Source organism: Rossellomorea orangium (genome assembly GCF_019334305.1).
Taxonomy (GTDB): Bacteria; Bacillota; Bacilli; order Bacillales; family Bacillaceae_B; genus Rossellomorea.
This window is the reverse complement of the sequence record NZ_JAHWGH010000017.1, coordinates 285210-400552: the sequence shown is the minus strand read 5'-3', so window position 1 is coordinate 400552 and position 115343 is coordinate 285210. Positions and strand designations below refer to the sequence as shown.

Here is a 115343-nt window from a genome sequence, read left to right as displayed (position 1 = left end):
GATTAATTATGCTCGACCGATATACGTTCAAGGACACGGAAAAGAAGACGCTCAAGCCTGGCGATTTTGTTGTGCTGACGGTCAAGACGGATCCGAAGTTTCCGGCGAGAGGCTATGGCGAATTAGTGTCGCTCGACTGGGCCAACCGCACGGCAACGGTCAAGCTTGACGAATCATTCGTCGGCGTGCTAGAAGACGCGGATGAAATAGCAACAGGCGTCGTGACTCGCCCGATCGATGTTGTCGACAAACCTCTCGAAATCTACTACGAACAAATCGCGAAAAGGAATGCTAAAGGTCTGGCTGCGGTTGAGACGGACGAAGAGGCCCGCAAGCAAGCGTTCGATGATTTCTACGAGGTGCTAGTTTCGCTTGACTTCGTGCCAGGCGGGCGCGTGATTTACGGAGCAGGTTCGGACACTGACGTTACCTATTTCAACTGCTACGTCATGCCATATCCGCAAGACAGCCGCGAGGGGATTGCCGACCATCGTGCGAAAGTAATGGAGATCATGTCAAGAGGAGGGGGCGTAGGAACGAATGGATCATCGCTGCGCCCTAAGAACGCTCTAGCGAAAGGCGTCAACGGCAAATCCTCCGGAGCAGTTTCGTGGCTTGATGACATCGCCAAACTGACGCACTTGGTCGAGCAAGGCGGTAGCAGACGCGGAGCTCAGATGATTATGCTCGCTGACTGGCATCCGGACGTTATCGAGTTTATCATTTCGAAAATGCAGAATCCGAGAATCCTGCGAAAGATTATCGAAACGACGAAGGATGATGAGATTCGTAGATTGGCGAAGGATAAGCTGAAGTTCGAGCCGTTGAGCGAGGTTGAACGTAAAATATACGAATTTATTCAAGATGAACATCACGAAGAGACTCCGGTGCGGAAAGAGGCTTTGCGATTACTCGCAGACGGCGGGCGCTATTCCGTCAACAATCCGGAATTCCTAACCGGTGCCAACATCTCAGTCGCAATCACTCGCGAATTCATGGAGGCGGTCGAGGCTGACGCTGACTACGAACTGCGATTCCCTGACACCGACAATTACAGCGAATATGACAAAGCGCTCTATGACGATAGCTGGCACGAATATGGTGATGTGCGTGAGTGGGAAGCGCTAGGATTTGCCGTCAAGACTTATCGCACGATCAAGGCGAAGGAGCTATGGAACCTCATCAACCTTTGCGCTACTTATTCCGCCGAGCCCGGCATTTTCTTTATCGACAATGCGAACGATGCGACTAACGCCGTGAGTTACGGACAGAAAGTAGTGGCAACAAATCCGTGTGGAGAACAGCCATTAGCGCCATATTCCGTATGTAACTTGGCTGCAGTCAACCTCGCCAACATGAAAAAGCGCAACGCAGCCGGCAAATGGGAAGTCGATTATGATCGCCTCAAACGTACGGTCGAAGTGGGCGTGCGCCTGATGGATAACGTAATCACCGCAACGCCGTACTTTATGGAAGAAAACACGAAGCAAGCGCTTGGCGAACGACGCCTTGGCATGGGCGTTATGGGGCTCGCCGACCTGCTGATTTATTGCGAAGAGGAATACGGAAGCGAAAGCGGCAATCAGCTCGTCGACCATGTATTCGAGGTCATGGCGACAAGTGCCTACCGTAAGTCAGTCGAATTGGCGAAAGAGAAAGGGCCGTTCCCGTTCCTTGAATCGCTAGAAGACGGACACGAGCGCTACATCAATTCGGGTTACATGCGCAAGATGCCGGAAGATATTCGCCAAGGCGTGCTAAAACACGGCATTCGCAACTCGCATCTGCTCACGGTAGCGCCGACGGGGTCCACTGGCTCAATGGTCGGAGTAGCGACCGGCCTCGAACCGTACTTCTCGTTTAAATACTACCGCAGCGGACGCCTCGGCAAATTCATGGAAGTAAACGCCGACATCGTGCAGGAATATCTCGCCGAACATCCGGACGCTGATCCGAATAACCTGCCGGACTATTTCGTAAGCACGATGGCCTTATCGCCGGAAGCGCACGTCGACGTCCAGTGCATTATTCAGCGTTGGATTGACTCTTCGCTCAGCAAAACCGTCAATGCTCCGCGCGGCTATTCGGTCGAGCAGGTCGAGGCAGTGTACGAAAGGCTTTATCGCGGAGGAGCTAAAGGAGGCACCGTGTATGTTGACGGAAGCCGTGACGCTCAAGTGCTATCGCTGACAGCCGAAGACAATACGTTTGATTCGAGCGATGAGGAAACACCGGCGAAAGTCGTGCTGGTCGATACGATTAATGACGTGAGAGCGACGGATGTTAAAGTCGGCAATGAAGTCGGCGATACGTGTCCGGTTTGTCGCAAAGGCGAAGTGATCGATGCGGGCGGATGTACGACGTGTAATAACTGCGGCGCTCAGTTAAAATGCGGGCTTTAAAATAAATCGCAACGAATTTGTGCGGAAACACTCGCAACTGCATATTATCGAGTAGGAACAGCGGAGGCCCTCCTGGCGGAAACGTCGGCGCGGGGCTTCCGCAAACTTATAGCTAAATTAACGGAGGTGCAAGTCGATGGCATTTTTCGGAATCACCGCAAAGAACGCCGAACAAAAAGCGGCAATGCAGGCGCTACTCAACGACAAGCCATTCACGTTCTTAACCGGACCGGCAGGCAGCGGGAAAACTCTCGTAGCACAAGCGGTCGGCCTCGAGCGAACAATCGAACGCCAACTCTACCGCAAGCTCATCTACACGCGACTACAAACGCAGGTCGGCATGGACGTCGGGGCTCTGCCTGGTAATCTGGACGAAAAGACTTATCCGTTCATCGCACCGTTCATGGATAACCTCGAAGTAATGAGCGACAAGGCAAACGAAATCAAGCGATACCTGACCGAAGGCGACGAGGATAAGCGCAAGGTATTCTTCGATCCGATTCAGATGATTCGCGGACGCTCGCTCAATTATACGTATGCGATATTCGATGAGATTCAAAACGTCGACATCGGCACGTTTGCAGCGCTCGCCACTCGCCCAGGCAAGACGGCTAAATTCGTATTCATGGGCAACTTTTCGCAGATTGATGCGCCGAGGCTGCGGAGCACGAAGACGAACGGGTTATATAACCTACTCGCCGGACTATACGAGAAGGAAGCGTTCGAGCACTTCGATCATATTAACCTGACGGAAACACATCGCCATCCGGTTGTCGAGATTGTCGAGGAGATTCTGCGAAATAACGAAATGCCGGAAGAATTTGCGGAGTTAGAAGCGCGAGGTAATGTTAGCGAATAGTCGACACATGTAGTGACATAAGGAGGCAGAAGAAATTGGCTGATAAAATGAATGAAAAAATGATAGAAGTTGCTAACGAAGCGTTAGAAAAGTGTGATGAATATTTTCACGAATACGCTAAAGAACACAGTAAAAAAGGATATGTGTGGCTAAAGAATGACGAAACAGGTCAATTAATGGTCTACACCAGAGGTGAATACGCAGAGCAAATTATAGAACTTCTGTCTACTTTGAAGTAGTGAACACTTCGATGATACACCGCAACACCAGCCGAAAGGAGGAACAACGCAATGAACAGACGAAAACGCACGGAACGCACCCGAACGCTCAAGCGCACTGCCTTAACGTTCACCCTAGGCGTAGCCATCACCGCCGGCGTCCTAACGTTCTACCAATCGCCTGCATCACCCGAAGCCACCACGAAACTCGCACCGGTCCAGGCGAAAGAGCTCGTCGACAAACGCGCCATCATCAGCGCCCTGTCAGAAACACCAGAAATCGTGGGGCTAACCGGCGACATCTCGAAAACCGTCCGCCTGCAAGACGACAAGTGGTTCGGCGACAAAACGTATGAGCTCACGCTCGATGGCACGTTCAAGCTTGGCGTCAGCACAAAGGACGTCGACATCACCGTCAAAGGAAATACCGTTGTTGTTCGCTTCCCTGATCCGCACATTATCGCCGTCGACCTTCCGTTTGACAAGGCGGCCATCAAGAAGGACGTCGGGCTGATGCGCAAGGACTTGAGCGAATCGGAACTACAATCACTATATGGTCAGGCGAGGAAGCAGGCGGTCGCTGACGTGAAGGTTAACGTTAAGGCGCGAGAGAAGGCGGAGGACAGCGTGGAGCATGCGCTGGAAGATTTAATCGAAAGGATGCCGGCGGTTGAGTCGGTGATATTCGTTGATTAATTATCGGAAGGAGATACGTAAATGGAACCGTTAGACTTAATGATCGAAATTGAGCGTTATATGTCCACGAAAGGGTTATCGCATAGTGATTTAATTACAGATTTAATCGAAGCATTAGCAGAGGAGGAAACGGAATGAAACTAAACGAATACCAGGCGCTCAGCGCACGCACTGCAAACACACACGCAAATGAGGAAGTTAACTATGCGCTAGGACTTACCGGAGAAGCGGGCGAATATGCCGACATGATTAAGAAGCAGTATTTTCACGGACACGCCGATCAGCTTACGGAAAAGAAGAAGGAGCTTGGCGACATCTTGTGGTACGTATCGCAATCGGCTAGGGCTGCCGGCTTATCGCTCGAAGAAATTGCGGTTGCTAATATCGATAAACTCCGCAAGCGGTATCCGGAAGGGTTCAGCGAAGAGGCGAGTATTAATCGCAAGGAGGACGAATAATGGCTGACGCACAATACCTCGAATTAGTTCGACACATACTCGCAAATGGCGTCGAGAAAGGCGACCGTACCGGAACAGGCACGCTAAGCACATTCGGCTATCAGATGCGATTCGACTTGGCGAAAGGGTTTCCGCTATTAACAACTAAGCGCATTCACTGGCCGAGCGTGGCGCATGAGCTTCTGTGGTTCCTTAGTGGCGATACTAACACGAAATACCTGACGGACAATGGCGTGCGAATTTGGAACGAATGGGCTGACAAGGACGGAGACTTAGGACGTATCTACTCTGCGCAGTGGAGAGACTGGCGATACGAGGACGATCACGCAGTACACTCAATAGACCAAATCGCCAACGTAATCGATCATATTCGCAACAATCCGGACAGCAGACGCTTGCTAGTCAACGCCTGGAATGTCGGAGAGCTCGACGAAATGGCTTTACCGCCTTGCCACTTCGCGTTTCAATTTTACGTAGCAAACGGAAAGCTATCGTGCCAACTGTATCAACGCTCGGGCGACGTATTCCTCGGTGTTCCGTTTAATATCGCCAGCTACTCGCTCCTGACGCACATGATCGCACATGTGACCGGCTTAGAGGTCGGCGAATTCGTGCATACGATTGGCGACGCACACATTTATACGAATCACATCGAGCAGGTAAACACGCAGTTACAACGTGAGCCTCGCCCGTTACCAACGCTCAATATCAAACGCCAAGTGACCGACATAGACGATTTTACCTTCGACGACTTCGAAATTATCGGCTACGATCCGCATCCGGCGATTAAAGGAAAGGTGGCGATTTAATATGACAAACGAAAATTCAACGCTAGTCCACGAAGGCGTCACTTCGATAAACGGAACTTTGTTTCGCAAGGTCAACCGGAAAGCAAGCGTAGGTGAGAAGGTGTTGATTACGGAGTTAGGTTCCCACGTTTATTCAGTCGGTGATGTGACGGAAATTGAAAAGGTAGAGTCCGGAAATAAAGGGCAAACGCGGAGAGGTTCGTCAAGATTCGGTTGGTTATTCGAAAGTGAGTACGTAGTCCTCGAGCCAATCGTCGATGAAGAAACGCTCACTCTTACCGAAGCCGACGTCCGCAACAATTCGCGCCAGGTGATAGACCTTATCGCCAATTTAGCCCGCCGACTCACGCTACTCGAAGGCGAACATCAGGCGTTAGGCGAGCGTTTAGACGCCGTTGACGATATTTTAACTGACCGCATCGACCGCCTAGCCTCCGCCAATGAGCAGGCGATAAGCACCGTAGCACGCAACGTTGAGACATGGGCGCAAGAATTCGAGAACTTCAAACATTCGCCGGCACCGTGGGCAACGCAGGAAGAAGTCGTTGATTTGGCGAAAAAGGTTGCCGACATTAACGAACGCACGCAGCCGTATCAGCAGGCGCATGAGTTGTTCGTGAAGATTGCCGGTGGAATGAACGGTCGAGATTTAACGGAAGAAGAACGGAGGGAATTGTAGGATGGCGAAAAGGATACGTGTTATTAAGGCGGAGCTGAGAAGTTATTGGTGCGCAGATCATATCGGTGAGGAATTCGAAGTAACAGGCGAAAGAGAAAATACTGATTACCGAGTTTTGCATAACGGCTCAGATACGGGTTATTTAGTCGATAAACGTGATTGTGAAATAGTCAGCGAATCACCATCAGACACTCAAGCGCAACGTATCGAATCAATCTGCAACGAAGTACGCGACTTACTCATCCGTAAGAATCACGACTACGGCGACAGTTTCTTGAAGCAGTTCGCAAAGTACGGAGTAATGTCCGGCATGATTCGCATGGACGATAAAATGCGGAGGCTGGAAACGTTGATCGGCGGAGAAGATGCGCAGGTGGCTGAATCGCTCGAAGATACAGTCGCAGACTTGGCAGGTTATGCGCTGTTGACGTTGGTGGAATTGCGAAAGTCAGCGAAATAGGCAATCGTCTGACGCACGGAGAAAAGGAGGGATTGCGGAATGGGAGAAAACGTTGAAGTAATCGAGTTTGTCGATAATTTAGAACGCTTGTGGAATGGCGGAGAGATGGTCGAAGTAAGTTACCGTATCGCTAGTCTTTATGCAGGCGGAGACTATTCGTTCATAATCGACGCGATGAGCGAATTTAAAAAGAGAATCGGTAAGTAATCGCAAAGAATGGCGGTAGAGAATCGGCTTAAACGTCGGCTCCCTATCGCCACAACTTATAACTACGTTCAGTCGTATGACCATCCGCCCTATTGAGCCGAAGCAGAGCGGAGGCGAAACGCATGCCAATCAGCGCCAGCCGAGTCGAGCTTGCCAACGTAATCAAACTTATACGGGCCCGACTTCTGCGACAGCCCAAACTTATCGAGCAGCGCCTTGCCCGACGTATAGCCTCGCTTGTCGACCTTCACTTGCGCGGCATTCACAACGCTTGTCACGGCGTCATGTTTCACGATACCGATCACGCGCTGAGCCAAGTCGATGCTGACGAAAATGTGCGCTGGGCGGCCGGCAATGCCGAGCTCGAGGCGGAGGGCTGACGAGAGGCTGAGACGGCCTTGCTTGTCGAGCGTGACCGCTTTGACGCCACGACGGCCGCCGAGGTCTTCGGACGTGAGCGGGGTGAGCGAAATTTTGTTGGGATCGATGTTTTGCGACATAAGACGACACACTCCGTTTCAAGCTAACGTAAAAGTTAGCGGTATTTATTTCTATTATACGCAAGACAAGCGAAAAGTAAACCGAAAAGAGGGCGAGATATGCAATTTATTTTGGATACGAAACCGAAGGATGCTTTCAGAACATACTTTGAGGTTTGTCCTACGCTGCAGGCAAACGATTACAAAGAACCTAAGATGGTAGTCGAAATTAATAACGAAAACAAAACGGAAGGAAGCGATGTAATGACGACGAATATTAACGAGGTAAACGAAATCCCATTTGAAGGCAAGCCGTTCACATACGTATCCCTGTTTTCCGGAATAGGCGGATTCGAACAGGCGCTAAACAAACTCGGAGGCACTTGCGTTATGGCTTCTGAAATTGATAAATTTGCGAATCAATCCTACGAGCTGCTTTACGGACACAAGACGGTTGGTGATATTACGAAGGTCGAGGCGGAAGATGTGCCGAATCATGACGTACTGGTGGGCGGATTCCCTTGCCAGGCGTTCTCAGTCGCAGGCAAGCGGTTAGGCTTCTCGGATACTCGCGGGACGTTGTTCTTCGAGATTGCGAGATTGGCGAAGGTCAAACGTCCGAAGGCGCTCCTGCTCGAAAACGTGAAAGGACTCGTCGGACACGATAAAGGTAAAACGCTCGATACGATCGTCACGACGCTTAACGACATCGGCTATACGGTCGACTTCAACGTACTCAACTCGAAATACTTCGGCGTTCCTCAGAATCGCGAACGGATCTTCATCATTGCGATGCGTGACGATTTGGTTAAGCCGGCTAAACGGGCGATTGAAGGTACGAACGTAGTGGCGAAAGGTAAACGCAGAATTGCGGATTTGCCTGGCGTGAAGACATTCAACTTTAACTGGCCGGAACAGACAGAGGTGACGACGCGCTTGAGAGACGTGTTGGAGCCCGTGGTGGATGAGCGGTACTACTTGAGCGAGGAGAAGACGGCGAAGTTAGTGACTCAATTACGAGTGAATAACGACCCACTCGCCGAGGATCAAATACGAGCTACTTTAACGCCTGATCGCGAAGAAAAACGCCAGCAAGGGCGAAGATTTAAAGAAAACGACGAGCCGGCTTTCACCCTTAACACACAGGATCGCCACGGAATCTTGGATTCACGAGAGTCGTTCGTAAAGTCTGTCGGAAACACTAACCCGTCTGGCAACGGAATGAATGGGAAGGTTTTTGATATTGAAGCCGGCTTATCACCGACTATTACCACGAACAAAGGAGAAGGTCTTCGGATAACTAGCGCTCCTCACTATCATATCCGTAAACTCACCCCGCTGGAATGTTTCCGCCTTCAAGGATTTCCGGACTCAGCTTACGAAACGCTATCGGCAAATGGCGTTAGTAACTCGCAACTCTATAAACAAGCCGGAAACGCGGTCACTGTAAACGTAATAGACGCGATAGGCAGTCGTCTGTTGCCGATGATCGGCGGTGAGGCTTAATGGAGGACGTTAGGGAGATTGACGGAAAGTTCTATATCGCGTTTGATTTACATCGCGAGTTGTATCAGGACTTATACGAGATTATGGCGTCGGATCACGAAGAGCTCACTGAGTTACGGAAAGAGGTCGTTCGTTTAAGGCGATTAGAACGTCGTCAGCAGAGGCGGTACGAAAAGCAGAAGGAGGAATCCGATGGGAACAAGTAAACGAGATCTACACGCAACGGAGCGCCAATTCGACGGCGCTTACGCACTCTCAACCGCATCAGGCGTCAAGCAGCTACTCGTCGACGTGCTATCGCACAGGGACCACGCATTTCGGAAAGGGGAGGCAAAATGACGGACTATAAAACGGAATTCAAGAACGCAGTCATTCGAATCGTTAGGCAGGATATCGAGGACGCATCAGTTAAAAACACGCTAGTCCAGGAGGTGACAGACGCTTACACTGCGGCAACAGGTGAGCGTCCGGATCCTCGGGAGTTAGACGAATTGGCTTCGTGGCTGATATTCGGTCGCAAAGGCTTGAGCCAGCGAAAGAAAATCGAAATTAAATCGTACGAGGAGGCGGAGAAGAATGGGCGCGTCTAAGCGAGATATGGGTAAGAACGAACGTCAATATAGCGAGAAATACCCGTACGAACCTAAAGGAGTACTGGCAGTACTAAAAGATTTCTATCGCCTGGATACTGCGACGTTCTTAAACGGAGATTACGATGCTGCTACTATCCTCGCTGACATAACGCGCGGGCTAAACAGCAACGATGTATTAACGCCTAAGCAACGGCAGTGTATAGCGTTATATTACTTCGCAAACTTAAAATTACGCGAGTGTGAAGCCGTTCTCAATATAGATGAGAGCGGCGTAAAACGACATATACGAGGAGGAATAAAACGACTGGCGGAATTTGTAAATAATCACACGGTATTTTCGAAAGGTGATCCGTATGTGAATTACGAAGAAACTGACGAACTTATGGCGTGGGTAAATCAAATCGGCAACGGAGAGGAAATAAGCGTACCGAACGATGCGGCCATCGTCGCAATCGCCAAGCGCTTTGCAACAGACGAATTAAAAGCGAGGGAGATGTTGCGCCAGTTTAGCGAAGGGTATGTCGAAGTAGTTGATGTAGACGACGGTAAGCCCGAATACACGTGCCTATCGGAGAGTCAGATGAAGTGGTCTGATCGCAGGGTTACGTACGTTGAGGAAGTGTATCCGCCTGGCGACGTATTAGGTTCTCAGAAGGTTGCTACGAGAGATGAAGAAGATAAGTACGGAGTAGAATACCGCCAGGATAGGCGAAAAATGTTCAAGGTAAGGGGGATTTGACGGTGATAAAAATCGAACCTCCTCATAAGACGGAAACAGTGGCCGTAAATAATTTCGAGGGCATTAGGGAGAATTTCGGAGGCGTATACGTATTTAAGGACAGATTTAATAACGTGCTTTACGTCGGTAAAACTAGGCGATTTAAGAAGAGGCTATCGGAGCATCTGCGAGGGTACGGGCGAAGCAAACTATTCTCGCAGCATATTTATACCGCCGACCTTTACACGCTCCGAGAGGAATACGATCGTGAAATCTACGAAACTTATATGATTGATCGCTTAAACCCGAAATATAATGTCGACAAAGTTTATCGGAAAGAAAACGAAATCGTGGCGGATATTAAAGAAAAAATCGACCGATTGGAAGCGCGCCAGTTTGAACTTGTAGAAGAATCGGATGAGATTATCGAAAACTTTAACCGCGATTACGACGAGGAGAGTGAAGATGACTACGAATGTTATGACGAGGACTACTTAGCGCTACTAAGGTTAGGGGAGGACTTGCGCGGAGTTGAGCGATTAGATGCGATAGAATCCGAAATGGGACGTATTCGGGCGAAAATCAACTATTACTACGGGAAATTATAAGGAAATAATGCCCTAAAATGCCGTTTTGTACACGTATAGGGTGAGAGAGGGAATTTTTACTGCCGGTCTAATCGCCGGCTTTTATTATTTACGAAGGTAAACGAACGAGTCGGGTATGCTCCGGCCAACCTTCCGCAATATCAAAACGGGAGGAATGAAATGGGTAGTTTACGAGTAGTCAATATCGAAACTGGCGAAGACCATTCGCCTGACTATACGTTACGGCATCGCAACCAGGACGCAGCTTTCCGCAATCTCAAGGAAGGTCGATCGGCTGACTTTACCGCCACAAACATGCGTAACCTACACGAAGTATACGACGTACTGACAACGGCTCAGTGCGGTTATCTGATGCGTCTACAATGTAGCGTAGGGTACGAAGGCGGTACGCTGGTTAACGTCGACAAGACGCCGATGAGTAAGCGCGACATGATGCACACGTTGCAGCTCGACCGTAAGCGCCAAACATTCTACGATTTCTTTCGTGCATGCGTCGAACACGACATTATTCGGGAACACAGCGACGGTACATTCGCAGTAAATGAGCGCTACCACTTCAAGGGAGCCTTCGACGACACCTACGTAGTCAAAACGTACACGGCGAAGATAAAGCGCGTATATCGCGAAGTGAAGGCCGCTGACATCGGTTTGATTTATCGCATGCTGCCGTTTGTGCATTACGACACGAACGCACTTTGCGCCAATCCATTCGAAGCGAATCCGAGCATGATCCGATGGTTCAGTCGGAAGGAGCTGGCAGATGCAATCGGAGTAGAGCCTGCGACATTGGGACGTAGGTTGCCGAATATGAAATTCGATGGAGAATACGTAGTGGCGAGAATCAAGGTCGGTAGTGAGCCGGAGAGGTATACGTTTAATCCTAGCGTGTTTTATCGCAGGAGTGTTGCGCCTGATAATACGTTGCAGGCGATGTTTAACGTTAAGAAGAAACGATAAGGAAATCCAAAACATTGCGCCTTCGCCTAACGGCTTTGGCGCCTTTATTATATTTATTTATATATTTATCGCAAATGGTTGAGTACGTTAGTACGAAACAGGCTTTGGTCACAAAGACTAAGAAATAATTTCACCCCTAAAAACGCTGAAACCGTTGGGGGAGTAAGGCTGAACCTTGTTTTTGGTTGTACGAATAAGGTCACACTTTTGGCGATTTTGTACGAATAAGGTCACACTTAGTACTTTAAAGTAGTAAAGGATGGTGAAATAAATGACTAAAAGGTTAAGCGAAAAGCAGTACGCAGCAGTCGCGCTATTATCCCAACCGAAACGAGCCGGACTCACATACGAAGAGGTTGCTGAAAAGGTAGGAATCGCTAGATCAACGTTACAGGAATGGCGTAAGGATGAAGCGTTTAATGACGAGATTAAGCGCCAGGTAATGCGTAATACACTCGATACTCTGCCGGAAGTAATGGCATCTATATCAGAACATATTATCAACGATGGTAATGCGGCCATGTTCCGTACGTTGCTACAAGCACACGGTATGCTGACGGATAAAGTAGAGGTCGAAAATAAGAACGCAGGTGGTACGGATGTAGACGCTATGAAGGCGGAAATAGAACGTATGAGGAAAGCGAGAGGTACCGATTAACGCATATTATAGAAGGAACACGGAATGCGTACGGTAATTGTCGGTAGTGTAGGTTGCGTTTTACCAGCCACGACCCTCCGACGCGTGACCCCTCGATCGCTTTGCCGCAGCCCACTGTATACCATCGCATGAATATACGTAGTCAACGTACTATAATAAACATTACGTAAACTAGGGCGTCCTCGAACCGTTGGTATGACTGCGTTGTGTATGGTCGCTTACTATCGCATATACGTAATTTTATACATTGGCGTTAAATCAACGTTTATTGAGGGTCGGAATTCATATACGAAGGGGTATCGACGAATATTCTTAATTGTATACAATTTTCGCACAATTAACTACAATTTACACCCCCCGGGGTACCTTTCGACAAATTCTGCGCACCAGGCGAATTTTAAGTCCGGATATAAAAATTTCACTTTGACTTTAGTTGAATAAAGGAGGCGTTACCTATCGTTACCTTAACGCTCACACAAGCATACGATGAAAATCTTCGCATGGACTTCGAAACTATTCTTGATAAACGTACTGTATCACCGAATGAAGTCGCAAATGTATTAGCCGAATATTCAGCGCATCCGAATAATTATGATCGGGGCGATTTAGTGGTTACGGTAGTTAGCCCGACTGATATTCGCGTAATGCTTTATAACGGATACATCGAATAATTTAAACGCAAGCCTACCGAATGCCTAACGGTGGGCTCTTTGCGTTACATACAAATTTTACGGAAGGAGGGCGCTGCCTTATCGCATGGCTAGACGGACGTTGGCTCGAATCAGCCGAACGCAAGCAACTCATCGACACATACACGGAATATCTCGACCTGCTAGACGCCACGCACGGCTCATTTGACGCCATGCCAGGCGACGTGCAGACGGACTACTACGAAAAAGCAGTAGAGCTCGAGCGCCTATCGCGGATTGATCGCTGCGAGGGCAACCTGCTCGAATTCGCCATCGAATACTTCGGCGTTAGAAATCCCGACAACGACGGCAACTGGGAAGGCTTCGACATTGCCGACGTCAGCCAAGCGCCCGAATTCCACACGGAAATCAGCGACATCATTAACCGGGTCAGCAACGTCGACACGAACGCCAAGGTAGCAGTCGCAGCGCCTCGTTCCCACGCCAAGTCGACCTATCTATCGAAAGCTTTTCCGATGCATGAGGTCGTTTATCGCCGGCGCCGTTATATCATTATTATATCAGAAACGCCGAGCGTATCAACCGCCAACATGGAATGGATTCGGAATCAGCTCAAATACAACGCCAAGCTTCGCGCTGACTTTGGCCCGTTATTATCGCCGAAGGATCAGTCGAACATCACCGACAAATCCGACGCCTTTATCGCGTGGAATCCAGACGGAGACAGACGCAAACAACTGACGCTAGTTGAGGCGGCTTCGACAGGGCAAGCGCTACGAGGCAGAAACTGGAATGGCTCACGTCCGGATTTACTGGTCCTGGACGATTTAGAAGACGCAAGACCAGGCGGTAATGCTTCGACGCCAGAACAACGCTCTAAGCTTCGCGATTGGTTCTCTCAGACGGTAATGCCGTTAGGGGATCCGAAGGGGTTGCGGACGGCTTTCGTATACATGGGGACGACCGTGCATCATTCGGCGCTCCTGATGAAAGTGCTCTACGAACGGTCCGACTTTGAGTCGCGTGTTTATCGGGCGATTATCGATTTCCCTGAGCGCGCTGACCTGTGGGAAGAAATGCGGACCATCTATATAGAACGCGAAAACAAAAACCGGCGCGACGATGCGCTTGCTTTCTACGAAGCGAACAAGGCGGAAATGCTGAAGGGCTCGCGCGTGTTATGGCCGGAAGTTCAGCCGTTGCTCAAGCTGATGATGTGGAAATGGGATAACTCGGCGAAAGCGTTCAACACGGAGTATATGAACAATCCGATCGACGAAGAGTCGATGATTTTCAATCCGGAAACATTCACGTATTACGACGATTCTATCGCCGACTTCCCGCACTCGCAGTTCACGATTACAATGGGCGTCGATTTTGCAATGGGCAAGCAACGCGGAGATTATTCTGCGATTACTGTTATCGCCAAGCACAAGGAAAGCGGAGCGATTTACGTGGTCGACTCGTACGGTGAGCGCATCAAGCCTGACGGATTTATTAAGGTAATCGTCGACAAGGTGCTGAAATACGAACCGGACGTAGTGGCGGCCGAAAGCCAAGCTGCGCAGGAATTCTTCGTAGATACGCTCATTAACGAATTATCGGCGGCAGGCTATCCGTCCTTTACTCGCGTGAAAAAGATTAATCAACGTTCGCGCAAGGAGATGCGGATTGAGGCGATGTTGCCCGAGATAGAAAACGGCACGATTCGGTTCAACCGTCGTCACTCGCTATTGCTCGAGCAATTCGAACGCTACGGGCAGTCTGAGCATGACGATACGATCGATAGTATGGAAATGGCAGTATCTGCTGCGAAAAGTGGCAACGTAGTTATCCGAACACTCACGAAACGCACACGCTAAAAAACGAAAGGAGGCGGTTAAATGGCAGATTTCAATTTAATGTCAGCGCCCGACATGGACGAATTACTTTTTTCGCCGTATCAGCAGGCGCTAGGCTACGAGACTCACGCAAGAATTCAGCGTCAACTTACAAACTACGCTTATTATCACGGCAATCAGCATCGTCACCCTGCGACGGGCCAACTCGTCAAGGCAAGCGAACTACCACGACCGGCCGGACTCGACTACGACCCTACTCGCTACGCCACGAACTACTTCAAGGCGTTCATTAAGCGCAAGGCCCGATGGCAGATGGGCGGTAAGCACGGCATAAGCGTTGCGCCTCATCAAATCGACGACGTACTCGAGGCGGCTAAGCCCGACTACACTCCGTCGCCAGCGCAAGCGAAGGAGAATCAACGCGCCGAATCCTATGAGCGCTTACTTTATCGCCTATGGGACGAAAACAAGATGCGCGAAAAGCTACTGCAGGCGGCACGTGACCGTCAAATCGCCGGAAGGGTTGGCGCCAAGATCGTGTTCAACCCAAACAGCGGAAAGTTGCGATGGGTATTTCGCCCTGACTCGGAAATCATTCCGGTCTATTCCGACGATGACTTCGAGGAGCTTGAGGCGGTTCATTTCGTTCGCTCGTTCGAGGAAGACGGCGAAGAGGTATTGCAGAAGCAGACGTTTTCGCTAGAGCAAGGCGAATGTTACCTCGAGGAAGCCGTTTACAATCACGGGCTCGAGCTACTTCGCACAATCACGCCGCGTCAGCCGATGGGGCTCAACTTCATTCCGGTAGTGTTGTTTCCGATTAATGAGCTTAGCGGCGAGGACGTCACCAACTCGGAAATCGACGACATGAAGGAGCAGACGCGAATCCTTAACGCCATGAATGAGGACGCAATAGACTCGCTGAAGTTCGAAATGTTCTCGATGACTGCGCTGATTAATGCGCCGGATGGGACGGCCGAGAAAATCGACATTGCGCCTGGTGCCGTTATTGAAATGCGAGGTACGCAGGACGGGCAGACCCCTGACGCAAAGAAAATCGAAGGTGGCTTTCGTTGGAAGGAAGCGTTCAAGGATCAATACGCGCGAGTTAAAGGCGCCCTGCACGAAATCACCAGCCTACCGCAAATCGTTCCGCAAGAGCTTAACTTCGGCGGACTGAACGGCGAGGCGTTGCACATACTGTTTCACGACATCATCCAAGAGACGGAAGAACACTGGCTATCGTGGGGGCCTCGCTTATCCGAGCTACATGAAAAGTCAATTCGTTATCTTCAAGCACGCACGAATCGTCCGGTATTCGCATACGACCGAGAAGTCGTTAAAAGCATAGGCGACGATTACCGAAACGAAATTAAATTCGTACTTCCTTTACCGGACAATCGCAAGGAGTTGGTCGAATTGCTAACGCTTGAAATGGGCGCAGGGCTTGAATCGCAAGCTGGCGCAATGAATCGTCTTGGCGTCGAAAACGCTCAGGCGAAGAAGAAGGAAATCGAGAACGAGGCGCGTGAACAACGTGCTGCGCAAGACCCGTATAACGAAGAATCACCGCAAGACCCGCAACAAAATCTCGTCGAGTAGACGTTAAATTGGAGGAAACGCAATGCCTAAATTTTTACCGTTAAACCTACAGTATTTTTCGCAAGAGGAGCCGGAGTCACAGCCGGAACCAGCAGATACGGAAACCCAGCCGTCTGAGGAGACGCAAAAACCCGATAACAAAATTCCGTATGATCGATTCAAGCAGAAAGTCGACGAGGCGAACGAGTTAAAGCGCCAACTAGCGGACTTTCAGAAACAACAGGAAGAGGCCGAGCGCAAGAAGCTCGAGCAGCAGAACGAATTCAAATCGCTATACGAGCAAACCCAAGCGGAACTCGAGCGATTGAAGACGGAAGCACAAACGGCAACAATCGAAAAAGTAAAAACTGACTTGCTCGTTCAAGCCGGCTATACGGGCGAGCAGTTAGATCGCGTACGCAAATATTTACACGGTACCGATGAAGATTCGCTGAAGGCGTCACTTGACGAAGTGAAAGCCGACATTCCGCCAAAGTCGAACGGAGTTGACCCAAGCGCTGGAAACACGCCTAAGCAACAACCGAAACAGAAAGATGCGGCGGATACCGGCCGAAGCCTTTATCAGCGATTAAAAGAAGCAGGTAAAATTCGTCGCTAAGCGGCGCTAATAAAAACTAGGAGGAAATCGAAATGGCATACAATTTACAAACTTCTCAAACGTCTTTCAAAGGCGGTAAAAACATTCTTGCGTCTGAGCACGTACAGTTTGTCGAAGCAGGCGTAACACTTAAAGGCGGAGAAGGCGCTCTACAATGCGGGCAAGCAATCGCTCGTGTGGCGGCTGACGGCAAATGGGTTAAATTCGTAGCGGCTAACGTTGCTAATTACGACGATTTCGGAATCTTAAACGTGGATGCAGACGCTACTACTTACGATGCAATCGTGGGCGAGGTTATTGTTCGCGGATCCGTTTATGACGCCAAACTAATCGGTGCAGCTACCGAGTTCAAGGCGAAAGTACCTAACATTAGATTCGTTAAACACGTGTAGGATTGCTTATCGTGAAGGCATGTAATAAGTGCGGAGAAACGAAGTCACTTGGCGATTTCTACAACTTGAAAACGACTAAAGACGGGAAACAACGCTCTTGTAAAAAATGCCAAAACGATGCAACTTACAAGAGGCGAAAAGACAAGTCGATCGAATACGCAGATTATCAACGCGAGTACAATAAAAAATACCGTGAAGATAATCGAGATTCGCTGAAGTCGTATCAGCAAAAGTATCGCTCAGAGAACGAGCATAAACTAAGGCCTAAACGTGTTGAGTGGTTAAAAAGAAACAAAGACAGTCTTTCTGAGTACCATCGTGAGTATTACCGAGAAAATAAAGAAGAGCTTAGCGAAAAAAGGAAACTTTACTACGCTGAGAACATCAATATTTTTAAACATCACAGGAGAGTTCGGAGAGATCGTTTAAGAGGCAGTGAAGTCACGCTCACTAAAGAACAAGAGTCCGATATTTTCAGAAGGTTCGGTTCGGAATGTGCGCTAACTGGGCGGAAAGGTAATCTACATTTAGATCATTTTATACCTGTCGCTGCAGGAGGTAGCACGAGTGTCGGCAACATGATTCCTTTAGACGGAGAATTAAATATATCAAAACACGCAAACAACCCTTTTGAGTGGGTGAAACGTCGAAACGATGTTCCATCAGACTCATTCGCGAGGGTTGTTTCTTATTTAGCTGAATTAAACGGACTTACGGTTGATGAATATCGAGAGTTCGTTTTTTCGTGTTTCAAAAATAAAAATAAAAACATTTCTTAGGAGGAAAAAATTATGACGGGATTACTTCACCTTGAAGAGTTCAGTAAGCCAGCATTAAGAGGATTAGTAGATGAAACAGTACAGGACACGGTGCCATCCATTGCAGACCGTTTCTTACCTAATATGAACGTTTATTCTAACTCTTTCGCTTACGATATTATTAAAACAAATCGCTACATCGGCGCGATGATCGGTTACGGGTCAGAGCCACCGGTTGTTGACCGTGACGCTGTAGCGAGCAAAATGGGTTCTATCGCTAAGATGGGTCTTAAATATATCGCAACTGAAGAAGAGCTATTGATGCTTCACCAAGCGCGTAACGAAGGCGAAAAGACGCAAATGATCGAAAAGTTAACGCTTAAAGGTGTCGACTTGGTTCAAGCGATTCAACGCCGTATCGACGTAATCAAAATGGAAGCTCTTACGAAAGGCGCTTTCGCTTATGATAAAAACGGTGTCAAAGTTTCAGTTGACTTCGGTATTCCAGCCGAGCATAAAGTAGCGCTATCTGGCGGAGCTGACTGGGACGTTGCTGACCGTGATGTAATCGGCGATTTATTGAACTTCGTTGAAACGTACGAAGCATCTAACGGCCGCGCTCCATCGGTTATCCTTATGAGCCGTGAAGCTAATGCGAAACTTCTTCGCAACTCAGTAATCGTAACTGAAGCAGGACGTCCGGCTGGTTCTACTCGCGTAAGCCAAGCGGAACTAAACGAAGTTCTTAGCGGATTCGGTTTACCGCCAATCCAAATCGTACTTGATCGCAAAGTGACGGTTAAAAACGTATACACTGGTGCGGACGAAGTAATCGAATTCTTCCCGGCTAATCGCGTTGTAATGCTTAGCGAAGGCGTAGGTAACTTCCTACTTGGACCAACGGTTGAAAACAACTTCCAACCAGGAATCCACCTTGACGCTTACGACAAAAACGAGCCTATCGAATCTATTCTTCGCGCAGTAGCGGCAGGATTCCCCGCGCTTGAAAATCCGGCGTTAATCTTCCACGCTGACGTATACACTGCATAATCATTCGGCGTCCTAGTGGCGCCTTTTTATTTTTAACTTAACGGAGGTGTTCAAACTATGGCGAAAGTAAAAATCGAAGTTCTTAACGCTGTCATCGACGGCAAACAAAAGGGTGAACAACTCGAAGTCGACGAGAAATCGGCGAAGCACCTAATCGCTATCAACTACGCGAAAAAGGTTGAGGCGGAAAAGAAGGAACCCGCGAAAAAGAAAAGCGACAAATAAGGAGGGCGTTGTAAATGGCGACATTAGCTGAAATGTCCGAGCGACTGCTCAAGCGGTTCAAAGGCGTGCCTAACATCACGCTCGAAGACACTACGGACTGGACAGAGGACGCGTTGTTATCGCACGGCTACTCAGTCGCCGACAACGTTCCGTCCAACGTATCAAATTACCTACTGTTATATGCGCAATCACAAGGCGCCCATCAAATCGCAATCGCAACCGCACACTACTTCACGTATTCCGACGGCGAGGAACAAGTCGACAAGTCGATGATCTCGGAACAATACCGCAAGCTTGCTGCTGACCTGCGCAACCAATACGAACAGACTAAGGCGTCGAGCGGAAGCAGTTTCAAAGTCATGCGAAGGATTGACCGGCCTTGACGAATCAGGAGCGCCTCGACCGCATCCTCGCAAACCTCGCTACTGATTACCGAAAGCTCAACGCCAAGCAGCAGGAATTCGCAATCAAGGAAATCGGCCGTGTACGCCTCGAACTAAACGACCTACTCGCAGAATACGCAACAGACGAAGGTATCATAAAACGTCAGCGTCTCAATTCGTTACTGCGCGACCTGGAATCGATTGAGCGAAGCGTCAGGCAGACGGGCATGGTGGCGATGGAGCAAGTCGTGCGCGAGAGCTCGGAGTTTGCAACGCAAGGCGCGGCGGCAGGCTTATCGCAGGCAGTCGGCTCAGCGGCTATTGCAGGCGTAGCGTTCGACCGTATCGACGAACGAACACTGCGCTATGTTATCAACCGGTTCGGCGACGACGGGCTCGTGCTGAGTGATCGCGTATGGAACCTTGCGGGCGACCAACGGGATGCGCTCAACAAAGTGCTCCGGTCGGGCATCATCAAAGGCGAAAATGTAACGTCGATGATTGCGGCGGTGCGACGAGTGTACGACAACGAAACGTGGAAGATTCGGCGCTTGGTCGTCACGGAAGGGGCTACGGCTCAACGTGTCGGCGAGGCTTATTTTGCGCAAGAGAGTCCGGTAGTGAAGGCGATTAAGATTCATCGCGGACGTGCGAATCGTCCGGAGCATAGATGTACGCAGTTGGAACTGATGGATAAATACGGACTCGGGCAAGGCGTTTTTAAAGCGGATGATCCCGAAGTATTTAATCCTCACGTAAATTGCACGAGTTGGTTTACGTATGTATTGAAAGACAACATTAACGCGGAAACTAAGGCGAAACCTTCTTCGAATAAAACCGTGAATGCTAAACCGATCGAACAAGGAAAATCGAAAGCAATCAATCAGGTCGCCAAAGACCCGTCTATTCTTAACGTTAAACTTAATCAGAATGATGGCGGAGAGGATAAGGCGCTGAAGACGCTACTGAGAGAACAAGGATTTGACGGAAAAGGGAACGTAGTAAGCAAGGCGGAACTCGACAAGTTTATTCAGAACGGCGAACGTGAGATTTTCCGAGGAGTCACAAACGCCAAGTTTGCCGAACAGTTTAAAGATGGCGACTTATTCGCAGGTCTTGGAACATACGGAAATGGAACTTATACGGCTTACGGACAGTCTGCTGAAAAAGTGGCGCAATCGTATGCTGGAAAGAAAGGCGATATTGTGAGGATGTCCTTAAAATCTGACGCTAAGGTAGTCAAGTATGACATATTACTTGGCGAGATGATGGACTACGAGGATATGTTGGCGGAAAAAATGGCGAAGTCAACATCAAAGAAAGCTAGAGAAGCAATTGAGGCCGAGACGCTGTTAATAAAAGACTTCGGAAGGTTTGCAACTATGAGAGGGTATGACGCGATTGACGTAACAGGTTTTGAATACCTAGTCGTACTAAACCGTACATCGCTTCGTATTCAACGAGAAAGTCACGGAGGAGGATTCTGATGGACGTTCAACTAAGCAGAAAAGTCGCGAAGGTACTAAATAGCGAAAAAATGTTAAGGCAGAGCGTGAAGGAACGTTATGATTTCGTCGAAGAGGTTTCAAAGTACGATAGTTATGACGACCTGCCTGAAAAACTTAAGAAAATTATCTGACGCCGATTTGTCGAATGTTCTTAAGAAGGTAGTTAACAACTTCCTTAACAAGCGCTAAATCTTCTTGTTTAGGAGCAGATAACCAACCATCTTGTTCCCAGTAGTCACAAACGCCTTCGATTTCTAAAGCGGAAAGTTTAGTACCGAATACACCATGCTCACACTTTCCTTCGTCTGGAATCATCGCGGAGAACTTAATTTCTTCGTTGATGTATCCTTCGATTTTAGATTTACCTAGCATTGCGGATGGTCTAACGTCAAATTCGATATTCATTACGATCACTCCGTTTTCTTATTTGTTAATTTGATTATAACAATAGTATTTTCAATTGTCAACGGTTTATTCACGAAATTATACACGAAAGAAGGTGCGCTAATGTTAACGGAACAAGACATCGAATTCATCAAATCCAACCGGTCGGAAATTCTCGCTAACCGCACCGAACCGGTCACGCTGATTCACATCGTACCAGGCGCCGAGGATCCGTGGACTGGCGAATCAACCGGCGACACTCAATCGCCCGAAATCGTTGAGGTAGTGTGGAAGGAATACTCGACGGTAGCGAACGGAGACCGAGACGTAATCGGCGGCGTGGAACTCATGCAGAACGACATCAAGGTGACGATTCCCTCGACGGCTACGCTCGGCGACGTGGAGCGCATCATCCGGCAAGGCGTGGCGTATGAGCTTATCGCAATCGATGAAAAAGGGCTCGGCGACCCGAATCGTTACGAGTGTGTCGCAAGGCAGGTGACGTAAGATGGCGAGAAGAATCGGAGCTAACGTACAAGGGCTCGAGGAAGTGTTGCGTCAGTTAGGGCGTGAGGGCGCACGTCAGCTTGAGCAGGAACTCGATAACATTGTGGAAGCCAATGCGGTCCGGATAGCGAACGAGGCCAAGGAAAACGCTCCGTATAAGGACGGTAACTTGAAGCGTTCGATTCACCTTTACGGACGCCCGGCCAAGCTCGCTCGCACAATCGGTTCAAACATGCCGTATGCACAGCGCCAGGAATACGAACACGCGACGAAAAAAGGCTACTTCCGAAAGGCGCTCTGGAATGGCCGTGAACCTTTTCGCCGTGAAATACAAGACGCAATTCGAGGCCTTGACGATTAGGAGGGCGGACAATGTTACACGAAATCACATACTCGATTATCGCGCATCTAAAGGCGGATGTCGACGAACTGAACGACGTAGTGTGGATGTACGACGGTGTATCGCTGACCGGTCGGGCTAAACCGTTCGCATCGGTCGAGCAAATGCAGGCGAACACGAACGTCATCGCAAAGGAACGATCATACTACGAAACAACTTATCGCTTTCAAGTCGGACTCTATGCGGACTCAGTTTCGCAAAGGTCACGGCTTGAGGATTCGATAAGGCAGGCGCTACTTCAACCGAATATCACGTTATTAAATACGAGTCAGTTTCCACCAACGGAAGCCGGCTTTTTTTATTGCGATGTTTTAGCTGCGACTCCAATGCCGGTTGAGTCGGCGTCGGATGAGACGGGGAAGCATCGGTTGTATTTCGATATTGAGGTATATGTGCAGGTCAAGAACGGCGAGAACACATTCAAACAATAGGGGGATCCGGATGCCTAAAAAGCACAGTATTGAGTTTATACGGGAGCAGTTTCGCAGTCATGGATATACGTTGATTAGTAACGAATATAGAGGGATGCGATACTCCTTAGAATACAAGTGCGACAAACATCCGGAAGCTATTTCGAGAATGTCATACGGGAATCTCAATGCAGGACATCGTTGCAAGTATTGCAAGGCTGAGGAAAGACGTCACAGTATTGAAGACGTTAGGCGTATTCTTGCGGAAAATGGATGCAAATTGGTAAGCGAAGAATATTTCGGGAATGCAAAGCCGTTAGATTATCGCTGCTTAAACCATCCGGAAGAGGTTCAGACCTCTACGCTTAACAATATTCAACAACGCCGAGGGTGTCCGAAGTGTGCGAGAGAATTGCTATCTCAAAAATACAGAGGCGAGAACCATCACTGTTGGAAAGGTGGTTTCCACACCGAATCTCAGCGAGCAAGAAGAACGATAGAGTACGCGAATTGGCGTAAGAAGGTATTTGAAAAAGACAATTTCACTTGTCAATGTTGTGGGGATAACACCGGTGGAAATTTAGAAGCACACCACATCCTCAATTTCTCAAACAATCACCATCAGAGATTCGAGGTTGATAACGGGATAACAATGTGCAGGAATTGCCATAACCCAAAAATATCAGGGAGCTTCCACAACACCTTTGGTACAAAAAGTAATGATTTTACCCAATTAGAAGAATATTTCAAAGGCAAAGGCACCTATTTCAAGGGTGCTTTTTCTATTAACAAAACATTAAAAGGGGTGCTTGACAAATGGCAAGAGGAGTAAATTTTTTACTTTATATTAATACAGGTACAGAAGAAACACCGCTTTACACTAAGGTAGCAGGCCAGCGTGGAGGTACTTTTAATCGTTCAACTGATACAATCGACCTCACTTCAAAAGACAATTATGGTTTCAAGGACGAAGACTACGGAATCGCATCGTGGTCAATCGAAGCCGACGGACTGCTTGTCGAGGATGACGCAGGCTACCAAGCGCTCGAAAACGCATTCGACAACAAGGGCATCGTATTAGTTCGCTGGGAAACTGCGGGCGGATCGAAGTACGAAGGCGAAGCGATTATCACGGACTTCAGCAACGAAGCACCTTACGATGATTCAGCGACGTATTCCGTGACTCTTAACGGTAAAGGTCAGTACACGAAATCACCGGGCGCATAAAAAATTGGCGGGTCCTCACGGGCTCGCTTTCTTTATTAATACGAGGAGGAATGGCGAATGGCTAACACAACAATCGAACTAGGCGGAAAAGCGAGGGAATTGCGCTTCACGTTTAAGTCGCTGAAAGCACTCGAAGGACACTACGGTAAATCGATTCAGAAGGTATTCGAGGAAGAGATCAATCGCGGAGGACTTAACGAAGTATCCGTGCTGATTTGGGCGTGCTTACGCAAGGAAAAGTTCACGCTAAATAAAGTCGACGACATGATCGAAGACGCAATCGAAAACGAGGAACTGACGCTTCAAGACCTCAGCGAAAAAATGAAGTCGGCAATCGAAGAATCGAAGGTACTTAAGGGCGTCAATGTGGACGCAGAAGGCACGGACGAAGAAGCAAAAAACTAAACGGAGGTTGGGGTTCGCTCGATTACGACGAACTCATGACGCAAGCATTCGGCTACCTCGACCTCCATCCGGAACAGTTTTGGGACACAACGCCGAGAGAGTTTCGCAACATGATGGACGGATTCAAACTGCGCCAGGACATCGAATGGCAACGGACGGCTCAGCTCGCTTCGTGGGTCATTTCAGCGCATGTCAAGAAACCGCCATCTGCGGACAAATTACTCGGCAAGGATAAAGACGGAAAACAACGATCGCGGAAGGTCGTTTCTATAGAAGAAAAACGTGCGACTCTAGCGGACTTAGAAAGCACGTTAGGAAGGACGGTGAGCAAGCATGGCTGACGGATTGGGAATTTCGTTTAAGATAAGCGCCATTGACGACTTCTCGAAAACGATGGGCAGTCTGAATTCCACAACGAAGAAGGCGTTCGATTCGATCGGAAAGGTTGGCGCAGCACTCACTGCGGCAGGAGCGGCAGGGGCAATCGGGCTAGGCGCAACGGTAAAAGTCGCGGCGGACTTCGAGTCGGCGATGAGTCGAGTTGGGGCGCTGAGCGGTGCGTCTGCGGACGAACTAAAGCGACTTACAGCCAATGCGCAGGAGATGGGCGCTAAGACGTCATATTCGGCAACGCAAGCGGCAGAAGCGCAACAGTATCTCGCCATGGCAGGGTATAAGACGTCGGAAATTATCGCGGCAATGCCGGGACTACTCAACGCAGCCGCAGCCGGTCAAACCGACCTCGGAACAACGGCGGATATCACGTCGAACATCCTAAGCGGATTCGGATTGCAGGCCGGTGAGACTGCGAGAGTCGCTGACGTATTAACGAAGACATTTACGAGTTCGAACGTAGACCTGCAGATGCTAGGAGATACAATGCGATATGTTGCCCCAACGGCAAACGCAATGGGCATATCGTTAGAGGAAGTCGCAGCGGCAGCCGGTATCCTTGGAAATTCTGGAATTCAAGGAGCGCAAGCGGGTACGAGTCTTTCGATGTCCTTGACGCGATTAGCTTCGCCAACAAAAGAGGCGTCGGAACTAATGCAGCAACTCGGGTTCAACGCGTTTGATTCGCAAGGTAAAATGTTGCCTCTTAGCGGAGTAATGACGAACCTTCAAACGGCGACTGCCGGATTGACGGAGCAACAAAAGCTTCACGCAATCAGCACGATATTTGGCGCAGAATCAATGAAGGCGATGCTGACGTTACTAGACGCCGGTCCAGCAACGCTTCAAACGTTCACAGGCGAACTACAGAACGCAGGCGGCACGGCTCAAACCATCGCGGAGCAACAACTGAATAACCTCAACGGGCAACTTACGATTTTGAAGTCCGGACTCGAGGCGATGGCTATTTCGATCGGCACGGCGCTATTGCCTGTTGTTAAATGGCTTGCTACGGCAGTCCAAGGACTCGTCAATTGGTTCAACGGACTAAGCGAAGGCACGAAGACGACGCTGGCGATTATGGCTGCGCTAACCTCGGCGTTCATGTTAATCGCTGGACCGATAATGATAATGATTTCGCTTTTGCCGGCGCTTATGTCCGGACTAGGCGCAATTGCAGTGGCGCTCGGCACAACCGTTTCAGCAATGCTTACTACTATCGCAATTATTGGCGGAGTCGTTACGGCGCTTGCATTAATCGGCGCCGCACTTGTCGTAGCATACAACAAAGTCGACTGGTTTCGAGCGATGGTTGACTCGGCATGGGCTTGGATTAAAAACGCATGGAATAAAGCGGTGGAGTTTATATCTGATATAACGAAAAAAGTCATGTCGGCAGTCGTGGCATTTGGCGGAGAGCAACTTGCGAAATTTCAAGGGCTCTGGAACAAACACGGCTCGGCGATTATGACCTTCGTGAAAAATGCGTTCGAAGGAATTAAGCTGACAATTTCGGTCGCAATGGCAGCTATCGAGACGATCTTCCGAACAGTATGGCCGATTATCGAGGGAATTGTCAAAATGGCTTGGGGAGTCATGAAGGTGACAATCGGTTCTGGGATTGACCTCGTTGTTGGTTTAATCGACGCAGGAATGTCGCTATTAAAAGGCGATTGGGAAGGCGCATGGGACGCTATAAAAGGGATCGCTGAGGACATTTGGCACAATATCGAAAGTTTCTTCAGTAACATCGATCTAGTTGAAATCGGAAAAGACGTTATCCGCGGTTTTATTGAAGGCATAGGCTCAATGAAAGACGCAGTTACTTCAAAGATCGAGTCTATTGTAAACGCGATACCTAAAGCAGTCCGCGACTTACTTGGAATCCATTCTCCTTCACGTGTACTCATGCAGTTAGGTGAGTATACTTGGCAAGGATTTGCGGTAGGGATTGGTAGAGGTATTGGCGGAATACAACAAATGGCAGGCGCGATGGCAAACGCGGCGGTGCCTAACGTAAGCAGGCAATCGGTTAGTTACGGTATAAACAGCGGAGGGAGTGCGGTCGGAAGTTACGCAAGCAATCAGACTATCGTCGTACAATCCGTACTCGACGGCAAGGTAATCGCAGAAACGGTATATCCGGACATTAATCGGAAACTTTACGCCGACCAGCAAATCGCAAACAGAACTGGCGGTACTTGGCGAAAATAAGGAGGACGAATATTTATGAAAGACGCAACCTACTGGCAAGCGCAATTAGTAGACGGATCAATCATGCGAGGAGGGCAACGACTTTCGAGTCCGAACCAACCTGGCGCAGAATTGATTCCGGTCGAGACGTTGAAGATTTTTTCAATCGCCCACAACACGTATGTTGATACTTATTACCAGCCGTGGGATCAGTGGTACATTAATCGCATCGCAACGGCGCAAGACGGCCTATATCCGTTAACTTATCGGATGTCAGACGGGTCTATTTTAACGGTTAACATGGACGAGGAAACGGGTCTGCTCGATTTATCGCAGGAATATAATTAGGGCGGAAAACTATTTAAGAAAGGAGGGTTTTCGTGAGCATTATCGTTAGAGAAGAGGAAGGTAATGTAAGCAGTCTTGATAACGCTATCTACCCCATTTCACCGGGGTTCTTTTTAGCGGACAACGGAAACGTAAAGTCCGAGTTTTACCAGGAAGGAAACGAAGTTGTATTCGTTAGTAATGATAGACGAATATCATGGACGCCTCGCGATATGCGTTACATCGACTCAACGGGATTTGAAGAAGTAGTGTATACGGTGCAAGAAGTCCCTTTGGAGATCAAGGCTAATTATGCGAGATATAACCGTTCAATGCCGGATGTTGACGATTGGTTCATTCAAGAAAACGACCGACTGAAGCATCAAATATTAATACAAGGTTTTCAGCCGGATCCGTCTCCGTGGATGTTCGGCAGTGTGGACTTTGCGGTTGGCGGAAAAATGAAGTTCGACGATGACTTGAAAATATTCGCGGAGGGAGTTGAGCGAATCAACCCTTTCGAAACTACCGGCGGTATTCAGATATTTGACGGAGATAAACTGGTCTTCGAGCTACCTCAAGTTGTTGCGTTCGATTCTGCGTTTGATAGAGAAGTAGTATACGGAAAGTATCGCGTATGGTTTGACGATGAGGGGGAAATGATGTTCGACATCATCGTTAGCTATGAATGGATGACGGCTGCTGAAAGGGTATATCCGGTGGTCATCGACCCGACGATAGTCAACGGGTATGAATCGTCTATTCAAGGTCCAAGAAAATCCGTCCAACTCGCTAACGGCTGGATAATTAACGCGGTGTATTCCTCAACAAACGCCAATATTAGGTTCTATGTCTCGAAAGACGAGGGTCAGACGTACACGCTTTTAACCTCCTTAACTGGAAGCGGAATCGGAAGCGTTGGTGCTAATCGAATAACCATAGACAACAAGGGTAACGTGATTTACGTATTGGTAGCTGACGCTCCGTTTAATAATGTGCAAATGCCTATCTCCGTTTATTACTTTGACGCCACTACTGTTGGAACTAATGTAGTGAACAAACAACAAGCGGGTGCGATGAAATACACTGATTCAGTAGCTATGAAGATAGACGGTAATAACCTCCATATAGCTACGTCTGGTTCTGACACAGGTCCGTTTGTAGATAATTATATAAAAGGTACAATAAACAGCGACTCTACAGTAACATTTTCTAGTTTAGAAGTCGCTTCATCAGACGCAACGTACTACCATATTCGCCCTGCTATTGAAGTTGTCGCCGGAGTACCCGTTATTTTGTCTCTGTACGGATCGACAGGTCCTGGCGGTCAGTTCCCTTCACTAGTTTCTGTTAGTAAGGTAAACGGTACGTGGCAACCGCGGGTAACGATTGATACGGCATCAGGAACAGGTGGAGATGAGATAACTGCGCCGTCTTTACATCGGGACGTTTACGGCAATCTACACGTAGCTTATCGAAAGTACTATGATATTCGCTACAGTAAGAGCGCAAACAAAGGTCTGACGTGGGATGCGCCTACGGTTATTGTTGACGCTCAAGCGCAAAAGGATCCAGCTATCGCGGTTTATCAATCGATCATTCACGTGTATTATGGATCGTTATACCCGAATTATTACCCTAAAAGAGTCATCTTTAACGGATTTACGTGGGGAAGTCCGGAATCACTGGTTCCAGGCAACTCTATAAACCACATACAGGCTAATTCAAATACGGAAAATAATTCGATTTTCTACATGTACACATACAATAATCAGAATGTGTACGGAGAATATTTAAAGCTGAACTCGCCTCCTAACGCACCAATTTTATCGCAAAAAGATAACTTCGATGCGAGCGGTGATTCCACGTTTGCCTGGCAGTATAGCGACGCAAATCCGAGCGACAGTCAGACGGCTTATCAACTTCAGATAGTTGACGCATCTAATGGCACAGTTGTACTCGATACGTCAAAAATTGCGAACGCTCAAACGAATCACACTATTATCGGCGGAACCTTGGCGAATAATAAGCAATATCAATTCCGAGTGAGAACGTGGGATAACTCCGACACCGCGGGACCTTATTCGGATTATGGTGTATTCCGAACGAGTTCAAAGCCAACCGTAACGATACTAAATCCGCAACAAGACCAAACAGTACCTTTCGCCTCGCTGACGGTGAGTTGGTCAATGAGCGACCCGGAAAGCGAAGGTCAAAGCGCCTACAATGTCGAGCTACTTTCGGAGGTTGGCGATGTAGTATGGTCGAGCGGAAAGGTGCAGGACAGTCGGTCGAGGTCACTTACGCTCGGGCAGGCGCTTGAAAACGGGTTGTCATATCGAGTGAGAATCACGGTATGGGACGGTCAGAATGTTCCGAGTGTTCCGGCGGAAATACCTTTCGCTGTTTCTTACACTCCGCCAAAAAGTCCGATAGTAAGCGTAGTATCTGAAACTGCATACGTCGACATTTCCATTCTAAATCCCGAGCCAACAGGAAGCGAACCGACAATCGTAGGTAACGATCTATACAGACGCAAGCAGGGCGGAGACTGGATTCGAATCGCTAAAAACATTTTCGCAAGCTATCGTGACTTTTCCGTCGCGAGCGGGGAAACTTACGAGTACAAAGTGTTGGCGATTGGCGATAATCTTACGTCCTCAGAAAGCACCGTCCACCAAGCCTCGATAAGTTTACGCGGAATATGGCTTTACGACATAAACGACGCAGAGAACACGCTTCACAATTTCCGTTATGACGGAGATGGACGGTCATCGCAATGGGAAATCGAATCGTCGACGATGAGGTTTAAAGGTCGAACGCGACCGGTAACTGAAACAGGCGAGATGGAAGATTACGTTGTACCGTTTGCGCTTATCCTAAAAGAATCAGCGGAACGGCAGGCGTTAGAAAAGATCATCTACAGTCGCAATATTGTCTGCTATCGCGACGGCAAGGGACGCAAATTATTCGGATTAATTACCCGTTTTCCTCTTGCTGATGAAATATGGGGCGGACAAACGACGGAACTTGAAATTATGCGAATAGACTACGAAGAGAGCGTATAACAGCGCTCTCTTTTTATTTAGGAGGTGCGGAATGTTATCGCTAGAACGTGACGGCTTTACCGCAGAACAAGTTAAGAAGGCACTACACAGTGCTCACCGGAGGTTGGATTTTCGATACGAACTGCTTGATAAAAACGGCAACAAGAAGTCGGACTTGTACAACGTTATCAACGGAGAGGTCACGCAGCAGTCCTTGGCGACTATAAAACGGAAAGCTAAATTTCGTTTGCGTGAGGATGGTAACATCGACTTTCTAACGGATCGCATACGTCCAATAGTTCGATTATTCGTTAGAAATGGATGGGCGGAATTTCCAATGGGCGAATTTTTCCTTTCTTCGCCTACTCGCTACGAGTCGGACGGCCAAGTTTTTCGCGAAGTGGACGCGTACGACGGATTGATCGTACTAAACGACGACAAATTTACGGAAGTATATAATATCCCTTCCGGAACTAACTACACGCAAGCGGTGATAGACATACTAGCCAGCGCTGGTATCTCGAAATACAACATAGAGCGTGCGGACAAAGTGACATCGAAGGACATATCGTTTGAGGTCGGCAAGGAAAAACTTTACGCTGTCAATGAACTTTTACGCGGAATAAATTACGAATCAATCCACGTAGATGTAAACGGATATTTTACTTCGAGCAATTACAGGAGTCCGACGGAACGAGCAAGCGAGTATGACTACGTAACAGACAGCGATTCCGTAATCGCCGGCGGTTACTCCGAGGAGCTAGACATATTCGATCTTCCGAATGTGTGGAGCGTTGTTGTGAAGGACAGCGAAACGGAGACGATTAGCTTGAGCTCGGCATATACGAACGACAATCCGAACAACTCACTTTCAACCGTTAGTCGAGGACGAAACATTGTAGATTATCGCGAAATTGACAACGTGGCTGACCAGGCTACTCTCGACGCTTACGTCCAGCGCCTGGCTTATGAAGCGTCACAAAAATTCGGAAAGGTCGAGTTTGAGACGGCTATCATGCCGATTCACGACTATGCTGACGTTTTCACCGTTCAATTTAGCGACTTAAACGTAAGTGGGAAATACTCGGAAACAAGCTGGACTATGCCGTTAGAAGTTGGCGCAAAAATGAAACACGAAATTCGCCGGACGGAATTTATTGTTTGAAAATTATCAGGAGGTGTTAACGCATGGAAATAGTAAATACGATTCCTATTACGCTCGATTTCCGGAAGCCGTCGAAAATACCCATGCCGCAAGTCAACCAGTACGACACGAACGAGTTTGAGTTCACGGTGCTTGAAAACGGAAGCCCTGCCGACCTGAGTACAGCCGATCGCATCGTTGCCAACTATCGCAGACCTGACAAAAACGTCATCACGCGAGAAATCACGGCAGTCGATAACGTCATCACTTATCCGATGGGCGCCGAAGAAATGGCGGTCGAGGGGCTCGGCGAATTAAACGTGCAGCTTTTCAAGGAAGGGCGCAGGCTTTCGTCAATGACGATAAAAGTGTACGTGTATCGGAATTTAGGCGCGGCGTTCGAGGGCGGCGAAGGGTTGCCTTTGTTGCAGGACCTCTTCGTTGAGGTTTCCGGCTTAGTTGAGGACACTCAAACAAACGCTACGTACGCTCTAAATCAAGGCGACTATGCGAAGGAACAGGCGGATGCTGCCGCGGCTGAATTGGCTAGTTTATCGCAGGTTAAAGCAGACGCAGAAAGCGCCACGGACTCGGCGAATACGGCGGCAGGATTGGCGAACACGAATGCGGTTGATGCTGAGACGCAGGCAGCATACGCGAAGGAGCAGGGCGATTATGCTAATGCGGAATACTTGCGTCTGAAGGATACGGATGTGAGTACGCTTAGTGCGCAGTTGGCAGATATAGCGTATAATGTCAAATCTTATGGAGCCAAAGGCGACGGAATCACAAATGATACAACAGTTTTGCAAAACTTAATTAATACCGTATCCAGCCAAGGCGGGGGTAGCATTTTCTTTCCTAAAGGGATTTATGTTGCATACTTACAATTACCTTCCAATATTCGTTTAGTTGGTGTGGGATATGATTCATGCATAAAGTTACCTGCTGGGTTTAAGTACGCTGTTCCTGTCATTATTAACAAAGACCACACGAATGGTAATAAGAACATTACAATTGAAAACATAAGGGTTGACGGTAACAAAAGCGGCTTAGCTGCTGACGCTGTTAAAGATACCGGACAACCTTGGGAAGGTATAGATATCATTCTTGGTACTGATCTCCGTTTTAAAAACGTTTGGATTGAAAACTGTGAAAATGAAGGTCTTGACCTCGATGGTGGAGAAAATATTCTAATCGATGGTCTTTATGTATCTAATTGTGGTGGATCGCCTCTGCACCCTTCAAATGGTCAAGGTGCATATTCAAGCAAGAATGTAATCATTCGAAATGTGTGGTCAAAGAATAATGGGCACACCTATTCTCGTTCTGTTTTTATTTACGGATCAAACGATGTAGTTTTCGATGGTTTCTTCTCTGACGGAGATTACATGGGTTTACAAATTCTTGCAGAAAAAGTTAAAGCAAATAACATCTCCATTAAAAATTCTGTCAATAGAGGAATATTAGTTTCAGGTGCTTCTAAAGACATACAGTTTTCCAATGTTTCGATTATTAATGCAGGTGGAGAAGGTCTTGTTATAGCAGACCAAACGACCGAAAAGAATATAAGTTTGATAAATGTCAGTGTTAAAGGGTCAGTATTAAACAATTACAGTTTAGCGGGTAAAAAAATTCAAATGGATAACTGTGTTAGTATAAGCAGCGGTTCAATAGGCGTATTTCTTCAAGGAAGTGATTTCGACCTAGCCAATGTGAAATCTATTGGTTCTACTGGACGAGGAGTCCAAATTGAGGCTTCTGGCGTCAGAATAAATGGGTTGGCGGTAAAAGAAGGTTCTACACATGGAGTGAATATTTTCAATTCATCTAATTTAGTGCTTTCCGGCAGCGAAATAAGCGCCAATCAAGGATTCGGAATCACTCTAAACGGTACAGCTAATAACTACGGAATCGTTGGAAACAACCTTACTAGCAATACTAGTGGTGCAATGTATGGGAGCAGATCAGGTCACTTTGTAAGTAATAACTTAGGGTTAGACACGATAGTAAATCGCCAAAAAGGGGTAGCGACAGTGAATGCAGGTACAGATAAAATAACAGTGACACATAACGTAGGCTATCTTCCACCTTTTATCGATATAACAATGACGACTCTTTCAGAAGTGCAAAAATATATTGTTGAAGCAAGAACTGCCACAACATTTGATATTAGAGTTTCTCCTACTCCAACAGTCAACACATCGTTCCTTTGGATGGCTGAGTAAACTGAACAATCGGACATAAATTCGCAACAAACGAAGTCGCCCTAACCGGCGGCTTTTTCTTATACCATAGAAAGGAGGTAGGCGCCTTTGAACGAACCAACAGGACGCGAGCTCAACGATAAAATCGCAGATATTCGCGAATGGCTTGTGCGGATTGATACGAAAGTGGATTTTCTGAACGAAGTCAAACGTACAGCTGAGGAAGCGGATGCGAAAGCTGAACGCGGGTTGAGTTTAGCGGCTCAAAATCGCGAGGACATTGACGAATTAGATACGCGGACACAAAAAAAGTTCGACGATTTACTATCGACGACTCAGTTTCGTTTTAATATCGTAGTGACGGCGATTCTTGCTATTACGGGCTTTCTCGTAACGGTAGGTATCGCCATTTTTAATTAGCCAGTCGGCAGCCGTCGGGTTGAAAGCATTAACGGATGATTTCAAACGGCGCCGACCTTATGCGAATTATAGCACGAAACCAAACGGAAGGGAAGCGAAATATATGGAAAGATTTAAAAACTACGGATTATGGGTTGCGTTGTTTGCACTCGGAGGATTAATCGTAAACGACTTCGGAGTATTGGCGCCTGAGCAATACGATCAATATGTCGCGGCAATCCTAACGATTCTAGTCGCAGCGGGGGTCGTGAGCAATCCGTCAATCGGCAAAGGGTTTACGGATAAGGAAGGCGGCGATGAGTAATGGTCGCGCTTAGTTACAAGAAAGACCACGTTATCGTCAACAAATATTCCCGCCCTGGCGACAAGTTACTTCGCGTGCAGGCAATCGTCATCCACTACACAGCTAATCCAGGCGCCAACGCTCTTATGCACGCAAACTTCTTCGACGGAGCAGACGGAGGTGGGGGGCGTTATGCTGGTGCGCATATTTTCGTTGACAAGAACGAAGCACTCGAAGTAATTCCGTTGGATGAAGTGGGCTACCACGCTAATGAACGGAAGGCAGGTCCGTTACTGTCAGCGCTGAAAGCTACTGCGTCTTACTATCCGCAAGGTAACGCAAACCTACTCACGATCGGAATCGAAATGTGTATCGAAAAGGACGGCACGTTTCACCCGGATACAGTCGAACGTACTCGCCAAGTCGTGAAGATGTTGCAAGCGAAGTTTCCACAGTTGGCAGACACGCAGAACCGCATCGTCAGGCACTACGACATCACCGGTAAGATATGCCCGAAACCTTTCGTTGAGAATCAAGCGGCATGGAAAGCGTTTTTAAAATCGGTCGACCAACCGATTAAACCAGAACCAAAGGAGGCGGTACAAGTGGCGAATAATAAACCGGAAAGCACATCGTTCCCCGAAGCGCAGAAGTGGGTTATGGATAACGGAATCTCAGACGGATCCAATCCGAAAGCACCCGTTACTCGCGAGCAACTGTGGGAAATGTTGCGAAGAATGAACGCAGGTAAATAACGCTTGACTGCGAGGTGCTTGCGAAAAATCTTACGAAAGTAGGAAACTTTTCGCCTGCCCTTGCGTACATATTAACAAACGAGTAAAATTAAGGTAATTATTACGATACGAGGGAGCGGGTTAAAATGACGGAAGCAACGAAAAGTATTGGCGAAAATAGATTAATGATTGACGTTGAGAAAAAGCGCAGTGGGTTCGGACGTGGAATCGGAAAAGTGTTCGCATTCACGCTCGGAGGGATCGGGATATTCACGTCGGCGTTGCTGTTTCTGACGATCATCGGAATCCTACCGGCCATCGGATTATTCTTCATGTCGCTCGGCATTATTTACCTGGCACTAGGCAAGCAGCAAGTTAAGTGTCCGCATTGTGCGAAAAAGCAACCGGTGCTTCAGACGGCGGAGAACTTCACTTGCGCCAAGTGTCAGCAACTAACCGTTATCAACTGGAAATAAATAAGCAACAAACTCGCCTCGTCCGTTCATTCGGTCGGGGCTTTTTCTTCGTTGTGCTTCGCCCAATCTTCCACCGCATACAACTCGCCTACCTCGACGCCTAGCATTTCCGCCAGCCTCCACACTTCCGGCACGCTCGGAAAACTCTTACCTGTACACCAATTCGAAATCGTGTTCCGCCCTCTCTTAAACTCGCGCATCATATCCTCGCGACTATACTTCGAATCATCTATTAATACGCCGATCCTGCTTCGCAATCTCACCGCAAATCTTCCTTTCCCATCCGTAATGAAAAATTTCACAATTTATTTTACATGGACGTGCAAGATATTCGCCCATCCGCGTATAGATATATTAACTAGATAACGACTACTTAATAACTTTCGACGCAGCCCTACGAATCTCCTTTTCGCTATCGCTCATTATCGCCGGTCGTTAACTATTTAATAACTCGCACGGAGGTGTCGCACTATGGCGAAAGAAATCGTCAACAAGTCGGTCAGCTTTAACGTATTGGATCCGTTCCAACGTCAGCTCAAAAGTCACTGCGATAGATACCCGAATTTCAGCGGATATATAAAACGTCTCATTCAACGTGATATGGAAACTATTGATGTCACGCCTTATCGCAAAGAAAAGACGCCAGCTCAGCCGGTCACTAACCGAGTAAGTCTGACGTCGCTCAACGGTATTAAATTATGACACACTATCGCCAAGGTCGTCGGCGTTGTTCACTGCCAACTTATGCGCGGTCGGGAGATTTAATGCAAGTACACATGCGGTTAGTAACCGATTTTTTCATCGAGGAGGTACGACAATATGCGCAAAACAGAACGAATTAATTTCGGCGAGTTTGTTCGCGGAGAATACCAGCGCCCGACTCACTGGCAACGGCACGGCTTCAAATATCAAATCGCAGGGTCGGCGGTCATTCTACTCGTCACGGGCGCAGACATTTCCTTCGCTGCTTCGGCCATTGACGCCAAGGCAAACGTTCTATATTACAAAATACTCGACATCGGCAAGTGGATCATCATATTCAAAGGCGGAATTGATACGATTAAGTCCGTCGGCGCTGGCGATTTTGACGGGGCGAAAAAACATTTCTTCTCGTATCTATTAGTCTATCTGCTATTACTCGCCTTCCCGTTCGGCATGGATGAAGTCGATAAATTATTCGCAGATTTAAAGAAAGGGTGACGAAAATGGTTACGATTAAAACGGTTATCTTCACCGCATTCATGGCGCACAAGGCGTACTTGGCGGTTACTAACAAGTCGGTACTGATCGATTGGGAAACGTTTTTCAAAGACGGGGTGATGTAAATGCTAACCGGAGCTGCAACAACGGCTTTAATGTTAAAAGCACTGCCGTATATCGTAGGCATGAAGGTCGTAGGAGGTATCATCGATATAGGAATTCACGCGGTAAAGTGTCGGATTGGTGGTGAACGGAAATGGCGATGAAATTCCGGCTCACAAGTAAATTCGGCGAGCTGTCACCGGTACGCGACTTCGAGCCTCATCACGGAATCGATTTCGCCATGCCAGAAGGTACAACGCTGAGGTCAATCGGCAAAGGCGTCATCGACCGAGTGTACGACGGCTCAGACGCAATCGGGCGAGGAGTGTCGGTTAAACTAGACGACGGCACACGCGCCATATACGGGCATATGAGCGGTGTTAACGTCCGGCTAGGGCAATCGGTAGGGCAGGGCGAAACTCTCGGCATATCGGGCGATACGGGGCTCTCAACAGGTCCGCATTTACACTTCGCCTTGCGCGATAGCTCAAGCGGAGAGTGGCTCGATCCGACTCCCATCGCTGATAAGGTCGCAGGCATAAGCGGTCAGCACGTTCAGCCGGGCATTATTACGAAGCTACTCAACGACACGGGCGATAAGCATCCGGGCTTACTTTGGTCGCCGACCGAATCCATTCGCGATAAGACAGCCGACATAGCTACTGAAGTCGCGCTTGGAATCATGGACGCATTAACCGACCTGCTTATGGCGTTCACGCTCGTCGGCTCGGCGATACTTATTCTGCTGAAAGTTGCGGGCTGGCGTGACGGCGGCCGATGGGCAGGCGTGTTGATTGTGACGAATATATTACTGCGATTAATACCGGGAGGAGGGCGTTAATATGGAGAGAGTTAAATTCAGCGAAATCGTCAACGTAATCAAACCGACTTATACGTTTATCAAACTCACGCCAAACAATTCCATCCGCAATAACAACACGCATAAGATCGCCAGGGCAATCGCTTCCCTTTATCGCAATCTCATACAAAGCGTCCGGACAGAGGAGGCGAAGGTAATCAAGGCGCTAGGCCGCGAATTCCTGCTCGGCACTAAGTATTCGCTTGAGCTTGCGGCGAAAGTCGGTTACTACGTTTATATCGAACGCAACAAAGTCGAGTTTTACTTCGTCATTCCTAAGCAGTATTTATCGCTAATCAAGGAAAAAATCAGCGACAGTTGGTCCGGCATAACAGTGAAGGAGGCTAGCGAATTGCCCACTTTCAGCGAGACGGCTACACAATATTCGCTCGAGTATGCGAAGGAGGATGCGCTAAGCCTCGCCGCCGACCGACGCGACAACGACCTGCTCAATTCGAAACTGAACGTCGTAGATATAATGGAAGAAGGCGACAAAGTGGCGGTGTTCTATAACTTCGTACCTACATCGCAATTCACTTGGCGGTCGACCTACGAAAACACGATGCGAAAAGTGAAGCGGAACCTGCCGACTGATCGCAATAAAACAGGCGTCGCTTATGCGCTGAAACTAGGCTTCGGCATACTCGCCGGGCTGCTTGACGACATTGGCGAAGTGCTTGGCGGTAAGAAAGAAAAGGCTGACGATTCACTCGAACGCATTGTCGACCGGCTCAATGGCGGTCAGCAAATCAGCGAATCAACGCGCAAGAAAGGGGCGGCGGTGGTGCTCGATACCCAAATCGCCGTGATGAGCGAGTCGAGCGATAAGTTACGTCAGCGAAATAACGCCAAGGCAGTCACGCAGTCATTCGAAACAATCACGGACGACAATCGCTTAATTGCAAAGCCGTTGAGGAAGGCGGTCAGCCCGATCGAATATAAAATCGCCGGAGCAAGCGTCAACAAAGTCAGCGACTTGGAAGCGCAGAATTTCATCGCCATGCCTGGCCGTGACGTGCTCGAACGCTATAACTTTATCGAGAAGATTAACACGCAGGAGACGCAGGTGCCTAAGGACTTGCGGAAAGGAGTAATGAATATTGGCGAAGTAACTTATCGCGGTGTCAAACAGGCGGCTTACCTCAGCGACTATGAGCATTATCGCAACCTTCTCACGTTACTGATCGGACCAACGCGGGCAGGGAAATCGAATTTTATCGGAAACCTTTGCATCGATGCGATTGAGGCAGACGAATGCGTCATCTTGTTCGACTTTATCGAAAACAACGAGCTCAGCGATGAAATTTCCGCACTGTTTCCGGCCGACAAAGTGCTCAACATCGACAACTCCAATCCGGCGAAAATACAAGGGCTCGGCTATAACGAGGTGGGATTCACGGCTGACCCATTCGCTCAGTACGAAAATGCTAAGCGACAGACTGCAAACCTGCTCGCCTTGATTAACGCGATTAACGTAGACGAAAGCCGATTATCGCCTAAGATGGAACGTTACCTTGAGGCGGCAAGCCTGACGGTGTTTATCAATAACGGATCCATTCGCGACGTGTTTTCAGTATTGCAGAACGTCAGTAAGCGCCATGAGTATCTGCGAAAAGTACCGGCCGGTCAGAACGAGTTTATGTCGGAGTATATGGAATCGCTACGGGAACTGGACGACGTGAAGGACGGCGAAATAGTCGGGACTCGACTGCAGTTAATCGTCGGCATTATCGATCGCCTGTCGGTGCTCAAACGTAATACGCAGATGGAGCTCATGCTGAAGCAATCGATGGACCACAACGTCGATTTAGTCGAGGAGATGCAGCGGAATCAAGTTATCTGTATCCGGATGCCCGAATCGAAGTTTCCAACGCAAGGCGAGCGCGACATTTGCACAACGTACTGGATTACGAAAATATGGCTGGCGCTTCAGATACGGGCGGATAAGATTCGCGATAAAAGTAAGCGGCGAAAAGTGAACCTCGTAATTGACGAAATTTATCAGGTAGAGAATACGGAAAAGTTTATGACGTCGAAGCTGTCGCAGGTTGCGAAATTTATCTGCAAGCCGATCATATCGTGCCACTACATTAATCAGCTCGCCCATATGCGCAGGGAGCTCCGGTCGGCCAATACGTCTTATATGTTAATCGCCGGTTGTGACAAGGATAATTATCGCGAGCTCAAAGACGAACTGTACCCGTTCACGGCGGAAGACCTGGCGAATATGAAGCCGTACCATTCGATGAATTACGTGAAGTGTCGGGAAGGGTATGCGCGATTTATTACGAAGCTGCCGGGCAAGGTGGAGGATCGGATAAAACAATCGAAGATGGAGGGGGAACAGCATGGCGACAATACGACGCAAGTCAGACATTCGGAAATTCCTACTGTTATTCGATGAGCATGCGGAGTGGGACGATCAAGGCGAGAAGTGGTACGTCACAATGGCGCAGGAAGGGCGATACGGCGTCGAGGAAATCACGGTAATACATTACGCTTGGAAGGGCGTATTCACCGTATATAGGGAGTCTGAGCACGCCTGTGACCTGCGTGAGACTACGCTAGGATTGAGCGATTTGGTTGACGAGTTGTGGCTGTGGAGGAAGGCGTTGAATCGGGTTCTAGCGCAAAAGTCGTTAGCATAAATTGGAAGTAATACGGAAAGGGGATGCGACAACATGAGCGACTACAAGACGGGCAATTCCGGTTCCATGTACGATCACGACAGGCGGTATGGGAATACGAAGGAGTGCGATGAATGTCGGCAGAGCTTGAGCGACAATGAGACGTATGAAGCTTACGGGAAGATTTACTGCGGAACGTGTTATCAATCGCAATAACAAAGAAGCCCGCCGTGAAATGACGACGGGTTTTTTCTTATTTAAAACGTTTGGTTCCGCGCTTCCGACTGTTGCCTTTATCGAGCAGCGACCGAACAGGACTTGCGATTTCATGAAACGAATTAATATCGACGTTTGAATACTTAACGTAACGACTCGTCATCGACATGTCCGTGTGTCCTAGTATCCGCATGAGCGAGAAAGGATCTCCGCCATTCTTCAGATACTTAATCGCCATGTAATTCCGGAAGGTATGGGGCGACACACGCACGCCAGTCAGTCCGGCCTTCTTTCCGTATTTCTTCAGCATCTTCGCAAAAGTGTCCGCATAATACCTTTCGCCGAACTGCGTCATAAAAATATAATCGTCGTCTTCAGCTCCGGTCATGTCGTTCAACTTGTCGATCTCCTTCGCAGTCCTCGCGGAAAAAGGAACGAGCCTTCCGATACGAGTCTTGGCGTTCTCAGCCCGAATATAAATCTGCCTGCTTCCGAAGTCTACGTCGGACAACTTAACGCCGGTCATTTCACTGATTCGCATGCCAGTGTCCGTCAGCACGAGCATCATAACATAATCCCTAAATCCTGTGTACACTCGCTGATTTGGTGCAGAGAGCAAATTCATTACGTCTTCGTCCGAAAATACTTCGAAAGTGTCATTCGATTCTTTCTGATACGTGACGTTGGTCGTCGGCAACTCCGGAATAATTCTTTCCTTATATAAGTAGTTGCAGAACACCTTCAAATTCCGCACGATATTGTTGATCGTTCGTGGAGATATACCGGTCCCGCCGTTCGGGCTAGTCGGATGGTCGTCCCAGCGCTGCTTTTCGAATTGCAGGTAGCGAATGTATTCCGTGATTGAATCAGGCGTTAGCTTCAGCCCATTTTCGCCAAGCCATTCGATGAATTTGCCGATGGATTGACGGTACGTTTTGATCGTCTTTTCCGACCTGTTAGCCAACCGCCTTGAGTCGAGGAATTTTTCGAGCGACTGTTCGAGGTCAATATTAGCGTTAACCCTACCTCGCCGTTTCTTTACGGTGAATTTAGCGTTCAATTTGAGCGCCTCCTATAGCGATGAATTTTTACGTGAGATAGCGATGAATTTGTCGGAATCTGAATGTGCCGATGAATTTGACGGATGAATAAACCGCGCCACTACGCCGGATACACCGTCAGCATGTCTAAGGCGAAACCAACGAACTCAGAGTTCATCGCCATGGTGGCTGACAAGCTTCGATTGGAGCATATGGCTTCTTGAAAGAGTAAGAAATAATACAAACATCTTCCAAATTGAATCATGCATTTATGACAATCCCCCTGGGCCATGCGGTTCAGGGGGTTTTTGTTTGCTTAAGTTCTCCTCTTCCTCTTGCGTGAATCCTCACCAAACCCTATTGCAATCGCCTCTTTTGTTCATAGATGGTGGTTAGCCCTTACAGCTTGTCCTCGGTGGCATAAGATAAAGGGTAGTGCAAAAACAATATAGGGGGAGGTGAGACGATGGGAAACTACCGTAATAATAACAATGTTGGAGGAGCTTCTGACCGCTGCAGAAACAATGATGTTGCAGGTGCTTCCGACAACGACTTCAGAGTTCCTGTTAGAGCTTATATCAGAGGAGAAGATTTCTGCAGAGCAGTGCGCCGTTGCAGAGATAATGATGTAGCCGGGGAAATGGACAACCGCCGCAGATGTGGTTGCCGCTGGTTCTAATATAAAGCCACCCTTAAAAAATCCTGAGTTTCTCAGGATTTTTTATTATTCTGGATTATAAGGTTCATCCTTTGAGAAGGGGTATAATAAGTATATAATGAAGTCAGATATAAAGCGTACATAAAGAAAAAGAAGGAAGTGAACTCATGACGCTGATTTTTGCTCATCGTGGATCCGCAGGTACTCATCCGGAAAACACAATGGAAGCTTTTTATGAAGCTGAAAGAGTGAAGGCTGATGGGATTGAATTGGATGTTCAGCTGACGAAAGACGGAGAAATGGTTGTGATACATGATGAAACCGTTAATAGGACGACAAATGGAAAGGGCTTCGTTAAAGATTATTCGTTGAAAGAAATTCAAAAATTACAAGCGAACTTTACATTTAAAAGTAAATTATTCAAGAAGAATCGTGTGCCTTCATTAAGGGAGGTCTTTCAGTGGCTGAAGGGGAATGAACTTCTTTGTAATATTGAGCTGAAGAATAGTATCATCGACTATCAAGGCCTAGAAGAAAAAGTGATTGCCTTAATCAGGGAATTTGGATTTGAGGAACGGATCATTATATCATCTTTTAATCATTATTCGATTGTAGCATGCTACCGGTTAGAGCCTGCCGTCGAAATTGCACCCCTCTATTCGTCGGGCTTATTCATGCCTTGGATTTATGCCCAGTCATTAAGGGCGAAGGGGATACATCCCAATCTGAAAGCCGTCAGGGACGACATTATAATAGAGGCGATGAACAATGGGATTTGCGTCAGGCCTTACACGGTGAATAAGGTTGAGCAGATGGAGAGGTTATTGAATTTAGGATGCACTGCATTTGTAACGGACTACCCGGAAAAAGCAAGGAAATTGAGAGAAACCAACAAGAAAGGCTAGCGCTCTGCGCTAGCCTTTCTTGTTGAATCGTGACTGAACTTTATTGCGTTTTCGATCACGATGCAGGACGAATCCGGCAATGAATGCTAAACCACAAATAAAGAATAGTAACCCGATAATGAACTGCAGCCATAAAAAAGGGATCGGGGGCTGCAGGATCCCGAATAGCATATCTCTCATTAACTTAATCCCAAGAGCTGCAAATGCGCCGGGGATCAACATAATAATCAAGGCAATTAGACGGACCATGAGATGCATAACTCCTTTTCGTTTCCATACTAAAATTCTACATCCACGCAGAAAATTGTCAAGTTTCAAAAAGTAGTGTAACATTATGAGTGTGAAAAATATTGCAGGTGTCGGGGTGAAGAAAGTTGCAAGAGGTTCTAATTGTTGGTGGGGGTAAGGGTGGTACAGCTATTTTACAGATCCTCCATGAGGTCTCAGTCATGAAAGTGATTGCGGTTGTAGACATAAATGAAAAAGCTCCGGGGATCGAGCTCTCAAAAGAACTGGGGATCCAGGTCGGTACGGATTGGCGGCCTTTCCTCAATGATTCTGTCGACATCGTCATAGAAGTGACCGGAGAGCAGGAAGTGTTCGAACAGATAAGGGATAAGCGTGGTAAAAACACGGTCATCATACCTGGAAGTGTGGCATTCCTTATTTCGAAGCTCCTTGAAGAAAAAGAAGACCTTATCCACCAATTGACGAGTGAATCATTTAAAAGGGATCTTATTTTTAATTCGACTGATGATGGAATGGTCGGGATCGATGAACAAGGCATTGTTATGTTATTCAATAAAAGTGCTGAGCGGATGATTGGGAAGAATCAGGAAGATGTAATGGGTCTTCATATTTCAGAAGTGATCCCGGAAAGCAAATTGACCAAAACGATTCAGACAAAGCGGACGGAAATCAATCAGGAGGTCATTCTGGGGAATGGGTTGAAGATTATCTCAAACCGAATACCGATGATCACCGACCAAGATGAAATTATAGGGGCCTTTTCGGTTTTCAAAGATATCACGGAAGTAGTGAATTTGGCTGAAGAAATAACCAACCTCAAAGAAATTCAGACGATGCTTGAAGCCATTATCTATTCTAGTGACGATGCAATTTCTGTCGTAGATGAAGATGGGAAAGGGATCCTGATTAATCCCGCTTATACAAGGATAACGGGCCTTTCCCAGGAGGAAGTGATAGGGAAGCCTGCGACGGCAGACATTTCTGAAGGAGAAAGTATTCATTTGAAGGTGCTGCAAACGCGGAGAGCGATCCGTGGAACAAAAATGCGGGTAGGACCGAAACGAAAGGAAGTCATCGTCAACGTTGCACCCATCATTGTGAACAATAAGCTTAAGGGAAGTGTCGGGGTCATTCATGACATGTCAGAAATCCAGTCACTAACCCAGGAACTGGACCGTGCCAGAAGAATTATCCGAACGCTTGAAGCAAAGTATATGTTTGAGGATATTATCGGTGATTCTGAGGAAATGATGATTGCCATTGAGCAGGCTAAGCTAGGGGCCAAGACGCCAGCTACCGTTCTCCTTCGCGGGGAATCGGGAACCGGGAAGGAATTGTTTGCCCATGCGATACATAATGCCAGTGACCGTAAATTCAATAAATTCCTCAGGGTGAACTGTGCAGCTTTATCAGAGAACCTGTTGGAAAGTGAGTTATTCGGGTATGAAGAGGGTGCGTTCTCCGGAGCGAAGCGTGGAGGTAAACGCGGTCTATTTGAAGAAGCGAATAACGGCAGTATTTTTCTTGATGAAATAGGAGAACTGAGTGCAAATACACAAGCGAAATTATTAAGGGTCCTCCAGGAAAATGAAATTGTGAGAGTAGGAGGGACGAAGTCAATTCAAATCAACGTCCGTGTCATCGCTGCCACGAATGTAAACCTTGAAAAGGGAATTGCTGACGGGTCATTCAGGGAAGATCTCTATTACCGACTGAATCGGATGCCGATACAGATACCGCCTTTGAGGCAGCGCAAATCCGATATACCCCTCATTGCTGAAGCGTTGATAACTAAGATCAATCAGGATTATGGGAGAAATGTAGAGGGGATAACAGAAAGCGCAATGTACAAATTGATGAATTATCATTGGCCGGGAAACGTGAGGGAACTGGAGAATGTCCTGGGGAGAGCCATCATCTTCATGAAATACAATGAAGTGAATATCGATGGGAAGCATTTACCTCAATTAGAATCTTCAGTCAAAACCGTGGGCAATACAGCGGAATTACCTTCGCCTGACTCCGTTGAAGATCTTGCCATCCAAGTTGAGGTTTTTGAAAAGAATATAATTCAAAAGGTTTTAGAGCAGAATAATGGTAACAAAACGGCTACGGCCAAAGTATTAAATGTGTCGGTGAGGAATTTATATTATAAAATTGAAAAATATAACATTGAAATAAATAGCATGAAATAATTTGCAGGGTATGAAATAATTTGCGCATTTTTATTCGATTTTTTAAAGCGTTTTCAATGTTTTGAAGTTGGCACGCTTCTTGCATGTAGTTTTATGGGAACAAAAAAACAGAAAAAAGGGGTTGAAACGACATACATGAATCTACAATCTTTAGTGGAAAAAGCAACCCGAATTGAAAACTCCACTGTAGCCGTTGCCGCTGCAGAAGATAAAGAAGTCCTGGGTGCTGTCACCATGGCGGTTGAAAAGAAGATGGCAGACTTTTTATTGTTCGGGGATAAAGAAAAAATCCTCTCCCTTTTAGAAGAGGTTGCTCCGCATCTTATATCCCATAGCAATATTAAAATCAAACATGCTTTTTCTCCGCAGAAAGCAGCGGAACTTGCAGTGAAGGCTGTTAAGGAAAACGAAGCAGGGGTTTTAATGAAAGGAAATGTCCCTACAGCAGTCATCTTGAAAGCAGTCCTAAATAAAGAGTGGGGACTTCGTACAGGGAATGTACTTTCACATGTTGCAGCATTTGAGGTATCTGGATTCGAGAGACTTACATTTATTACAGATGCAGCGATGAACCTTGCTCCTGACCTTCAGCAAAAAGCACAAATCATAGAAAATGCAGTATCTGTTGCGCGTTCAATCGGTGTGGACATGCCGAAAGTAGCGCCGATTGCTGCTGTGGAAGTAGTGAATCCTGCAATGCAGGCTACAGTCGATGCTGCCTCTCTTACTATGATGAACCATAGGGGACAAATTCGTCATTGTATCGTTGATGGTCCGTTGGCCCTCGATAATGCCGTTTCTCACCATGCAGCAGAACATAAAGGGATCGAAAGCTCCGTTGCAGGGCAGGCGGATATCCTGTTGGTGCCCAATATTGAAACAGGGAATGCTTTATACAAATCACTGATCTATTTTGCCCAAGCCAAAGTAGGGGCTGTCATAGCCGGGGCAAAAGCACCAATCGTATTAACATCCAGAGCGGACAGTGCTGAAAGTAAATTATATTCATTGGCACTCGCTATATGCTCTGCTTCTAAATAAATGATGTAAAACAACAAATACTACCAGACTACAGGGGGAAATAATAATGAAAATTTTCAGCTATATGGAACAATATGATTATGAGCAATTGGTATTCTGTCAAGATGAAGCATCAGGATTGAAAGCAATCATCGCCATTCACGATACAACACTTGGACCTGCACTTGGAGGAACTCGTATGTGGACATACGAATCTGAAGAAGCGGCGATTGAAGATGCACTTCGCCTTGCGAAAGGGATGACGTACAAGAATGCTGCCGCTGGCCTTAACTTAGGTGGGGGAAAGACGGTTATCATCGGTGACCCACGTAAAGATAAGAACGAAGAAATGTTCCGTGCATTTGGTCGATATATCCAAGGCTTAAACGGCCGTTACATTACGGCAGAAGATGTGGGTACCACAGTTGCCGATATGGATTTGATCCATGAAGAAACGGATTATGTAACAGGTATTTCACCAGCCTTTGGTTCTTCTGGTAACCCATCTCCTGTTACTGCGTACGGAGTTTATCGTGGAATTAAAGCAGCAGCGAAAGAAGCATTCGGAACAGATTCCCTTGAAGGGAAAACAATTGCCGTTCAAGGGGTCGGGAATGTAGCATACAATATGTGCCGCCACCTTCACGAAGAAGGAGCGAACCTGATCGTTACAGATATCAACAAAGAAGCTGTTCAACGTGCTGTTGAAGAGTTTGGTGCTAAAGCAGTTGACATCAACGATATCTATGGTGTTGATTGTGATATCTTTGCCCCATGTGCGCTTGGTGCGATCATTAACGATGAAACAATCCCTCAGCTTAAAGCAAAAGTCATTGCAGGAGCTGCGAATAACCAGCTGAAAGAAACGCGTCATGGTGACGCGATCCATGAAATGGGTATCGTTTATGCACCTGATTATGTAATCAACGCTGGTGGAGTCATCAACGTAGCGGATGAATTATACGGCTACAACAGTGAAAGAGCCATGAAGAAAGTCGAGCAGGTATACAACAACGTTGAGCGCGTAATCGAAATCGCGAAACGTGATAACGTCCCAACTTACGTAGCTGCTGACCGCATGGCAGAAGAACGAATTGAAAAAATGCGCCGTTCAAGAAGTCAATTCCTGCAAAATGGACACCACATCCTTAGCAGACGTGGATAATGAGAAGAGAAAAACGCTTTACTTTCAGAAAGTAAAGCGTTTCTTCCCTGTTAATGCGAACATGTAACAGACTAAGGGGTTATCTATCATAGGGGAAAAATCTTTCATGCAAACAATACAATATAGCTGCCCAAATGGAGGTAACAACAGTGCAAGAAAACAAACATCGAATACTCGTTATTAATCCTGGATCGACATCTACCAAAATTGGTGTCTTCGATGACGATCGCTCAATATTTGAAAAAACGATCCGTCATGATTCAGAAAAGATAAATGAATTCCCAACCATCATCGATCAATATGAATTCAGAAAGAACACCATTCTTCAGACATTGGATGAAGAAGGGATCAATGTTTCTAAACTGAGTGCCGTATGTGGCCGCGGGGGACTTCTAAGACCGATAGAAGGCGGCACTTACCTTGTCAATGATGACATGTTGAAGGACCTGAAAGAAGGGTACTCTGGTCAGCATGCTTCGAATCTGGGAGGGATTCTGGCATTTGAAATTGCTTCCGGATTAAATATTCCATCGTACATCGTAGATCCCGTTGTCGTAGACGAACTTCAATCTCTTGCCCGGGTATCAGGGTTCTCCCTGATCGAAAGAAAGAGTATTTTCCACGCGTTGAATCAGAAAGCGGTTGCGCGTAGAGTCGCGAAAGAAATCGGAAAAAAATATGAAGATTTGAATCTGATCATCACTCACATGGGTGGAGGAATCACCGTCGGGGCTCACCGGAATGGAAAAGTCGTAGATGTGAATAATGGATTGCACGGTGACGGACCGTTCAGTCCAGAAAGGGCAGGGACCGTACCTGCTGGTGATTTGGTTGATTTATGCTTCTCCGGGGACTATTATCGGGATGAAATCATGAAAAAACTTGTTGGTCAAGGCGGCCTGGTCGGGTATCTTGGTACCAATGATGCAGTAAAAGTAGAGAAAATGATTGAAAATGGCGATGAAAAGGCCAAAGCCGTATATGATGCGATGGCCTACCAGATCGCGAAAGAAATCGGTTCGGCAAGCGCCGTCTTAAATGGCAAAGTAGATGCGATCGTATTAACGGGAGGACTTGCATATGGCAAAGAATTCGTCAAAGCGATCAGCGATCGGATCAACTGGATAGCGGATGTCGTCATCCATCCGGGAGAAAATGAACTTCAGGCTCTTGCTGAAGGGGCACTCCGGGTATTGCGGAAGGAAGAAGACTATAAAGTATACCCTGGAAATGTGAAAAAGGAAGCAAGAGTATAAGAGCAAGGAGGACTCAAGATTGGCAGAAGAATATGATTTAGTCATTCTAGGAGGAGGGACGGGTGGTTATGTAGCCGCCATCCGTGCTTCTCAACTTGGATTAAAAACAGCAATCGTTGAAAAGGGAAAGCTCGGTGGTACATGCCTGCATAAAGGATGTATCCCTAGTAAAGCTCTCCTTCGTAGTGCTGAAGTATATGCAACAGCGAAACACAGTGAAGACTTTGGTGTGAAAATCAATGGGGTTGAACTTGATTTCACCAAAGTGCAATCAAGAAAAGATGGAATCGTCGAACAGCTTCACAAAGGCGTTCAACACTTGATGAAACAAGGTAAGATCGATGTCTTTGAAGGTCTTGGACGTATTTTGGGACCATCCATCTTCTCTCCGATGCCTGGGACGATTTCCGTGGAAATGAACAACGGTGAAGAAAACGCAATGCTTATTCCGAAGAATGTCATTGTGGCAACAGGATCAAGACCGCGTTCACTGCCTGGACTTGAGATAGATGGTGACTATGTTTTATCTTCTGATGAAGCGCTTTCACTTGATGCGCTTCCGAAGTCGATCATCATCGTCGGTGGAGGTGTCATCGGCATCGAATGGGCTTCTATGCTTTCGGACTTCGATGTTGAAGTAACCGTAGTTGAATACGCGGATAAAATCGTACCGACGGAAGATCATGAAATCTCAAAAGAAATGCAGCGCCTGATGAAGAAAAAAGGCGTCAAAATCGTGACAAGCGCCAAGGTGCTTCCTGAGTCCTTAGAAACAGGGGATGGAATGGTCACGATTAAAGCAGAGCATAAAGGTGAAGAGAAATCATTTACCGCTGATAAAATCCTGGTATCCGTTGGCCGTCAAGCAAACGTGGAAGGGATAGGACTTGAGAATACAGATATAAAAGTCGAAAAAGGCTTCATTGAAGTAAATGAGTTCTTCCAAACGAAGGAATCCCACATCTATGCGATCGGTGATGTGATCGGTGGACTTCAATTAGCCCATGTCGCTTCTCATGAAGGAATCACGGCAGTTGAACATATGGCTAATGAAAAGCCGGATCCGATTGACTATTCACTTATCTCTAAATGCATTTACAGCAATCCTGAAATCGCAAGTGTCGGTATCACAGAACAGGAAGCGAAAGAAAAGGGATACAACTTAAAAGTCGGTAAATTCAGCTTCAGAGCCATCGGTAAAGCACTTGTTTACGGGGAATCGGATGGTTTTGTGAAGATCATTGCCGACAAGGACAGTGATGATATCCTGGGTGTTCATATGATCGGACCTCACGTAACGGATATGATTTCCGAAGCTGGTCTGGCGAAAGTATTAGACGCAACACCATGGGAGATTGCCCATACCATCCATCCTCATCCATCCTTATCTGAAGCGATTGGAGAAGCAGCACTTGCTGTGGATGGAAAGGCGATTCACTCTTAAAAGAACGGAGAAGGCTTATTAGCCCTCTTCATGAAAAGAAAAATAGTAATAAGGTAGAGAGTTTCTCTACCTTATTACAACCATTAGATTGTGTAGGAGGTAAATAAAATGGCAGAAAATCGTCATGAAGAATTAGGACTTTCCAATGAGAAAGTATTAGAAATGTATGAAACCATGCTCCTTGCCAGGAAAATCGATGAGCGTATGTGGTTATTGAACCGTTCGGGTAAAATTCCTTTTGTTATTTCCTGTCAAGGTCAGGAAGCGGCTCAAGTAGGTGCTGCATTCGCCTTAGATCGTGAGAAGGATTACGTTCTTCCATACTATCGCGATATGGGTGTCGTTCTGACATTCGGTATGACTGCGCAGGAATTAATGCTATCCGGTTTTGCCAAGGCAGAAGATCCAAACTCTGGCGGACGTCAAATGCCAGGTCACTTCGGTCAAAAGAAAAATAATATCGTAACGGGTTCCTCTCCTGTAACGACTCAAGTTCCCCATGCAGTGGGTATCGCCCTTGCAGGAAAGATGGAGAAGAAAGACGTTGTGACGTTTGTGACATTCGGTGAAGGATCTTCCAACCAGGGAGATTTCCACGAAGGTGCAAACTTTGCAGGTGTACATAAACTTCCTGTTATTTTCATGTGTGAAAATAATAAATATGCGATCTCAGTTCCAATTGAAAAACAATTGGCATGTGAAAAAGTATCAGACCGCGCCATTGGATACGGCATGCCTGGTATCACAGTAGATGGAAATGATCCGATCGAAGTATATAAAGCTGTAAAGGAAGCCGCTGACCGCGGTCGTCGTGGTGAAGGTCCAACGCTTGTTGAAACAGTTTCTTATCGTTTAACTCCTCACTCCTCTGATGATGATGATCGCAGCTACCGTTCTCCTGACGAAGTGGCCAAAGCGAAAACAAATGATCCAATCATCACCTTTGGTGCTTACTTAAAAGAAACAGGCGTCATGAATGATGAGATTGAAAAAGAAATCAATGACCGCATTATGAAACTTGTGAACGAAGCAACGGATTATGCAGAAAATGCTCCATATGCTGAAGCTGAATCAGCGATGAAGTATGTATACGCAGAAGAGAAGTAAGGGGGAATTCAATCATGCCAGTAATTTCATATATTGATGCCGTAACGATGGCAATAAGAGAAGAAATGGAACGTGATGAGAAAGTATTCGTTCTTGGAGAAGACGTCGGTAAAAAAGGTGGGGTGTTCAAAGCAACCCACGGATTGTACGATCAATTTGGGGAAGACCGTGTCATTGATACACCACTTGCGGAGTCTGCGATCGCAGGAGTTGGAATCGGGGCTGCCATGTATGGTATGAGGCCGATTGCTGAAATGCAATTTGCTGATTTCATTATGCCTGCAGTTAATCAGATCATTTCTGAAGCAGCACGTATTCGTTATCGTTCAAATAACGATTGGAGCTGTCCGATGGTCATCCGTGCTCCTTATGGTGGCGGAGTACATGGAGCGCTTTACCATTCACAATCCGTTGAGGCTGTGTTTGCCAATCAGCCAGGATTGAAAATAGTGATGCCTTCTACTCCTTATGATGTAAAGGGCTTGCTGAAAGCTGCGATCCGCGATGAAGATCCGGTATTATTCTTTGAACACAAACGTGCTTACCGTCTAATTAAAGGAGAAGTGCCTGAGGATGATTACACTCTTCCAATCGGAAAAGCAGATGTGAAGCGTGAAGGAGAAGACATCACGGTCATCACATATGGTCTGTGTGTTCACTTTGCTCTTCAAGCAGCAGAAAAACTTGCCCAGGACGGAATCGAAGCGCATATCCTGGATCTTCGTACCATCTATCCTTTAGATAAAGAAGCAATCATTGAAGCAGCCTCTAAAACAGGCAAAGTCCTTCTTGTGACTGAAGACAATAAAGAAGGAAGCATCATGGGTGAGGTTTCTGCAATCATTGCCGAAAATTGTTTATTTGAGCTTGATGCTCCGGTTAAACGACTTGCCGGTCCAGATGTACCTGCTATGCCGTATGCACCGACAATGGAAAAATACTTTATGATTAACCCGGACAAAGTAGAAAAAGCAATGCGTGAACTTGCAGAATTTTAATCACAATCAACACCAATTAAACGCGAGAGTAAGGAGGGTTCCTCATTGGGTATTGAAAATATGAAAATGCCTCAGCTAGGGGAAAGTGTTACAGAAGGTACAATTAGTAAATGGTTGGTGTCACCTGGTGATACCGTTAATAAATATGACCCGATTGCAGAAGTGCAAACGGATAAAGTGAATGCAGAAGTTCCATCTTCCTTTACAGGTACTATCAAAGAATTGATTGCCGAAGAGGGAGATACTCTTGAAGTAGGGGAAATCATTTGCTCAATCGAGATTGAGGGTGGAGCTTCAGCTCCAGCTGAAGAAGCTCCGAAAGAAGAGCCTAAAAAGTCAGCAGAAGCACCGGCTGCACCTAAATCAAAAGCTCCTGCGAAAGACAGCGGAAATAAAGCCAGATATTCTCCTGCAGTATTAAAATTGTCTCAAGAGCATGATATTGATTTAGATCAAGTGGAGGGCACTGGAAACGGCGGCCGGATCACTCGTAAGGATCTAAAGAAAATCATTGAATCAGGTTCTATTCCGAAGGCAGGAGATGCTCCGGCACCTAAGGCTGAAGCTTCGGCTCCACAACAGGCGCCTGTGAAGGAAACGGCTCCGGCACAACCAGCTAATCAGGCCGCACCTGCCGCGAATATTCCTGTTGTACCTGGCGATATTGAAATCCCGGTTTCAGGTATCCGCAAAGCGATTGCCTCCAACATGGTCCGCAGTAAACATGAAGCGCCACATGCTTGGACGATGATGGAAGTGGATGTAACCAACCTGGTTGACTACAGAAATTCACTCAAGACAGAATTCAAGCAGCGTGAAGGTTTTAATCTGACATTCTTCGCTTTCTTCGTGAAAGCTGTGGCCCAGGCTCTTAAGGAGTATCCACAAATCAACTCTATGTGGGCTGGGGACAAGATTGTACAGAAGAAAGACATCAACCTCTCCATTGCTGTAGCGACAGACGATGCTTTGTATGTTCCTGTGATCAAGAATGCAGATGAAAAAACGATCAAAGGAATCGCAAGAGAAATCACAGAGCTTGCCGGAAAAGTACGCAGTGGTAAATTGACTTCTCAAGATATGCAGGGAGGAACGTTTACGGTTAATAATACTGGGTCATTTGGTTCGGTACAATCGATGGGAATCATCAATTACCCGCAAGCAGCGATCCTTCAGGTGGAATCGATCGTGAAACGTCCTGTTGTCATGAACAACGGAATGATTGCCGTTCGTGATATGGTGAATCTCTGTATGTCACTTGATCATCGCGTTCTAGACGGATTGGTATGTGGAAGATTTTTACAACGAGTAAAAGAAATTCTGGAAAACACATCAAAAGAAAATACATCTGTTTATTAATGAAAACAAAGGACTGACCCTGGGAGGTTGGTCCTTGTTTTATTTTTCATCTAGATAAAATGTCCTGTGAAATGCGGTCTCCAGATTGTGGAGATTCGGGAAAAGCTTATCGTTTATAACTGGAAGAATATTCTAAAGTAAGTTAGCTCTATACCAGTAGTTCGATTTACTGCTTCCTAATTCCATGAAAATACCCTCTGCAACTTCCCGATCATTTCTAACTTCGTTCAAATAAGAAAAGTGGAATACCGGCACCTAATACCCTGTTACAAACTCAGTAAAACCGAAAATATTCCTGTGGTTATAATTCAGGGGTGACTAAATGCTCATTGAAAATAAAAAGGTTCGTGACTTTTCTATTAAATACTGAATATTCAGATTTATTTCGACATCAATTTACAACATTCCTCATCCGCGATTGGTTATCTTTGGTTCAACACCTACAATTTTCCATAAAAGGTGTTCAAGGGAGGTGCTGGGTTTACAGAAGGAGCCAAAAATGATTGGGAGGGAATTTGATGTCAGGAAGAAAACGTAAGGCAAGATGGTTATCCATTGTACTCACCTTAGTCATGTTTGTCCCCTTGATGTTTCCATTTAATGCAGGGGCGGCGAATACCTCACAAGCATCTTTAGCGAAAGAAAGACCATCCACTTCAGTGAAAGAATCAGCAAAAGTAAACCCACAATCAAAGATCACGTCTCAACTACAGGAACAGTTCAAGAAAGAGAAGCATGTCACATACTTAGTGAAATTCAAGGATCAGGTGGATACTGAGTCAGTAGCGAAGAAGGCGACTGAAAAAGCGAAAAAGCAGAAACTATCTGCTAATAGTAAAAAACTATTAAAACGAAATATGGTCGTCTCTGAGCTTCGGGCAACCGCCCTTGAATCTCAAGCACAAGTGAAAGAATACTTACAGAAAGAGAAGAAGTCAGGTGCAGTGAAGGAAATCAAAGACTTTTACGTTGTGAACGGGATGGCCGTCACTAGTACAAAGAAAGTCATGGAAAAAATCTCAACCTTTGCTGAAGTAGAGAAAATTCTCCCGAATGAAACGAGACAAATTATCCAACCTGCGAAGGCAAAGGCTTCTTCTTCAGCAGTATTGGATAAAGAAGCTCCAAATACCCCTGCATCGATTGAGTGGAATATTGACCGGGTCGGTGCACCTGCGGTATGGGAAATGGGAATCAATGGAGCGGGAACGGTCATTGCTTCCATTGACACTGGAGTACAATGGGATCACCCGGCATTAAAAGAAAAATATAGAGGATATGATCCTCAAAATCCTGAATCTCCAGACCATGAATTCAACTGGTTTGATGCAACAGCAGGACAGGGTGCACCTTATGATGATCAAGGACATGGAACGCACACTGTCGGTACAATGGTCGGCTCTGAGCCTGATGGCAGCAATCAAATCGGTGTGGCACCGGGTGCCAAGTGGATCGCAGTCAAAGCGTTCACGGCAGATGGTGGAACAGACGTAGATTTACTGGAAGCAGGTGAATGGATTCTGGCACCGAAAGATGCTGAAGGAAATCCACATCCTGAAATGGCTCCGGATGTCGTCAACAACTCTTGGGGCGGTGGAGCAGGACTTGATGAATGGTACAGGGATATGGTGAGTGCGTGGAGAGCAGCTGAAATCTTCCCTGAATTCTCTGCAGGAAATACCACGTTATTTAATCCGGGAGGACCTGGATCGATCGCGAATCCGGCCAACTACCCTGAGTCATTCGCTACAGGTGCAACGGATATCAATGATCAATTGGGAAGCTTCTCCTTACAGGGACCTTCACCTTATGATGAAATTAAGCCTGAAATTGCAGCACCGGGTGTAAATATTCGTTCTTCCGTTCCAGGAGGCAATTATGAAGGCGGATGGAACGGAACATCGATGGCCGGGCCACATGTCTCCGCTGTAGCTGCCCTATTGCGTCAAGTGGATGCTAGCCTGACGGTCGAAGAGATTGAAGAAATCCTTATGTCGACCGCTGTCCCGTTAACTGACGGTACATTTCCTGAGTCACCGAATAACGGGTACGGACACGGCCTGGTCAATGCGTTTGATGCCGTTTCATCCGTGATGAGTGGGATTGGAAAAGTGAAAGGGCAGGTTTCAAAAGAAGGAGATGATACGGAAGCTCCTGTCATCTCTCATAATGCACCACAAGAAGCATTTAAAGAAATGAATCTGCCGTTAGAGGCAGAAGCAAGTGATAATGTAAGTGTGACGAGTGTAGCCCTGCATTATCAGAATCAAGATGGTGCCTGGGTGCAGGTTGATGCAGCAAGAACGTCAGGAAACTACACATCAGGAACGTATGAAGCAGTTATACCTGGGGAGGTCCTCACAGGAGATGGAGTCACGTATAAATGGTCGGCTTTGGATTTCGGTGGAAACGAAGTCGAGTCTGACACGTATACGGTTAATCTTCTGCCGGGAATCACAGTGGGGTATGAGCAGGACTTTGAATCCTCTGCAACCGGGTGGACTTCCTATGGTCCAGGAAACAGCTGGGAGCGTGGAGTTCCGGAGAGTGGTCCGGGAGTGGCTACTTCAGGGGAAAATGTTTATGCCACAAATCTTGGCGGTACGTATGACAACAGTGCGAACATGTCACTTCAATTGCCTCCGATCGATTTACCTGAAGGAGAGAGCTTCTTACAATTCAAACAGTGGCATGAGCTTGAACGGAACTATGATTATGGTCACGTATTCGTATCCATCGATGGAGAAGAGTGGACACAGGCACTAAGGGTCAATGGTGATACTGGAGGATGGATTGACGGAGAGGTAGATCTGAGTGAATATGCAGGTCAGCGCGTTTACGTTGCGTTCAATGTTACAACGGACGGAAGTGTTGTGAAGCAAGGCTGGTACCTGGATGATGTGAAATTGAGTACAGAATCCAATCTTCCTGCCAAGAAAATGAATCTTGGATTGAAATCGAAGGATGAGAAATCATCTTCTGTTTCGAAAAAGCCAAGTGTAAATCCTAATGAAATCACAGTGAAAAATGAAGTGAAGAAAGATGAACAGATGGATGGATCTGGTCCAGCCCCTGTACTACTTCCGTTACAAGCGGAAGTAAGCGTACTGGAAACAGGCCGTTCGGTTTATACGAATCCAGCCAATGGATCATACGAGATGACTCATGCAGCAGGTGAATTCACACTGCAGGCATCCACATACGGTTACAGGTCGGAAACGCAGAATGTTACGATTGAAGCCGATCAAACATCTACAGCCAACTTCACCCTTGAAGAAATCCCTCAAGGGAATATCACCGGAACAGTGACAAACGAAATGTCAGGAGAGCCGGTTGAGGGAGCGACGGTCTTCTTACTGGAAGATGCTGTTGTAGAGCCCGTTGTTACAAATGAAGATGGAGAATATGAACTAGAAGCTTACGAAGGGGATTACACCCTTAAAGTAGTAGCCCCTTACTATTACAGTAAGGAAATGAGCGTCATAGTTGAAGGTGGGGAAGCTACAACAGCTGATGTAAGCTTAGAACCATTCATCGGTTATCCTGGTGAAATTGGTTACGATGATGGTACTGCAGAAAATGCACGTGCATTCTATGATGCGGGCAACGGCTGGGCCGTAAAAATGTCTCTTGAAGAAGGAAATGACACCGCACTCGTAACGGGTGGACTATTCCGTTTCTGGGATACTGAATGGCCGGTACCGGGAGGAACTGAATTCCAGGTCGCCGTATATGATGCAACTGGACCGGACGGGGCACCAGGGAAGAAAATCGCTGGTCCGTTCGATGGAACCGCGTTGCGTAACGGAGAATGGACGCATGTAGATCTTAGTCAGCATGGTATCATGGTCGAAGGAGATTTCTATATGGTGTACATCCAATCTGCTCCAAATCCGAATGCACCTGGTCTTGGAACAGATGAAGATGGTGAGTATGCAGCGAGAAGCTGGCAGTTCGTCGGTGGCGCCTGGTCGCAAGCACCGGAAGACGAGGGGAATTACATGATTCGCGCAACCGTGAATTATGAAGTGACTGCACCGATCATCACATCCCCGAAAGATGGTTCATTTACGAATAAAGATTCCGTTACGGTTGAAGGGACTTCTGCCCCGACGACGACCGTTCATCTCTTTAATGGAGAGGAAGAGGTAGCGACAGCCGACACAGGTGAGAATGGAACATTCTCTGCCGACGTCTCTCTGCACGAAGGTGAGAATGTGTTAACCGCCAAGGCAGCGACGGAACAGGGAATGACGGGTCCATCGGATTCAGTGACCGTCATACTTGATCAGGTTAAACCTGAACTCGCCATCACTTCACCGGAAGATGGCATGAAAACAAATCGTGAAGCCCTAACAGTGGAAGGGACGATTGCAGAAGAAAATCTTGCTTGGGTGAAAGTGAATGGAGAGAAATCATCTGTCAATGACGGCAAGTTCAGTCATCGAATTCTCCTGAATGAAGGAGAAAATGTGATCCAGGTAGTAGCGAAAGATAAAGCAGGAAACAAAAAGAAACAAGTGGTAACGGTTTTCGCGAAATTTGGGGACATTGAGATTGAAAATCTTCTTCCTGCAGAAGATAAGGAACTGAAGAAGGGTGAATCCGTCAAGATCGAATTTGACAGTGAACCTGGGCTGGATGCGACATTTGTCATTCACATGCCTCTAACAAATGCAGGTCAAGTAACGAATGCAACTGAACTTCCGATGATGGAAACATCAGAAGGGCACTACGAAGGTTACTATACGGCCACTTCAAATGTGAAGGCCCCGGGAGCTGTGATTGAAGTGAAGATCTCCGATGATTTTGGAAATGTCACGACGGAGCGTGCAGAAGGTAAATTGTATATCAATACAAAGAAATAAGCATGATGGAAGAAGAGTTGGTATCGCCAGCTCTTCTTCTTTTTTGAGCGCATTCTCCAGAGAGATTGAAGAATGCTGATTTTTTTTATATACTAAAATAGTATTAGTATAAACATTTAGAAAATTTAGGGGATTTTTTTCAGGTTTAATGTAAACGATTTCAAAAATGCAGTGTGAAAGAGGGGTATTATGAAGCTTAGTGATATGAAAGGTCAATCATTCAGTCGTCGCACACTTACAGAGTGGCAGGAAGCTGCTGAAAAGGCGTTAAAGGGAAAAGGTGTACATTCTTTACATACGAACACTTATGAAAATATTGATCTTAAGCCGTTATATACAGAAGAGGATGTCCCCAATCGGGATAGAGTGAAGGATTATATTCCAAATGTTGAAGGTAAGTTGGAACGCGCTTCTAAGTGGTTTATCGCTCAGTCAATAAAAAGAGATTCATGGGAAGAACTGACAATAGCTGTGAAGGATGCATTATCACGGGGACAGAACTGTCTTTCATTTTCCATTGGGAATCTAAAACATGAAGAGCATTTCTATCCATTCTTGAAAGAAATGATAGGTTCCGATACTCCGGTCTTTATACTGGATCAAAAGACATCTTTAGCCATCGTTGGAATGGGAGAGGCACATGAACTAAAGGGGATGCATGGAATCGTTGGGTACGATCCCCTTTCAGAGGGAGAATGGTTAGATGAAGGTAGATTAGAAGAATGGATGAAGGTTGTGGAAGAAGCTGATAAGTGCCTTCCTGAAGTGAAGACCATAATCGTCAATTCTGCACCATTTCATAACAAAGGCGCAAGTGCCACCCAGGAGTTGGCCTTTGCACTGAGTGAGGGTGTCACTTATATTGAGACACTTCTAGAAAAAGGCTGGACTCTTGAGAAAGCAACTGAAAAAATGCATTTCCACTTTTCAATAGGCAGTCATTTCTTTATGGAAATTGCGAAAATCAGGGCATTTAAGAAATTGTGGCAAGAGGTCTTGTCTTCTTATGGGATAGCTCGGGACCTGACATCCCGTGCTATCACCATCAGTGCAGAAACGTCCCGATTTAATAAATCTACTTTAGATCCATATGTGAATATGCTTCGCAGTGGCGGAGAAGCTTTTTCTGCCATTCTCGCAGGGGTTGATTATTTGGTTGTTGCTCCATTCAATGAAGTGAGTGGGAATGTAAATTCATTCTCTGAAAGAATCGCAAGAAATACTCAACTCATCCTCGGAGAAGAAGCGCACCTGGATAAAGTCATCGATCCAGGAGGCGGCTCTTACTATGTGGAATGGCTATCAGAAGAGGTCGGCAAGCTAGCGTGGAAGGAATTTCAACAAATTGATGCAAAAGGGGGAATGCTTGTCTCCCTGAAAGATGGTTCTATTGAAAATCAAATGAATAGAGTGAGAGACGCCCGGATTCATGATTTAGCCACCCGAAAGAATTCAATGATCGGGACGAATATCTATGCCAACCTGGAAGAGGCCATGACGGATCCACCGTCCACTTCGGGAGAACGGCTGTCCCTTCCTTTTGAAGGATTGAGGAGTCGGACACAGAAGTCCCCAAGGAAACCGGTGGCTGGTCTGATTGGATTGGGAGAGTTGAAGACCCATAAGTCCCGTGCAGACTTTGTGAAAGGGTTTTTAGCCACGGGAGGCATTCATGCACATCAGAGTAAAGAGTGCATGTCAAAGGAAGATATCCTTCATTTTGTAGAAGAAACCCGGTATCCGTACTATGTAGTATGTGGGAAAGATGAAGCATATCATGATCAATTACCAATGATCGTTGAATCGATCCATGTAATAGATGCAGACATTGTGATAGACATAGCAGGAAAAATACCTGATGAAAAGAGAAATAAGTGGGAACGTATGGGATTGAACGGGTCCATCTATAATAAACAGAACATACTTAAAAAAGTGGATGAGCTTTTAACCATCTGGGAGGAGGGAAATGACAGTGAGGAAGCCTGATTGGCAACAAATCAACCCATATGCAAATGAAGGAGCGACGAGTAAGGTTTCCCCTTCGGACAAATCGTATGAGACGAATGAAAAAATCTCAATTAAACCACTTTATTCAAGGGAAGACACAAAAAATATTACTCATGGAGGGGATCTTCCTGGTCTTGCTCCATACACTAGGGGGCCGTACCCGACGATGTATGTGAACCGTCCTTGGACGGTCAGGCAGTATGCAGGGTTTTCTACGGCAGAAGAGAGCAATGCTTTTTATCGTAGAAATTTAAGCATGGGGCAAAAAGGTTTGTCTGTGGCGTTCGACCTGGCCACTCATCGCGGCTATGATTCTGATCATCCAAGGGTTGTAGGAGATGTAGGGAAAGCGGGGGTAGCCATTGATTCGATATTAGATATGAAGATTCTGTTTGACGGCATCCCCCTTGATCAAATGTCTGTGTCCATGACGATGAACGGTGCGGTGCTTCCGATCCTTGCGTTTTATATCGTAACGGCGGAAGAACAGGGAGTTTCACAGGATAAACTGTCCGGTACTATTCAAAATGATATATTGAAAGAATACATGGTAAGGAACACATACATTTATCCACCTGAAACGTCCATGAAAATCATTGCTGATATTTTTGAATACACATCGAAACATATGCCAAAGTTCAATAGCATCAGTATTTCAGGGTATCACATGCAGGAGGCGGGTGCACCAGCCGATATTGAGCTTGCATATACTCTGGCGGATGGACTTGAATACGTCCGGACCGGCTTGAAAGCGGGAATTGATATCGATTCCTTCGCTCCAAGACTCTCATTTTTCTGGGCAATCGGCATGAACTATTTCATGGAAGTGGCCAAAATGAGGGCGGCACGGAGAATTTGGGCAAAGATGATGAAGACATTCAATCCTCAGAATCCTAAATCGATGGCGCTAAGGACCCACTCCCAAACATCCGGGTGGAGTTTAACGGAGCAGGATCCTTATAATAACGTCGTTCGTACATTACTTGAGGCACATGCAGCAGCCATGGGTCATACGCAATCCCTTCACACCAATGCACTCGACGAAGCGATTGCCCTGCCGACGGATTTTTCGGCAAGAATCGCCCGTAATACACAGCTGTTTCTTCAAGAAGAGACCGGTATTACGAAAGTGATCGATCCATGGGCAGGTTCACATTATGTAGAGACCCTGACTCATCAGCTGATGGAAAAAGCGTGGGAGCATATTGAAGAAATCGAAGAGCTTGGCGGCATGACGAAGGCCATCGAGACCGGATTACCGAAGATGCGAATTGAAGAAGCGGCTGCAAGAAGACAAGCGATGATCGATTCAGGGGATGAGTCCATCATCGGGGTGAATAAATATCGCCTTGAGAAGGAAGATCCGATTGAAACGCTTGACATCGATAATACGGTTGTTAGGCAAAAGCAGGTTGACCGGATTCAAAAGCTGAAAGATGAGCGAAATGAAGAGAAAGTCATTGAAACTCTTGAAGCATTGTCTCATGCCGCAGAGACAGGAGAAGGAAATCTTCTCGAAAAAGCCGTTGAAGCTGCAAGGGCAAGAGCTACATTAGGAGAAATCTCTGATGCAATCGAAAAAGTATCAGGAAGACATAAAGCAACGATCCGGAGCATTAGCGGGGTGTACAGCTCGAATTTCTCGAATGAACAGGAAATCAACATCGTGAAAGAGATGACGGAAGAATTTCTGGACAACGAAGGAAGAAGACCCCGAATCCTTATCGCCAAGATGGGACAGGATGGTCATGACAGGGGGGCGAAAGTCATCAGCACGGCATTTGCCGACCTTGGATTCGATGTGGATATCGGACCATTGTTCCAGACCCCTGAAGAAACAGCTCTGCAGGCGGTTGAAAACGATGTGCATGTCATAGGTGTAAGCTCGTTGGCTGCCGGTCATAAAACACTTCTTCCTCAATTAGTAGCGGAACTGAAGAAACTCGGCAGGGAAGATATCCTTGTCGTCATCGGTGGCGTGATCCCGGCAAAGGACTATGACTTCCTTTTAAGCAATGGGGCATCTGCCGTCTTCGGTCCTGGCACGATCATTCCGGTCGCTGCACAGAAGGTGATCAAAGAAATTTATGAAGTGCTCGGATATGAGGAAGTGGCTGAATAATGACAGAGCATCAGTCTGGTCGAAAGAAGCGGTTTGTGAAAAGGAAGAAGGATCCCGTTTCAGTAACAGAATTGAAAACCGGAATCCTGAATGGGGACAGGAGCCATTTAGCGAAGGCCATCACGTTGATCGAGAGCAATGCGGAAGAGCATTATGCAGTGGGACAGGAACTTTTGCAGGAGTTACTACCTCATACGGGTAAAAGTTTTCGGATCGGCATAACAGGTGTCCCGGGAGCAGGGAAAAGTACATTCATCGAACAATTCGGGGAGATGTTATGTAACGAAGGGTTACGTGTCGCCGTCCTTGCCATCGACCCAAGCTCCTCCATTTCCGGTGGAAGCATATTGGGGGATAAAACCAGAATGGAGCAGCTCTCGAAGAACCCCCGTGCCTTTGTCAGGCCATCCCCTACTGCAGGTACCTTAGGGGGGGTTCATCGCAAGACCAATGAAACCCTCCTCTTATGTGAAGCTGCAGGATACGATTTTATCATTATTGAAACCGTGGGAGTCGGGCAAAGTGAAGTGATGGTAAGGCAAATGGTGGATTTCTTCTTATTACTTGTCATTACCGGTGCCGGTGATGAGCTTCAAGGAATGAAAAAAGGAATCATGGAGCTTGCTGACGCGCTGCTAGTTAATAAAGCCGACGGGGAAAATAAACCTCTCGCCGAAAAAACGAAGAGGGAACTCAATCAGATCCTTCACTTCCTCATTCCTGCAACAAGAGGTTGGAGTTCAAAGGCCTATACTTGTTCAGCGTTGAAAAATGAAGGATTGATCGAGCTTTGGGAAGTCATCCGTCAATTTGAAGAGCAGACAAAAGAACAGGGTGTGTTCGAAGAAAGAAGGCTTGGTCAAAGACAGGAATGGTTCCATACCATGCTGAAAGAAAGAATTCTGTCAGACTTCTTCTTTCAAAAAAGCATCAAGTCCTCACTCCCCGACATGGAAGAACGGGTGAAAACGGGGGATTACACAACTTCACAAGCCGTGGAAGTGTTGTTGAAACAATACAAAGCTGGCATAATCCATATGAATAGTTAATTTTAATTGAAAGATATGGTTTGAAATTGTTATGATAAGGGTAAATCAAATCCCTTCGTTTTTAGTGGAATGATGATTAAGATAGCGATAAAAGGAGAGTTTAGCATGGATATAGATTTCAATTTATTAATGAACGACGTAGTCCGTCAGGCCCGTCAGGAAATCGAAACGGCAGGATATACGCAACTGACAACAGAAGAAGACGTGGATCAAGCATTTTCAAAGGAAGGTACAACCCTCGTGATGATCAACTCCGTTTGTGGTTGTGCAGGTGGAATCGCCCGTCCGGCAGCTGCCCATTCCATTCACTTTGATAAGAGACCGGATCAATTGGTAACGGTTTTTGCAGGTCAGGATAAAGAAGCGACTGCGAAAGCACGCAGTTACTTTACAGGTTACCCGCCTTCCTCACCGTCTTTCGCCCTGCTTAAAGACGGAAAGCTGTTAACGATGGTCGAAAGACACGAGATTGAAGGGCATGATCCAATGTCCGTTGTGAATAAACTTCAATCCTATTTCGATCAGTATTGTGAAGAAGTATAAGGAAGTTGAAAAAGCCCGTCAGGTTTCTCGCAGGTAATGTGAGAAGCTTGACGGGTTTTTTATTTTGGGAAAGGGGATTGAATACGATTTCCTTTTTTTACTGAAAAACGCAATTCTTTATGAAAATGACGCAATTACCATCAAAAACCAATATCTGAAGGTATATGAAAGCAGGATCTGGCCACTTGAGATTCCAGATAGGTGTATCCTCAACAACATGTCCATTATAAGTGCCTCTCCCTTATCCAATCCATACACTTTTTCTCTCAATGAAGGGTGAAACGTCAACTAAATCTACAAAAATCTTCCCCCACACTCAATTCTCCCGATAATGCATAGAATTTGAATATTATCCATCCCTTTAGAATTCATCTACTATGTAAAATGTTGGTAGTATCATCTTTAATTTTCAGAAAATATAAACATTTATTTATGATTATAAATACTATTGCATAAAAATTAATCTCTGATACAATACGAATATAGTAATTAATATACATTATATATTATATTTATACAAAACATCCAAGGGGGAATCACAATGAAAAAGCTATTATTTCTAGTATCATTTTTAATTCTATCTACTACTCTAGCAGCATGCGGTTCAGGGGGAGAGAAGGCTGCATCAGGTGAATCGGATAAACTGATCATGGGGACGTCGGCTGACTATAAACCGTTTGAATACGTAGATACCGCCAATAGCGATAAAATCATCGGATACGATATTGATCTAGCCAATATGCTCGCAGATGAAATGGGTTATGAAATTGAAATCAAGGATATGGAATTCAGCGGATTAATTTCAGCCTTGAAAACAGGCCAAGTGGATTTCGTACTCTCTGCCATGACTCCAACGCCCGAGCGACAAAAGAACGTTGACTTCAGTGACGTTTACTATACGGCGAAGGATATGATCATCTCCACCCAAAATAGCGGAATACAAAGTGAAAAAGATCTTGACGGCAAAACAGTTGGCGTTCAGCTTGGCTCCATCCAACAGGATGCTGCAGAGGAGCTTTCTAAAAAGATCAAGTTGAAAGTCGATACACGTGACCGCATTCCCGAATTGATCCAGGATCTGCAAAACGGACGGTTTGACGCGATCATCATTGAAAATACGGTAGCAAATGGCTATCTGGACAAGAACGATGAGCTTCAAGGAAATACAATGAATGTAAGTGAAGAAGAGGCCGGTTCGGCTGTTGCACTTCCAAAGGACAGCGAGCTTACAAGTGAATTCAATGATGCATTGAAGAAGCTTAAAGACGAGGGAGAATTGGATAAATTGGCTGAAAAATGGTTTAACGGAGAACAGTAGATTGATTTAGGGCTAACCTCTAATCCGGTTAGCCCTTCCTTATTAAAAGCACAACACATATTTGGAGGAGATTTTCATGCCGCTAGATTTTGAACAATTGATTCCTTCCATTCCTTTTATTCTGGAAGGATTGAAGGTCACGCTTAAGATTGTCGCGTTATCAGGGGTACTTGGGTTTACGTTCGGTATCCTTCTTGCCCTATGCAAAATAAGTTCAATCAAGCCCTTAACACTGCTTGCCGACCTTTATACGTCCATCTTCAGGGGGACACCTCTCGTTCTTCAGCTGATGATCATTTTTTATGGTTCGCCCCAGCTGTTCGGGACACAAATTGAACCATACTCAGCTGCAATCCTGGCGTTTTCACTGAATTCGGCTGCTTATATATCAGAAATCATCCGAGCTGGGATCAATGCAGTGGATAAAGGGCAAAAGGAAGCTGCAATGGCTCTTGGAGTCCCTTATCGTTTAATGATGAAAGATGTGATCTTGCCGCAGGCGATCAAGAATATCCTGCCTGCGTTGATGAACGAATTCATCACCCTTACTAAAGAATCCGCCATCGTCACCGTCATCGGTGCAGCAGATGTAATGAGACGTTCTTATATGGTGGGAAGTGACTTATACTCCTTCTTTGAACCGTTATTATTCGCTGGGCTGATCTACTATGTGCTTGTCATGATTTTGACTCTACTCGGGAAAGTGCTGGAAGGGAGACTTCGTAATGATTAATGGAGAAAACATTACTAAATCGTTTGGAAAACTGAAAGTACTTAAAGGGATTGACTTCTCGGTTGAAAAAGGGGAAGTCGTTGCGTTGATCGGTCCCTCCGGTTCTGGGAAATCCACCTTATTGCGATGCCTGAATCATTTAGAAGAGCCTACTTCAGGATCGATATACTTTGAAGAAGCCCTCGTAAAGGGAAAAAACATTAACAAAGTCAGACAGGACGTCGGGATGGTATTTCAGCATTTTCACCTCTTTCCTCATATGACCGTTTTGGAAAATGTCATATACGCTCCAGTGAAAGTGAAAGGCTTGAACAAAGCAGAAGCGAAGAAACTGGGGACGGACCTCTTGATAAAAGTTGGTTTGAAAGAAAAAAGCGACGAATATCCGAACCGTTTATCGGGTGGGCAGAAGCAGCGTGTTGCGATTGCCAGGGCACTTGCCATGGAGCCAAAGGTCATGTTATTTGACGAACCGACGTCTGCCCTTGATCCTGAAATGGTGAAAGAGGTTCTCGATGTCATGAAATCTCTTGCAGAAACCGGTATGACGATGATCATTGTCACACATGAAATGGGTTTTGCAAGAGAAGTGGCTGACAGGATCCTGTTCATGGATGATGGAAAGATCATCGAAGAAGGAGAGCCCCATGACTTTTTCTCCAACCCAAGAAGTGAAAGGGGAAAAGAATTCCTTGAAAAAATATTGTAGGCGAGAAGGATTAACGGTATCCGTCGTTAATCCTTCTTTTTATGTTCAAACGTGTTTATGGTATTCTAAAGAAGCTAAAAAATGAAGTAGTTAGGAGAAAGATGAATGTTTCGAATCGGATATCGGACACTTAAGACAGGAATCGGCACCGCGGCAGCCATCAGCATCGCCCAGTGGTTCCACCTGGATAACTTCGTTTCAGCAGGGATATTGACGATCCTGTGCATTCAAAATACGAAGAAAAAATCGGTGAACGCCTCATGGAGCCGCTTTTTGGCTTGCGTCATAGCAATGGTTTTTTCTGCCGGATTTTTTGAACTCTTTGCGTATCACCCGGCGGTCATCGGTTTGCTGCTCCTCGTGTTCATTCCTATTACGGTCCAACTGAACATAAAAGAGGGGATTGTCACAAGTTCCGTCATCATCCTTCATGTTTACTCAGCGGGACACGTCACCCTTGGGTTGTTTGAAAATGAATTGGGAATCATCGTGATCGGGATCGGGATTGCCCTCCTGATGAACCTGTATATGCCAAGCGTTGACAAACAGATGATCGATTATCAGGAGAAAATCGAAGCAAACTTCTATAAGATTTTTTGCGAAATGATCAATTACTTAAAGACTAATGACAGCGATTGGGACGGTAAAGAAATCACGGAAACGGAGAAATTGCTTAATGAGGCGAAGACGATTGCCTTCAAAGATGTGGAAAACCACTTTCTAAGAGATGAGAACTTATACTATTTATACTTTAAAATGAGGGAGAAGCAATTTGAAATCCTCCAGCGTATCCTGCCAATTGCCACATCCATATCGTTAACGGTGGAGCAGGGACATCGAATTGCGGAATTCCTGGAAGAACTGAGCGATCATATTCATCCTGGTAACACGGCTCTCTTTTACTTGAAAAAACTGTACGATATGAAAGTCGAATTCGAGCAGATGGAATTACCCAAAACGAGGGAAGAGTTCGAAACACGGGCCGCCCTTTATCAGTTTGTTCAGGAGATGGAGCAGTACCTCCTCCTGAAAAGCTCGTTTAAAGGAATAAAAAAGCATGAAAGTGAAGCAAACTACACCTAAAATATGAAAAAGGTGATAGGATGCGATTACTACTTGCCATCATTTTGTTTGCTTCTCCCATCTGGCCCTTGGGGAGAAACCCGATACCCGGTGATCCGTTTGTCATCGTGAACAAGGAAAACAACCAATTGGCATTCATATCAGACGGTGAGATCCAGGGCACCTTCCCAGTAGCTACTGGGAAGAACACTGAGCTTACTCCTGAAGGCTTATTCAATGTCACGGTCAAAGCGAAAAATCCGTATTATCGTAAAAAGAACATTCCCGGAGGTGATCCAAGAAACCCTCTCGGATCAAGATGGATTGGCTTTGACGCCGAAGGGACGGACGGTAGGATATATGGGATACACGGGACGAATCAGCCCTCGAGTATAGGAAAGTATATTTCCAACGGCTGCATCCGGATGCACAATAACAATGTTGAATATCTGTTCGATAAAGTCCCCATTGGCACCAGGGTACTCGTCGTCAAAACAAAGAGAAGCTTTGAACAGCTTGGAAAAGAATATGGGGCATTAAGATAAAGAAGGATCTGCTTTTCGACTAGTCGAAAAGCAGATCCTTTTATTTTCTATAATAAGAATGTCAGCCCTGCCATGATCGTCGATGCAATCATCGCAAACAGCATGACTAATACTACGATCTTTTGAACTTTTTTATTACCCATTGTATCGCTCCATTCTCCCACATATGCATGAGATAATTTTCAACTTTATTTTATCGTGAATGGTGATAGAAGACAACCACCGGTTTAAAAGAAAGCGCTTTAATTATTCGCCGAAATAGGAGGAAATCCGACAGCATGTATGGAATACTATAAGGGTGGAGCATGCAAACAACAGGGGGATGATAGGGATGAAAAAGGTAGATCATATCGGAATAGCAGTATCATCAATAGACAATGTTCTCGCATTTTACGAAGGTACTCTAGGTCTTACACTACTCAAGATTGAAGAAGTGGGGAATCAAGGTGTAAAGGTAGCATTCCTGGATTGCGGGAATCTCAAGCTTGAGTTACTGGAGCCACTACATAAAGAAAGTCCGATTGCGTCTTTCATTGAAAAAAAGGGAGAAGGAATCCATCATATAGCCTTTGGGGTCGAAGGGATCCAGGAACGAATCGAGGAACTTCAAACCAAAGGGGTACGAATGATCAATGATACTCCGAAGCCGGGTGCGGGCGGGGCTTCCGTAGCTTTTTTGCATCCGAAATCGGCACACGGTGTGTTATATGAACTCTGTGATAAAACTAACATCAAAGGGGAGTAACAGGAATGGATATTTATGAAAAAATTAACGAATTATACGATCGCAGAAGAGAAGTCGAGCTTGGCGGCGGCGATAAAAAAATAGACAAACAGCATGAGAAAGGAAAGTTGACAGCAAGGGAACGAATTGATCTGTTAGTCGATCCGGGAAGCTTTGTGGAACTGAACCCATTCATCGAACACAGGTGCTCAGACTTTGGACTGGACGGGATGCAGGGTCCCGGAGACGGGGTCGTGACAGGATATGGAAAAGTGAACGGTAAGCCGATTTACTTATTCTCACAGGATTTCACTGTGTTCGGAGGGGCATTGGGAGAGATGCACGCAAAGAAGATTTCCCATGTGATGGATCTTGCTGTCAAAAATGGTGCTCCCTTCATCGGATTGAATGACTCAGGAGGAGCAAGGATCCAGGAAGGGGTCGTCTCCCTGGATGGCTATGGACATATCTTCTACCGGAACGCCGTCTATTCTGGGGTGATTCCACAAATATCCGTCATCATGGGGCCTTGTGCCGGTGGTGCGGTCTATTCTCCTGCCATCACTGATTTCGTCTTCATGGTGGATGATACAAGTCAAATGTTCATCACCGGTCCTAAAGTCATCGAAACCGTGACAGGTGAAAAAATCAGCTCAGAAGATCTTGGTGGAGCAAAGGTTCATAACTCCATAAGCGGCAATGCCCACTTCAGGGGAAAGACCGAGGAAGAAGTGCTACAGGAGGTTCGAAGACTGTTAACTTATTTACCTCAAAATAATGAAGAAAAGCCTCCTCGCTTAGAAGTGAACGAAGAAGAAGATTACCGTGCCAACTTAACAGATCTTATCCCTTTCGATGCCATCCGTCCGTACGACGTCCGAACGGTCATCAATGAAATCGTCGACGAAGGAAGCTTCATGGAGGTTCAAAAAGAATTTGCGAAGAACATCGTAGTTGGATTAGCACGCATTAAAGGTGAAGTCGTCGGCCTCGTGTGCAACCAGCCGAAATTCATGGCAGGGGGGCTGGATATCGATTCTTCTGACAAAGCGGCCCGTTTCATCAGGTTCTGTGATTCCTTTAATATTCCGTTGATCACATTCGAGGATGTGACAGGATTCTTCCCTGGTATCAAGCAGGAACATGGAGGAATCATCCGTCACGGTGCTAAAATCCTTTATGCTTATTCTGAAGCGACGGTTCCGAAGATGACAGTCATTCTAAGAAAAGCCTATGGGGGAGCTTATGTGGCACTCAACAGTAAATCGATCGGTGCCGATTTAGTATTTGCATGGCCGAATGCCGAAATCGCCGTCATGGGACCTCAAGGGGCAGCGAATATCATCTTCGCCAGGGAAATCGCAGGCAGTGAAAACCCCGAAGAGCTCCGTGAACAAAAAATTGAGGAATACCGCGAAAAATTTGCAAATCCTTATGTGGCAGCCTCACGTGGAATGGTCGATGACGTCATCGACCCACGGGAAACCCGTATCAAATTGATCCAGGGGCTTGAGATGATGAGAAACAAGCGGGAAGAACGGCCTAAGAAAAAGCACGGCAATATCCCGCTGTAAGTGGTACCATTTGTTGTCCTTGACTATTCACGCTATACTATAGGAGTGAATACATATTTGTGGAGGTCTACTAAATGATTAATCAAGAGCGTTTATTAAATGAATTCCTGGAATTGGTTCAGATCGATTCCGAAACGAAAGAAGAAGCGGAAATCGCAAAAGTATTAACTAAGAAATTCTCTGATCTTGGAGTAGAAGTATTCGAAGATGACACGATGGGGGAAACGGGACATGGTGCCGGAAACCTGATCTGTACGTTGAAGGGGAATAAGGAAGGTGTCGATACCATTTACTTTACTTCTCATATGGATACTGTTGTTCCTGCAAAAGGGGTTAAGCCTACTCTTAAAGAAGATGGCTATATCTATTCTGACGGAACAACCATACTCGGTGCCGATGACAAAGCAGGTCTTGCCACGATGCTTGAGTCAGTACGTGTTCTCAAGGAAAATAATATTTCCCACGGAGACATTCAATTCATCATCACTGTAGGGGAAGAATCTGGTCTTGTTGGAGCGAAAGCGCTTGATTCATCCCTGGTTAAAGCAAAATATGGTTTTGCCCTTGATAGTGATGGGAAAGTAGGAAACATCATCGTGGCTGCCCCGACACAGGCTAAAGTAAAAGCGACGATTTACGGGAAAACCGCCCATGCAGGCGTTGCGCCTGAAAAAGGCGTATCTGCCATCACAATTGCAGCGAAAGCCATTTCAAAAATGCCTCTTGGCCGCATCGATGAAGAGACGACTGCGAACATCGGCCGTTTTGAAGGCGGAAAAGCAACGAATATCGTATGCGAGCAAGCGGATATCTTAGCAGAAGCCCGTTCACTTGTCCCTGAGAAAATGGAGGCACAAGTGGAAAAAATGAAAACAGCCTTCACATCTGTTGCCGAAGAAATGGGCGGAAAAGCCGAAGTGGAAGTACAAGTGATGTATCCTGGCTTCAAGTTCAAAGACGGTGACGAAGTAGTGGAAGTGGCGAAGCGTGCTGCAAAGAAAATCGGTCGCCCTAGCGAACTTTTAACAAGCGGTGGCGGAAGTGACGCCAACGTCATTGCAGGATTTGGGGTGCCAACCGTTAACCTTGCAGTTGGATACGAAGAAATCCATACCAAGAGTGAAAGAATGCCTGTAGAAGAACTAAACAAGCTTTCTGAAATGGTAGTAGCCATCATCCAGGAAGTCGCTGGGGAATAGAAAAGCGGAGGCGGCTTGTTCAGGCCCGACAAGCATAAGATGAATCGACCGGAAAGGCGCTCTTTGCCTTTTTGGTCGATTTAGCTTATGACCTCGAGGGCCTAGCCGGTGTAGCTGGACAAAGAAAAGCGGAGGGGCTTTGAAAAGAGGCGACAAGCATAAGGTGAACCTACCGGAAAGGCGTTCTTTGCCTTTTTGGTCGATTTAGCTTATGACCTCGAGGGCCTAGCCGGCGTAGCTGGACAAAGAAAAGCGGAGCGGCTTGTTTCAGGCCTGACAAGCATAATACATTCAAATGTCCACGAACAACAGGGTGCCCCTTCGTTCGTGGACATTTTCTTCTTTTAAACCAGCACCGATCCTTTCTAAATTATGGTACATTAGTAGTATACATATCTATAGTTTGAGAGGGGACGTTAGTAAGATGCCGAAAGTAGTTGTATTTCATGCTGGAAAAGAAGAATATGCTCTGCCTATTGAAAACGTACTGTCGATAGAGAAGGTGGAAGAAATAAGGCCCATTCCTCATTTACCCCAGTTTGTCATGGGGATTATTAAGGTAAGGGAAGAAATGATACCGGTTTTGGATTTAGGGAACATCCTTTATGGCACATCTGCGGCCACCGAAACAGGAATGTTTCTATTAGTCGTTCAAACTAAAACGCTGCAGATCGGTTTGGTTGTAAAGGAAGCGAAGGAGATTCTTGAAGTGTCTGATGAATCCATCACCAACGTTGGGTTACTGGCCTATTCGAAGACCAACTATTTTTCTGGTATCATTAATCTTGAAGATAAGATGATAACCCAGATCGATGCGGACGTTTTAGTAGAAAGCCTAGAAAGCATTAAAGTAATTAAGGATTATGTGAACGATCAAAAAGCGCATCAAAAATAGACAAAGAAAGCCGCGATTGAAATGAATCCACACTACCCGAAAAATGGACGAGTGATCCTTCATGTTGATATGAATAGTTTCTATGCATCTGTAGAAATGGCTTACGATCCGACCTTGAGGGGTAAGCCGTTGGCTATAGCAGGTAACCCGGAAGAAAGGAGAGGCATCATCGTGACATGCAGTTATGAAGCGAGAAGCTTTGGCGTTAAAACAACGATGCCTCTCTGGGAAGCCAAAAAACTGTGTCCGAAGCTGATTATCATGACCCCGAACTTCGACCGCTACCGTGCAGCCTCCAAAGGAATATTTGATATTCTGAGACAGTACTCTGAATTGGTTGAACCGGTCTCCATCGATGAAGGGTACGTCGATATCACGGACTCCTTTGAAAAAGGGACCCCGCTACAAATTGCCTCAGACATTCAGGCTCAGATCAAAGGGCAATTGGATCTGCCTTGCAGCATAGGGGTGGCCCCCAATAAATTTCTTGCTAAAACGGCTTCAGATATGAAAAAACCGATGGGAATCACCGTTTTACGCAAACGTGATATCCCTGATAAGCTTTGGCCGCTTCCAGTTATCGAAATGCACGGGATCGGTCAGAAGACCGCCGAGAAGCTGAATTCAATTGGCATCCATACGTGCGGAGATCTAGCTCATGCCAATGATATCCAGTTAAAATCCCTGCTTGGGATCAATGGAATACGACTGAAGGAACGTGCCAGCGGGATAGACAGAAGAAATGTCGACCCAGAATCCATTTATGATTATAAGAGCGTGGGAAATTCCACAACGCTGCCAAAGGATACGACAAATCAGCATGAGCTTCTGACAGTGGTAGAGAAATTATGCGGGAAGGTATCCTCGCGCCTTCATCAAAAAGACGTGTTGGGAACAACTATTCAGTTGATGATCCGTGATAAATTCAGGAAAACCATCACTAGAAGCAAAAAGGTGGAAAATCCGATTTATAAAACAGAAGACCTTTATCATCATGCGAAAGACCTGTTTTTAAAGCATTGGAACGGAGACCCTGTTAGGCTTTTAGGTGTGACTGCCCAGGATGTCGTGGAGAAGAGTGAAGCAACGGAGCAGCTGGACTTGTTTTCTTATAAAAAGGTCGCCGAAAAGGAACCTCTTTACAATGTCTTATCAAAGCTACAGGACAAGTTCGGAAAAAACTCCATCTCTCAAGGGGTTAAAGGGAAGAATAAGAAGAAATCCTTTGATCCGAAACAGGACACTAGCTTTAACAAAGATTTTTTAAGGGAGTGACGGGGTATCTTATTATAGAAGACAGACTCCTCAAACGGATTATTTGCATGTGTTCACCATTCTTGTTAGATTGAAATAGACTTTAGTCATTCATTTGATGAAATAATGAAAGTGTTTAATCATAATTCTATAGATGAAAGGACGTTGACTATGCCTCAGGAAATTGGTGTTATCGGCTTAGCAGTAATGGGGAAAAATTTAGCATGGAACATTGAAAGCAGAGGATATCCTGTGTCTGTATACAATCGTTCCCGTGAAAAAACGGACGAAATGATGAATGAATCGAAAGGCAAGAATGTCGTTCCTACATATACGATTGAGGAATTTGTCAATTCTCTGGAAAAACCTCGTAAGATTATGTTGATGGTGAAAGCGGGAAATCCGACAGATGCGACAATCGAACAATTAAAGCCTTTCCTTGAAAAAGGGGACATCCTCATCGATGGAGGGAATACGTTCTTCGAAGATACTCGTCGACGTAATCAGGAATTAAGCGAACTAGGCATTCATTTCATCGGTACAGGTGTATCCGGAGGGGAAGAAGGTGCTCTTACCGGTCCATCCATCATGCCTGGGGGACAGAAGGAAGCATATGATCTTGTCGCTCCTATCCTGAAAGATATCGCAGCGAAGGTAGACGGAGATCCATGTACCACGTACATCGGTCCCGATGGAGCAGGTCACTATGTGAAAATGGTGCACAATGGCATCGAGTACGGAGATATGCAACTGATTGCAGAGTCATACTTCCTGATGAAGAATGTCCTGGGTTTAAGTGCCGACGAACTGCATGAAGTGTTTGCTGACTGGAATAAAGGAGAGCTTGACAGCTATCTGATCGAGATCACTGCAGATATCTTTACGAAAAAAGACGAAGAAACCGGAAAGCCGATGGTGGACGTCATCCTTGATAAAGCTGGTCAAAAAGGGACAGGTAAATGGACAAGCCAAAGTGCTTTAGATCTTGGCGTTTCGTTGCCGATCATTACGGAGTCTGTCTTCGCCCGTTTCATCTCTGCCATTAAAGATGAGCGTGTGAAAGCGAGCAAAATGCTGAAAGGTCCCGACGCGAAACCGTTTGAAGGCGATAAACAAGCATTGGTAGAATCAATCCGCAAAGCCCTCTACATGAGTAAGATTTGTTCGTATGCTCAAGGATTTGCCCAAATGCGTTCTGCTTCTGATGAGTACAATTGGGATCTTCAGTACGGTGATATTGCTATGATCTTCCGCGGAGGCTGCATTATCCGTGCACAGTTCCTTCAAAAGATCAAAGAAGCGTATGACCGTGAATCCAATTTGACAAACCTTTTACTAGATTCTTACTTTAAAGAAATCGTTGAAAGTTACCAATACGCACTTCGTGAAGTCATCAGTGTAGCCGTTCAAAATGGCGTACCGGTACCAGGCTTCTCAAGCGCCCTTTCGTATTTCGACAGCTACCGGACTGAAACGCTTCCTGCGAACCTGATCCAGGCTCAAAGGGATTACTTCGGTGCACACACCTATGAACGTGTAGATAAAGAAGGCATTTTCCATACCGAGTGGATGAAATAATAGAGTACAATGGCCCTTTTCCTGTTTGATGGGAAAGGGGCTTTTTTTGTGTGTGGAATCTACTTAATTTTCAAAAATATCACATTCTCATGAAACAGAATATGTTACCATAATATTACATATGTAAAATGGGGGTGGCGAGATGCTACAAAGTATGAAAGAGAATATAGCCAAAGTCATGATTGATAAAGAGAAAGAAATCGAGTTAATGATCATTGCTCTATTGAGTGACGGTCACATATTACTGGAAGATGTCCCTGGAACGGGGAAGACCACAATGGCGAAGTGCTTTTCAAAAAGCATAGACGGGTCGTTCAATCGTCTCCAGTTTACTCCTGATACCCTGCCGTCGGACATCGTGGGACAGGAATACTTCGACGTGAAAACGAGCGACTTCAAAGTTCGAAAAGGCCCTGTATTCAATAATGTTCTCCTCATCGATGAAATCAATCGTGCGGTTCCAAGGACTCAGTCCGCGCTACTTGAACTGATGGAAGAGAAGCATGTCACGCTTGGTGGGACGACGTATCATTTGCCCAAGCCCTTTTGTGTCATCGCTACACAAAATCCATATGACTCCATTGGCACCTTCCCATTACCGGATGCGCAGCTCGACCGCTTTCTCCTCACCATCAGGCAGGGGTACCCTACGCCAGAAAAAGAAAAAATGATGTTAAGGAGATTCCGTTCTTCCAATCCCCTTGAAATCATCGAGAGTGTCATCTCCATTGATGAGATTCTCCAGTTAAAGCAGAGTGTAAAAGATGTTCTGGTCTCTGAAGCAATAGAGGATTATATGATGGGCATCGTCCAAAAGACGAGACTGCATCAATATGTGGACGTAGGGGTGAGTCCCCGTGGATCCCTTGCCTATATGAGGGCGATCCAGTCAAGGGCTTTCCTGTATGGAAGAGATTTCAGCACCCCGGAGGATGTGAAGGAACTGGCGCTGCCTCTATTGGCTCACAGAATCTCCTTGAATGTGGAAGGTGAAGTGAAGACATCCAAAGAAGCGATCATACACGAAATCCTTGACCTTGTTCCAGTTCCGGTCGAAACACCATGACTTTTCATAAGGAGCCACCTTTTATTTTCGCACCGCTTGTATTGGTCTTGAATGGGATTCTAATCATCATCAGCAGCTTCGCTGGTTATGACTTCCTGGTATTTCTTTTCTTTTTGATTTACGCGCTCGCCTTATTCTCAAGAAGTTACTTGAACGTACAGCACGAAAAAATCTCTTGGAGTGTAAAAAAGTATCATGACGCAACAAGCATCGACGAAACCATCACCTGTTACATCGAGTTAAGGAATGATTCAGTCTTCCCTATGTATCGCCTCAAAATGAACATAGAGACCTGGAGTGACCGTGAACTTGTGTTTATAGACGGAGAGGGTGAGAACAGCATTTACTCAGTGACCATGGATTTACCGCCTAAATCACAAATGACAATCCCCATAACAATGAAAGGTAAAAGCAGGGGGATTCATACTTGGAGTAATCTTGAGTTAGCACTTCGAGATCCATTGTCCCTGCAAACAGATCGTGTGGAGTACGGGGACACAGGGCTCCCGTCATTCAAGATCCTTCCCCGTATAGGGAAGATCGCTGATATGAAGCTTAAATCCATGCTTCAGGGATATAAACAGACCAATTATTCCTTGTTCCTTGATGAGACGAGCATCATAGGGACGAAAGATTATGAGAATGAGAGCTTCAGACATATCCACTGGCTGGCGACCGCCAAGGAGAGCAAGCTTCTTGCAAAGAAATATCAGAAGGTCCACGGGGATGTCTATTCCATTTTCCTCAATATGGTCGGAGCTGGCCACTTCCATCTCAGAAAGGATATGGAGGAACTGATCGAATACACCGTGTCAGTTTGCCTGTATTTGATTAAAGAGGGCTGCAAGGTTGAACTGTGGGTGAATTACACGACAGAACATCATGAGATCATGCGCCTAAAGAATGATCTTGACCGCACCCGACTAAGGAAGTTGATCGAAACGCTTGCTCTCATCAACCCAAATGGGAGATTCCTTTCAACAGAACGCTTCTATCAACTGTCACTCAAGGCTAAAGACAATAAGTCACTCGGATTGATCATCGGAACTCCGCCTGAGCCAACGAGGCGTGATGAGCTTTTGCACATCAAAATGTGAATGAGTGGTGCAGAAGGGGGAAGTTTTCATTTGAGAAAAGCAGGAATCATCACGTTGTTTATTCTGATCTGTACAGGTACGAGCCTTGCATTGATGGAAGTTCTTGATGAAACGACTGATAAGATTAAGGGATTTTATTTCGTAGAGAACACCGATGGAGAGAGTCATATGAGTCTAGACCCAGGGAAAGAAGGCAGGACGATTTCTGACGAGCGCCTTGATGAGCCTGTCGCTGTGGAGGAGCCTTTACCCTGGTTTATGGATCCTTTTTCCGGTGAAGATGGAAGCAGTGGTAAAGGATTTCTTGGTGTAGCTAAGAAATACGGTTTCTTCGTGGTCTTAACGGCAGCTTGCCTCATCTGGTACCTTCGCCGAAAGAAAAAGAATAAGAAAAAAGAAGAAATTCCAGAAACATCAAACACCCCCTATACCTTTAAACCTAATCAATCAGGACTTGTAGAGGGGCAGTCCATTATCCTCACAGAGGAGCAGTTGAACGAAATTCGTCAGATGATGAAAGACTGGGAGGCTCATTTAAGCATCTTAAATAGAAAAAAGAACCACGAAACCATCCAAGAGTGGTTCAAGAGGATAAAAGGACCAACAGAGGTCATACCACTTTATGAAAAAGTTCGCTACGGTGGGAAATCATTCACCAATAAAGAATTGCAGCTATTTAAGGAATTTTTAGATAGCCTTTAAAAATCCGTTGGTGAGATAGCATCAACGGATTTCTTACGATAAAATGAATGAAGTATTCCTCGGTTTTAGAACATACTTATTGTTTGGAAAGGAGACTTTATGATGGAAGGGTTCACGACCGTTGATGAATATATTTCACAATTCCCGGAAGACGTCCAGGAACGCTTGCAATCCTTAAGAGAAGTAATTAGAGAGACAGTCCCTGATGCACAGGAGAAGATCAGCTATCAAATGCCTACCTTCGCCCTGCATGGAAATCTGGTGCACTTTGCGGCTTATCAAAATCACATCGGATTCTACCCTACTCCCAGTGGAATCAATGCGTTTAAAGATAGGATGACGGAGTATAAGACCTCAAAAGCGACTGTGCAATTTCCTTTAGATAAGCCCATGCCCTATGAATTGATTCAGGAGATTTTAAAATTCAGGGTGGCTGAGAATGAAAAGAAATCGGAAAATAAAACAAAAAAACAAAAATAGCTCAATCATCTATTTAACTGAATTGATCCTTTTATGTTCCGGATGATCTGTTTAACAAAAAAACTAGACCAATTACGACGATTATGGTCCATAGAGGAGAAGATAGAGTGCTTTTTACATTTGAATCAATCAATATGTTCTATTTAAAAGAAATCGACTCGTGGAATTATGAGGGATACATAGAAGAATATCTATGACGGCCTATTTTGACTCATTCAATAAAACGGGGAGGTTGATAGGTCCAGGTGGTTGCGAAGGGTTTGCAGCCATATTGGATAATGACACGGCTGGATTATTCGAGTTCAATTCAGATGGAAGCACTTTGGAGATTGGGTTAGCTTTAAAACCTTCATTCATAGGTAAAGGATTAGGAGCAACATTTGTGCGGGATGGGATAGAGTTCGGCGTCCAATATTATCACTGTAAACATGACGTCGTAAAATTAGTGGTAAACGCACAAAATAAAGCGGCCATTCATGTTTATGAAAAAGTGGGATTTACAAAAATTGAACAAACTGAAAATGATATTGAAATGAGACTGGTTTTGAAAGAAAGATGATTTATTTAAAGCACCCTGAGAGCCAGGGTGCTTATCTTCTTTATCATGCTCTCTTTACTTTGTTTGTCCTGTATTTACTAATTGCATTTTAATATCCACGTTGGTTTCAATAGTAGGATAAACCTCATCCCAATTTAATTTCTGCCAATCCTCATAGGAAAGTTTGTTTCGTACGTAGCTGCCTATTCCAATGGGATCTACTCCAAGCTCCTGGGTGAGCTTCAGTAATTCCTTGGATTTTCTCATTAAATATTCATTGATTTCTTTTTCCATCTTCTTTTGTGTTTTTTCAGAATCTGTCAGTTCATCCTTGGTGTACTCCAGGACGCTTCCTCTAAGCTCAATAGCCATATTGACAGAAATTGGCTTGTGATCCTTTATTTCAACATCGATATCCCATCTCGTTTTTCGATAATCAAACATTAATTGGTAAGGAAAGACATGCTTGTCATCTGGTGGAGCGATTTCAAAGCTGAACGTTCCTTTTGGTGTTTCTTTCCGCAAGGTGAAAAGAACGCCAGAAAGAGTAGGAGAGAGGTGATGAACAAATTGGTCATCATCAAAAAGAGCATATCCATCAATGTTGATATTTTGATCCTTGATTATGTAATAGGGCATAATCGGATCGATGCCATCATCAAAGTAGTCCCTGTTAAACTGGTAGGTATTATAGTTTATTCTTTCATTTTCATTGTCCAGTTTTTCTAAAAATGTGCGCAAATATAGTGAGCTGTTTGTGTCTTCAACAGGCTTAAACTCCAATATCTCTCGAGCCGTTCCTTCTGCGACGGCAAGGTATACCCTTGTACCGAGACTCGGATCCCGCATATAAGTATCTAAAATTTCTTTAACCCCTATCTTTGCTAAATCGGAACCAAATAAGGCTACATTAATCTGACCACTTACAATTTTGAGGTTCGAACGATGGTTGAAGCGTATTCTTGAATCTTTACTGGATTTGGCATCCACTGTGAGGATCTTGTTTTGATACACTCCCTGCTTCGTTACATTTGGGTAGTTAATAGTCACCATCAGCGGCTTCTCCTTATCATCTGAAAGATCATATCCGACTGCATCCAGCATGCCTAATTTATCGATAATATTTTTTTCACAACCTGAAAGTAAGCATAGAAGTAAAATCAGCACATACAAAAACTTCATAATGTCACCTTTTTCTGCTTCACCTTATTCAGCCCTATCAAAAGGAGTAAAAAAATCGGCAATAAAAATGCGATTCCAATATCAAAATAAGTTAACATTGTGAGCCATTGATCAACCTCTCTGATAATATCCGGAATGAAGGAAATGAGTGTTCCGACCGTTAATAGAAGTAAACTGATGAAATTTGGGCGGAGCTTCTGAAACGAGTGTGAAATCAACTCTTTGCTTGCCCATAAATACATGACCACGGTAATCAAGACCTTTAAAGCAAATAGGGTGAATATGAGATTCTCCACTCTTTCTACAAAGGGAAACTTCACATATTCGATTAATGAGATAACAGGATATAGATCATGGAGGATGTATTCAAAGCTGAAGAATCCATAACAAACAAAACTGACGGAGATGTAGATGAACGAAGTGATGGCATTTCCAAAGAAAACTCCTTTTGTAAAATTCTTTCGGACATATGGAATGAGAAATATGCTCAGTTCGTAGCCGAGAAAGGCTGAAAAAACATTTAAGCCTCCTGAAAATAGATCTTTATCTCCCTTCATCATGAATGTTGTCATTCGTGTAAAACTGAATTCAGAAAGATGAAAGGTAAGTAAGAGCATGGTCCAAATCGTCATGAAGAATAAGATGACAGTCGCTTTTCCTATTTCATAAATGCATCCTTTTAACAAAAAGAAGCTGAGAATAAAAAACATGCCCACAAAAATGATGGAAGGGGTATCCCTGAAAAATAACATTTGTAATAGCAAAATATACTTTTTCGTAACCAGGGTCGCGAGAAGGGTAAAGATAATACTTAAAAAAAGATAAAAAGGAACGAACAGCCACTTTGGAAAAATATTTTCAATGATCATAAAGAGCGATTGGCCATTCCCATATTTGTTTACTAATCCAATCAATAATATATTTAAGGTGACAATTCCAAATAGAATGACGATTCCGATCCATCCGTTGGTTCCAAAGGCTTCAGCGGATAGTCTGGGAATGCTGAATAGTGTAACGCCTGATTGAATCATGTATATGAGTAAAGCTACTTGAAAGGGATGGAGCTTTTCTTTCATATTGCATCGCCTACTTTTTCATCTTATTAATCGTTTCATTTCTGGTTTTGATTTGTTCCGGGCGATCCTTGATAAGCATGTAAGGTGCCCTGATGATTGTGTCGAGCCAATCGTTAAAGAAGGTTGGAGAAAATGGAATCATGTAAGGTGTTTTAAGTGATGTTAATGTAGTCAGGTGAATGACCAACAATCCGAGTCCGAATACCAAGCCCATGTTTCCCCAGAATCCAGCCAGTAATATGAAAGAGAAACGGACGATCCTGATGGAAGCACTCATCACATAGCTTGGGATGACAAAAGAAGAGATAGCAGAAACAGCAACAGCGATAATAAGGATGTTACTTGTTATGCCAGCTTCTACAGCTGCCTGTCCGATGACAATCCCCCCTACAATCCCGATCGTTTGCCCAATCTTAGTAGGGAGGCGGGCTCCCGCCTCTCTTAGTAGCTCAATGACCAATTCAAGAAAGATCGCTTCAATTAACGGCGGAAACGGTACTTTGCTACGTGATTCAATCAGACTTGGAAGTAATTCCTGAGGCACCATTTCATAATGAAAAGTCGTAACGGAAACATAAATGGCTGTAAAAGCAACCGTTATGACGAAAGCGAACATCCTCAGTAATCGTATAAAGGTCCCTGTTATCCATCTTTGACTGTAATCATCCACGGACTGAAAGAAGTCAAAGAAACTGACAGGTGCACAAAAAACATAAGGACTTCCATCCACGATACCGACCATTTTCCCTGACAACAATTTAGAAGCACTTACATCTGGCCGTTCTGTTGTGAAAAACTGGGGAAAAGGAGAGAGAGGCTGATCATCAATCATCTGTACGAGAATGTTCGTGTCGAGAATTCCACTATATTCAATATCGTTGATGCGTTTCTTTAAGTATTCCAATTCCTCTTTAGGCGCAATATCTTCTAGATACATGATTGTGATCGAGGTTTTCGTAATTTCCCCTGCAGATAAGCTTATGGTTTTTAAATGAGAACTTTTCAATCGTTTTCGAATGAGAGCGATATTCACATCCGCCGATTCAATAAAGGATTCGTGTGGTCCTAAAATAATAGACTCTGTTTCAGATTCTTCTATGCTCCGGTTCTCAGCACCGCCAGCTTGTAAAGAAAACATTCGATCTTCAAACGAAAGAACGACATCCCCATTGAGAACGTCAATCACCGCTTGCTTATTTGATGAGACTTCCTTGAGCCCGAATGAATCTATTTCACGGTGTAATTCCCGGGTTTTTCCTTTGTTGATCCAGTCCAATATCCCTTCGTTAAGGATCTGTTTATCTACAAGGTTGTCAAAATAAATAAGTTGAATGCCTAGCTCTTTAAAGTGACGGTATCGTAAATCCTCGCAGTGTTGAAATTGTTCTACTACATGGCTGAAGTCCAGTGGATGTATGTCAATTTCAGACGAAGATATTGGATGTTTATGAGCTGATAAGGTCTCCTCTTTTAAAGTCATTTTTTTTACGAATGATAGTAATCCCATACTGAACCCTCTTTAATTGCAGTTTGTGCTATTTTTTCCTAAAAAGACTTTTCTATTCTAAGCATGAAGCCTTCATTCTCTTAATAAGGTTAAGAAGAAGAAAGATGGAGGAGGAGCGATGATGGGATTTGAGAAGATAGCAGCCTGGCAAGAACATGAATTCTGGTTAGGGATCCTGAAAGACCATGCTTATTTTATTAGGGATTATTTAAGCCCGACAGAAATGAAGTGGGTCAAACAAGCAGAGTACTACATTGAGTGGTTTCAAAATGTTGAGAAAGAGATGAGGGAAATTCCTACAGATCTTCCGGTTTCAGCTCCTGAAATGATTCAGCTTTCAGAATGGGCTCAGGAGGTTTCGTATCAATATTACTCATTTGAAGGGCATCTTCTACATTTACGGCTGTACAATCAGGTGAACTTAAATTTATCACCAAGCTATTTGAATGGAACTTTGGCAGAAAACAGGGAGTACCTAAGAATTTTACAAAGCTATACGAAAGGTGAGGAGTATCCATTACTCCCACTAGTGGATTTAATGGATTTGTGGCTTGATGACCAACGGGGGCATGCAGCATTGCTCGTAGATATATTGGATAGCGCAGAAATTGATTTAATTGAAAGGGCAAGTGCGTTAATGATCCAGTTCTCTCAATTTATGGTAAAAAATGATATGTTTAAGGGATACTTGCATTTTACTCAATCAGGTTTCCCCGCTCAAATACGATTCGCCGAAGATGTTTCGATTCAGGTAGTCGCCTTTACTCAATTAGTAGAGGAAGTATTAAGCCTTTATGTGAATGATGAAGTACTTAATAATTCTACACTCCGATTTCTTGAACATCACTTTCCTGAAGCCTGTTATTTCATGAAGAAGCTTTCTTATTATGCTCCTGCCATTCACTATCCGGATTGTAAGCTGACAAAACCAACGTTGAGGAAAGATAATAAAGCCTGAGGAAGTCATCCTCAGGCTTTATGTATGTATTCTAAGCCTTAAGAACAACCATTATGAATCGTTACATACTTTTTCATTTACCATTTGACACAAGTTTAATAGGAAGTGCACAAGTTTTCTCGAAGGTGGCGCAAGTTTTGCTGGAAGTTTCCTCATCTTTCAAAAAACAGCTTGTTTTAATCCTGCCACGATTTAAGTGGGTTCAAAGGAAATGTTTGTAGAAGGACTTCCCTCCAAATAAAAAGACTCTCTGACATATTGCCAGAGAGTCTTTTTATGGTTACCCGATCATTTCATCAAACAACAGCACGCGTGCCGGTGATGCATCGGTGTTTTGAATCTTAAGTGGTGCCGCCACCATGAAGTACTGGCCGGGTTTGATATCTTTTAACTGAAGGCCTTCCATGATGATGACGCCGCTTCCCATCAGGCTGCGGTGTGTCGGATGACCTTCCTGGGCCCTTTCGATTCCAAGTGCATCAATCCCCACACCTGAAATCTTTTTCTCAGCAAGGTAAGCTGCAGCATCTTCCGCTACATAAATGAAATCAAAGTTGAATTCCGTATCCCATGAATTCTTTGTTTTGAAGAGGATGAAGTCATTCTCTTCAATCTCTAATCCTTCAATATCCTTCAAGCTGATTTTTTCATCCACTTCTGTCAAATCAAAAACTTTAACTGGGCGGACAAGCTTCTCGATATCGATCGTTTCAATCGTCTCTCCGTCGTTGATCATGTGAAGGGGAGCATCGACGTGCGTTCCTGTATGAACGTCCATTGATAGTCTTGACTCCGTCACATGACCGTTCGTATTCGTTTCAATACTTGGTTGTTTTTCAGGTTTGTTCTTATAAACGGGCATACCGTTAAAGATTGGGGCTGTTACGTCATAAATTCTCATTGTTTCCACACCTTTCTCAGCATTGGTCTACATCAAGGTTGGCAATCGGCCACCAGGAGAAGCCGTCTTTCGCCAGCAGATTGTCAGCGGCTTTCGGTCCCATCGAGCCTGCTTCGTAGTTCGGGAATTCTCCGTCACGAGTATGTTCCCATACTTCAGAGATTTTGTCGACAAATGCCCAGGATAGCTTCACTTCATCCCAGTGTGTGAAATTCGTGGCATCGCCACGCAGACAATCGAATAAGAGTTTTTCATATGCTTCCGGTGTGTTCATGCCATCTACGCTGTTGTTTGCAAAGTTCAGCTTCACCGGAGTCGTTTCGATGTTCTGTCCGGATTTCTTCACGTTCAGGTGAAGGGTGATTCCCTCTTCAGGCTGGATGTGAATGACCAGAAGGTTCGGTGCCAGTGGCTTGTCCGGGTTGTAATACAGGTTCATTGGGATATCTTTGAACTGGATGACGATTTTCGTCGACTTTGCCTCCATTCTTTTTCCTGTGCGGATATAGAATGGAACACCTGCCCAACGGAAATTATCAATCATCAGCTTACCAGCAACATAAGTTTCCGTATTGGACTGTTCATCGACGTTTTCTGCTTCGCGATATCCGGGAAGATCTTCATTTCCTGCTTTACCGGGACCGTATTGACCTCGAACGAAGTAGTCCTTGACTTCATCCTGTTCAAATGGACGAAGGGATCGTAACACACGTACTTTTTCACTGCGGATTTCATCCGTCGTCAATTTGATTGGCGGCTCCATGGCAAGTAAGGCGACCATCTGAAGGAGATGGTTTTGAACCATATCGCGAAGGGCCCCGCTTTTTTCATAATAACGACCTCGATCTTCCACACCAAGCTCTTCGGATGAAGTAACCTGGATATTAGAAATATAGCGGTTGTTCCAGAGTGGTTCGAACATGGCGTTGGAGAAACGAATGACTTCGATGTTCTGCACCATTTCTTTCCCGAGGTAGTGATCAATACGATAAATTTGGTCTTCAGAGAATGATTCACGGATCTGGCTGTTCAGTTTTTCAGCCGAAGGAAGATCGTGACCGAAAGGCTTTTCAATCACCAGTCTCTGGAAACCGTTTGTATCGGTTAATCCTTGATTTTTTAACTGTTCAGTGATTGTTCCGAAGAATTCAGGCGCCATCGCCAGGTAGAAAACACGGTTGCCTTCCAATTCATACGTTTCGTCCAGTTCATCGGATAAGTTCTTTAATGCTTTGTAGGAATCACTGTTCGAAACATCATTCGGCTGGTAATAGAAATGGGAAACGAACTCATCGATGTTTTCATTGTTGCCTAATGCCTTATGTACCGATGTTTTGACGTGTTCCTGGAATTCTTCATTTGACCATTCCCGTCGCGCTACACCTACAACGGCAAATCGCTTGGAGATTTTCCCTTTACGGAACAAATGATAAAGAGACGGATATAGTTTTCTTTTGGCTAAATCACCAGTTGCTCCAAAGATGGTAATCAGAGATGTTGGTGTCGTTGAATTATTCAATGTCATGACCTCACTTTATCTTGTTGTAACCCTTATTTATGCGTTTCTTCTTATTTAATATCCTATACAATTACTTAATTTTAAAGACTTATGATTCATTTAGCAAATTATATGCTGAGGACTTTTTCATCCTGAATTCCTGAAAACGTTTTATCATTTCATCAAACATCTTCGTCATTATGTTGGCTTTAATTTTCATTCTTATGACTGATTTTCCGTGAAAGGGTAAAATGGCGGGGGTTATGCTAAAATGGAGACAGAATAGCTCAACTGAGGAGTGAATACAGTGGAATTATTATTTTTAGGTACGGGTGCCGGGGTTCCTGCGAAACTCCGTAACGTCACCAGTATCGCCTTGAAATTATTGGAGGAACGTGGTGCGGTCTGGCTTTTTGATTGCGGAGAAGCGACACAGCATCAAATTTTACATACAAGCTTGAAACCAAGAAGAATTGAAAAAATTTTCATTACCCACCTGCATGGTGATCATATTTACGGGTTGCCGGGGCTACTTGGGAGCCGTTCATTCCAAGGGGGCGAATCAGAATTGACCGTTTATGGTCCAAAGGGGATCAAGGAATATATCGAGGTGTCCCTCTCAGTCAGCAGGACCCATCTTCAATATCCACTTGAAGTGAAGGAAATCGGAGAAGGGGTCATTTTTGAGGATGACGGCTTTATTGTAGAAGCAATGGCATTGGATCACGCACTGCCGACATTCGGATACCGGGTGGTTGAAAAGGATAAGTCCGGAGTATTGCAAGTAGACCGTTTGCGGGAAAATGGTGTTCCACCTGGACCTCTCTATAAGAAATTGAAAGCGGGAGAAAAGGTCACTTTGGAAGATGGCATGGAAATTGACGGAATGGACTTCCTGGGTCCTACCATTCCAGGCAGGGTTGTCACGGTTCTTGGAGACACCAGGGTCTGCTCCTCTGCAGTGGAGCTTGGGAAGGATGCAGATGTGCTGGTACATGAAGCAACCTTTAACCGGGATCAAGTGGAGATGGCCCGGGAATATTTCCACTCCACGACGAAACAAGCAGGGGAAACGGCACTTCAAGCCGGGGCGAAGAGGCTTTTCCTGACCCACATTTCTTCCAGATATGCTAAGGAATCATGGGGGGAGCTTGAGAAGGAAGCGAGAGAAGTGTTTCCTGAAACATATATGGCCAATGATTTCATGGAATACATCATACCTGTAAAGAAATAGGGGGAAAAGGATGAAAACAATCTATATCGTGCGTCATGCCAGAGCGGCGGGGCAGCCGTTTCACTCTCCTTTAACGGAAGAAGGGGAACAACAGGCGGTCCAATTAGCAGCCTTTTTGGAAAATCGATTCATTCAGGCGATTTATTCCAGTCCATTTGTAAGGGCAAAGGATACCATTGCTCCTTTTGCCAAACGGTCCGGTCTTACGGTTCAGGAGGATGACCGACTGGGGGAAAGGGTGTTGAGCGATCAAGACCTTCCCGACTGGATGGAAAGATTAAAGAATAGCTTCGACGATTTCTCCCTATCATTGCCTGGCGGGGAGTCCAATCAAATGGCGATGGAGCGTGCAAGATCATTTGTGGATGAGGTATTGAGAAAGAAAGAGGACAGGATCGTTTGTGTTAGCCACGGTAATTTAACGACACTGTTGTTGAGGTTGTTTGATGACAGCTATGGATACTCCGAGCTATTCGCTCTTTCGAATCCGGATGTATATATCGTTGAAGTAGGAGAGGCGCGTGCCTCTGTGCGCCGTATCTGGGAATAGAATAGATTGTAATTGACATTGGGGGATACAAAATGAAAACATACACATTTGATCATATTTATTATCCGGGACATGTTGTGGGGGAAAACACACTTTATAATCATGTTCATTATCCTGAAATGCTGACGAGGTATGACAGCAACTTCCTGGCATTCACGAGGCAGCCAACACTTGAAGAGTTTAAAGATGCCGCCCTTTTCTTAAGGGGATTCCATCAAGCGAAAGGTCAGAAACACGTGAAATTTCTCTTTCCTCAAGATGACAAACCTTCAGAAGAACTGATGGACTATTTTAAACAAGAAGGTTATGACGTCGGATTCAATGAACTGTATTCTATAGAACCAGATCAATTCCCTTTAGTGGAAGTGAATCCTGACGTAGATGTCATAGAAGTGGGCAAGAAGGAACTGGATGATTACCTTGCCTTTCAGTACGAGCAGGATATGGACTTTGGCCCTGATTTTGCCGATCAAAAGGTGGACATGCACAAGCGGAATTTTGAAAATCCGAGTATTATGCAGGTGCTTGCTTTATATAAGGGTACTCCTGCCGGCTCCGTGGATGTAATCATTGAAAAAGATGCTGCAGAAATCGACGGATTGATGGTTCACGAAACCTTTCAAAAAAAAGGGATCGGCAGCAGGCTTCAGCGGTTTGTCATGGACCGGTTCCATGACAGGGATGTCATACTGGTGGCGGACGGTGAAGATACGCCGAGACTGATGTATCAGAAGCAAGGTTACACGTGTTTAGGTTTCCGGTATGAAGTGCAGAAAGTGTATAAATAAAAGGTAGCGCGGAACCTAGGGTTCCGCGCTACCTTCTTTTATTTTACCAGCCACGCTCATACTGTTTTGGTGCTTCAATCTCCACACCCAACTCTTGCGCAGACGTTCTTGGCCAATACGGATCCCGCAGGAGTTCACGGGCAAGAAGGACCAGGTCCGCCCGTTCATTTTGCAGGATTTCTTCCGCCTGAATGCCGGTTGTAATCAATCCAACCGCTCCTGTATCGATGCCTGCTCCGTTCTTGATCGTTTCGGCAAGCTTCACCTGATAGCCTGGGAATACAGGGATGCGTGCAGGTACTAGGGCACCTGAGCTGACGTCGATCAAATCGACACCTTGTTCTTTCATCCACTTTGCAAAAACGACATAGTCTTCGACGTCCAAGCCTTCATCGTGATAATCCTTGGCAGAAACCCTGACGAGGAGTGGTCCGTCCCACACCAGTTGGATCCCGTCAATGATTTCGCGTAGGAACCGGTAGCGGTTTTCTGCTGGTCCGCCATATTCATCATTCCGTTTATTCGATAAAGGGGAGAGGAATTCATTGATGAGATATCCGTGTGCCCCGTGAATTTCAATCACATCAAAGCCCGCTTCCTTCGCTCTTTCTGCTCCCTTTACAAAGGCCGCGATTGTTTTTTCTATATCATTGGCTGACATTTCAACAGGCGTTTTCATTTCTTCGTTAAAGGGAATCGCAGATGGTGCAAGAATATCGCCATCAAGGACGGCTTTTCTTCCTGCATGGGCAAGCTGGATGCCTGTCTTTGCCCCTTGCTCCTTCATCAGGTCCACTAATTCTTTTAAGCCTTCAATATGTGCATCGTCCCAAATACCCAAATCTTGTGGAGAAATTCTTCCCTGTGGTGTTACCGCCGTTGCTTCTAGGATGATGAGTCCGACTCCTCCAACAGCTCGGCTTGTATAGTGGGTGCGATGCCAGTTTTCGACTTTTCCATCTTCATTGTGGGAAGAGTACATGCACATCGGGGCCATGACGATTCTGTTCTTCAATTCCACATTTTTAAGCGTATATGGTTCGAATAATTTTGCTTTCATCTTCGATCACCTTCCATGACGAATTTATTTCGGGTTTCTAAACAGTTATACACAGTGATTATATCAACAACATTTTGGCCCGAAAAGAAATGTGCTTTACTTTCTTTTTTGCTTCAAGACCTTCAGTGGGTAAATCGTTCCACGCCATTCAACCCCTCCCCGTTTGAAGGTGAGAACTGTGGCCCGTGCGATTGAATAGGTGAATAACAGGGCCGTCACGGGCAGTGAAAGAAAGAGGAAGGGAGATTCGTTTGTCATTTTCTTTATTACTTTCACGTAGGTGATGCCGATGAAGAAGATGATCAGCAGGCTGACGGTGACAATGGACGGATCTTTTGAGAATACCGTCAAGAAAGGCAGTACGGTGGAACTGAATACCCCAATCATGGCAAATAGTACAACCAGGATCGAATAATGGAGCCCGGCAAACGTATTTTTCTCAAGGCCTTTAAAGGCTTCTTTCAATGAGTGGTACCATTCGACCTCGAGGGACTTTAAGGCAGTGAGGAACGCCTGGCTTTTACCCCGTTTTTTCATCGTGATGCCAAGCTGGAGATCATCATCGGGCATATTCTTGATCTTCTCGTGAGTTCCGATCTCCTCATATGCTGAACGGGTGACAAGATTGAAGGCGCCGACCCCCATCCCGGTCTTAGAGGAAGGATCATTTGCTTTCCATGGACGCTTATAAAAGGAAAAGCCAAATAGAAAGAATGCAACAAAGCTCTTTAACCAGAATGTTTGTGACTTGATGCCGGGTGCCAGGGTCAGATGGTCGAGTTTCTGTGATTGTAAGAAACCAACGGCCCTTGATAGCGTCGAAGGATCTTTATACAGGACGTCTGCATCGGTAAACAGGATGAGTGAACCTTTTGAACGTTTATACCCTTTGTATAATGCCTGATTTTTGCCAAGCCATCCCTCTTCCAGGGAATCGATATGGAGTACGCAGATTCTCTTATCTTTTTTTGCCATAGCTTCCATTTTCCACTGAGTGCTGTCTGTTGAACGGTCATTTACGAGAATCCATTCAATCCGGTGATAGTCCTGATCGAGTTGTGACAGAATACTGTCTGAAATGGTTTCCTCTTCGTCCCTTGCCGGCACAATGATGGATAGAAGCGGTCTGTCAGCTGTTAACTGAAATTCTTCGATCGATGTGAGTTTTCCAAGTCCCCTCCACACGTCGATGGACAGAACGATCCAGACGACAAGGATAGCAGAAAGGAAGATAAGTAGGAGATTCATGTGTGTCGACCTTCTTCTTTTTCTCTGATTGTATCAATGTAATGGAATCTTTTCGAATCATGGTGGGCTTTACGTTTATTTTTTCAAAGATTGCTTCTTTAATTCACGTCCAAGCACCAGGGAGCGATCCTTTGCAGAAGTGATACATTGGAAGAAGGCATCCCTTACCTGGTGATGTTCAAGCTTTGAAATACCCGCCTCGGTCGTTCCACCTGCACTCGTTACGTTTCTCCTCAATTCACCGGCTTCTAATCCGGATTCAGAAAGCATGGCACTCGCTCCTGCAATCGTCTGGGTCACCATGCTTTCGGCGAGCTCTTCTTCGAGCCCCAGTTCGACAGCTGCGTTCTTCATGATTTCGGCAATATAATAGATATAAGCAGGTCCGCTCCCTGAAAGTGCCGTAATGAGGTCAAGCTTCTCTTCCTCTACCTCTGTTGCCATTCCGACAGATTCAAAGAGTATTTTCGTCCATACCTTTTGAGAGTGTGAGAGGTTTCCGTTAAAGGATACAGCCGTTGCTGATTTCCCAAGGGCGGCACTTGTATTGGGCATCGCTCTTGCAATGGCCCCGTTAAAGGAAAGCCTGTCGCTTATATGTTCCAAGGTGATCCCTGCCAGTACAGAAATGACTAGCGTATCTTCTGAGAGGTGGGGTCTGATCGACTCTGCCGCTTCATGAAAGTCCTTTGGTTTCATGGCAAGAACGACGACATCATAGGGTGTGTCCCGGTTCATCCTCCGAACGCAGAATTCGTGCATGATTTCATCTAAACGCTGCCGGTTGGCGCGGTTGGTTACATACACTTCTTCACTTCGCAATACTCCTGCTTTCAATGCGCCGCTCATTAATGCATGTGCCATCGATCCTGCCCCGATAAATAATGTCTTCATTCCCTCATTCCTCCCTTTATAGTAAAAAGACAGACCCTCTCATCCTTAAAGGACGAAAGGGTCTGTCTTCCGTGGTACCACCTTGTTTTGTCCATTTTCAATTGATGAAGAAAATGAACACACTCTCATTCCATTAACGCTGGAGAACGTTCTGCTTTAAGACGCTCAAAAGGCAGGTTCATGAATAGAGGGGACGACGGTGCCTTTCAGCCGGTGGGCTCCGATCTCTGACATCATCTATTCATTACTAGTCTTTATCATCGCTTTTCATGTATGAATATGTAAAAAAAAATAAGGTCAAATGGATATTATAGGTGATTATCTTCGAAAGAGAGCTTGTTTGTCAAGTGTTTATTTCAGTATATTCAATCATTTTAAAAATGACATTGTACACGAAAAAATGTACACTAGGTACTGAAGGGTCATTCATTTTTTTTGAGTGGCAGGGGGTACGGTGCTTGCTTTACCCTTTTTATTATGAAGAATGTGGTGAAAATATGACAACTTTAGTGAATGATATTGCAAAAATCACACTTTCCACTCCATTTGCCGTAGGAGATGTGAATGTTTATTTAGTGAAAGGGGATGCTTTGACGCTTGTTGATGCAGGTCCTCTTACCGATACGGCCTGGGTGCAGCTGACGGAGCAATTATCCACTTTAGGATATACGCCGGGGGATATCGAACAAATCGTCCTGACTCATCACCATCCGGATCATGCAGGACTGCTTGACCGTTTTCCGTCCTCCGTTACGGTTTTTGGTCACAAATATAACCGATTCTGGCTTCATCGCGATGATCACTTCCATGAAGTGTACGACCGTTTTTTCATGCAATTGGCCATAGAATCGGGATTGCCCCATGAGTACCTCGCAGCGATCCCGAAATTCAAGAGCCCCTTGAAATTCATGGGTAACCGTAAGCTGGACGTGGTGATAGGCGAAGGGGATGCACTGCCTGGAATGGAAGGCTGGTCCATAATCGAAACGCTGGGCCACGCCCAGAGCCACTTATCTTTTTACCGGGAAAGTGACGGCGTTCTGATCGCGGGAGATCACATCCTGGCATCCATATCTCCCAACCCCCTCATTGAACCTCCATTCGAGGGGGAAACGGAGCGTTCAAAGCCATTGCTACAATATAATGCTTCATTGAAAAAACTTCTGGACATACCGATTTCCCTTGCTTACACGGGCCATGGAGACAATATTGAAGATGTTCATGGATTAATTCCGAGGAGACTCTTGAAACAGGATGAGAGAGCTCAAGGCGTGCTCGAGATGATCAGAGGAAACCGCGTGACCGTATTTGAAATTTGCAAAAGACTATTTCCTTCCGTTTATCGAAAGGAGCTTGGTCTGACACTGTCGGAAACGATCGGGCAATTGGACTATCTGGAATCCCTTCATTACATAAAAAAAGAGAAGCATGAAGGAATCTATTATTATTTTGTTTAGAAAGATGTGACGTTACATGAACAATAAAATTAAAGGAAAAACGATTGTCATTACCGGTGCCTCTGGAGGCATCGGCGAACAGATGGCCATTAAGGTTGCAGAGAGCGGCGGGAATCTTGCATTGATTGCACGACGTGTCCATCTGCTCCAGGCATTGAAGGAAAAATTGACAACAGAATATAAGTGTAAGGTGGAAGTCTATCCTTTAAACGTAACGGATTATGATCAAATTCCCGCTGTCTTCCACACCATCCTTGAGGACTTTGGAGCGATTCATGCCTTGATCAATAATGCGGGGTATGGAATTTTTCAAGAAGCCCATGAAACCTCTTTTCAAGATGTGAAAGGAATGATGGATGTGAATGTGCTTGGTCTTATGGCGTGTACAGGTGAGGTCCTTCCCCATATGCGTGAACAAGGTTTCGGTCACATTATGAACATCGCTTCTCAGGCAGGGAAGTTTGCCACCCCGAAATCAAGTGCATACTCAGCCTCCAAGCATGCTGTCCTCGGGTATACAAACAGTGTAAGGATGGAAGCGAAAAGATATGGTGTAAAAGTGACCGCGGTAAACCCCGGTCCCATCGCCACGGACTTCTTTTCCATTGCCGATGAATCCGGAACGTACGTGAAGAATGTAGAGAAATTCATGCTTGATCCTGCATATGTTGCTGACACGGTAGTGAATGCGCTCTTTACGAACAAGAGAGAAATCAACCTGCCGCGGTGGATGAATATGGGCAGTAAAATCTATCAGCTATTCCCATCTTTTGTAGAAAAAGTAGGAAATAACCTTTTTTTCAAAAAATAGTGAAACTTAATGATGTCCTCAATCGTCTAATCTTATAAGGGGGGAGTCTATGAAAAAATGTTTGACTGTTCTGATACTTTGTTTCTGTTTATTATGTACCGGCTGCGGGCCTTCAACGTCTGTCAACTCTCAGGGCAGTACCGATTTCATAGGCTTCGTGACCCGGTTGGAGAATAACGAGGTACTGATCAATGATGTTTGGTTTTCTTTCGATCAACATACCGTCTTACTGACTGATCAAGATAAAAAGCTGCATAAAGAAGATATAGAACTGGGCAAAAAAGTGAATGTCACCTTCAATGGCAAGCTCCAGGAATCCTATCCCAGGAGAGGTTCTGCGGACCAACTGGTGTTCCTGACAGACGAGCAAAGCAAAACAGAAGAAAATGTCGTTCAATTAGTCATGAGAGATCCCCGGTTTTCAGAGGTGGTCATCCAATCCATCGAAAAAAATCCTACCGGCTTATATTCGCTCCGTTTTAAAGACCTTTCCATCGACCGTGATGTCCATGTCATGGTGAATGTCGAGAATGAAAGAGTCATTGTCCCGATACATACTTCCACCAAATAGCAAAGAAGAAAGCGTTGATGATGAATCAACGCTTTCTTCTTTCTGTCCGCATTCCCTCTGTTCGAGATTATACCGGAGAAAAGAAGGGTATGCATCAGAGAGTGGGAAATATTTTGGGTTTTTCCAGTCGAAACGGCTAGAATTATTGTTTCGGAGGAAAACTATGATCATTGTTGGAAAAAGGATGTGGATGTATGATAGGGATTCTTTTAGCCCTGATCCCCGCGGTTGCGTGGGGAAGTCTTGTGTTTGTAAGTGTAAAGCTCGGAGGGAATGCCTATAGCCAAACGGTTGGGATCACGGTTGGTTCACTGCTGTTTGCGATTGGTGTTTTCTTCATTAAATCCCCTGAATTAACGTTATTTGTCTGGGGAATCGGGTTTATTTCCGGCGTCTTCTGGGCGGTCGGACAAGTGAACCAGCTGGCAAGTGTAAAATTCATCGGCGTTTCAAAAACCGTCCCGATTTCAACGGGGATGCAGCTGATTGGAACGACCCTTTTCGGTGTTTTAGTATTCAAAGAATGGAAAACGACTGAAACGATCCTCCTCGGCAGCGGAGCGGTTTTAGCTCTTATCATTGGTGTCGTCCTGACCTCATTCACTCAAAAATCCGAGGGTGATGAAGACTCTCAACTTAAAAAAGGCCTTTTGACTCTCCTTCTTTCAAGTTGTGGTTACATAGCGTATGTCGTCATTTTAAGATGGTTTGATATTGATGGCTGGGAAGCGATTTTACCTCAGGCAATCGGCATGTTCATCGGGGCCGTTGTCATCACTTTCAGGCATAAACCGTTCAATAAATACACGATCCGGAATATCTTAACCGGACTCATGTGGGCTTCCGGAAATCTAGGGTTGTTGCTTGCCCTTCCCCGTATCGGAGTCGCAACAAGCTTCTCCCTTTCCCAAACGGGAATTGTCATTTCGACCCTTGGAGGTTTGTTTTTCTTGGGTGAAAAGAAATCGAAAAAGCAGATCCTTCTCGTCATCGCAGGCTGTGTGCTGATCATTATCGGCGGTGTGCTATTAGGATTTACGAAAGATTAAGGAGGAATGGATATGTATTCAGATCTGACAGATAAGGTTGTCATTATAACGGGAGCTGCAACTGGTATCGGAAAGGCGATTGCTAAACGGTTCGCGTCTGAAGGTTGTAAGGTGGTCATTAATTATTTCAAAGATGAAGAGAACCCTGAAGAATTAGTAAAAGAAATTGAAGAAGCAGGGGGAACAGCCTCCATCATCCAGGGAGATGTGTCAAAAGAAGAGGACGTCCGAGGCTTTGTCCAATTTGCCCATGATACTTACGGCAGTTTGGATATCTACGTGAATAACGCTGGAATCGAAAATGAAGTCCCATCTGAAAACCTGCCGATAGAAGATTGGCAAAGGGTCATCAATACGAATCTGACAGGGACATTCCTTGGGTGCCGTGAAGCGGCAAAATACATGCTTGATCATCGTATTAAAGGATCCATCATCAATGTTTCTTCCGTACATGAAATCATACCGTGGCCTCATTTTGCTCACTATGCTGCCAGTAAGGGTGGAGTGAAATTATTAATGGAGAGTCTCGCACTGGAATTCGCGCCCGATGGAATCCGGGTGAACAATATCGCTCCCGGAGCCATCGATACGCCCATCAATGCGGAAAAATTTTCAGATCCGGAAAAGAAAAAAGGAGTGGAGAAACTTATCCCTCTTGGCTATATCGGAGAACCCGAGCAGGTTGCTTCCTGTGCGGCTTTCCTAGCATCCGATCAAGCGAGCTATGTTACGGGAACGACTCTCATTGCCGACGGTGGCATGACGAAATATCCTGGCTTCCAAGCCGGAAAAGGGTAATGAACTAAGGCCGGAATCATGGTGGATTCCGGCCTTTATTATAGCGTTTAATCTACGATCGTGATAATCGGCGGTTTTTCTAAGTATTTCATAAAGTTTGGCACGTCATCCCCGACGGCTTTCCACTGCTCCGACGCAAATGCTTCTTTCATGGCACCTTTGTTTTCAAACTCTATTTCTGTTATTAAGTATAGGGATAAATCAGTGTTTTGATTCGATAATACCCGTTGTACTCTAGCCTCTCTTACATTGGGCACCTTTTCTGCAATCGGCATATGGGTGTTGAAGTAATACTCTTCGAACTTTTCCTGATCTTTTGGCTTTTCATACATCACAATTACTTTCGGCATGTTACTCCTCCTTATATTCACAATGATCGTTCTTTTGAATTTTAACAAATATAGGAAAATGCGACTATGTCATTCATAACAAAAATATCGACAGGATCTGACTTAGGTGTGTGTCTTTCATGCTTGTCGGGCCTGACCAAGCCGCCTCCGCTTTTCTTATTATTCTCTCCGTTTCCAGTAATTTAAGTTGAAAGGGAACGTATATTCGTATAAAATCATAACTATACTATATAAGAACGTTTGTTCTATTTTAGGTAAAATGGAGGGCGAAGATATGACTGTCGATTACAGTGTGCTGCCACACCACAAGATTTTGTGCATCGATATGAAGAGCTTTTATGCTAGCTGTTCGGCTGTCATGGAGGGGCTGGATCCTCTTGAATGCCACCTGGCTGTAGTGGGGGATAAAAGCCGGCAGGGAAGCATCGTGCTGGCTGCCTCGCCCAGGATGAAGAAGGACTTTGGTATCAAAACGGGTTCGCGGATGTTTGAAATTCCGAACGACTCGCGAATCCGGCTTGTAGAGCCGAAAATGGCGACGTATGTACGGATTTCGACGGAGCTTACCCGCCTGTTTCATCGTTATGTACCGAAGGATGCCATCCATACGTACAGCGTGGATGAAAGCTTCATCCAGATTGATGGAGCGACGAATCTCTGGGGGGATGCGACCACCATCGCCGGGAAAATCAAAGACGATATGGAAAGGGAATTCCAACTTCCATGCGCCATCGGGATCGGCCCCAACATGCTTCTGTCCAAGCTGTGCCTGGATCTTGAAGCAAAGAAAGAGGGGATTGCCGAGTGGACATACGAAGACGTCCCGGAGAAGCTGTGGCCCCTGTCACCGTTACGCGAGATGTGGGGGATAGGCGGACGCCTTGAAAAGACCCTCAATCGGATGGGAATCTTCTCTGTCGGGCAGTTGGCAAAGTATAACCTCGGGAAGCTTGAGGAGAAGTTCGGCGTGATGGGGAACCAGCTCTATCACCATGCATGGGGAGTGGATCTGTCCGAAATAGGGGCCCCGATCATGGATGGACAGATCAGCTTCGGCAAGGGTCAGATTCTCCTCAGGGATTATAAGGAGAAAAAGGAAATCAAACGCGTCATTTTAGAAATGTGCGAAGAAGTCGCGAGACGCGCCCGGACCCATCGAAAGGCTGGGAGGACCGTCAGCTTTGGAATAGGCTACAGCCACGAAGAATTCGGCGGCGGCTTCCACCGGTCAAGGACGATAGTGGAACCGACCAATATCACCATGGACTTGTACCGGGTGTGCCTGGAACTATTCGAAGAGAACTACAATGGAAAAACCGTCCGCAAAATCAACATCACTCTTTCAAATATAGTGGAGGACGGAGCGATGCAAGTGTCCCTTTTTGAGCCTGACCGTTGGGAAAAACGTGAGCTTGGGTATGTGGTGGATCGCATCCGGAATAGATATGGATCAGGGGCCCTTCTCCGCGCCGTCTCCTACACGGAAGCAGGAACAGCAAGGCATCGTGCCCGCCTGGTGGGCGGACATAAATCGTAAAGAATGGGGAGGTGAGAGAGTTGATCCGCGATCGAGGAAGAATCAAATGGACATCCATGATGCTCCCGGAGCATGTAAAACTCCTAAGGGATTGGGCCAAGGAAGATACACACGAAAAGAGGATCGAACTTGACGAGCAGGAGCTTGACAGGATGAATGAAGTCGTGGCGGAAGCGATGGAGTTCGCGAAGCTGGTGTCGATTACTCATTATGTGAAGTACCGTCATCAATTATTGATTGGCACCATTCACCATGTCGACTCAATGGAAGGCAAGCTGCACGTGGTCGACAGGTTTGAAGAGGTACACTATATTCCACTGGCAAGCGTTGTGGACATTCGTTTTTTTGAATGAAAAGAGAGACTTCGCGCGAAGTCTCTCTTTTCATTCAAACTACTCTTCGTCCAATATCTTTTCAGCACGAACGCAGGAATCGAATTTCCCCTTGTGTGAAGCATCGCAAAACGGCATGTTGGCAGATAAGCCGCAGCGACAAAGGGTAAACACTTGTTTGGTTGGAAACACATTCCCATCAGCATCGATCAGTTCCACATCGCCGCTAACGCGAAAAGAACCGTTATCATTCACTTTAATTTGAGCTTTTGTCATAAAAAACCACCCTTTCTAGAAAATACAAAAGAATCCCCACTATCGATAGTAAGGTGAAAAGAGCAAAAAAGCAATATTCTAAAAGGAACAAATAAAATGTGGTAGGATAAAGGGCAGAGGAGGTCATCAAATGAAAATCGAATTGACGAACGAAGCAATCCGAAAGATTCAGGATAAAATAGAAAACGAAAAAGGTCATCTCAAGCTAAAGTATGATACAGAAGGCTGTGGCTGTGTAGTGAGCGGCATTCCTACTTTATGGTTTGTCGAGCATCCCGCAGATGGTGAAGATATAGAAGTAGAAACGAACAGCTACCCGATACTCGTAGAAAAGTCAAAGATGGTCTTCCTCGATGAAGAGTTGAAAATCGACTTTTCCCAAGAAAGCAACACGTTTCAATTAAAAAGCCCCGGTCAGATCATTAATGGAAGAATGAGCTTTCTGATGTTTCCACGGGAATAGAAGTGAAAGCCTCCGGTCGGCGCCAACCGGAGGCTTTCACTGTTTTAAAAAAAATACCGCCAACCAAACGCAATAATGAATCCACAGGTGGAATACAGGAGGGTCCCAACGAAAAAAGGGGAGAGTACGGGTCTGAAAACCTGAATCGGTGAGGATAGACCGAATTTCTTTAAAAACAACATTTCCGTATTCATATTAAAACGGGAGTGATACGGGATCACCCAAGTGACAAATAGGAAGAAGACGCTTGAAATGAACAAGGCATCCTGGATGGCCATGTGGAAAAAGATATAGATGAAAAGAAGGGATAGAACTTCAAAGAAAAGGGTGAGGGAGAAAAGGAAGAGATGTTGGCGGAAGAGAGTAAGCCTATGAAGAAAACAGGTCTCAAATCTTCCCCACAAAGAAGCAAGGATCGCGATAAGCGCAATTCCTCCAAAAATATTTCCAAAGGCCAATGCGATTTCCCTCATAGAGAACCTCTCCCATTCCATGTTCTGTTTTTGCTCCTATTTTAACAGTAAATTCCATTATATGTAAAATAAAAAACGTTATTTCTCCAATAGCTCTTCAAACATCCCCGCCAAAGAAACCCCGGTTTTCCATCCATCCAAATCGCTCTCCACAGACCAGCATGCAGATAGAACTGCATGACAAAATCCATATGAGATCAACCGCTCGTAGGAGAGGGAAAGAAGGGAAGCCAAGGTCCCGGTCCTATACCGAAGCAGTTCGATGGGAGTATCCCACTTTTCCCACTCATTCAACATGAACTGAATGCAGTCATATTCTCTCTCTCCAAGCAGCCCTTTGGGATCGATGGCTGTCCAGCCTGAAGAATCAGAGTAGAGAATGTTTCCGTGATGGAGATCACCGTGAAGAAGATAGAGATCTGTGGAAGAACTCAGCAATTCCGGATAAAGGACTTCAGCTTTAGCGACGAGCTCATGAGGAATGGGGCCAGTTCCCCCGTTAAATCGTTCCCGTAACCTTCCAATTCCCTTTGACCAGGATTGAACCGTAGGATAGGTGTGGTTGCTGACAGGCTTATGCCAAAGTCGCTTGGCAGTATGGGAGAAGACAGAGAGCACCTCTTTTTCATCATTAATAGAGAGGAGGGAAGATCCCGGCATGAGGCGGTCTAAAAGAATCCAGCCTTCTTCCTTATTGAAGTCGAGCATCTTCACCATTCCCTTTCCTTGAAAATCCTGCAGAGCATGAAACTCATTGGAGAAATCACTGTTCGGATACCCGATCTTTAACACGGCGTCCCGCTCACACCCGATTTGGACCGGAATCACGAAGTTATAGCTCAGTGAAAAAGGATCACCGTAGGTTAACTGGAGTCGATTTTTTAATGACTCCATGAGTTCTTCCGTTACCGTAATCCAATCATCCCCCGCATCTCCGTACATCGTTTGCATTTTTAACCTGAAATCAGTTGGAATCATGAGACGACATCCTTTCCCTCTATAACAAATTGCTCTAAGAACCGTTGGATCAATTCCTCGTATTCTTCCGGGTTATCATTATACGACTGGGCATGGGTACCGCTGAAATCAAGGAAAAGCTCCTTTGGACCCTGTTTCTTCTCAAAAAGCTCCTTGGTCATTTGAGGAAGGATGAAATCATCGTTCTTGCTGTGAATGAATAATACGGGTTTTTGAATGTTTTGGACTACCGAAATAGGTGATAAATCCTTTAATGTGTAGCCTTGTCGCAGCTTCAGCGTACCATCCACGAGGGGGAGGAGGAATTTTGCAGGCATCTTCACTTCTGCACTCATCCGGTAGGCAAGCTGTTCACCAAAGTCGGAGAAGGGACAATCGGCAATATAAAAATCAGCCCGGTCCTCAACACTTCCGGCATAAAGAAGCAGAGTCGCAGCCCCCATGGATTCCCCGTGGATTCCGAAGAATACATCGTCCCCTTCCCGGCGGATCAGTTCATCCACGACCGCCTTCAGGTCATATTTCTCAAAGTATCCATAGCTCGTTGTCTTCCCCCCTGATTCCCCATGGCGCCTGTGGTCATAAATGACGGCGTTGAACCCCTGTTTGATGAAAAGGTTCATGTACTTGATGGAATTCCACTTGTTTTCCGTCACTCCATGGGAAAAGATCATGAATTTTTTATGAGGGTGGGGCTTCACGATTATCGCTTTAATATCATAACCGTACCGAGAAGGAATAAGGACTTCTTCTTTAGGAAGGGAGTCATACTCTTCTTCGATCAGCCGGGTCGATTCGGTTTCCCGAGCCCGGATGAAGTCATCCCCCTTTTTCGGTAAATACATAAATCGATTCGTAATATAAACCCCAAGCAGCCCGATAGAAGAAAGGGTGCCGCCGAGTATGGCCCATTTTTTTCTCATGTGTCATCACCTCAAAGGAATATCGTTTATTTTTATTGTAGCAAATAAAGGAAATAAGCGGAATTTTTGAGGATGAAAAAAAGTGCCTCAGGAAGAGACACTTCTTTTTAATCGGTGTTTAATACAGGACTTATGATTTAGCATTTTGTCCTTTAGTTGGATGAATGGCTTTATCAAGATCTTCTTTCGCCATGGTGTTTGAAACCGTATCTGCATTTGGTTTCCCTTTTTGACTGAATCCTTTATCGCGTTTTTGGCTCATGTAACTCATCTCCTTAGAGGGTATCATCTTTAGAATGCTCGAAGGAGAAAGGGCCTATGCATTAATGATTCAATTCATGGAGACGGTAGTAACCGCTTTCGATCGGGCGGCTGACATGCGGTTTAACGACTTCGATGGCATGTGCAAGCTTCTCCAGATCAATCCCTGTGATAATCCCCATGTCTTCGAGCATATACACAACATCCTCGGTTGCCACGTTTCCGGTCGCACCGGGAGCGAAAGGGCAGCCCCCAAGCCCGCCGGCACTTGTATCGAAGCGGTCGATCCCCGCTTGAAGGGACGCCAGGATATTCGCCAGGGCCATTTTGCGGGTGTCATGGAAATGTGCTGTCAGTAATGTATGAGGTAATTCCTGCTTCAACCTTGTAAAAAGATGATACGCTTCAGACGGATTGGCACGGCCGATCGTATCGGCGACGCTCAGTTCATCCACTCCCAAAGAAACAAATCGCTTACAAAGTGAAAGAGTGTCAAGAGGCTTGACCCTCCCTTCATATGGACAGTAGAAAGCGGTAGAAATGCAGGCTCTCACGAAATAGCCCTTTTCTTTTAACTCTGTAATAAGCGGCGCAAGGTCTTTAAGGGCTTCATCCGTTGTCTTATTGATGTTTTTTTGATTGAACGTGTTGCTCACGCCAACAAACACTGCGACAGACCGGCAGCCTGTTTCGTAAACCCGTTCCATCCCCTTTTTATTAGGAGCAAGTACCATATCGCGTGAATTCAGTGTCATGCAGGAATCGACAATGTCACTCGCATCCTGCATTTGTGGAACCCATTTCGGGGACACAAACGAAGTCAGTTCCATTTCGTTGATTCCCGATTGTTTCAAACGAAGGATAAATTCTTTTTTAACATCCGTCGGGACAAAATTCTTCTCATTTTGTAAGCCGTCTCTCGGACCTACTTCGATAATCGTAGCTTTTTTAGGTAAATTCATAATTTCCCTCCCTCTTTCATTTTAAGAAAATTTCGACATATAAATCAATATAAAAATTTTTTGACAAATTTAGAGGAATTTAACCGCTTACATAGAATGAGTTAAAGTGGAACTGTTTTCAGGAAGTAACGAATAGGCAAGCACATCAGTCAGAAGAGAAAGGGAGGAAGAAAGATGTCGAATGAAGTTGTCATTGTGAGTGCAGTACGCACAGCCATCGGAAGCTTTAACGGATCTTTAAAAGGTATTTCCGCTCCGGAACTTGGAGCGATCGTGATTAAAGATGCCCTTGAAAAGGCTGGTTTAAGCGGTAGTGATGTGGATGAAGTGATCATGGGGAATGTGTTGCAGGCAGGATTGGGTCAAAATCCCGCCCGTCAAGCATCCATCAAAGCAGGACTGCCTGAGCAGGTACCTGCCATGACGATAAATAAAGTATGTGGATCAGGATTAAAAACGGTTCATCTCGCAACGCAGGCAATCCTCGCAGGGGATGCTGACATCATCGTTGCAGGTGGAATGGAAAATATGAGTCAGGCTCCATATTTACTGCAGGGAGCAAGGGAAGGTTACAAAATGGGGGACCAGAAAGTCGTCGACAGCATGATATCAGACGGCTTATGGTGTGCCTTTAATGATTACCATATGGGTGTGACGGCAGAGAATCTATGTGACCGTTACTCTCTGACAAGAGAAGAACAGGACGAATTCGCTGCATGGAGTCAGCAGAAAGCTGCTGCTGCCATCGAATCCGGCCGATTCGATGATGAGATCGTTCCGGTTTCCATTCCGCAACGAAAAGGGGATCCCATCGTGTTCAGTCAGGATGAGTTCCCGCGTAAAGGCTCAACTGCCGAGAAGTTATCTGGACTTCGGGCTGCCTTCAAAAAAGATGGCTCTGTGACAGCCGGCAATGCATCGGGCATCAATGATGGAGCAGCTGCTGTTGTCGTCATGTCCAGGAAGAAAGCAGACGAACTTGGCATCACGCCTCTAGTGACGATCAAAGGGAACGCAAATGCAGGTGTGGATCCAAGCGTCATGGGAATCGGACCTGTGGCCGCGGTGAAGAAAGTATTGGAAAAAACAAAGATGACAATTGAGGACATGGAATTAATTGAAGCAAATGAAGCATTCGCTGCTCAATCATTAGCCGTGGATAAGGAACTTCAGTTCAAGAAAGATGCCCTGAATGTGAATGGGGGAGCCATTGCTCTAGGTCATCCGATTGGAGCCAGTGGAACACGAATTCTGGTGACGTTGATCCATGAAATGAAAAAAAGAGGCGTTCAAAACGGATTGGCTACCCTTTGTATCGGTGGTGGACAGGGAGTAGCAACAGTTGTTGAACTTCATAAATAAGAAATTGAAAAAATCCAAATTCGAGGAGGGAATACAATGAAAGAAGTATACACGTCATACGACGAAGCCGTGGCAGACATCCACGATGGAGCCACATTAATGGTTGGAGGATTCGGTCTGTGCGGGATCCCTGAAAAGCTCATCCTTGCCCTTGTGAAAAAGGGTGTGAAAAACCTGACCGTCATTTCAAATAACTGTGGTGTAGACGACTGGGGACTGGGTTTATTACTGCAAAATAAGCAGATTGATAAAATGATAGGTTCATATGTCGGGGAAAACAAAGAATTTGAGAGACAGGTTTTATCGGGAGAGCTTGAGGTGGAACTCGTTCCTCAAGGCACTCTTGCGGAGAAAATCCGTGCAGGTGGTGCAGGGATCCCTGCCTTCTACACGCCTGCAGGTGTCGGGACGCCGGTAGCGGAAGGAAAAGAAACACGGACATTCAATGGGAAAGAATATTTACTAGAAGAAGCCTATACGGCAGACTTCTCGCTTGTACGGGCGTGGAAGGCCGACAAGATGGGGAATCTGATTTATAACAAAACGGCTCAAAACTTTAATCCGATGATTGCAGCTGCCGGGAAAGTGACGATCGCCGAAGTCGAGGAGCTTGTTGAAATCGGTGACATCAATCCGAATGAAGTCCACACACCAAGCATCTATGTTCAGCGCCTGATTCAGGCCGAGCAGGAGAAGCGCATTGAAAGAAGAACAGTAAAGCAAGCATAGGAAGGAGAGTGGAACGGAATGGAGCGTGCCAAAATGCGTGAAAGAATAGCAAGAAGAGCAGAAAAGGAAATTGAAGATGGTTTCTATGTCAATTTAGGAATCGGGATGCCTACACTGGTGGCCAACTATATAACAGAAAACAAACAGGTTGTCCTTCAATCGGAAAATGGATTACTCGGTATAGGCCCTTATCCGGGGGAAGACGAAGTGGATGCCGACCTTATCAACGCCGGAAAAGAGACTGTCACAGCGATTCCGGGCTCCTCTTACTTTGATAGCTCTGAGTCATTCGGAATGATACGAGGAGGGCATATCGATATCGCCATCCTCGGAGGAATGGAAGTAGCCGAAAACGGGGACCTTGCCAACTGGATGATTCCGGGGAAGATGATTAAAGGAATGGGCGGAGCGATGGATCTCGTCCATGGGGCCAAGCGTATCATCGTCATCATGGAGCATGTCAATAAGGCGGGTGAGAGCAAGATCCTGAAGGAATGCACGTTGCCATTGACAGGTAAAGGCGTTGTGCACCGCATCATCACGGATCGTGCCGTGATGGATGTAACGGAGGAAGGATTACTCCTCCGTGAAGTGGCAAACGGCTTCTCGGTGGAAGATATCCAATCATCCACGGATGCCAAGCTGATCATCGGGGAAGATGTGAAACTCGAAGCCTATTGATGTAAACAGCCGGTTAGGAGGAGGTGTATTCCCCCTTTTAACCGGCTTTTTTTGAGCCTGACTTTTGACTAAAATCATAAAAAGAATTATAACTATGACAGATAGGGGGAATCAGGACATGTCTAAGAAAAAGAAACAGGAAGCAGAAATGACGTTAAAAAACTCAATCAGTGGCGACCTCTTTGAACAATTGAAAGAAAAGAAAGCAGAGCTTGAAAAGGTAGAGTCTGTGAAGAAGGAAGAAGAGCGACTCCGGAAAATAGAAGAGAAGAAACAGCGTGAGAAAAATAAAAGCTTTGAAGAGTTGTTAAATGAAAGCAATATGAATTGGAAGAATTACAAGGATTGATGAGGGATGTAAAAGTGGTGCCTCATCAAGCTGTCTGGAAAGAGACATTTGAAAAGGAAAAACGCATCCTGACTAAGCTTCTTCCCGATGCAGCCATTCATCATATAGGGTCGACTTCCGTACCGGGATTAGCCGCTAAACCGATCATAGACATATTAATTGAAGTGCCCGACTTCGAGGGTGTTGATTACCTGACAGACGAATTCAATCAACTGGATTTTGTGGGGAAAGGTGAGAATGGCATCACGAATCGCCGCTATTTTTATAAGGGAGAAGGTAATGAGAGAGCCGTCCATCTTCACATTTTCCCTTATGGAATTCATCATGTGATCAGGCACATAGCGTTTCGCGATTATTTAAGAGAGCATGACGGGGAAGCCCGACGGTATGGTGAACTGAAGTCAATGCTTGCAAAGAAGTTCCCGCAGGATATGGAGGGCTACATTCAAGGGAAAGATCAATTTGTGAAGGACCTTGAGAAAAAGGCGTTAAGCTGGCATGAAAATAATAAGCGGGCAGGGAATTAAGAAACCCTGACCCGCTTAGTTTTCATTCAATCTCTGTGTTGCTCATATCGTGATAATTTTGTTAATTGTTTTAGCATCTCAAGCTCATTGGAAGATAGGGGTCCTGAATTGACAGCATCGACGTTTTCCTGAAGCTGTTGAACAGAACTTGCTCCAGGGATGACAGCAGCCACCGGCTCATGAGCGAGAATATATTGAAGGGCAAGTTCGTTCATTGAACGGTTGTCCCCCATTTTTCCATGGATGGACTTCAGAGTTTCTTCAAGCTCTTGATAAGAATAGTCCAGATAGCCATCCTCTTTCATTTTGGCGGATGCTTTGGAAAGCATCTTTTCAGAAAGAAGCCCTTTAGCCAAAGGACCTCGTGCCACGATGCTCACCTTATTTTCATCCAGGAGGTCCATCCATTCTTCCGGTCGGCGATCGAGCAGGCTGTACTGCATCATCACGCTCTCAATGGAAGCAGAAGTCAAGAAACGTTTGATGACATTCGGCCGGATGGAAGAAATGCCATAATAGCGAATCAGCCCTTCTTTCTTCAATTCTTCAAAAGCTTCGATCGTTTCTTCGAAATGGTCTTCAATCGTCCCTCCGTGAAGCTGATAAAGATCAATATAGTCGACTTTCAGGCGGGAAAGACTGTCCTTAACGGCAGACTTGATATACGATTTGGAAGGGTCCCAGCGCCAGCCGTCTTCCACGTCATCCCAGCGGTTCCCGACTTTAGTTGCCAGAATGATATCGCCCCGCACCTCAGAGATGGCTTTACCGACGATTTCCTCATTTTGGCCAAAGTCGTATAAATCAGCGGTATCAAGATAGTTGATTCCATTATCTAAAGCATGTTTCACAATGTCCTTGGCTGCACTTTCTTCGGTTCCAAGGGACATACAGCCGAGCCCCATTTTTGATACATGTAAAGCGGAGTTACCTATTTGTCTTTTTTCCATAGTATCCGTCCTTTCGACATTAGCACTCTCTATTATATTAACGAAAGTGAGGACGAATAAACAAAGAAAACGGCTGCCTTCAACGATTGGCTTCGATCCATTCCTTTACCGTGGCGTAGTGTTGATTATATTGCTTCAGCTTTGCCTTGATTTCCCAAGCTTTACCTACCAGGATGATCCGGTCTTTTTCAGCGATCACCTTCAAGGGTTTTCACCTCGATCCTAGAATTGGATATGGTAAAATGTATGAGGACAAGGTGGATGACAGAACAAGGAGAGTTGAATGATGAAAAAATTTGAAGAAAAAACACTCAACACGGAAAGTATCTATCAAGGAAAGATCATTGATCTTCAAGTGGATGAAGTGGAGCTTCCAAATGGGAAAACATCCAAGAGGGAACTCATTAAGCATCCTGGGGCCGTGGCGGTCATTGCGTTAACACCGGAAGGGAAATTGGTGATGGTGGAGCAGTATCGTAAAGCTCTGGAGAAATCCATTATTGAAATTCCTGCAGGGAAGCTTGAGCCGGGGGAAGAACCTGATAAAACGGCCCTTCGTGAGCTGGAAGAAGAAACGGGATATGGATGCGGGGATCTTGAACATTTGATTTCGTTTTATACGTCACCGGGATTTGCCGATGAACTTGTCCACTTATATGTGGCTCGCGACCTTTATTCCATTCAGGAGTCAAGAGAGACGGATGAGGATGAATTTGTCGAATTAATTGAAGTGACAGTGGAGGAAGCCCTCCAGCTCATAAAAGAACAGCGGATTTATGATGCGAAAACGGCTTATGCGGTTCAGTATTTGCAGCTGCAGAAGCTTATGGGATAAGAAATGAATGAAGCTGGACTCCGTTTGAGAAGGAGTCTGGCTTTTGTTTGGATGGAAAGGGTAAAATGCGCAATTGAACCTGATTTTGACGCAATTAATAAAAATATGACACAATTACTTTGGATTATGACGCAATTAGGACTTCCTGTCCGGCTTTGTACAAAATAACTGCCCCCATGTGTAAGGGCATATTCTATCAATCTTCTATCTTCAATTGAAAAAAGACCTTAAGTAACTCCTAATACAAAATTAAAGGTCAAATTTTCAAAAATAAGAGAGATAAATCATAAATACACAAGCTCTCCCATATCTCAATCACCTCAACCTCAACCACATACCCAGACCGGTCAAACAACCGGCCTGACTTCCATGCAGTAATCAAATCTCAATCAGATCACCAGGAACAAGGGAATATACACACGTATCCCGTCCATCAATCCCGTTCTCATCAAGGTGATCATTCCTAAAGAGACCCTCAAGCTTGAATCCCAGCCTCTCAGGCACCTTCCGTGAGGCAGAATTTCTCTCATCACAACGAATTTCCACCCTTCTGCAGGAAAGATCATTCAGAGCAAAACGGGTCAGCGCCTTCACAGCTTCAACGATATATCCCTTCTTTGTGTGTTTCGTGTGAAGCCAATATCCGATTTCCACTTTAGGTACGTCCCAATCAATGCGGTGAAGTCCCGTGGAACCGATGAATTCATTCGTTTCTTTCAAATAGATATGTAGCCGGATATCGGTCTTTTTAATGAACTCTGCATAAGATTCCCGGACACCGGCCTCGACTTCTTCAAGGGTGCTTTCTTTCCGGGCGAAGGGGAGCCATGGTTTTAACTCATTTCTCGAATCAGAAATGGCACGAAACACATCTGAGCCGTCACCAGGCATGCATGGCCGAATATAAAGGCGTCGAGTTTCAATTCTGGAGGGGAATTCGATTAAACTTGGTTTATGCATTCTATATTCCTCCTATTCAAGTTTCTATGATTATACGTTTATCCCTATAGAAGTTCAATAGAATAGAATAAACGTGTACTACCGTACATATAGATTAGTAATCGATATCTAGGAGGAGCACTGTGATGCGTAAAAAAATATCAAATTCAAATCCACTCGTTCAACATGTACAAGCACATTCCTCAATCTATTTATTTATCATAACGCTGTTTTTAATGGGAATCATTTTTGGTGCCATTGTCGTTAATTCCTTGTCTTTTGCCCAAAAGGAGGACCTGTATTTTTATTTGAGTAAGTTCTTCAGTGAAATGGAGGATGGGAGTATGACGTCTTCAGAAGAACTTTTCCGTCAGAGCTTCCTTCATAATGTGAAGTATCTAGGGTTGATGTGGCTCCTTGGCATTTCAATCATCGGACTTCCCCTCATCTTTGTTCTATTATTCATGAAAGGTGTCGTGGTTGGTTTTTCCGTAGGATTCCTTGTGAATCAAATGAGCTGGAGCGGGTTTTTATTATCTTTTGTGAGCATATTGCCACAAAACATCATCATTATACCTGCATTCATCTTCATCGGGGCGATCAGTGCGAACTTCTCCCTTACATTGATACGAAAGATTTTTATGAGGCATACCTCATCCATGCAGTTCCAGATGATCCCTTTTCTGTCCAGATACGTCATCTTCATGGTGGTGGCAATCGGGATCGTCACCGTCGCCGCTAGTATTGAAGCTTATCTTTCTCCTAATTTAATGGAAGCGGTCATATCGAAATTGAAGTGAAATGGTTCTTATGTAAGAATCATTTCATTTGTTTGATTATAATTATTTTATTTTGCTTCTTCCTCCCTTTTTGATATAATAGTAAAGACATTGACGAGGGAGGAAGGGACTATGGAAAGCCGCATTGAACGAATCAAAAAACAGCTTCATTCTGCCAGCTACAAGCTTACGCCACAGCGTGAAGCAACGGTACGCGTGTTATTGGAACATGAAGAAGACCACCTCAGCGCCGAAGATGTATACCTCCTCGTTAAGGAAAAATCTCCGGAAATTGGACTGGCAACCGTATATCGTACATTGGAATTGTTATCTGAACTGAAAATTGTGGATAAAATCAATTTTGGCGATGGTGTATCGCGATATGATCTCAGACAAGAAGGGGCAGCCCACTTCCATCACCATTTAGTATGTATAGAATGTGGAGCGGTCGATGAAATCCAAGAAGATCTTTTGGAAGATGTGGAAACGATTGTCGAACGTGATTGGAAGTTTAAAATAAAAGATCACCGACTCACCTTTCATGGGATTTGTTCCAGATGCCATGATAAAGATGAAAATCCAGAAGAATAAGAAGATGCCTGAAAGCCTTAAAGACCCCTGTGTTGTTTCTCATCCGGAAACATCCCATACATACTCTTTAAGGCTTTTTTTCATACTTACATAGAATTTTTCGCAGTTTCTGACTCCATAAGGTATAAAACGATTCAAAATCGTCATAGCTTGTATTAATAGGCCAGCGAATATGGAGGATGACAGAATGATTAAAGGGGTCCAAATGGTATGGCAGACCATTAAGGTGTTTATTTTATTTACGGGATCAACGATTTTGTTTTACTATGGTATTATGTGGATCAGTGAAGAGTACGAAGGCTATCACAGGTATGATGAGCCCGAGGGAGCAGCGGTAAAGGTATATTCTTCCGTCACAGATGAAGAAAGCCATTGGTATGACCGATTATTATTTTTTTATATGAACGGGGAGTAATGCAGTGTGGAAGACCATATTCAAGATTTCATGCACTTTCTAATAGTAGAAAAAGGGCTGGCCAAAAATACGATCGAGTCGTATCAGCGTGATTTAAAGAACTATAGCTTATATTTAACGAAGGTGGAAGAAGTAGAGGAACTGAACGCCGTATCAAGGGTGAATATCCTTCAATTTCTTGGCCATTTGAAAAGTCAGGGAAAGTCATCTAAAACCGTCGCCCGTCATGTAGCATCCATCCGGTCCTTTCATCAATTCCTTTTGAGGGAAAAGACGACGGAACAGGATCCGACGGTGCATATCGAGACGCCGAAGACTGAAAGGACACTACCTAAGATTTTAAGTATCGCTGAAGTGGAAGCCTTGCTTGAAGCCCCTGAAGAATCCACTCCGTTAGGGATGAGAGACAAGGCTATGCTTGAAATCCTATATGCGACCGGTATCAGGGTGAGCGAGCTCATCCAGCTTAAATTGGATGATGTCCATTTGACGATGGGGTTTGTCCGATGCATCGGAAAAGGGAATAAAGAGAGGATTATCCCGATCGGTCAGACGGCCATGAGTGTCCTTGAGAAATACTTAGGCGATGCACGGCTGAAATTACGAAGCCAGAAGCACCGAGATGATCATCTCTTTTTGAATCATCATGGTAAAGGTCTAACAAGACAAGGATTTTGGAAGAACCTGAAGGCTCTTGCCAAGAAAGCCAATATAGAGAAAGATTTGACGCCTCACACTCTTCGTCATTCATTTGCCACTCATTTATTGGAGAATGGGGCAGATCTCAGGGCGGTCCAGGAAATGCTCGGGCATGCAGATATTTCCACCACCCAAATTTATACACATGTAACGAAAACGCGATTAAAGGATGTCTATTCGCAATTCCATCCAAGAGCTTAATAGTATGAGGGGAGATTCCATAAAGAAATTACGATTCTTTAAGGGATCTCTCTTGTTTTTTTTGAATGGGAAAAGTAGAATATAGATGTCAGACTTCTGACGTTAAATCCTGTCGATTGCTATAAAGCAGATAAGGGTATGATACGATTGAAGATCGAAAATGTAACCGCTTTTTTAAAAAAGGATCATATATAGGAGGTTTGCTTGAATGAGTAATTATACATACAAACGGATTCACTTGATTGTAATGGATTCTGTCGGTATCGGGGAAGCACCCGATGCAGAACTATTCAACGATAAGGGATCGGATACCATTGGCCACATTGCTGAGCATATGAACGGGCTCAACATGCCGAATATGGGAAAACTCGGGCTTTCAAATATTAAAGAAGTGAAGGGTATTGAAAAGGCCGACAAGCCCCTTGCTTATTTCACAAAAATGCAGGAAGCATCTGTCGGGAAAGACACGATGACAGGTCACTGGGAAATCATGGGCCTTAATATCGATAAACCGTTCAAGACGTACCCGGATGGTTTTCCTGAAAAACTCATTCAAAGACTTGAAGCTGAAACGGGCAGGACGATCATTGGAAACAAGCCTGCGAGTGGAACTGAAATCATTGAAGAGTTAGGCAAAGAACATATGGAAACAGGGGCTCTGATTGTCTATACTTCAGCTGACCCTGTCTTACAGATCGCTGCTCATGAAGACATCATCCCGATTGAGGAACAGTATAAGATCTGTGAAATTGCCCGTGAAATCACGAAAGAAGAGGAATACCTGGTGGGACGGGTGATTGCCCGTCCATTCGTCGGGGAGCCGGGAGCGTTTAAACGCACATCCAATCGCCATGACTATGCGTTAAAACCCTTTGACCGTACCGTTATGAATGAATTGAAAGATTCCGGCTTTGATGTGATCGCCATTGGCAAAATATCAGACATTTATAATGGTGAAGGGGTGACCGAATCCATTCGGACGAAGCATAACATGCACGGAATGGATGGACTCGTTGAATCATTCGATCAAGACTTCACTGGCTTAAGCTTCCTGAATCTTGTTGACTTCGACGCGTTATATGGACATCGTCGCGATCCAGAAGGATATGGGAAGGCGTTGGAAGAATTTGATGCACGCCTGCCTGAAGTGTTCGAGAAAATGACAGAAGATGATCTTCTTATCATTACAGCCGATCACGGGAACGATCCTACCGCTCCAGGAACAGACCATACGAGGGAGTATGTTCCACTTCTCGTATATTCAAAGCGTTTTGATGTAGGGAAAGAACTTCCTGTATCTGAAACATTCGCAGATATCGGGGCAACAGTTGCAGATAACTTCAATGTTAACATGCCGAAGTTCGGCCAAAGCTTCTTGACGAAATTAAAATAAAAAATACGAGTAGGAGAGGGATGAAGCTGAACGAAAGGCTCATTTCCTCCTCTTTACGTTGAAAAGGAGTAAAGAAAATGAATTACGAAAATATCCAAAACGCAGCCAATCATTTGAAAAATCAATATACAGGACAGCCGAAGGTCGGATTGATCCTGGGATCCGGACTTGGTGTCCTTGCTGATGAAATCCAAAACTCGGTGAAAATCCCTTATAAGGAGATTCCGGACTTCCCCGTTTCAACGGTTGCCGGTCATGCCGGGCAATTAGTGTTTGGCCAATTAGCGGGGCAGGAAGTCGTAGCCATGCAAGGGCGCTTTCACTATTATGAGGGATATGGTTTTGATAAAGTGACATTCCCTGTTCGTGTAATGAAGGAACTTGGCGTCGAGGTATTGATTGTGACCAATGCAGCCGGTGGA

At 45.5% G+C, this 115343-nt stretch carries 126 protein-coding genes and 3 pseudogenes (2 of these 129 cut by a window edge); 105 read left to right on the top strand and 24 right to left on the bottom strand.

Annotation, left to right across the window (positions count from 1 at the left end):
- The 9 genes from KYJ26_RS16825 to KYJ26_RS16785 all read left to right on the top strand — a co-directional run.
- On the top strand, positions 1-2402 hold the 3' portion of the coding sequence (locus KYJ26_RS16825; protein WP_257475093.1) for a vitamin B12-dependent ribonucleotide reductase. 100 nt of this gene lie to the left of the window's left edge; 2402 of the gene's 2502 nt are visible here — the last part of the coding sequence; its start codon lies beyond the left edge, outside the window; it ends in the stop codon at positions 2400-2402.
- A gap of 136 nt (positions 2403-2538) precedes the next feature.
- Positions 2539-3261, top strand: a complete 723-nt coding sequence (locus KYJ26_RS16820) for a PhoH family protein (RefSeq protein ID WP_219168521.1) — start codon at positions 2539-2541, stop codon at positions 3259-3261.
- A 35-nt stretch (positions 3262-3296) separates the two neighbouring features.
- Positions 3297-3500 (top strand): hypothetical protein, encoded by a 204-nt coding sequence (locus tag KYJ26_RS16815; RefSeq protein WP_219168520.1) that lies wholly within the window; start codon positions 3297-3299, stop codon positions 3498-3500.
- A 51-nt stretch (positions 3501-3551) separates the two neighbouring features.
- Entirely contained in the window at positions 3552-4175 is a 624-nt protein-coding gene (locus KYJ26_RS16810; protein WP_219168519.1) for a DUF4230 domain-containing protein, read from the top strand.
- 134 nt (positions 4176-4309) lie between these two features.
- Entirely contained in the window at positions 4310-4633 is a 324-nt protein-coding gene (locus KYJ26_RS16805; RefSeq protein WP_219168518.1) for a nucleoside triphosphate pyrophosphohydrolase family protein, read from the top strand.
- Complete coding sequence (locus tag KYJ26_RS16800; protein ID WP_219168517.1) at positions 4633-5442, top strand: thymidylate synthase; 810 nt, start codon at positions 4633-4635, stop codon at positions 5440-5442. The genes KYJ26_RS16805 and KYJ26_RS16800 overlap by 1 nt, the downstream gene beginning before the upstream one ends.
- 1 nt (position 5443) lies before the next feature.
- Positions 5444-6121, top strand: coding sequence for a hypothetical protein (locus KYJ26_RS16795; RefSeq protein ID WP_219168516.1), 678 nt, complete (start codon positions 5444-5446; stop codon positions 6119-6121).
- A 1-nt stretch (position 6122) separates the two neighbouring features.
- Positions 6123-6581, top strand: coding sequence for a nucleotide modification associated domain-containing protein (locus KYJ26_RS16790; RefSeq protein ID WP_219168515.1), 459 nt, complete (start codon positions 6123-6125; stop codon positions 6579-6581).
- A gap of 39 nt (positions 6582-6620) precedes the next feature.
- The gene (locus KYJ26_RS16785) at positions 6621-6788 is read left to right on the top strand and encodes a hypothetical protein (RefSeq protein WP_219168514.1); all 168 of its coding nucleotides are present in this window, start codon (positions 6621-6623) and stop codon (positions 6786-6788) included.
- A gap of 89 nt (positions 6789-6877) precedes the next feature.
- Here KYJ26_RS16785 and KYJ26_RS16780 read toward each other — a convergent pair whose 3' ends face one another.
- Complete coding sequence (locus KYJ26_RS16780; RefSeq protein ID WP_219168513.1) at positions 6878-7288, bottom strand: hypothetical protein; 411 nt, start codon at positions 7286-7288, stop codon at positions 6878-6880.
- Between the two features lie 243 nt (positions 7289-7531).
- Between KYJ26_RS16780 and dcm the strand changes: the two genes are divergently transcribed.
- The 18 genes and pseudogenes from dcm (at position 7532) to KYJ26_RS16695 (ending at position 21445) form a co-directional block, all read left to right on the top strand.
- Positions 7532-8773, top strand: coding sequence for a DNA (cytosine-5-)-methyltransferase (dcm, locus tag KYJ26_RS16775; protein ID WP_219168626.1), 1242 nt, complete (start codon positions 7532-7534; stop codon positions 8771-8773).
- Positions 8773-8979, top strand: coding sequence for a hypothetical protein (locus KYJ26_RS16770; protein ID WP_219168512.1), 207 nt, complete (start codon positions 8773-8775; stop codon positions 8977-8979). Before dcm ends, KYJ26_RS16770 begins: the two co-directional genes overlap by 1 nt.
- 129 nt (positions 8980-9108) lie before the next feature.
- Entirely contained in the window at positions 9109-9363 is a 255-nt protein-coding gene (locus KYJ26_RS16765) for a hypothetical protein (protein WP_219168511.1), read from the top strand.
- Positions 9350-9661, top strand: a pseudogene (locus tag KYJ26_RS24390) (sigma factor-like helix-turn-helix DNA-binding protein); the annotation flags it as partial. The gene KYJ26_RS16765 and the pseudogene KYJ26_RS24390, both read left to right, overlap by 14 nt.
- Before the next feature lie 60 nt (positions 9662-9721).
- Entirely contained in the window at positions 9722-10105 is a 384-nt protein-coding gene (locus KYJ26_RS24040; RefSeq protein ID WP_257475092.1) for a hypothetical protein, read from the top strand.
- A gap of 2 nt (positions 10106-10107) precedes the next feature.
- Positions 10108-10692 carry a GIY-YIG nuclease family protein gene (locus tag KYJ26_RS16755; protein WP_219168509.1) on the top strand — a complete coding sequence of 195 codons (585 nt, stop codon included), beginning with the start codon at positions 10108-10110 and terminating at the stop codon, positions 10690-10692.
- A 432-nt stretch (positions 10693-11124) separates the two neighbouring features.
- Positions 11125-11649, top strand: coding sequence for a hypothetical protein (locus tag KYJ26_RS16750; RefSeq protein ID WP_257475090.1), 525 nt, complete (start codon positions 11125-11127; stop codon positions 11647-11649).
- Positions 11650-11920: 271 nt separating this feature from the next.
- A complete protein-coding gene (locus KYJ26_RS16745) occupies positions 11921-12307 on the top strand; it encodes a phBC6A51 family helix-turn-helix protein (protein ID WP_219168507.1) in 387 nt (128 codons plus the stop codon).
- 691 nt (positions 12308-12998) lie between these two features.
- Positions 12999-14819, top strand: coding sequence for a phage terminase large subunit (terL, locus tag KYJ26_RS16740; RefSeq protein ID WP_219168506.1), 1821 nt, complete (start codon positions 12999-13001; stop codon positions 14817-14819).
- A 21-nt stretch (positions 14820-14840) separates the two neighbouring features.
- The gene (locus tag KYJ26_RS16735; protein WP_219168505.1) at positions 14841-16400 is read left to right on the top strand and encodes a phage portal protein; all 1560 of its coding nucleotides are present in this window, start codon (positions 14841-14843) and stop codon (positions 16398-16400) included.
- Positions 16401-16422: 22 nt separating this feature from the next.
- On the top strand, positions 16423-16998 hold the full coding sequence (locus tag KYJ26_RS16730) for a hypothetical protein (protein ID WP_219168504.1): 576 nt from the start codon (positions 16423-16425) through the stop codon (positions 16996-16998).
- A gap of 32 nt (positions 16999-17030) precedes the next feature.
- Positions 17031-17390 (top strand): hypothetical protein, encoded by a 360-nt coding sequence (locus tag KYJ26_RS16725; RefSeq protein ID WP_219168503.1) that lies wholly within the window; start codon positions 17031-17033, stop codon positions 17388-17390.
- A gap of 11 nt (positions 17391-17401) precedes the next feature.
- Positions 17402-18169 carry an HNH endonuclease gene (locus KYJ26_RS16720; RefSeq protein WP_219168502.1) on the top strand — a complete coding sequence of 256 codons (768 nt, stop codon included), beginning with the start codon at positions 17402-17404 and terminating at the stop codon, positions 18167-18169.
- 12 nt (positions 18170-18181) lie between these two features.
- Positions 18182-19198: a major capsid protein gene (locus tag KYJ26_RS16715; protein WP_219168501.1), complete on the top strand. Its 1017-nt coding sequence runs from the start codon at positions 18182-18184 to the stop codon at positions 19196-19198.
- A gap of 57 nt (positions 19199-19255) precedes the next feature.
- Positions 19256-19423: a hypothetical protein gene (locus tag KYJ26_RS16710; protein ID WP_219168500.1), complete on the top strand. Its 168-nt coding sequence runs from the start codon at positions 19256-19258 to the stop codon at positions 19421-19423.
- Positions 19424-19437: 14 nt separating this feature from the next.
- On the top strand, positions 19438-19806 hold the full coding sequence (locus tag KYJ26_RS16705) for a hypothetical protein (protein ID WP_219168499.1): 369 nt from the start codon (positions 19438-19440) through the stop codon (positions 19804-19806).
- On the top strand, positions 19803-21293 hold the full coding sequence (locus KYJ26_RS16700; protein WP_219168498.1) for a hypothetical protein: 1491 nt from the start codon (positions 19803-19805) through the stop codon (positions 21291-21293). Before KYJ26_RS16705 ends, KYJ26_RS16700 begins: the two co-directional genes overlap by 4 nt.
- Entirely contained in the window at positions 21293-21445 is a 153-nt protein-coding gene (locus KYJ26_RS16695; protein WP_219168497.1) for a hypothetical protein, read from the top strand. Before KYJ26_RS16700 ends, KYJ26_RS16695 begins: the two co-directional genes overlap by 1 nt.
- Here the strand turns inward: KYJ26_RS16695 and KYJ26_RS16690 are convergent.
- Complete coding sequence (locus tag KYJ26_RS16690) at positions 21438-21719, bottom strand: hypothetical protein (protein WP_219168496.1); 282 nt, start codon at positions 21717-21719, stop codon at positions 21438-21440. The two genes, KYJ26_RS16695 and KYJ26_RS16690, sit on opposite strands and share 8 nt — an antisense overlap.
- A 102-nt stretch (positions 21720-21821) precedes the next feature.
- Between KYJ26_RS16690 and KYJ26_RS16685 the strand changes: the two genes are divergently transcribed.
- From KYJ26_RS16685 to KYJ26_RS16610, 16 genes and pseudogenes are all read left to right on the top strand, one after another.
- On the top strand, positions 21822-22205 hold the full coding sequence (locus tag KYJ26_RS16685) for a hypothetical protein (RefSeq protein WP_219168495.1): 384 nt from the start codon (positions 21822-21824) through the stop codon (positions 22203-22205).
- 1 nt (position 22206) lies between these two features.
- Entirely contained in the window at positions 22207-22566 is a 360-nt protein-coding gene (locus KYJ26_RS16680; protein ID WP_219168494.1) for an HK97 gp10 family phage protein, read from the top strand.
- 11 nt (positions 22567-22577) lie between these two features.
- On the top strand, positions 22578-23036 hold the full coding sequence (locus KYJ26_RS16675; protein WP_219168493.1) for a hypothetical protein: 459 nt from the start codon (positions 22578-22580) through the stop codon (positions 23034-23036).
- A 10-nt stretch (positions 23037-23046) separates the two neighbouring features.
- Positions 23047-23847 (top strand): HNH endonuclease, encoded by an 801-nt coding sequence (locus tag KYJ26_RS16670; RefSeq protein WP_219168492.1) that lies wholly within the window; start codon positions 23047-23049, stop codon positions 23845-23847.
- A complete protein-coding gene (locus tag KYJ26_RS16665; RefSeq protein WP_219168491.1) occupies positions 23832-24242 on the top strand; it encodes a phage major tail protein, TP901-1 family in 411 nt (136 codons plus the stop codon). Before KYJ26_RS16670 ends, KYJ26_RS16665 begins: the two co-directional genes overlap by 16 nt.
- Before the next feature lie 57 nt (positions 24243-24299).
- Positions 24300-24647 carry a hypothetical protein gene (locus KYJ26_RS16660; protein WP_219168490.1) on the top strand — a complete coding sequence of 116 codons (348 nt, stop codon included), beginning with the start codon at positions 24300-24302 and terminating at the stop codon, positions 24645-24647.
- Positions 24648-24679: 32 nt separating this feature from the next.
- Positions 24680-24988: pseudogene (locus KYJ26_RS16655) on the top strand (phage tail assembly chaperone); the annotation flags it as partial.
- Positions 24981-27254 carry a phage tail tape measure protein gene (locus KYJ26_RS16650; protein ID WP_219168488.1) on the top strand — a complete coding sequence of 758 codons (2274 nt, stop codon included), beginning with the start codon at positions 24981-24983 and terminating at the stop codon, positions 27252-27254. The pseudogene KYJ26_RS16655 and the gene KYJ26_RS16650, both read left to right, overlap by 8 nt.
- Before the next feature lie 63 nt (positions 27255-27317).
- Positions 27318-27581, top strand: coding sequence for a hypothetical protein (locus tag KYJ26_RS16645; RefSeq protein WP_219168487.1), 264 nt, complete (start codon positions 27318-27320; stop codon positions 27579-27581).
- Positions 27582-27613: 32 nt separating this feature from the next.
- Positions 27614-30628 carry a glycoside hydrolase family 78 protein gene (locus KYJ26_RS16640; protein ID WP_219168486.1) on the top strand — a complete coding sequence of 1005 codons (3015 nt, stop codon included), beginning with the start codon at positions 27614-27616 and terminating at the stop codon, positions 30626-30628.
- A 31-nt stretch (positions 30629-30659) separates the two neighbouring features.
- Complete coding sequence (locus tag KYJ26_RS16635) at positions 30660-31772, top strand: hypothetical protein (RefSeq protein ID WP_219168485.1); 1113 nt, start codon at positions 30660-30662, stop codon at positions 31770-31772.
- A 23-nt stretch (positions 31773-31795) separates the two neighbouring features.
- On the top strand, positions 31796-33979 hold the full coding sequence (locus KYJ26_RS16630; RefSeq protein WP_219168484.1) for a glycosyl hydrolase family 28-related protein: 2184 nt from the start codon (positions 31796-31798) through the stop codon (positions 33977-33979).
- An 87-nt stretch (positions 33980-34066) separates the two neighbouring features.
- Positions 34067-34378, top strand: a complete 312-nt coding sequence (locus KYJ26_RS16625; protein WP_219168483.1) for a holin — start codon at positions 34067-34069, stop codon at positions 34376-34378.
- 103 nt (positions 34379-34481) lie between these two features.
- Positions 34482-34682, top strand: a complete 201-nt coding sequence (locus KYJ26_RS16620; RefSeq protein WP_219168482.1) for a phage holin family protein — start codon at positions 34482-34484, stop codon at positions 34680-34682.
- Positions 34682-35416, top strand: coding sequence for a peptidoglycan recognition protein family protein (locus tag KYJ26_RS16615; protein ID WP_219168481.1), 735 nt, complete (start codon positions 34682-34684; stop codon positions 35414-35416). Before KYJ26_RS16620 ends, KYJ26_RS16615 begins: the two co-directional genes overlap by 1 nt.
- 125 nt (positions 35417-35541) lie before the next feature.
- The gene (locus KYJ26_RS16610; protein ID WP_219168480.1) at positions 35542-35871 is read left to right on the top strand and encodes a hypothetical protein; all 330 of its coding nucleotides are present in this window, start codon (positions 35542-35544) and stop codon (positions 35869-35871) included.
- A 26-nt stretch (positions 35872-35897) separates the two neighbouring features.
- Here KYJ26_RS16610 and KYJ26_RS16605 read toward each other — a convergent pair whose 3' ends face one another.
- Positions 35898-36134 (bottom strand): helix-turn-helix transcriptional regulator, encoded by a 237-nt coding sequence (locus KYJ26_RS16605; protein WP_308807570.1) that lies wholly within the window; start codon positions 36132-36134, stop codon positions 35898-35900.
- Positions 36135-36342: 208 nt separating this feature from the next.
- Between KYJ26_RS16605 and KYJ26_RS16600 the strand changes: the two genes are divergently transcribed.
- From KYJ26_RS16600 to KYJ26_RS16575, 6 genes are all read left to right on the top strand, one after another.
- Positions 36343-36573, top strand: coding sequence for a hypothetical protein (locus KYJ26_RS16600; protein ID WP_219168479.1), 231 nt, complete (start codon positions 36343-36345; stop codon positions 36571-36573).
- 117 nt (positions 36574-36690) lie between these two features.
- Positions 36691-37071, top strand: coding sequence for a hypothetical protein (locus KYJ26_RS16595; RefSeq protein ID WP_219168478.1), 381 nt, complete (start codon positions 36691-36693; stop codon positions 37069-37071).
- A 125-nt stretch (positions 37072-37196) separates the two neighbouring features.
- The gene (locus KYJ26_RS16590) at positions 37197-37337 is read left to right on the top strand and encodes a hypothetical protein (protein WP_219168477.1); all 141 of its coding nucleotides are present in this window, start codon (positions 37197-37199) and stop codon (positions 37335-37337) included.
- Positions 37328-38014 (top strand): M23 family metallopeptidase, encoded by a 687-nt coding sequence (locus KYJ26_RS16585; RefSeq protein ID WP_219168476.1) that lies wholly within the window; start codon positions 37328-37330, stop codon positions 38012-38014. The genes KYJ26_RS16590 and KYJ26_RS16585 overlap by 10 nt, the downstream gene beginning before the upstream one ends.
- Position 38015: 1 nt before the next feature.
- On the top strand, positions 38016-40436 hold the full coding sequence (locus tag KYJ26_RS16580; RefSeq protein WP_219168475.1) for a type IV secretory system conjugative DNA transfer family protein: 2421 nt from the start codon (positions 38016-38018) through the stop codon (positions 40434-40436).
- Positions 40437-40713: 277 nt separating this feature from the next.
- A complete protein-coding gene (locus KYJ26_RS16575; protein ID WP_219168474.1) occupies positions 40714-40875 on the top strand; it encodes a hypothetical protein in 162 nt (53 codons plus the stop codon).
- A gap of 37 nt (positions 40876-40912) precedes the next feature.
- Here KYJ26_RS16575 and KYJ26_RS16570 read toward each other — a convergent pair whose 3' ends face one another.
- Positions 40913-41935, bottom strand: a complete 1023-nt coding sequence (locus KYJ26_RS16570) for a tyrosine-type recombinase/integrase (protein ID WP_219168473.1) — start codon at positions 41933-41935, stop codon at positions 40913-40915.
- Between the two features lie 108 nt (positions 41936-42043).
- Here KYJ26_RS16570 and KYJ26_RS16565 point away from each other — a divergent pair.
- The 3 genes and pseudogenes from KYJ26_RS16565 to KYJ26_RS16555 form a co-directional block, all read left to right on the top strand.
- A pseudogene (locus tag KYJ26_RS16565) lies at positions 42044-42139 on the top strand (sporulation transcription factor Spo0A); the annotation flags it as partial.
- A 242-nt stretch (positions 42140-42381) separates the two neighbouring features.
- Complete coding sequence (locus KYJ26_RS16560) at positions 42382-42594, top strand: hypothetical protein (protein ID WP_219168472.1); 213 nt, start codon at positions 42382-42384, stop codon at positions 42592-42594.
- Between the two features lie 146 nt (positions 42595-42740).
- Positions 42741-43478, top strand: coding sequence for a glycerophosphodiester phosphodiesterase (locus KYJ26_RS16555; RefSeq protein ID WP_219168471.1), 738 nt, complete (start codon positions 42741-42743; stop codon positions 43476-43478).
- 9 nt (positions 43479-43487) lie between these two features.
- Here the strand turns inward: KYJ26_RS16555 and KYJ26_RS16550 are convergent, their stop codons facing one another.
- A complete protein-coding gene (locus KYJ26_RS16550) occupies positions 43488-43727 on the bottom strand; it encodes a DUF2627 domain-containing protein (RefSeq protein ID WP_219168470.1) in 240 nt (79 codons plus the stop codon).
- A gap of 125 nt (positions 43728-43852) precedes the next feature.
- Between KYJ26_RS16550 and KYJ26_RS16545 the strand changes: the two genes are divergently transcribed.
- From KYJ26_RS16545 to KYJ26_RS16460, 18 genes are all read left to right on the top strand, one after another.
- Positions 43853-45922: a sigma 54-interacting transcriptional regulator gene (locus KYJ26_RS16545; RefSeq protein ID WP_219168469.1), complete on the top strand. Its 2070-nt coding sequence runs from the start codon at positions 43853-43855 to the stop codon at positions 45920-45922.
- Between the two features lie 135 nt (positions 45923-46057).
- Positions 46058-46963: a phosphate butyryltransferase gene (yqiS, locus tag KYJ26_RS16540; RefSeq protein ID WP_219168468.1), complete on the top strand. Its 906-nt coding sequence runs from the start codon at positions 46058-46060 to the stop codon at positions 46961-46963.
- Positions 46964-47009: 46 nt separating this feature from the next.
- The gene (gene bcd, locus KYJ26_RS16535; RefSeq protein ID WP_219168467.1) at positions 47010-48107 is read left to right on the top strand and encodes a branched-chain amino acid dehydrogenase; all 1098 of its coding nucleotides are present in this window, start codon (positions 47010-47012) and stop codon (positions 48105-48107) included.
- Positions 48108-48241: 134 nt separating this feature from the next.
- On the top strand, positions 48242-49363 hold the full coding sequence (gene buk / locus KYJ26_RS16530; protein ID WP_257475089.1) for a butyrate kinase: 1122 nt from the start codon (positions 48242-48244) through the stop codon (positions 49361-49363).
- Positions 49364-49382: 19 nt separating this feature from the next.
- Positions 49383-50807, top strand: a complete 1425-nt coding sequence (gene lpdA / locus KYJ26_RS16525) for a dihydrolipoyl dehydrogenase (protein WP_219168465.1) — start codon at positions 49383-49385, stop codon at positions 50805-50807.
- A gap of 108 nt (positions 50808-50915) precedes the next feature.
- Entirely contained in the window at positions 50916-51914 is a 999-nt protein-coding gene (locus tag KYJ26_RS16520) for a thiamine pyrophosphate-dependent dehydrogenase E1 component subunit alpha (RefSeq protein ID WP_219168464.1), read from the top strand.
- A 14-nt stretch (positions 51915-51928) separates the two neighbouring features.
- Complete coding sequence (locus KYJ26_RS16515) at positions 51929-52912, top strand: alpha-ketoacid dehydrogenase subunit beta (protein ID WP_098353637.1); 984 nt, start codon at positions 51929-51931, stop codon at positions 52910-52912.
- A gap of 45 nt (positions 52913-52957) precedes the next feature.
- Positions 52958-54271 carry a dihydrolipoamide acetyltransferase family protein gene (locus tag KYJ26_RS16510; RefSeq protein ID WP_219168463.1) on the top strand — a complete coding sequence of 438 codons (1314 nt, stop codon included), beginning with the start codon at positions 52958-52960 and terminating at the stop codon, positions 54269-54271.
- A 518-nt stretch (positions 54272-54789) separates the two neighbouring features.
- Positions 54790-59139, top strand: coding sequence for a S8 family serine peptidase (locus tag KYJ26_RS16505; RefSeq protein ID WP_219168462.1), 4350 nt, complete (start codon positions 54790-54792; stop codon positions 59137-59139).
- Between the two features lie 189 nt (positions 59140-59328).
- Positions 59329-61125, top strand: coding sequence for a methylmalonyl-CoA mutase family protein (locus KYJ26_RS16500; RefSeq protein ID WP_219168461.1), 1797 nt, complete (start codon positions 59329-59331; stop codon positions 61123-61125).
- Positions 61106-63268, top strand: a complete 2163-nt coding sequence (gene scpA / locus KYJ26_RS16495; protein ID WP_219168460.1) for a methylmalonyl-CoA mutase — start codon at positions 61106-61108, stop codon at positions 63266-63268. The genes KYJ26_RS16500 and scpA overlap by 20 nt, the downstream gene beginning before the upstream one ends.
- Positions 63268-64317 carry a methylmalonyl Co-A mutase-associated GTPase MeaB gene (gene meaB, locus KYJ26_RS16490; protein ID WP_219168459.1) on the top strand — a complete coding sequence of 350 codons (1050 nt, stop codon included), beginning with the start codon at positions 63268-63270 and terminating at the stop codon, positions 64315-64317. Before scpA ends, meaB begins: the two co-directional genes overlap by 1 nt.
- 105 nt (positions 64318-64422) lie before the next feature.
- A complete protein-coding gene (locus KYJ26_RS16485; RefSeq protein ID WP_219168458.1) occupies positions 64423-64860 on the top strand; it encodes a BrxA/BrxB family bacilliredoxin in 438 nt (145 codons plus the stop codon).
- Between the two features lie 541 nt (positions 64861-65401).
- On the top strand, positions 65402-66178 hold the full coding sequence (locus KYJ26_RS16480) for a transporter substrate-binding domain-containing protein (protein ID WP_219168457.1): 777 nt from the start codon (positions 65402-65404) through the stop codon (positions 66176-66178).
- 76 nt (positions 66179-66254) lie between these two features.
- Positions 66255-66911, top strand: coding sequence for an amino acid ABC transporter permease (locus KYJ26_RS16475; protein ID WP_219168456.1), 657 nt, complete (start codon positions 66255-66257; stop codon positions 66909-66911).
- Positions 66904-67620 carry an amino acid ABC transporter ATP-binding protein gene (locus tag KYJ26_RS16470; protein ID WP_219168455.1) on the top strand — a complete coding sequence of 239 codons (717 nt, stop codon included), beginning with the start codon at positions 66904-66906 and terminating at the stop codon, positions 67618-67620. The genes KYJ26_RS16475 and KYJ26_RS16470 overlap by 8 nt, the downstream gene beginning before the upstream one ends.
- Positions 67621-67725: 105 nt before the next feature.
- Entirely contained in the window at positions 67726-68703 is a 978-nt protein-coding gene (locus KYJ26_RS16465; protein WP_219168454.1) for an aromatic acid exporter family protein, read from the top strand.
- Between the two features lie 20 nt (positions 68704-68723).
- Complete coding sequence (locus tag KYJ26_RS16460) at positions 68724-69227, top strand: L,D-transpeptidase (RefSeq protein ID WP_219168453.1); 504 nt, start codon at positions 68724-68726, stop codon at positions 69225-69227.
- A gap of 47 nt (positions 69228-69274) precedes the next feature.
- Here the strand turns inward: KYJ26_RS16460 and prli42 are convergent, their stop codons facing one another.
- A complete protein-coding gene (prli42, locus tag KYJ26_RS16455; protein WP_171050731.1) occupies positions 69275-69370 on the bottom strand; it encodes a stressosome-associated protein Prli42 in 96 nt (31 codons plus the stop codon).
- A 188-nt stretch (positions 69371-69558) separates the two neighbouring features.
- Between prli42 and mce the strand changes: the two genes are divergently transcribed.
- From mce to KYJ26_RS16400, 11 genes are all read left to right on the top strand, one after another.
- Entirely contained in the window at positions 69559-69972 is a 414-nt protein-coding gene (gene mce / locus KYJ26_RS16450) for a methylmalonyl-CoA epimerase (RefSeq protein ID WP_219168452.1), read from the top strand.
- A 5-nt stretch (positions 69973-69977) separates the two neighbouring features.
- A complete protein-coding gene (locus tag KYJ26_RS16445; protein ID WP_219168451.1) occupies positions 69978-71525 on the top strand; it encodes an acyl-CoA carboxylase subunit beta in 1548 nt (515 codons plus the stop codon).
- Positions 71526-71599: 74 nt separating this feature from the next.
- A complete protein-coding gene (locus tag KYJ26_RS16440; protein WP_219168450.1) occupies positions 71600-72724 on the top strand; it encodes a tripeptidase T in 1125 nt (374 codons plus the stop codon).
- A 424-nt stretch (positions 72725-73148) separates the two neighbouring features.
- Complete coding sequence (locus KYJ26_RS16435; protein WP_219168449.1) at positions 73149-73619, top strand: chemotaxis protein CheW; 471 nt, start codon at positions 73149-73151, stop codon at positions 73617-73619.
- Positions 73620-73640: 21 nt separating this feature from the next.
- Positions 73641-74894 carry a DNA polymerase IV gene (locus KYJ26_RS16430; RefSeq protein WP_219168448.1) on the top strand — a complete coding sequence of 418 codons (1254 nt, stop codon included), beginning with the start codon at positions 73641-73643 and terminating at the stop codon, positions 74892-74894.
- 150 nt (positions 74895-75044) lie between these two features.
- A complete protein-coding gene (gndA, locus tag KYJ26_RS16425) occupies positions 75045-76451 on the top strand; it encodes an NADP-dependent phosphogluconate dehydrogenase (RefSeq protein ID WP_219168447.1) in 1407 nt (468 codons plus the stop codon).
- A 142-nt stretch (positions 76452-76593) separates the two neighbouring features.
- Complete coding sequence (locus tag KYJ26_RS16420) at positions 76594-77517, top strand: AAA family ATPase (RefSeq protein WP_219168446.1); 924 nt, start codon at positions 76594-76596, stop codon at positions 77515-77517.
- The gene (locus KYJ26_RS16415; protein ID WP_219168445.1) at positions 77514-78614 is read left to right on the top strand and encodes a DUF58 domain-containing protein; all 1101 of its coding nucleotides are present in this window, start codon (positions 77514-77516) and stop codon (positions 78612-78614) included. The genes KYJ26_RS16420 and KYJ26_RS16415 overlap by 4 nt, the downstream gene beginning before the upstream one ends.
- Before the next feature lie 30 nt (positions 78615-78644).
- The gene (locus tag KYJ26_RS16410; RefSeq protein WP_219168444.1) at positions 78645-79316 is read left to right on the top strand and encodes a hypothetical protein; all 672 of its coding nucleotides are present in this window, start codon (positions 78645-78647) and stop codon (positions 79314-79316) included.
- A gap of 102 nt (positions 79317-79418) precedes the next feature.
- The gene (locus KYJ26_RS16405) at positions 79419-79796 is read left to right on the top strand and encodes an iron chaperone (protein ID WP_219168624.1); all 378 of its coding nucleotides are present in this window, start codon (positions 79419-79421) and stop codon (positions 79794-79796) included.
- A 193-nt stretch (positions 79797-79989) separates the two neighbouring features.
- Positions 79990-80355, top strand: coding sequence for a GNAT family N-acetyltransferase (locus KYJ26_RS16400; protein WP_219168443.1), 366 nt, complete (start codon positions 79990-79992; stop codon positions 80353-80355).
- Between the two features lie 54 nt (positions 80356-80409).
- On the opposite strand, the gene KYJ26_RS16395 is transcribed toward KYJ26_RS16400, so the two are convergent.
- Genes KYJ26_RS16395 through KYJ26_RS16385 form a run of 3 tightly spaced genes read right to left on the bottom strand, consistent with a single transcriptional unit; the run spans position 80410 to position 84099 of the window.
- The gene (locus KYJ26_RS16395) at positions 80410-81516 is read right to left on the bottom strand and encodes a Ger(x)C family spore germination protein (protein ID WP_219168442.1); all 1107 of its coding nucleotides are present in this window, start codon (positions 81514-81516) and stop codon (positions 80410-80412) included.
- On the bottom strand, positions 81513-82592 hold the full coding sequence (locus tag KYJ26_RS16390) for a GerAB/ArcD/ProY family transporter (RefSeq protein WP_219168441.1): 1080 nt from the start codon (positions 82590-82592) through the stop codon (positions 81513-81515). The genes KYJ26_RS16395 and KYJ26_RS16390 overlap by 4 nt, the downstream gene beginning before the upstream one ends.
- A 10-nt stretch (positions 82593-82602) precedes the next feature.
- Positions 82603-84099 (bottom strand): spore germination protein, encoded by a 1497-nt coding sequence (locus KYJ26_RS16385; protein WP_257475088.1) that lies wholly within the window; start codon positions 84097-84099, stop codon positions 82603-82605.
- Positions 84100-84217: 118 nt separating this feature from the next.
- Between KYJ26_RS16385 and KYJ26_RS16380 the strand changes: the two genes are divergently transcribed.
- Positions 84218-85057: a DUF2935 domain-containing protein gene (locus KYJ26_RS16380; protein ID WP_219168440.1), complete on the top strand. Its 840-nt coding sequence runs from the start codon at positions 84218-84220 to the stop codon at positions 85055-85057.
- A gap of 280 nt (positions 85058-85337) precedes the next feature.
- On the opposite strand, the gene KYJ26_RS16375 is transcribed toward KYJ26_RS16380, so the two are convergent.
- Together KYJ26_RS16375 and zwf are read right to left on the bottom strand one after the other, a co-directional pair.
- Positions 85338-85958 (bottom strand): cyclase family protein, encoded by a 621-nt coding sequence (locus tag KYJ26_RS16375; protein ID WP_219168439.1) that lies wholly within the window; start codon positions 85956-85958, stop codon positions 85338-85340.
- 16 nt (positions 85959-85974) lie between these two features.
- On the bottom strand, positions 85975-87483 hold the full coding sequence (gene zwf, locus KYJ26_RS16370) for a glucose-6-phosphate dehydrogenase (RefSeq protein ID WP_374939770.1): 1509 nt from the start codon (positions 87481-87483) through the stop codon (positions 85975-85977).
- A gap of 280 nt (positions 87484-87763) precedes the next feature.
- Here zwf and rnz point away from each other — a divergent pair, with 280 nt between their 5' ends.
- Genes rnz through KYJ26_RS16355 form a run of 3 tightly spaced genes read left to right on the top strand, consistent with a single transcriptional unit; the run spans position 87764 to position 90028 of the window.
- Positions 87764-88690 (top strand): ribonuclease Z, encoded by a 927-nt coding sequence (rnz, locus tag KYJ26_RS16365; protein WP_219168437.1) that lies wholly within the window; start codon positions 87764-87766, stop codon positions 88688-88690.
- A gap of 10 nt (positions 88691-88700) precedes the next feature.
- The gene (locus KYJ26_RS16360) at positions 88701-89240 is read left to right on the top strand and encodes a histidine phosphatase family protein (protein WP_219168436.1); all 540 of its coding nucleotides are present in this window, start codon (positions 88701-88703) and stop codon (positions 89238-89240) included.
- Positions 89241-89272: 32 nt separating this feature from the next.
- Complete coding sequence (locus KYJ26_RS16355) at positions 89273-90028, top strand: GNAT family N-acetyltransferase (RefSeq protein ID WP_219168435.1); 756 nt, start codon at positions 89273-89275, stop codon at positions 90026-90028.
- Positions 90029-90071: 43 nt separating this feature from the next.
- On the opposite strand, the gene namA is transcribed toward KYJ26_RS16355, so the two are convergent.
- From namA to proC, 3 genes are all read right to left on the bottom strand, one after another.
- Complete coding sequence (namA, locus tag KYJ26_RS16350; RefSeq protein WP_219168434.1) at positions 90072-91088, bottom strand: NADPH dehydrogenase NamA; 1017 nt, start codon at positions 91086-91088, stop codon at positions 90072-90074.
- Between the two features lie 96 nt (positions 91089-91184).
- Complete coding sequence (locus tag KYJ26_RS16345; protein ID WP_219168433.1) at positions 91185-92336, bottom strand: glycosyltransferase; 1152 nt, start codon at positions 92334-92336, stop codon at positions 91185-91187.
- Between the two features lie 75 nt (positions 92337-92411).
- Entirely contained in the window at positions 92412-93230 is an 819-nt protein-coding gene (proC, locus tag KYJ26_RS16340; protein WP_219168432.1) for a pyrroline-5-carboxylate reductase, read from the bottom strand.
- Between the two features lie 497 nt (positions 93231-93727).
- Here proC and KYJ26_RS16335 point away from each other — a divergent pair, with 497 nt between their 5' ends.
- The 5 genes from KYJ26_RS16335 (at position 93728) to KYJ26_RS16315 (ending at position 97916) form a co-directional block, all read left to right on the top strand.
- A complete protein-coding gene (locus KYJ26_RS16335; RefSeq protein ID WP_219168431.1) occupies positions 93728-94687 on the top strand; it encodes an MBL fold metallo-hydrolase in 960 nt (319 codons plus the stop codon).
- Between the two features lie 16 nt (positions 94688-94703).
- Positions 94704-95498: an SDR family NAD(P)-dependent oxidoreductase gene (locus KYJ26_RS16330; protein ID WP_219168430.1), complete on the top strand. Its 795-nt coding sequence runs from the start codon at positions 94704-94706 to the stop codon at positions 95496-95498.
- 49 nt (positions 95499-95547) lie between these two features.
- Positions 95548-96069, top strand: a complete 522-nt coding sequence (locus KYJ26_RS16325; protein WP_219168429.1) for a DUF3221 domain-containing protein — start codon at positions 95548-95550, stop codon at positions 96067-96069.
- 197 nt (positions 96070-96266) lie between these two features.
- A complete protein-coding gene (locus tag KYJ26_RS16320; RefSeq protein ID WP_219168622.1) occupies positions 96267-97118 on the top strand; it encodes a GRP family sugar transporter in 852 nt (283 codons plus the stop codon).
- A gap of 12 nt (positions 97119-97130) precedes the next feature.
- A complete protein-coding gene (locus KYJ26_RS16315) occupies positions 97131-97916 on the top strand; it encodes a glucose-1-dehydrogenase (RefSeq protein WP_219168428.1) in 786 nt (261 codons plus the stop codon).
- Between the two features lie 47 nt (positions 97917-97963).
- On the opposite strand, the gene KYJ26_RS16310 is transcribed toward KYJ26_RS16315, so the two are convergent.
- Positions 97964-98266, bottom strand: coding sequence for an EthD family reductase (locus tag KYJ26_RS16310; protein ID WP_219168427.1), 303 nt, complete (start codon positions 98264-98266; stop codon positions 97964-97966).
- A gap of 274 nt (positions 98267-98540) precedes the next feature.
- On the opposite strand from KYJ26_RS16310, the gene KYJ26_RS16305 reads away from it, so the two are divergent.
- Both KYJ26_RS16305 and KYJ26_RS16300 read left to right on the top strand, forming a co-directional pair.
- Entirely contained in the window at positions 98541-99803 is a 1263-nt protein-coding gene (locus KYJ26_RS16305; RefSeq protein WP_219168426.1) for a Y-family DNA polymerase, read from the top strand.
- Positions 99804-99823: 20 nt separating this feature from the next.
- The gene (locus KYJ26_RS16300) at positions 99824-100156 is read left to right on the top strand and encodes a YolD-like family protein (protein WP_219168425.1); all 333 of its coding nucleotides are present in this window, start codon (positions 99824-99826) and stop codon (positions 100154-100156) included.
- 39 nt (positions 100157-100195) lie between these two features.
- Here the strand turns inward: KYJ26_RS16300 and KYJ26_RS16295 are convergent, their stop codons facing one another.
- Positions 100196-100411: a CDGSH iron-sulfur domain-containing protein gene (locus KYJ26_RS16295; protein WP_219168424.1), complete on the bottom strand. Its 216-nt coding sequence runs from the start codon at positions 100409-100411 to the stop codon at positions 100196-100198.
- A gap of 130 nt (positions 100412-100541) precedes the next feature.
- Here KYJ26_RS16295 and KYJ26_RS16290 point away from each other — a divergent pair, with 130 nt between their 5' ends.
- Positions 100542-100874: an iron-sulfur cluster biosynthesis family protein gene (locus KYJ26_RS16290; RefSeq protein WP_219168423.1), complete on the top strand. Its 333-nt coding sequence runs from the start codon at positions 100542-100544 to the stop codon at positions 100872-100874.
- 44 nt (positions 100875-100918) lie between these two features.
- Here KYJ26_RS16290 and KYJ26_RS16285 read toward each other — a convergent pair whose 3' ends face one another.
- From KYJ26_RS16285 to KYJ26_RS16270, 5 genes are all read right to left on the bottom strand, one after another.
- The gene (locus tag KYJ26_RS16285; protein WP_219168422.1) at positions 100919-101347 is read right to left on the bottom strand and encodes a hypothetical protein; all 429 of its coding nucleotides are present in this window, start codon (positions 101345-101347) and stop codon (positions 100919-100921) included.
- Between the two features lie 78 nt (positions 101348-101425).
- Positions 101426-102241 (bottom strand): aminoglycoside phosphotransferase family protein, encoded by an 816-nt coding sequence (locus KYJ26_RS16280; protein ID WP_374939775.1) that lies wholly within the window; start codon positions 102239-102241, stop codon positions 101426-101428.
- An 80-nt stretch (positions 102242-102321) separates the two neighbouring features.
- Positions 102322-103248, bottom strand: a complete 927-nt coding sequence (locus KYJ26_RS16275; RefSeq protein ID WP_219168420.1) for an alpha/beta hydrolase — start codon at positions 103246-103248, stop codon at positions 102322-102324.
- A gap of 130 nt (positions 103249-103378) precedes the next feature.
- Positions 103379-103510 (bottom strand): hypothetical protein, encoded by a 132-nt coding sequence (locus KYJ26_RS24035; protein WP_257475086.1) that lies wholly within the window; start codon positions 103508-103510, stop codon positions 103379-103381.
- A gap of 61 nt (positions 103511-103571) precedes the next feature.
- A complete protein-coding gene (locus KYJ26_RS16270) occupies positions 103572-104471 on the bottom strand; it encodes a hydroxymethylglutaryl-CoA lyase (RefSeq protein ID WP_219168419.1) in 900 nt (299 codons plus the stop codon).
- A gap of 174 nt (positions 104472-104645) precedes the next feature.
- Here KYJ26_RS16270 and KYJ26_RS16265 point away from each other — a divergent pair, with 174 nt between their 5' ends.
- The 5 genes from KYJ26_RS16265 (at position 104646) to KYJ26_RS16245 (ending at position 108119) form a co-directional block, all read left to right on the top strand.
- Complete coding sequence (locus tag KYJ26_RS16265; RefSeq protein WP_219168418.1) at positions 104646-105833, top strand: acetyl-CoA C-acetyltransferase; 1188 nt, start codon at positions 104646-104648, stop codon at positions 105831-105833.
- Positions 105834-105869: 36 nt separating this feature from the next.
- The gene (locus KYJ26_RS16260; protein ID WP_219168417.1) at positions 105870-106562 is read left to right on the top strand and encodes a CoA transferase subunit A; all 693 of its coding nucleotides are present in this window, start codon (positions 105870-105872) and stop codon (positions 106560-106562) included.
- Between the two features lie 33 nt (positions 106563-106595).
- Positions 106596-107243: a CoA transferase subunit B gene (locus KYJ26_RS16255; protein ID WP_374939774.1), complete on the top strand. Its 648-nt coding sequence runs from the start codon at positions 106596-106598 to the stop codon at positions 107241-107243.
- Between the two features lie 118 nt (positions 107244-107361).
- On the top strand, positions 107362-107592 hold the full coding sequence (locus tag KYJ26_RS16250; RefSeq protein ID WP_219168415.1) for a YqkE family protein: 231 nt from the start codon (positions 107362-107364) through the stop codon (positions 107590-107592).
- Positions 107571-108119, top strand: coding sequence for a GrpB family protein (locus tag KYJ26_RS16245; RefSeq protein WP_257475085.1), 549 nt, complete (start codon positions 107571-107573; stop codon positions 108117-108119). The genes KYJ26_RS16250 and KYJ26_RS16245 overlap by 22 nt, the downstream gene beginning before the upstream one ends.
- Before the next feature lie 26 nt (positions 108120-108145).
- Here KYJ26_RS16245 and KYJ26_RS16240 read toward each other — a convergent pair whose 3' ends face one another.
- Positions 108146-109069: an aldo/keto reductase gene (locus tag KYJ26_RS16240; RefSeq protein ID WP_219168414.1), complete on the bottom strand. Its 924-nt coding sequence runs from the start codon at positions 109067-109069 to the stop codon at positions 108146-108148.
- A 79-nt stretch (positions 109070-109148) separates the two neighbouring features.
- Entirely contained in the window at positions 109149-109274 is a 126-nt protein-coding gene (mciZ, locus tag KYJ26_RS16235; RefSeq protein WP_219168413.1) for a Z-ring formation inhibitor MciZ, read from the bottom strand.
- Positions 109275-109355: 81 nt separating this feature from the next.
- Between mciZ and KYJ26_RS16230 the strand changes: the two genes are divergently transcribed.
- A complete protein-coding gene (locus KYJ26_RS16230) occupies positions 109356-109904 on the top strand; it encodes an NUDIX hydrolase (protein WP_219168620.1) in 549 nt (182 codons plus the stop codon).
- 378 nt (positions 109905-110282) lie between these two features.
- Here the strand turns inward: KYJ26_RS16230 and KYJ26_RS16225 are convergent, their stop codons facing one another.
- Positions 110283-110864 carry a GNAT family N-acetyltransferase gene (locus KYJ26_RS16225; protein WP_219168412.1) on the bottom strand — a complete coding sequence of 194 codons (582 nt, stop codon included), beginning with the start codon at positions 110862-110864 and terminating at the stop codon, positions 110283-110285.
- A 125-nt stretch (positions 110865-110989) separates the two neighbouring features.
- Here KYJ26_RS16225 and spoIIM point away from each other — a divergent pair, with 125 nt between their 5' ends.
- The 6 genes from spoIIM to KYJ26_RS16195 all read left to right on the top strand — a co-directional run.
- Positions 110990-111643, top strand: a complete 654-nt coding sequence (spoIIM, locus tag KYJ26_RS16220) for a stage II sporulation protein M (protein WP_219168411.1) — start codon at positions 110990-110992, stop codon at positions 111641-111643.
- A gap of 111 nt (positions 111644-111754) precedes the next feature.
- A complete protein-coding gene (fur, locus tag KYJ26_RS16215) occupies positions 111755-112213 on the top strand; it encodes a ferric iron uptake transcriptional regulator (RefSeq protein WP_219168410.1) in 459 nt (152 codons plus the stop codon).
- A 187-nt stretch (positions 112214-112400) separates the two neighbouring features.
- A complete protein-coding gene (locus tag KYJ26_RS16210) occupies positions 112401-112628 on the top strand; it encodes a YqzK family protein (RefSeq protein ID WP_219168409.1) in 228 nt (75 codons plus the stop codon).
- Positions 112629-112634: 6 nt separating this feature from the next.
- Complete coding sequence (gene xerD / locus KYJ26_RS16205; RefSeq protein ID WP_219168408.1) at positions 112635-113528, top strand: site-specific tyrosine recombinase XerD; 894 nt, start codon at positions 112635-112637, stop codon at positions 113526-113528.
- Between the two features lie 208 nt (positions 113529-113736).
- The gene (gene deoB / locus KYJ26_RS16200; RefSeq protein WP_219168407.1) at positions 113737-114921 is read left to right on the top strand and encodes a phosphopentomutase; all 1185 of its coding nucleotides are present in this window, start codon (positions 113737-113739) and stop codon (positions 114919-114921) included.
- Positions 114922-114998: 77 nt separating this feature from the next.
- Positions 114999-115343: the 5' portion of a purine-nucleoside phosphorylase gene (locus KYJ26_RS16195; RefSeq protein WP_219168406.1), read on the top strand. Its footprint extends 471 nt past the window's final position; 345 of the gene's 816 nt are visible here — the first part of the coding sequence; its start codon is at positions 114999-115001; its stop codon lies off the right edge, out of view.

What these genes read in the sequence shown, in the direction of transcription:
- KYJ26_RS16225 (WP_219168412.1), bottom strand. Translation starts at nt 110,864, where the DNA reads ATGCATAAACCAAGTTTAATCGAATTCCCCTCCAGAATTGAAACTCGA.
- KYJ26_RS16460 (WP_219168453.1), top strand. Translation starts at nt 68,724, where the DNA reads ATGCGATTACTACTTGCCATCATTTTGTTTGCTTCTCCCATCTGGCCC.
- KYJ26_RS16395 (WP_219168442.1), bottom strand. Translation starts at nt 81,516, where the DNA reads ATGAAGTTTTTGTATGTGCTGATTTTACTTCTATGCTTACTTTCAGGT.
- KYJ26_RS16400 (WP_219168443.1), top strand. Translation starts at nt 79,990, where the DNA reads ATGACGGCCTATTTTGACTCATTCAATAAAACGGGGAGGTTGATAGGT.
- KYJ26_RS16445 (WP_219168451.1), top strand. Translation starts at nt 69,978, where the DNA reads ATGGATATTTATGAAAAAATTAACGAATTATACGATCGCAGAAGAGAA.
- KYJ26_RS16770 (WP_219168512.1), top strand. Translation starts at nt 8,773, where the DNA reads ATGGAGGACGTTAGGGAGATTGACGGAAAGTTCTATATCGCGTTTGAT.
- mce (WP_219168452.1), top strand. Translation starts at nt 69,559, where the DNA reads ATGAAAAAGGTAGATCATATCGGAATAGCAGTATCATCAATAGACAAT.
- namA (WP_219168434.1), bottom strand. Translation starts at nt 91,088, where the DNA reads ATGAAAGCAAAATTATTCGAACCATATACGCTTAAAAATGTGGAATTG.
- KYJ26_RS16810 (WP_219168519.1), top strand. Translation starts at nt 3,552, where the DNA reads ATGAACAGACGAAAACGCACGGAACGCACCCGAACGCTCAAGCGCACT.
- KYJ26_RS16275 (WP_219168420.1), bottom strand. Translation starts at nt 103,248, where the DNA reads ATGAGAAAAAAATGGGCCATACTCGGCGGCACCCTTTCTTCTATCGGG.
- KYJ26_RS16780 (WP_219168513.1), bottom strand. Translation starts at nt 7,288, where the DNA reads ATGTCGCAAAACATCGATCCCAACAAAATTTCGCTCACCCCGCTCACG.
- KYJ26_RS16715 (WP_219168501.1), top strand. Translation starts at nt 18,182, where the DNA reads ATGACGGGATTACTTCACCTTGAAGAGTTCAGTAAGCCAGCATTAAGA.
- deoB (WP_219168407.1), top strand. Translation starts at nt 113,737, where the DNA reads ATGAGTAATTATACATACAAACGGATTCACTTGATTGTAATGGATTCT.
- KYJ26_RS16470 (WP_219168455.1), top strand. Translation starts at nt 66,904, where the DNA reads ATGATTAATGGAGAAAACATTACTAAATCGTTTGGAAAACTGAAAGTA.
- KYJ26_RS16610 (WP_219168480.1), top strand. Translation starts at nt 35,542, where the DNA reads ATGACGGAAGCAACGAAAAGTATTGGCGAAAATAGATTAATGATTGAC.
- KYJ26_RS16785 (WP_219168514.1), top strand. Translation starts at nt 6,621, where the DNA reads ATGGGAGAAAACGTTGAAGTAATCGAGTTTGTCGATAATTTAGAACGC.
- KYJ26_RS16690 (WP_219168496.1), bottom strand. Translation starts at nt 21,719, where the DNA reads ATGAATATCGAATTTGACGTTAGACCATCCGCAATGCTAGGTAAATCT.
- KYJ26_RS16805 (WP_219168518.1), top strand. Translation starts at nt 4,310, where the DNA reads ATGAAACTAAACGAATACCAGGCGCTCAGCGCACGCACTGCAAACACA.
- proC (WP_219168432.1), bottom strand. Translation starts at nt 93,230, where the DNA reads ATGAAGACATTATTTATCGGGGCAGGATCGATGGCACATGCATTAATG.
- KYJ26_RS16405 (WP_219168624.1), top strand. Translation starts at nt 79,419, where the DNA reads ATGGAAGGGTTCACGACCGTTGATGAATATATTTCACAATTCCCGGAA.
- KYJ26_RS16650 (WP_219168488.1), top strand. Translation starts at nt 24,981, where the DNA reads ATGGCTGACGGATTGGGAATTTCGTTTAAGATAAGCGCCATTGACGAC.
- KYJ26_RS16765 (WP_219168511.1), top strand. Translation starts at nt 9,109, where the DNA reads ATGACGGACTATAAAACGGAATTCAAGAACGCAGTCATTCGAATCGTT.
- KYJ26_RS16390 (WP_219168441.1), bottom strand. Translation starts at nt 82,592, where the DNA reads ATGAAAGAAAAGCTCCATCCCTTTCAAGTAGCTTTACTCATATACATG.
- KYJ26_RS16430 (WP_219168448.1), top strand. Translation starts at nt 73,641, where the DNA reads ATGAATCCACACTACCCGAAAAATGGACGAGTGATCCTTCATGTTGAT.
- KYJ26_RS16435 (WP_219168449.1), top strand. Translation starts at nt 73,149, where the DNA reads ATGCCGAAAGTAGTTGTATTTCATGCTGGAAAAGAAGAATATGCTCTG.
- KYJ26_RS16295 (WP_219168424.1), bottom strand. Translation starts at nt 100,411, where the DNA reads ATGACAAAAGCTCAAATTAAAGTGAATGATAACGGTTCTTTTCGCGTT.
- KYJ26_RS16515 (WP_098353637.1), top strand. Translation starts at nt 51,929, where the DNA reads ATGCCAGTAATTTCATATATTGATGCCGTAACGATGGCAATAAGAGAA.
- KYJ26_RS16550 (WP_219168470.1), bottom strand. Translation starts at nt 43,727, where the DNA reads ATGGTCCGTCTAATTGCCTTGATTATTATGTTGATCCCCGGCGCATTT.
- KYJ26_RS16440 (WP_219168450.1), top strand. Translation starts at nt 71,600, where the DNA reads ATGATTAATCAAGAGCGTTTATTAAATGAATTCCTGGAATTGGTTCAG.
- KYJ26_RS16725 (WP_219168503.1), top strand. Translation starts at nt 17,031, where the DNA reads ATGGCATACAATTTACAAACTTCTCAAACGTCTTTCAAAGGCGGTAAA.
- KYJ26_RS16385 (WP_257475088.1), bottom strand. Translation starts at nt 84,099, where the DNA reads ATGGGATTACTATCATTCGTAAAAAAAATGACTTTAAAAGAGGAGACC.
- KYJ26_RS16285 (WP_219168422.1), bottom strand. Translation starts at nt 101,347, where the DNA reads ATGAGGGAAATCGCATTGGCCTTTGGAAATATTTTTGGAGGAATTGCG.
- spoIIM (WP_219168411.1), top strand. Translation starts at nt 110,990, where the DNA reads ATGCGTAAAAAAATATCAAATTCAAATCCACTCGTTCAACATGTACAA.
- KYJ26_RS16505 (WP_219168462.1), top strand. Translation starts at nt 54,790, where the DNA reads ATGTCAGGAAGAAAACGTAAGGCAAGATGGTTATCCATTGTACTCACC.
- terL (WP_219168506.1), top strand. Translation starts at nt 12,999, where the DNA reads ATGCCTAACGGTGGGCTCTTTGCGTTACATACAAATTTTACGGAAGGA.
- gndA (WP_219168447.1), top strand. Translation starts at nt 75,045, where the DNA reads ATGCCTCAGGAAATTGGTGTTATCGGCTTAGCAGTAATGGGGAAAAAT.
- KYJ26_RS16260 (WP_219168417.1), top strand. Translation starts at nt 105,870, where the DNA reads ATGAAAGAAGTATACACGTCATACGACGAAGCCGTGGCAGACATCCAC.
- KYJ26_RS16660 (WP_219168490.1), top strand. Translation starts at nt 24,300, where the DNA reads ATGGCTAACACAACAATCGAACTAGGCGGAAAAGCGAGGGAATTGCGC.
- fur (WP_219168410.1), top strand. Translation starts at nt 111,755, where the DNA reads ATGGAAAGCCGCATTGAACGAATCAAAAAACAGCTTCATTCTGCCAGC.
- dcm (WP_219168626.1), top strand. Translation starts at nt 7,532, where the DNA reads ATGACGACGAATATTAACGAGGTAAACGAAATCCCATTTGAAGGCAAG.
- KYJ26_RS16615 (WP_219168481.1), top strand. Translation starts at nt 34,682, where the DNA reads ATGGTCGCGCTTAGTTACAAGAAAGACCACGTTATCGTCAACAAATAT.
- KYJ26_RS16485 (WP_219168458.1), top strand. Translation starts at nt 64,423, where the DNA reads ATGGATATAGATTTCAATTTATTAATGAACGACGTAGTCCGTCAGGCC.
- KYJ26_RS16560 (WP_219168472.1), top strand. Translation starts at nt 42,382, where the DNA reads ATGGGAAACTACCGTAATAATAACAATGTTGGAGGAGCTTCTGACCGC.
- KYJ26_RS16265 (WP_219168418.1), top strand. Translation starts at nt 104,646, where the DNA reads ATGTCGAATGAAGTTGTCATTGTGAGTGCAGTACGCACAGCCATCGGA.
- prli42 (WP_171050731.1), bottom strand. Translation starts at nt 69,370, where the DNA reads ATGGGTAATAAAAAAGTTCAAAAGATCGTAGTATTAGTCATGCTGTTT.
- KYJ26_RS16270 (WP_219168419.1), bottom strand. Translation starts at nt 104,471, where the DNA reads ATGAATTTACCTAAAAAAGCTACGATTATCGAAGTAGGTCCGAGAGAC.
- KYJ26_RS16210 (WP_219168409.1), top strand. Translation starts at nt 112,401, where the DNA reads ATGATTAAAGGGGTCCAAATGGTATGGCAGACCATTAAGGTGTTTATT.
- KYJ26_RS16620 (WP_219168482.1), top strand. Translation starts at nt 34,482, where the DNA reads ATGGAAAGATTTAAAAACTACGGATTATGGGTTGCGTTGTTTGCACTC.
- KYJ26_RS16590 (WP_219168477.1), top strand. Translation starts at nt 37,197, where the DNA reads ATGCTAACCGGAGCTGCAACAACGGCTTTAATGTTAAAAGCACTGCCG.
- buk (WP_257475089.1), top strand. Translation starts at nt 48,242, where the DNA reads ATGGAGGTAACAACAGTGCAAGAAAACAAACATCGAATACTCGTTATT.
- KYJ26_RS16735 (WP_219168505.1), top strand. Translation starts at nt 14,841, where the DNA reads ATGGCAGATTTCAATTTAATGTCAGCGCCCGACATGGACGAATTACTT.
- KYJ26_RS16345 (WP_219168433.1), bottom strand. Translation starts at nt 92,336, where the DNA reads ATGAATCTCCTACTTATCTTCCTTTCTGCTATCCTTGTCGTCTGGATC.
- KYJ26_RS16795 (WP_219168516.1), top strand. Translation starts at nt 5,444, where the DNA reads ATGACAAACGAAAATTCAACGCTAGTCCACGAAGGCGTCACTTCGATA.
- KYJ26_RS16665 (WP_219168491.1), top strand. Translation starts at nt 23,832, where the DNA reads ATGGCAAGAGGAGTAAATTTTTTACTTTATATTAATACAGGTACAGAA.
- KYJ26_RS16790 (WP_219168515.1), top strand. Translation starts at nt 6,123, where the DNA reads ATGGCGAAAAGGATACGTGTTATTAAGGCGGAGCTGAGAAGTTATTGG.
- KYJ26_RS16330 (WP_219168430.1), top strand. Translation starts at nt 94,704, where the DNA reads ATGAACAATAAAATTAAAGGAAAAACGATTGTCATTACCGGTGCCTCT.
- KYJ26_RS16280 (WP_374939775.1), bottom strand. Translation starts at nt 102,241, where the DNA reads ATGGAGTCATTAAAAAATCGACTCCAGTTAACCTACGGTGATCCTTTT.
- KYJ26_RS16575 (WP_219168474.1), top strand. Translation starts at nt 40,714, where the DNA reads ATGAGCGACTACAAGACGGGCAATTCCGGTTCCATGTACGATCACGAC.
- KYJ26_RS16750 (WP_257475090.1), top strand. Translation starts at nt 11,125, where the DNA reads ATGCACACGTTGCAGCTCGACCGTAAGCGCCAAACATTCTACGATTTC.
- KYJ26_RS16820 (WP_219168521.1), top strand. Translation starts at nt 2,539, where the DNA reads ATGGCATTTTTCGGAATCACCGCAAAGAACGCCGAACAAAAAGCGGCA.
- KYJ26_RS16360 (WP_219168436.1), top strand. Translation starts at nt 88,701, where the DNA reads ATGAAAACAATCTATATCGTGCGTCATGCCAGAGCGGCGGGGCAGCCG.
- KYJ26_RS16585 (WP_219168476.1), top strand. Translation starts at nt 37,328, where the DNA reads ATGGCGATGAAATTCCGGCTCACAAGTAAATTCGGCGAGCTGTCACCG.
- zwf (WP_374939770.1), bottom strand. Translation starts at nt 87,483, where the DNA reads ATGACATTGAATAATTCAACGACACCAACATCTCTGATTACCATCTTT.
- KYJ26_RS16645 (WP_219168487.1), top strand. Translation starts at nt 27,318, where the DNA reads ATGCGAGGAGGGCAACGACTTTCGAGTCCGAACCAACCTGGCGCAGAA.
- KYJ26_RS16685 (WP_219168495.1), top strand. Translation starts at nt 21,822, where the DNA reads ATGTTAACGGAACAAGACATCGAATTCATCAAATCCAACCGGTCGGAA.
- KYJ26_RS16635 (WP_219168485.1), top strand. Translation starts at nt 30,660, where the DNA reads ATGTTATCGCTAGAACGTGACGGCTTTACCGCAGAACAAGTTAAGAAG.
- KYJ26_RS16465 (WP_219168454.1), top strand. Translation starts at nt 67,726, where the DNA reads ATGTTTCGAATCGGATATCGGACACTTAAGACAGGAATCGGCACCGCG.
- scpA (WP_219168460.1), top strand. Translation starts at nt 61,106, where the DNA reads ATGACAGTGAGGAAGCCTGATTGGCAACAAATCAACCCATATGCAAAT.
- KYJ26_RS16600 (WP_219168479.1), top strand. Translation starts at nt 36,343, where the DNA reads ATGGCGAAAGAAATCGTCAACAAGTCGGTCAGCTTTAACGTATTGGAT.
- KYJ26_RS16240 (WP_219168414.1), bottom strand. Translation starts at nt 109,069, where the DNA reads ATGGAAAAAAGACAAATAGGTAACTCCGCTTTACATGTATCAAAAATG.
- bcd (WP_219168467.1), top strand. Translation starts at nt 47,010, where the DNA reads ATGAAAATTTTCAGCTATATGGAACAATATGATTATGAGCAATTGGTA.
- KYJ26_RS16730 (WP_219168504.1), top strand. Translation starts at nt 16,423, where the DNA reads ATGCCTAAATTTTTACCGTTAAACCTACAGTATTTTTCGCAAGAGGAG.
- KYJ26_RS16710 (WP_219168500.1), top strand. Translation starts at nt 19,256, where the DNA reads ATGGCGAAAGTAAAAATCGAAGTTCTTAACGCTGTCATCGACGGCAAA.
- KYJ26_RS16305 (WP_219168426.1), top strand. Translation starts at nt 98,541, where the DNA reads ATGACTGTCGATTACAGTGTGCTGCCACACCACAAGATTTTGTGCATC.
- KYJ26_RS16695 (WP_219168497.1), top strand. Translation starts at nt 21,293, where the DNA reads ATGGACGTTCAACTAAGCAGAAAAGTCGCGAAGGTACTAAATAGCGAA.
- KYJ26_RS16355 (WP_219168435.1), top strand. Translation starts at nt 89,273, where the DNA reads ATGAAAACATACACATTTGATCATATTTATTATCCGGGACATGTTGTG.
- KYJ26_RS16480 (WP_219168457.1), top strand. Translation starts at nt 65,402, where the DNA reads ATGAAAAAGCTATTATTTCTAGTATCATTTTTAATTCTATCTACTACT.
- KYJ26_RS16375 (WP_219168439.1), bottom strand. Translation starts at nt 85,958, where the DNA reads ATGAGAATTTATGACGTAACAGCCCCAATCTTTAACGGTATGCCCGTT.
- KYJ26_RS16310 (WP_219168427.1), bottom strand. Translation starts at nt 98,266, where the DNA reads ATGCCGAAAGTAATTGTGATGTATGAAAAGCCAAAAGATCAGGAAAAG.
- KYJ26_RS16335 (WP_219168431.1), top strand. Translation starts at nt 93,728, where the DNA reads ATGACAACTTTAGTGAATGATATTGCAAAAATCACACTTTCCACTCCA.
- KYJ26_RS16325 (WP_219168429.1), top strand. Translation starts at nt 95,548, where the DNA reads ATGAAAAAATGTTTGACTGTTCTGATACTTTGTTTCTGTTTATTATGT.
- KYJ26_RS16475 (WP_219168456.1), top strand. Translation starts at nt 66,255, where the DNA reads ATGCCGCTAGATTTTGAACAATTGATTCCTTCCATTCCTTTTATTCTG.
- KYJ26_RS16520 (WP_219168464.1), top strand. Translation starts at nt 50,916, where the DNA reads ATGGCAGAAAATCGTCATGAAGAATTAGGACTTTCCAATGAGAAAGTA.
- yqiS (WP_219168468.1), top strand. Translation starts at nt 46,058, where the DNA reads ATGAATCTACAATCTTTAGTGGAAAAAGCAACCCGAATTGAAAACTCC.
- KYJ26_RS24035 (WP_257475086.1), bottom strand. Translation starts at nt 103,510, where the DNA reads ATGAGCCAAAAACGCGATAAAGGATTCAGTCAAAAAGGGAAACCAAAT.
- KYJ26_RS16800 (WP_219168517.1), top strand. Translation starts at nt 4,633, where the DNA reads ATGGCTGACGCACAATACCTCGAATTAGTTCGACACATACTCGCAAAT.
- KYJ26_RS16670 (WP_219168492.1), top strand. Translation starts at nt 23,047, where the DNA reads ATGCCTAAAAAGCACAGTATTGAGTTTATACGGGAGCAGTTTCGCAGT.
- KYJ26_RS16255 (WP_374939774.1), top strand. Translation starts at nt 106,596, where the DNA reads ATGCGTGAAAGAATAGCAAGAAGAGCAGAAAAGGAAATTGAAGATGGT.
- KYJ26_RS16580 (WP_219168475.1), top strand. Translation starts at nt 38,016, where the DNA reads ATGGAGAGAGTTAAATTCAGCGAAATCGTCAACGTAATCAAACCGACT.
- KYJ26_RS16705 (WP_219168499.1), top strand. Translation starts at nt 19,438, where the DNA reads ATGGCGACATTAGCTGAAATGTCCGAGCGACTGCTCAAGCGGTTCAAA.
- KYJ26_RS16380 (WP_219168440.1), top strand. Translation starts at nt 84,218, where the DNA reads ATGATGGGATTTGAGAAGATAGCAGCCTGGCAAGAACATGAATTCTGG.
- KYJ26_RS16315 (WP_219168428.1), top strand. Translation starts at nt 97,131, where the DNA reads ATGTATTCAGATCTGACAGATAAGGTTGTCATTATAACGGGAGCTGCA.
- KYJ26_RS16290 (WP_219168423.1), top strand. Translation starts at nt 100,542, where the DNA reads ATGAAAATCGAATTGACGAACGAAGCAATCCGAAAGATTCAGGATAAA.
- KYJ26_RS16555 (WP_219168471.1), top strand. Translation starts at nt 42,741, where the DNA reads ATGACGCTGATTTTTGCTCATCGTGGATCCGCAGGTACTCATCCGGAA.
- KYJ26_RS16420 (WP_219168446.1), top strand. Translation starts at nt 76,594, where the DNA reads ATGCTACAAAGTATGAAAGAGAATATAGCCAAAGTCATGATTGATAAA.
- KYJ26_RS16500 (WP_219168461.1), top strand. Translation starts at nt 59,329, where the DNA reads ATGAAGCTTAGTGATATGAAAGGTCAATCATTCAGTCGTCGCACACTT.
- KYJ26_RS16675 (WP_219168493.1), top strand. Translation starts at nt 22,578, where the DNA reads ATGTTACACGAAATCACATACTCGATTATCGCGCATCTAAAGGCGGAT.
- KYJ26_RS16595 (WP_219168478.1), top strand. Translation starts at nt 36,691, where the DNA reads ATGCGCAAAACAGAACGAATTAATTTCGGCGAGTTTGTTCGCGGAGAA.
- KYJ26_RS16230 (WP_219168620.1), top strand. Translation starts at nt 109,356, where the DNA reads ATGAAAAAATTTGAAGAAAAAACACTCAACACGGAAAGTATCTATCAA.
- KYJ26_RS16415 (WP_219168445.1), top strand. Translation starts at nt 77,514, where the DNA reads ATGACTTTTCATAAGGAGCCACCTTTTATTTTCGCACCGCTTGTATTG.
- KYJ26_RS16680 (WP_219168494.1), top strand. Translation starts at nt 22,207, where the DNA reads ATGGCGAGAAGAATCGGAGCTAACGTACAAGGGCTCGAGGAAGTGTTG.
- KYJ26_RS16630 (WP_219168484.1), top strand. Translation starts at nt 31,796, where the DNA reads ATGGAAATAGTAAATACGATTCCTATTACGCTCGATTTCCGGAAGCCG.
- KYJ26_RS16745 (WP_219168507.1), top strand. Translation starts at nt 11,921, where the DNA reads ATGACTAAAAGGTTAAGCGAAAAGCAGTACGCAGCAGTCGCGCTATTA.
- meaB (WP_219168459.1), top strand. Translation starts at nt 63,268, where the DNA reads ATGACAGAGCATCAGTCTGGTCGAAAGAAGCGGTTTGTGAAAAGGAAG.
- KYJ26_RS16250 (WP_219168415.1), top strand. Translation starts at nt 107,362, where the DNA reads ATGTCTAAGAAAAAGAAACAGGAAGCAGAAATGACGTTAAAAAACTCA.